Here is a 111,270-nt window from a genome sequence, read left to right on the forward strand (position 1 = left end):
GTGGACAACGCCATCGTGGTGGCCGAGGGGATGCAGATCGCCATGCTGCGTGGTAAAAATTCCCACGATGCGGCGGATGAGGCGGCATCGAAAACGCAAATCCCGCTGTTGGGCGCGACGGTCATTGGCATCATGGCTTTTGCCGGCATCGGTCTCAGCCCGGACGCGACGGGTGAGTTCCTGTTCTCACTGTTTGCGGTGATCGGTATCTCGTTGCTACTCAGCTGGGTTCTGGCGCTGACGGTGACGCCGATGCTGGGGCATTACTTCTTCAAACAGGGTAAAGAAGGCGCAGTGGATGCCTATGGCGGCATCATGTTCCGTGTTTACGGTGCAATCCTGCGCTGGGCTCTTCGCATGCGCTGGCTGGTGATTGCCGCGCTGGTCGGGGTGACGGTGGCGTGTTTCGCGGGCTTCGGGCTGGTGAAGCAGCAGTTCTTCCCCGACTCGAACACACCGCTGTTCTTCGTGCATTACAACCTGCCGCAAGGAGCGCCCATTGCACGCACGGCCGAGGACATGGCGGTCTTCGAAGACTGGTTGGCCGAGCGGGACGATGTTGTGTCTGTCACCACTTTTGTCGGGCAAGGCGCAACACGGTTTTTGTTGACCTATTCGGCTGAAAAACCAAACCCCGGCTACGGGCACATGATAATTCGCACGGAAACGCTGGATGACATTCCGGTGCTGCAGGCGGATCTGGAGGCGTTTGGTCAGGCACAATTCCCCGAGGGTAAGTTCCGCACCAAGCGGCTGATCTTCGGCCCGGGTGGCGGCGATCCGATCCAGGCGCGGTTCTCAGGCAGTGATCCGGCAGTATTGCGCACGCTGGCCGATGAGGCCGTGTTGAAAATGCGCGCGGCGTCCCCCAATGCGCTGAACGTCTATCACGACTGGCGTGAACAGGAACTGGCCGTCCAGCCGATCTATGCGACTGAACGGGCCCAGACCGCAGGTGTGTCTCGCGAAGATATTGCCGCGACTTTGCAGTTTTCGACGGACGGGATCACTGCCGGGGAATTCCGCGAGCGGGACCGTCTGATCCCCATCATTCTGCGCCGTCCGGCCGACGGGGATTATTCGATTGTCGATCAGGTCGTGTTTTCGGAAGAGTCGGAAAAATTCGTTCCGATCGAGCAGATGGTCGATGGGTTCGAATACAAACCGCTCAACACATTGGTGCATCGCCGTGACCGGGTGCTGACGATCACAGTAGGGGCCGATATCCCACCCGATATGACGGCGGCACAGGTCCATTCTGAGGTGCGCGGAGCCATCGAAGACATGGACCTGCCACCGGGCTATCGGATGGAATGGGGCGGTGAGTTCGAAAACGCGGGCGAGGCCAACGAAAGCCTTGGACGTCAGTTGCCCTTGAGCCTGCTGATCATGGTGCTGATCTCGGTACTGATCTTCAATGCGATCCGTCAGCCTATCATCATCTGGTTGCTGGTGCCGATGTCGGTGAACGGCGTCGTGATCGGCCTGCTGGGTACGGGTCTGCCGTTCACCTTCACGGCGCTGCTGGGGCTGCTCAGCCTGTCGGGGATGCTGATCAAGAACGGGATCGTTCTGGTGGAAGAGATCGACCTGGTCCGCGCCACTGGCAAACCACTGCGCGAGTCGATTGTTGAAGCCTCAGTCTCGCGTCTGCGTCCGGTGATGCTGGCCGCGATCACCACCATACTGGGGATGGCACCCTTGCTGACGGATGCGTTCTTCCGCTCGATGGCGGTGACAATCATGGGTGGTCTGGCCTTTGCCACGATCCTGACCATGGTTGCGGCTCCGGTCTTTTACATGGTGTTCTTTGCACGCGATGAAAAACGCGAGACCGTACAAGCCTAATGGCTACCGGGCGGCTGTTTCAGTCGCCCGGGTCCTTTGCCGGGTCGTAGTGATAGTAAAAACAGGACAGCTTGTTGCCGTCCGGGTCGCGCAAATACGCGACATAGAAATCAGGTGCGTAACAGTCCCGCGTACCCGGAGCACCTGCATCCGTGCCACCATGTTCCAAACCTGCCGAGTGAAAATGCCGGACTTGTGCTGCGCTGCCGACCGGAAAGGCAATCATCGTTCCATTGCCCACGCTGGCCGCCCCGCCATCATAAGGTGTACAGACCCAAAACCCGGTACCGGCATCGGGATGGCTTCCCCAGCCCGCGCGATCTTTTGACCAGCCTGGAAGGCGTGGCTGATCCAGTACAGAAAAGATCGCGTCATAGAACTGGATGGCTCGCGACAAGTCATTGGTTCCGTAAGTGGTGTAAAGGCGCATGGTTTCACCGGTTGTTTAGAACAGCATCATGCGGCCCGCGAAAACACAGGGAAAGCGAAAACGGCGCTGTAGTTCGCGTCAGATCAAGGGGATCAGCGGCACGTCGCACGCGGCAAGCGTCATCAAAGCGGCGAGAACCATAAACCTTCGCATTTCTCATTCCTTCTGCTCGTTTGCAGAAAAGATGCGCGCCCGACGACACAGGATCAACGGGCGTGGAAAGTTTGGTCAAAAATGCGCGGGTTTCGCCGCTTGTGGCCGGTTAGCCCTGCAGCGATTTTACCTCAACATCCCCTTCGGCCTGCGCCTTGATGGCCAGTGCTGCGGCGTGGCTTGCAGCAGCGGTGGTGAAGTAGGGGATCTTGTCATACAGCGCGATCGATCGGATGGACTTGCTGTCCTCGACCGCCTGCGCGCCTTCGGTGGTGTTCATCAACAACTGCACCTGACCGTCTTTCAGCATGTCGGCCACATCCGGGCGGCCTTCATAGACCTTGTTGACCACGTCGCAAGCTACGCCCTGTTCGGCCAGCCAGGATTGGGTGCCGCGTGTCGCCACCAGCGTGAAACCCTGTTCGGTCAGCACCTGAGCGGCCTCTAGCATCGCGGGGGTCTTGTCGGCATCCTTGATTGAGATAAACGCGCGACCCGAGGACGGCAGCACCATACCGGCCCCCATCTGTGCCTTGAGGAAGGCGCGGGGGAAGTCGCGGTCCCAGCCCATCACCTCACCGGTGGAACGCATTTCCGGGCCCAGAATGGTGTCAACACCGGGGAAACGGGCAAAGGGCAGAACCGCCTCTTTCACCGAGAACCACGGCATGTCCGGATCGGCCAGCGTCATCTGGTCAGCGATCTTGGTGTCCTGACCGTCTTGATAGGGCGGGCGTTGCGGGAAATTCGCCAGCTTCTCACCGGCCATAACACGCGCGGCAATCGACGCAATGGCACTGTCGGTCGCTTTGGCGACAAACGGTACGGTACGTGAGGCGCGCGGATTGACCTCGATCAGGTAGATCTCGTCATCCTTGATGGCGAACTGCACGTTCATCAGACCGACAACATTCAGCGCCTTGGCCAGTTTGAACGCCTGATCTTTGATCTGAGCCAGGATTTCTTTCGACAGCGAGTAGGGTGGCAGCGAACAAGCCGAGTCGCCCGAGTGCACGCCAGCCTCTTCGATATGCTGCATGATCCCAGCGACATGCACGTCAGTGCCATCGCACAGCGCGTCAACGTCCAGCTCGACCGCACCGGCCAGATAGCTGTCCAGCAGAACAGGGCTGTCGCCCGAGACCACCACGGCCTCGTTGATGTAGCGCTTCAGCTGCTCCATATCGCGCACGATTTCCATCGCGCGGCCACCCAGAACATAAGAGGGGCGGATCACCAACGGGAAGCCGATCTCATCAGCAATCTCTAGCGCCTGCTCATCGGTCGACGCGATGCCGTTTTTGGGCTGTTTCAGGCCCAGATCGTTGACCAACGCTTGGAACCGTTCACGGTCTTCGGCAAGGTCAATCGCGTCTGGCGTGGTGCCGAGGATCGGAATGCCCTCTGCCTCAAGCGCGTTGGCCAGTTTCAGCGGGGTCTGGCCGCCGAACTGAACGATCACACCGTGCAGCGTGCCGTTCTCCTGCTCTTTCGTCAAGATTTCCATGACGTGTTCGAAGGTAAGAGGCTCGAAATACAGACGGTCCGAGGTGTCATAATCGGTCGAGACCGTCTCGGGGTTGCAGTTGACCATGATGGTTTCATAACCCGCTTCGGTGAGCGCGAAACAAGCGTGGCAGCAGCAATAGTCGAATTCGATGCCCTGACCGATCCGGTTCGGGCCACCGCCAAGGATGACAACCTTTTTGCGGTCAGAGGGGCGCGCCTCGCATTCGACCTCACCCATCATGGGCGCTTCGTAGGTTGAATACATATAGGGCGTCTGCGCCTCGAACTCAGCCGCGCAGGTGTCGATGCGTTTGAACACGGCATTGACGCCCAGATTGCGGCGGGCGCGACGGACGTTGTCTTCGTCACGACCAGTCAGATTGCCCAGACGCGCGTCGGTGAAGCCAAGCATTTTCAATTTGCGGATGCCGTCTTCGGTCACTGGCAGACCGTCTTTGCGGACCACACGCTCAGCCTCGATGACTTCGCGGATGCGGGCCAGGAACCATGGGTCGAATTTGGTGACACCAAAGATTTCGTCGTCGGTCAGACCGTGACGCATGGCTTGGGCGATGGTGCGCAGACGGTCAGGGGTCTGCTGGCTGATCGCCTTGATCACGGCGGCTTTGTCGTCTGCTTCTTCCCAGACGCCAACGTTCAGGCCAGGGATTTCGACCTCATCAAATCCGGTAAGGCCCGATTCCATCGAAGCCAGCGCCTTTTGTATCGATTCGTGAATTGTGCGGCCGATGGACATGGCCTCACCCACCGATTTCATGGCGGTGGTCAGGTAAGGCTCGGAACCGGGGAATTTCTCAAATGCGAATTTCGGGATCTTGGTGACGACATAGTCGATGGTCGGCTCGAACGACGCGGGCGTGACCTTGGTTATGTCGTTGTCCAGCTCGTCCAGTGTGTAACCCACTGCCAGCTTCGCAGCGATCTTGGCAATTGGGAAACCGGTAGCCTTGGACGCCAGCGCCGACGAACGGGACACGCGGGGGTTCATCTCGATCACGACCATACGGCCATCAACCGGGTTGATCGCCCATTGAACGTTCGAACCGCCGGTCTCGACCCCGATCTCACGCAACACTGCAATCGAGTGGTTACGCATGATCTGGTATTCTTTGTCGGTCAGGGTCAGGGCAGGGGCAACGGTGATCGAGTCACCGGTATGCACGCCCATTGGATCCACGTTCTCAATCGAACACACGATAATGGCGTTGTCGGCGGTGTCGCGCACCACCTCCATCTCGTATTCTTTCCAGCCCAGCAGGCTTTCGTCGATCAGGATCTGGCCAACGGGCGAGGCGTCCATGCCCGTGCGGCAAATATGAATATAGTCTTCTCGGTTATATGCCACGCCGCCGCCTGTGCCGCCCAGCGTAAAGGCAGGGCGGATGATGGCGGGCAGACCCACTGTCTCAAGAGTTTCGAGGGCCAGTGCCACACCGGCGTTCAGATCCTTCTTGCCGCTCTCGTCCTTTGGGGCCGTTATGATCTCGGCTTTTGGATTTTCGATACCCAGCCGGTCCATCGCCTCGCGGAACAGGGCGCGGTCTTCGGCCATTTCAATGGCGTCGCGCTTAGCGCCGATCATCTCGACGTTGAATTTGTCCAGTACGCCCATCTCTTCCAGCGCCAGCGAGGTGTTCAGGCCGGTCTGGCCGCCCATCGTGGGCAACAAGGCGTCGGGGCGTTCTTTCTCGATGATCTTGGCGACAACTTCGGGGGTGATCGGCTCGATATACGTGGCGTCAGCCAGACCGGGGTCGGTCATGATAGTGGCCGGGTTTGAGTTCACCAGAATGACCCGGTATCCTTCTTCCCGCAGCGCCTTGCAGGCCTGAGCGCCGGAATAGTCAAACTCGCAGGCCTGACCAATGACGATGGGCCCCGCTCCGATGATCATGATCGACTGGATGTCGGTTCTTCTGGGCATGGCCTGGTTCCTTTGGTTATCTGCGAGTCAGGACGCCCCCATGCGCCCAAATTGTCCTGCGTTATAGGGACCGCGCGAAAAGGTTCAAGGGGTATCGGAAACGGTGACGAAATTGCCGCTTTCCCCTCTTTCCCTTACCGCCGTATTCTCTATACCGCGCAGCACGACAAATGAGGATGCAATTGCGTATTCGTTTCGATCAGGGGCCAGCCGGGCCGGGAACCAGTTTCGACCGGCCAGCCCATGTGATCCGTGCAGATAAGCCGGACGACGTGCCCCAGGCCCTGGTGGCGCTGGATGAAGCACGTGCCGATGGAGCTTGGCTTGCCGGCTATGCCAGTTACGAGCTGGGATACGTGCTTGAGTCGCGTCTGGCTGACCGGTTGCCCGCGGATCGCCGCCTGCCTTTGATTTGCTTTGGTGTTTATGACGCCCCGGTGCTACGCGAACTTCCCTCGGCGGCTGGTGGTGTCACCGGGTTTGAACCCCGTTGGGATGAGGCGCGGTATACGCGCGCCTTTCAACAGGTTCATGACGCCATCGGGGCCGGCGATATCTATCAGGCCAACCTGACATTTCCCATCGACCTGACCATTCAGGGCGACAGCGCTTCGCTGTACGCGGCGCTGGCATCCGGGCAACCGGTGGGCCATGGCGCGCTGGTGCAGCAGGACGGTTTGCCCGATCTGCTCAGTCGCTCGCCTGAATTGTTCTTTCATACCGATGCGGACCGGGGGATTGAAACCCGCCCGATGAAAGGCACGCAACCTCGCAGCGATGATATGGCTGAGGATGCACGACGCCGCGCATTCCTGTCGATTGATGAAAAGAACCGGGCAGAGAATCTGATGATCGTCGATCTTCTGCGCAACGATATAAGCCGCGTCGCGCTGCCCGGGTCGGTCAAAGTACCCGAACTGTTCAAGGTCGAAACTTATGCCACTGTGCATCAGATGGTCTCGCTGGTGCAGGCCCAGCTGCATCTAGGGGCCGAGTTGTCCGATATCCTGACAGCGCTGTTCCCCTGCGGCTCGATTACCGGTGCGCCCAAAATCCGGGCGATGGAGATTTTGGCCGATCTGGAGCCCTGGCCCCGCGACATCTATTGTGGCGCCATAGGCTGGGCCGCGCCGGACGGGCGGTCTGAGTTCAATGTGGCAATCCGCACGCTGATGGTCGAGGACGACAAGGCCACGCTGAACGTGGGCGGCGGCGTGGTCTGGGACAGTACTGCCCCATCGGAATACGAGGAAGCGCTATGGAAAGCCCGCTTTGCCCACCAGCTGATCCTGACTTCCGCGTAATCGAAACGCTGGCCTTTCGTCCGGGGCAGGGGTTCGTGCGGGAAGATCGCCATCTGGCTCGTATGGCGCGATCGGCCGAAGCTTTGGGTATTTTATTCGATGCCGTGTTGGCGGTTGAAAAACTAGAGGCGGTGGCCGGTGCGTCGTCGCTGCGCTGCAGGTTGACGCTGGCTGTGGACGGGCAAATGGAGGTGACAACCGGCGCACTAGCCGACAACCCTCCAGTGTGGCGGGTAGCCATTTCCGAGGCGCGCCTGAACGCGTCTAATATCTGGTTGCAGCATAAGACAACTCAGCGCGCGATGTATGACAACGCCCGCACGGCTTTGCCCCAAGGAGTTGACGAGTTCCTGTTCCTGAACGAGCGCGATGAGTTGTGCGAAGGCACCATCTCCAACCTGTTTGTTCACATGCCGGACGGCCGCCGTCTTACACCCACCCTGTCCTGCGGCGTGCTGCCGGGAGTTCTGCGCGAAGAATTGCTGGATAATAAACAGATTACCGAAGCCAACCTGACCTTGACCGACCTGAAAAACGCAACAAAACTCTATATGGGTAATTCGTTACGTGGCCTGATCCGGGCGGAGTTGGCATAAAGTGAGCAAACATACCGATTGGGCCGGCAGCGCGGTACCGCATATGCGATTGCGACTGGAATTTGGATTGTTCTTTGTCGCCGTGCCGGTGTTGATCGCCGTGCTTTTCCCGCCCGACTGGATGTTTCCATCGCTGTTTACCTTCACGGCCATCGGTATCGTGTTGTTGTATTTCACGCCCGGCTTTGTTTGGGATGAGCTACGATACAACTGGCGCAACTGGTCCTGGCGCGAAGTCGCGGTTTTCACGGTCGCCATGACGGTTTTCTGTGCGGTGCTTGTGATGTCTACGCGCCCTGAGGCGGCCTTTTTTCTGCTGCGCAACCGGCCCGAGTTTTTGTTGGTGATCTGGCTGGCCTATCCTCTGTTGTCAGCCTTGCCGCAAGAACTGCTGTTCCGCTCGCTTTTCTTCCGCCGCTATCACGCGATCCTGCCAAACGGGCGGGCGGCTTATCTGCTGAACGCAGCGCTGTTTTCGCTGGCGCATCTTATGTACTGGAGCTGGATCGTGGCCATCATGACCTTTGCCGGAGGGCTGTTGTTTACCTGGGCCTACCGCAAACGCGGATCGTTTTTCTACGCGGTCCTGTTGCACGCGATTGCGGGGAACATCATTTTTGCTGCCGGTCTGGGTATCTATTTTTACTCGGGCAACGTGCAAAGGCCGTTTTGACGGCGCGACCTGCCTTGACTTTCCAATCCTGACAGGGTGTACCGGCGCGACGAATTCTGCGCCCGAAGGGATATTCCATGCACGCCTATCGCAGCCACACCTGCGCCGCTCTGACCGCCGCCAATGTTGGTGAAACCGTCCGCCTGTCCGGTTGGGTGCATCGTGTCCGAGATCACGGCGGCGTGCTGTTCATCGACCTACGCGACCATTTCGGCGTGACGCAAGTTCTGTGCGACGGCGACAGTGCAGCATTCGCGGAGCTGGAAAAAGTCCGGTCCGAATGGTGCATCCGCATTGACGGCAACGTCAAAGCCCGCGACCCCGAACTGGTGAATCCGAAATTGCCCACCGGTGAGATCGAAGTATACGTGCGTGAATTGGAAGTGCTGGGTGCCGCCGACGAGCTGCCGCTGATGGTATTCGGCGATCAGGAATACCCTGAGGAAACCCGCCTGCGCTATCGTTACCTGGACCTGCGCCGCGAGGCGATGCAGAGCAACATGACCCTTCGCTCGGATGTTGTCGCGTCGATGCGTCGACGCATGTGGGATCAGGGTTTTCGGGAATATCAAACGCCGATCATCACCGCATCCTCGCCTGAAGGCGCGCGCGATTTTCTGGTGCCCTCGCGTCTGCATCCGGGTAAGTTCTACGCGCTGCCGCAAGCCCCGCAGCAATTCAAACAGCTGATCATGGTGTCGGGCTTCGACAAGTATTTCCAGATCGCGCCCTGTTTCCGCGACGAAGACCCGCGCGCCGACCGCTCTCCCACCGATTTCTATCAGCTCGACCTGGAGATGTCGTTTGTCGAGCAACAGGACGTGTTCGACACGATCCAACCCGTTCTGACCGGCGTGTTCGAAGAATTCGGCGGTGGCCGCATGGTTGATCAGGAGTGGCCGCAGATTTCCTATAAGGATGCGGCACTGTGGTATGGCTCTGACAAGCCGGACCTGCGCAATCCTATTAAAATGCAAGTGGTCTCCGACCACTTCCGCGGGTCTGGTTTCGCGATTTTCGCGAAGCTGTTGGAGCAGGAAGGCACTGAAATACGCGCCATTCCCGCACCATCAGGTGGCAGCCGTAAGTTCTGTGACCGCATGAACGCCTTTGCCCAGAAAGAGGGTCTGCCCGGTATGGGCTATATCTTCTGGCGCGATCAGGGCGAAGGCATGGAGGCCGCAGGCCCGCTGGCCAAGAACATTGGCCCCGAACGCACCGAGGCGATCCGGCAACAGCTGGGTCTGGGTGTAGGCGATGCGGCGTTCTTCCTGGGTGGCAAACCCAAAGCCTTTGAAAAGGTGGCCGGCAAGGCCCGTGACGTGATTGGTGAAGAATTGAACCTGACCGAGAAGGACCGTTTTGCCTTTGCTTGGATTGTCGATTTCCCGATCTACGAACAGGATGAAGAAACTGGCGCGATCGACTTTGAACACAACCCCTTCTCGATGCCACAGGGCGGAATGGAGGCGCTGCAAGGCAATCCTCTGGACGTGCGCGGTTATCAGTACGATCTGGCCTGTAACGGCTATGAGTTGGTCTCGGGCGCGATCCGGAACCACAAGCCTGAAATCATGCTGAAGGCCTTTGAGCTGGCAGGCTACGGTGAGGACGAGGTCAAAAGCCGCTTTGGAGCGCTGTTCAATGCCTTCCACTACGGCGCCCCGCCGCACGGTGGCTGCGCTGCGGGCATCGACAGGATCGTCATGCTGCTGGCCGATGAGGCCAACATCCGCGAGGTCATGATGTTCCCGATGAACCAGCGCGCAGAAGACCTGATGATGGACGCACCATCCGATCCGACCTCGGATCAGTTGATGGAGCTGGGATTGCGGATCATTCCGCAGGAATGATCAATCGCCCGTCGTAGCCCCTGCGGCGGGTTTTTCATGTGCGGCAGACATTGATACCGAGCGATTAACGTTTTGTGGTAAAATCTGAGCCGCTCCAGCGTTGGTCAACGGGCACGGCCGTGATCCGCGCGCGATCCGGATGTTTCGTGCAGTTGCGCGGGTCTGGAAATAGGCCCAAACGATCAGGATCGTGGACGTCAGGAAATAAGCGGTCGCCATCTCAGATTGCCTCACGCTGTTCCAGGCGCGCCTGAACGATACCGTCGACCTGTGCAGCCAGCGCGGTAACCGGCGCGCCGTCTTTGCGCGATGCGGTAAGTTTCTGCGCGGCGTCCGCCAGAATTTTGTCTTCGGCATCCCGGGCAACTCCAAGCAGGAATTGGGCTGCGTAATCCAGGGTGCGATGATCGTTTGGCCCGGCCAGCACATCCGCGATATGGGCCATGTCATCCTGATAGGCCATGGGATCGGGGTGGATGACCTCATCTCGGATCGCGTGCAGGCTGTTGGGCCGACGGTCTTCAGGCAGGCTTTCCAGAATGAACTGTTGAAAATGAGAAAGTGATTTCAGCGGTTTGGCCAGGAACCCATCGGCACCTGCCCGCAGCGCGGTATCTTGACTGTGTTGATCGCCGGACATACCCAAAATGGCGCCGATACGCGGCGTAGCCTCGGTCAATTCGGCAATCAGGTCGGCACCTGAGCCATCCGGCAGGCCGATATCGACCAAAATGACCGAAGGGCGGTAAATCTGCAGGTGACGTCGGGCCGAGGTCAGGCAATCCGCCCGACGGATGCGCGCACCGCTGTGCAGACACATCAATCGGATTGCATCGCAGGCATAGCGGCTGTCTTCGACAACCAGAATGGTTTGGCCCAGCAGAGGCCGCGTGGCCGTCGGCTGCGCGGGTGAGGCGAAGGGGCTCGAATCGTCCATGGCAGAACTCCTAATCAGCAGATGCCCTACGCTAGGAACTTCTGGCTAACACCGGGTTAACGGCAATTTGGCGCACTTGTTCTTTGACCAAACACCCCCCATAACCACTGCAACGCAGAACACAGGAGAGTTCAATGATTGGTCGCCTGAACCACGTCGCCATTGCCGTACCCGATCTTGAGGCCGCGTCCGCGCAATACCGCAATGCGCTGGGTGCCAAGGTTGGCGCGCCGCAGGACGAGCCCGATCACGGCGTTACCGTTGTGTTCATCGAACTGCCCAATACCAAGATCGAATTGCTGTATCCACTGGGTGAGAACAGCCCGATCAACGGGTTTCTGGACAAGAATCCCTCCGGCGGTATCCATCATGTCTGCTATGAGGTCGAGGACATCATCGCCGCACGCGATCAATTGAAGGAAACCGGCGCGCGTGTTCTAGGTTCGGGTGAGCCGAAGGTCGGTGCCCATGGCAAGCCTGTGCTATTCTTACATCCCAAAGACTTTAACGGCTGTCTGGTCGAACTGGAACAGATCTAACTAAGTGAGGCTGTCATGACGATCACTGCTGCACTGGTCCTGTTCGCCGTCATTTGGTTCATGACGCTGCTGGTTGTGTTGCCCATTCGTATCAAAACGCAGGGCGATATGGGTGATATTGTTCCGGGCACCCATGCGGGCGCGCCGGAAGTGCATCACATGAAGAAAAAGATGTGGATCACCACCGGTGTTTCGGTGGTGCTCTGGGCCATTATCGCCGGGATTATCATTTCGGGTGTGATCTCGGTTCGCGATTTCGACTGGCTGAACCAATTGGAGTCGCGGGGCTGAGCGTCAGGAAGTTGGTCCTGACAGCTTATGGAAAATGTGGGTGAATGTGGCGGCCCCAAGGATTGGGATCACCAGATTCACCAGCGGTACTGAAAGCGGAATAGCCATCAAGGTGCCCGCAAGCCAGATGGTAGCGGAATGCTTGGCGCGCAGCTTGCGAGCGCCTTCGCGCCCAACCCGCCGCATTGCTGCCAGCGTAAAATACTCTCGTCCCAGCAAGAACCCGTTCATGGCCCAGAAGATGAACGGAGCCAGCGGCGTGAAGATCGCATAGAGGATCAACGCCAGTAGGTTTGCCACTATCAGCACGCCCATAAAGCTAATCGCGTCCCTTAGCCCGTCGCTGAACGGGATGCCCGGAACAGCAGGCAGGGTAGGGTAGTGTTTGTTCTCGACTGCTTGCGCGACCTCTTCCAGAAACAAGGACGTAATCGCCGAAGCCACCGGCACCATCAGGAACACTGGCAGAATCAGAACCACGAAGATGCCGGAATAGTTCAGCACATCATTCAGCCAGGGCACAGTCCCAATCCAGGGCAATGAAATCTCATCCCCGGACAACCCGTTGATCAGCCAGATTGCTCCGGCGCACGCCGCGATCAACAATACGATCGTCAGACCTACACCGCGAAGCAGGACCGCGCGGAACTTGGGGTCTCCGATCTGACCGAGCGCCGCGAAAAAGGCGTTGAGGATCATCATTCAACGACCCATTCGGTTAGGGCAGCCACATCCGGGCGGGGGCGTTCTGGCGGGACTGTGCCTTCGGTGGCAATGTGGATCAAGCCTGCGACACGCTCGTTATCCTGCAGGCCAAAGGCCAGGCGACAGAATTCAGGATCATGGGTTTGCCAGCCCGACAGCCAGTTTGCCCCCCAACCCGCCGCCAGCGCCGTATTCAGCAGGGCCAGGCAAACAGCACCAGCTGAATAGGTCTGTTCAATGGCTGGGATTTTCTCTGACGGTTTTTGTGCCTCGACCACCGCAACGGCCAGATGGCCCATGTCAAACTGGCTTTGCGCCTTTGCAATCTCCTCGGGTGTCTTGCCCAAGGCAACTCCCCGGGTCTGCGTCAGCGCCGAAAGGCGTGGCATCGTGCCTTTCTCGAGCACGATAAACCGCCACGGTTCCAGCTTGCCGTGATCGGGGCTGCGGGCGGCGGCGGTCAACAGCGGCAACAGCTCATCCCGTGTGGGCGCCGGAGCAATCAGCGTTTTAGCGGGACGAGACCGGCGCGATTGCAGAAATTCCAGGGCAGCCGGGTTTTTCAAGGACATATGTTAACTTCCTTTACATGAGCATTCCGTATCTGGTTGAGTATCTGGCGCTTTTCAAGCGCAATCCGCTGGACATGCCGGATCAATTTCATTCCCCGGTTTCCCGTGCAAGAGTGTTTGCGGGCAAGAGGTAAAAAGATGGCCCGGCCAAAACTGCGCGACACACCTGATCTAAGCGCTTATGCCTCACCCGAAGTAGCAATTCCGGTCCGGGTCACGCGGAAAGCCGCACAGGACAGCATCGCGGCGAAACAGGGTTCAATCCGCATCACGGTGACTGTGCCGCCCGAAAACGGTAAGGTGAATGAAGCGGTGAGCTGGATACTGGCCACGGCCATGCAAATGGCCCCTCGGCGCTGTTCCTGAAACAGGGCCAGGCGGCGAGGGAAAAGCTATTTGTCTATTCGCCTTGATCGGGTCTTTCGTGGATTTGATACACCCCTTCCGGCAGATCCAGCGCGGCGGCCAGATCGCGGACCTGTTCAGGCGACAGGGTTATTTTCTGTATCTGGTCCGTACGTGGGTCCAGCTGCTCAAGCGTCACACATTCGGCGAAGCTGTTGATGACGACATCCTCTTGCAAAGGCTTGGGGCCTTCATCCACCAGAGTAATGACCGTCGAGTCGAATTCATGCTCAATCGAAAACATGTAACCAGAGTGCAGGCCACAGCGCGGCAATGCAACCCGTTCCCGCGCAATCCGGCGGTGGCAGTCCCGCCAAGGCCGCGCTATGGTTTTCCAAACGGGGTCGCCGTTTCAAAGGAAAATGAATGCGCCGTCTGACCTTTTTGCTGTTTCCTCTGGTACTGACGGCCTGCAGTGCTGGAGTCCTACGTGTGCAACCGGCAGCGGAATGGTCGCTGGATTCGGATGCGTTTCAGGTCGACGCGGCCGCGTTTCGGGACATCAGCCGCCAAGTCGGCGACGAAGCCCGCGCGGAATGTTTGCGCCAGGCCAAAGTCAACAATTGCGATTTCACGATTCTGGTTGACCTGAACCCGCGCGCATCAGCCAATGCATTTCAAACTTTGGATGAAGATGATCAACCGGTGATAATTGTAACGCGCGCGATGATCCAATCAGTGCAGAATCCTGACGAATTAGCCTTTGTCATGGGCCACGAGGCGGCCCATCACGTGCTGGGGCATATCGCTCGGCAATCGGAGAACGCCCAGGAAAGTGCGGTGATCTTCAACGAACTGGGCAAGCTGCATGGCGAGGGCGGAGAAGACCTTGAACGCACACAGAAACTGGGGGCCGAGGTGGGCGTGCAAGTGAACGTGAAAGCGTTCGAGCTTGAGGCCGACCAACTGGGAACAATCATCACCCATAACGCGGGATACAATCCTTTGGTCGGTGCCAAATACTTTGATCGTATACCCGATCCAGGGGATCAGTTTCTGGGTACCCATCCTCCTAATGCCGCGCGGGTTCAGATTGTTCTTGAAACCGCGAAACAGCTGGGTTTGACACAATGACGGCCGTGACCCAACTGGGCGTGATCCTGACGGATCGAGGATCGAAATACGCAGTGTCGGGCGCAGCCGTCAGCACGCGGGCGAATGTTGATGCGGTCTTGCAACAGCTCAAGTCGGACAAGGCTTACGCTAAGGCCACGCACAACACATGGGCGGCCATGTTGCCGACTGGGGCGCTTAAGGCCGATGATGGGGAAAGCGGCGCGGGCATGGTGATCCTGCGGATGTTGGAACGCGCCGGGCTCGACAATCATGTCGTTATTGTCACTCGCTGGTACGGTGGCAAAAAGCTGGGCGGGGATCGCTTTCGACGGGTTCAAGACGCGACCCGTGCCTATCTGGATCATATTGGCGCCGGGCTTTGACCTGAATCAAAGGCTTATATTTCAGGCTGCGATATCCTGTTCTGGACGTGCGACAGGAAAGGACTTTTTATGCCCGACCGCGAAGTGCTGAAACACCACGCCGGTCTTGTGGACCGGATGGCCACCAAACTTGGCGTGGATCTGCAACAATCGGCGATTGATGGCGATGTTTCGATCGACCAGCTGTCCGACGCCGTGCTGAGATGTACCGGCTGCGCAAACCCCAGCCATTGCCAGAACTTTCTAAGACAACCTGCCCAAGCGCGCCAAACGCCTGAGTATTGCCGCAATCGGGACTTGCTCCGAAAGCTGCTGCCATGACGACCAGAGTGAGGATAACCGCTGCGCCGGCACATAGTCGCCTGGCGCAGCATAATTGCTGAAATCTGCAACGCCTTGCCGTGTTGGATACAGAACAAAAACAGGAAAGCTGATGGCACGGAATGTTCTTGGAGATGTCGAAAAACATTTTTGGCTGACACGTTCGGTTGCGCGATGCATGAATATCTCGTTCACCGAAGCAATGGCAAAGGGACACCTGACGCCAGAGCGCTACGCCGAACTAGTGACTCGTTGTCGGGTATCGCAGTGCAGCGACCAATGTGGCAGTTGGTTATCTGAACAACAGTCCGAAGCCCAAAGGGCCCCCGAATTTTGCGCCAACGCCGATCTGTTAAACGCGATGAAAACGTGATTACAACTTGGAATGGGATCCGTCGCACAGCGGCGGTTTCGCGCTGTGCTTACAGCCACAGAAAAAGACTTTCTTAGTGCTGTCCGCAGTATATTTGACCGGTTCGAACCCGGTGCCCTTGTGCGATCCATCGCAAAAAGGCTGCCGTTTGGATTGGCCGCAGGCGCACCAGAAATAATTTTTCCCTTCGGTCACCTCGACCGGAAAGGGGCCTTTTTGCGCGATGGTGGGGCTGTCTGACATTTGGCTACTCCGTCTTTGGCTGGTGTCACCCTACCAGTGTAGGTCGATACGCGAAATACGATAGCATTTGCTCATAATTCCGCTGTTTCTGAGAGGGTTACCGGCGTTGTTCCGCCTTTCCTCACAAATGCGTGATTGATTTCGTTGCAAAAATACCATTCAAGTCGTATTGTGAGACCGGCCCCGGATTCTTGGGCAATATCAGGAAATTAATAGAGGAATGACGGACATGAAACTCAAATTTGCTGCCGTTGGCGCATTTGCCCTTATTTTGGCTGCTTGCTCGCAGCAGGAAGAACCGGCGCCGGTTTATATCACACCCGAATATGATAAATTCGGCACACCTAGCTGCCCGGCAGGCACTGAGCTGGCCACGACAGAAGCAGGCCAGACCGTCTGTAATCCGGTCGCACAATAAGTATTCCGTGGGCGGCTTTATTGCGAAGCCGCCCACACCTATTCACCGCCGCCGCCGCCCTGAGGGCGGTTTTTTCTTGCCTGTCACATCCCGTTTCGGCTTCAGTTCAATTCACCAAAACAAAGAATGCTGATGAGAAACTTCTTTACACACCTCAAGGATCGCACCCGTTGGAGTTGGCAAGGTTTGTTGTCAACTTGGCGCGATGAGTATTCGTTTCGTAGCTGGGTTTGGGCAAATCTTGTTTCGTTCGCGTTAGTCCTGTGGCTACCGATTGGGACCGCCGAACGTGGTCTTATTATTGTACTGGGAATTTTGGTGCTTGTGGCCGAGCTTTTTAACACCGCTTTAGAGCGGGCGGTGGATTTCACGTCAACTGAACAACACCCTCTGGCCGGTCAGGCGAAGGATGCCGCAAGCGCAGCGGTTGCGCTTACGGCGATTGCGGCAGGGGTTGCTTGGATTGTGGCCTTGGTTGCGTTGATCTGAGCCAACGGTTCGGTTCAGTAACGTTTGTAGTGAAAACTTTGTCTTGGATGGAACAAACTGCGTCCATGCTGCCTGTGCGGAGTGTATGAATAGCGCCCGAATTTCAGCCGTTTAATACCGGAACGCTTGACTGTTGTCTTAGGCTTCTCTTGCTTTTGGAAGTGATGCTTGGGCGTCGAGACATAATGTTTTTGTACATTAGGCTTGCTGCGTTTTTCAACGCTTTGTGCGCTACCCAACAAAGCACCAAATCCTGAGGCGCTTCTGGCTTGGTTCTGCGCGCTGGCCGCAGTTCCGAAAAAATGCGCGGCAAGTACAAGAGCCGCACAGAGTGAGTTGAAAGGAAACTTGCTATACATGAAAACCTCCTTTTTTGGCTTCATGTATCAAGTCGTATCCAGCAGCAAATTCTTCCAATAAACTCGGGTAACGCTTTTCCGATCCAGTTTGTTCCTAAAACATCAAGGGCTTAGCAGTAGAGAATCAAGCCAGCTTGCCCCAAAGGTCATATTCGCCAGCCTCATCCACCTCAACCGAGACGATGTCGCCGGGGTTGAGGGCTTCAAACCCTTCGTCGATAAACAGGTTCCCGTCGATCTCGGGTGCGTCGGATTTGGTGCGGCAAGTGGCAGCCTCGTCATCAATCTCGTCCACAATCACGTCGAGGGTTTGACCGACCTTGGCGGCCAGCTTGGCCTCGGAAATCGCCTGCGCCTTTTCCATGAACCGGTCCCAGCGTTCCTGCTTGACCTCAGCCGGAACATGGTCGGGCAGGTCGTTCGAACGTGCGCCATCCACGTTTTCGTACTGAAAACATCCCACACGATCCAACTGCGCCTCATCCAACCAATCCAGCAACGTCTGGAACTCAGCCTCGGTCTCGCCGGGATAGCCGACGATAAAGGTCGAGCGCAGGGTGATATCGGGGCAAGTTGCGCGCCACGCGGCGATCTCGTCCAGCGTTTTGGCCGCTGCGGCCGGGCGGGCCATGCGTTTCAAAACATCCGGATGGGCGTGTTGGAACGGAATATCCAGATACGGCAGGATGTTGCAACCGGCATCGGCCATCAGGGGGATCAGTTCGCGCACGTGCGGGTAAGGGTAGACATAGTGCAACCGGACCCAGGCATCCAACTGCCCCAGTTCGCGGGCCAGATCGGTAATGTGGCTGCGTACCTCGCGGTCTTTCCACGGGTTCACGTCGTATTTCCGGTCCAGCCCATAGGCCGAGGTATCCTGAGAGATCACCAGCAACTCACGCACGCCGTTGTCGACCAACTTTTCGGCTTCACGCAACACAGCATGGGCAGGACGGCTGGCCAGTTTGCCGCGCATGTCGGGGATGATGCAGAATTTGCACTTGTGGTTACAGCCCTCGGAAATCTTGAGATAGCTGTAGTGGCGCGGGGTCAGTTGCACGCTGGCGGCGGGCAGCAGATCAACAAATGGGTCAGGATCGGGGGGAACCGCTGAATGCACCGCATCTAGCACCTGTTCGTATTGGTGGGGCCCGGTCACGGCCATGATGCGCGGGTGGTGTTCGCGGATATAGTCGGGTTCGGCCCCCAGACAGCCGGTCACAATAACTTTGCCGTTTTCAACCAAAGCCTCGCCAATAGCATCCAGAGATTCAGCTTTGGCGCTGTCGAGGAACCCGCAGGTGTTCACAATCACGGCATCGGCCCCGGAATAATCCGGCGAAATACCGTATCCTTCTGCCCGTAGACGGGTCAAAATCCGCTCGCTATCGACCAATGCCTTGGGACAGCCCAGCGACACCATACCAATGGTGGGCTGGTTCGAACGTGGCGTCTCGGGCATCCGGGCGGCAGGCGCCAGGTCGGGGCGGAGGTTTGGCGGGTTCGTGCTCATGGCGCGGCATATAGTGGGGAACGCTTCCCCTTGCAAATGCGCGCTGGGATTTGAATGATCTTTTCAACGCATGCCAAATAAGCGGAGAGCAGAAAAATGAAGTGGCTATTGCGCATACTCTTTCTATTCGTGGCCGCATTCGGGCTGGTCATCGGCGCATTGTTGCTGATGCCGGGGGATAAGCTGGCAGCGATTCTGGCGGAACAGGTCAAAAGCGAAACGGGGCGCGACCTGACCTTGACTGGGGACGTGAACCTGTCGTTCTGGCCGGTTCTGGGGATGGAGACTGGTCCTGTCACATTTGGCAACGCTCCCTGGGCGGGGCGCAAACCGATGCTGAGCGCCGAAAGCCTTGCGGTGGGCGTGGATGCCGCAGCGCTGCTGAGCGGGGATCTACGGATACGGCGGGTTATCGCAGACAACCCGGTTCTGCGGCTTGAGTTGTCGGACGGTCGCGGCAATTGGGAATTAAGCACCCCAGCTGCCCCTCAGGTGACATCCAGCGGCGGTGCCAGTGCGCCATCTTCGACCTCACCGCAAGGCGCGGTGACGCTGGACCGACTGGAATTGACCAATGCGCGGCTGGTCTATGTCGAAAATGGCGCGACGAAGTTTAAATTCTCTGGCGTTGATTTGTCCGCGAGTTGGCCGGGCCCGACCTCACCCATGGTGATGGAGGCGCTGATGGCGGTGCCAGGTGGCCATGTGAAAGTGAACCTCGAAATACCGGACCTGCCAGCCTATGCATCGGGGGCTGTCGCACCGCTGAAACTGGCCCTGACCGCGCCGGGCGGCGAGGTCGGTTTCGATGGCCGCGTTAATCTTGCCGGTGAGATGGACGGCGCGCTCGCGGTCAAAACCACAAATACCGAAAAAATGCTGGCCGCTTTTGGACAAGCTGGTGTCGGGGTGCCGCGGGGGCTGGGGCGCAAGGCCGAGGTGTCTGGGCAGATGACCTATACCAGCGAGGGCCGTATCTCGCTGCGCAACATGGTGGCGCAGTTGGACCACAACCGCTTTACCGGAGAGACAGATATCGAGATTTCGGACCCACCGAAAATCACCGCGCGTCTTAAGAGCGGGGATATCGACCTGTCGCGTTTCAACGACGCCCCCGCAACGGCAGGGGGTGGCTCTGGGACGGCGTCGACGCCGGATAGCGGGTGGTCGACAGACCCGATTGATGCGTCGGCCCTTGCACTGGCCGATGGGGAAATACGCCTGACCGCATCGTCTATCGCTTTGCCCGACATAGAATTGGGGCCCAGCGACCTGACGCTCCGCCTTGATCGGTCCCGCGCTGTGCTGAAAATGAAACCGGCCACTTTGTTTTCAGGCCAGGTGATTGGGCGCGTGGTGGCCAACAATCGGAATGGTCTGTCCATAGGCGGCAAACTAAATGCGCAGGGCATGGATGTTCAACAAGCCTTGTCCACCTTGGCGGGGATCGAACGGTTGTCAGGCACAGGTTCGGGTCAGTTCGAATTTCTGGGCGTTGGGCAGACCGAGGATCAGATCATGCGCTCCCTCAGCGGCACCGGCAAACTGAATGTGGGGCAGGGCGTGATCTCGGGCTTTGATCTGGATCGCCTGATGGGGCGCGGTAAGGGGTCGGGCGGAACAACTGTATTCAACAGCCTGACGGCCAGTTTTGCTATTGATCAAGGGGTATTGACCAATAACGATCTGCTGATGTCGCTGGACAATTTCCGAGCTGACGGTGAGGGGAAAGTCAATATAGGGGCGCGAACGCTTGATTACCTGTTCACTCCCACCGCGCTGCGGGCCAACTCGGGGCAGGGCCTGTCAGTTCCGGTGCGCATTGTTGGACCATGGAGCGATCCTTCGATCAAGCCTGATCTTTCCAAAGTGATCGAGGCCGCCGCCGAAGGTCAACTTAAAGACCTTGAGAAGGATGCCAAACAGAAGGTTCTGGATAAGGTCGGGGATGAGTTGGGAACCGCAGTCACCGACAGCGAAAATGTCGAGGATGCCTTGAAAAACAAGCTGGAAGAAGAGGCAAAGAAAGGCCTGTTCAAGCTGTTGGGTGGAAATTGAAGGACGGGGCGCCCAAGGTGCCCCGATCCCGGTTCAAATGGTCTGGTCGTAATCGCCGACGCCGGGCTCGGTCCGGATTACAGCGTCGATATCGGCGAAAATAGCGCGCATTTCCTCTTCGCTTTCGCTGCTTTCACAAACCACAACCAGGTTCGGCGTGTTCGAAGACGCCCGCACCAGACCCCAGCTGCCATTGTCCAGAATGACCCGAGCGCCATTGACGGTAACGACCTCTTTGATCGCACGACCTGCCAAGCTTTCACCCGCATCGGCCTTGGCAACCAGCTTGTCCACCAGTCGCTTGAGGATGTCATATTTTTCGGTATCGGCGGCATAGGGCGACATAGTCGGGGTCGACCAGGTTTTCGGCAGCGCCTTGCGCAAGTCAGACATGCTTTGGTCCGGGTTGCGATCCATCAATTTACAGATCTCAACCGCGACCCGCATGCCGCAGTCATAGCCGCGCCCGATCGGTTCGGCCAGGAAGTAGTGGCCCGATTTCTCGAACCCGGCCAAGGCGTTGATTTCCTTGACCCGCCGCTTCATGTGGCTGTGCCCGGTTTTCCAATAATCGGCTTTGACGCCATGGGCCTGCAGCTCGGGGTCGCTGGCGAAAAGGCCGGTTGATTTGACGTCCGCCACAAAGGTCGCGTTGGGGTATAGCTTGGCCAGATCGCGGGCCATGATAACGCCGACCTTATCGGCGAATATCTCTTCGCCCTCGTCATCGACAACGCCACAGCGGTCGCCGTCACCATCAAACCCAAGTGCCATATCGGCACCGCTGGATTTCACGGTGTCGGACATGTCATGCAACATCTCCATGGCTTCTGGATTGGGGTTGTAGTTGGGGAAGGTGTAATCCAGCCGGTTGTGGCTGGGCATCACTTCAACGCCCATTCGTTCGAAAATCTCGGGTGCAAAGGCCGAGGCTGTGCCGTTGCCGGTCGCGCATACAACCTTGAGCGGCCGGGAAATTCTGAAGTCCCCGACCAGATCGTCGATATAAGCCTCTTTCACGCCTTCCACGAATTCGTACGAACCCCCTTCGTGGGTGACGCCTTCGCCGTTCAGAACGATGTCGCGCAATTCCGACATTTCATCGGGGCCGTGGGTGAGCGGACGCTCAAAGCCCATCTTCACACCGGTCCATCCGTTCGGGTTGTGGCTGGCAGTGACCATGGCCACAGCGGGAACGTCCAGATGGAACTGGGCGAAATATGCCATGGGGCTAAGTGCCGGGCCGATATCCTTGACCTGAATCCCCGCCTGCATCAGGCCAAGGATCAGCGCATTTTTAATCGCCAGCGAATAGTCGCGATAGTCGTTGCCCACCGCGATCACAGGTGCAATCCCGCGTTTGCGCATTTGTGTGCCCAAACCCAACCCCAGCGCTGTCATGCCCGGCAGGTTGATCTCTTCGGGGTATTTCCAGCGGGCGTCGTATTCGCGAAAACCCGTGGGTTTGATCATGGGGTCGCGCAGAAAACTCCAGGTGTTCGGAGTCACCTCGGGGATGGGTTTGGTCATACTATCGCTCTTGCTTAAATCTGAATCGGGTTGGCTTTGGCCAATGCATCAAAGCGCATCAATGTGTCAATCAATTGAGGCATTTGATTCAGATAGATCATGTTTGGACCGTCAGATGGGGACTTGTCTGGGTCTTCATGTGTTTCAATGAACACTGCACCCACGCCGATTGCCGCAGCTGCGCGCGCCATAAGCGGAGCAAATTCCCGCTGCCCGCCAGTCGATCCGCCAAGCCCTGCGGGTTGTTGAACCGAATGGGTAGCGTCCATCACGACAGGATAGCCGGTTTGGGCCATTTGCGGCAGAGAACGCATGTCGGTCACCAATGTGTTGTATCCAAACGAAGTGCCGCGTTCCGTCAGCAGAATGTTCGAGTTTCCAACGCTCTCAATCTTGGTGACAATGTTCGCCATGTCCCAAGGCGCTAGAAACTGTCCTTTTTTCACGTTGATTGCTGCGCCTGTTTCCGCAGCGGCCAATACCAAATCGGTTTGACGGCATAACAGGGCAGGGATCTGCAAAACATCGCAAACATTGGCCGCGTCAGCGCATTGGTCAGGAGAATGCACGTCAGTCAGAACAGGCACTCCGATTTGCTGCCTAACGCCTTCCAGTATTTCGAGCCCCTTGGAAATTCCGGGACCACGAACACCTGAAATAGAGGTGCGGTTCGCTTTGTCATACGACGCTTTAAAGACGTACTGCGCACCGGCGGCGTCGCAGGCCTCTTTCAATTTGCCGGCGATCATTTGAGCATGATCAGCAGTTTCAAGTTGGCAAGGGCCGGCAATGATCGTCAGAGGTAGATCATTGCCGACCGTGAGATCGGAGATTTTTACATGTTTCATGTGTCTTACGAGGATACCTGTTCACGAAGGACCGACGCGGTAAGCGAGATCATCAGGTAGATACCAGCAAATAACAGGAAAGCCAAAATCGTATTTTCGAACTTGCGCGGATAGCTGGGTTCCTGGCTGGCGACCGGGTTCACCGAAACCGTCAGATAACGCACCTTGCGGTTGGCCTCGGTCCGTGTGGTTTCCATCTGTTCCATTGCGGTTTGCAGCATCATATCGCGTGCGACCAGGTCGGCCTGAGCCATCTGAATGCGTACGCTTAACCGTGCCAGTGAGTTTTCGCCTGCTGACGCGTCCAACATTTCGGCATTCAGTTCTGCCAGGACGACCTCAAGCCGTTGTATGTCCGCACGGACGCCATCCACCTTGGCCTGGTTCGGGCGCAGGTTGTCCAGTAGCGCCGCCAGTTGCAGTTCCTTCTCCTGCAACTCGATTTCGATTGCGTTGATCCGGGCCCGCAGGCCAGCGAGGACGTTCTCGGGGTCGAGAACCGCCCCCTGCAACTGCAGTTCGATCAGTTCTTCCTGCGCCCTTCGGCGTTCGTCCTGCGCCAGTTCAAAACCTGCCCGGGCATCGCGCATTTGGTCTTCGCGCTTTAACTCGGTCAAACCGTTGATGGTTTCCTCGGCATAGGAGAGCAGAAGGGTCGAAAGCTCGACCGAAATCTCGGGGCTCGGTGCCGCAACTTCCATGCGGATGATGCCGTCACTGGGGTCATATCCAATGGTGATCATCCGGCGGAACAACTTATAAGTATCCTCAAGCGTTGCGTCCTGCGGCAGGCGCTGGATCGGATCAATCCACTCCTGCTTGAAAATTTCCGAGAAATTAGTGTCATTCTCAAGTCGAACTAGCGCGTCCTTTGATTCCAGAAACTCCTGCGTGGCAACGGAATCTTGAGCAGTGGCGTATTGAGTGCCGGCCAGAAACCCGCCAAAGGATGCGCCGCCACCGTCCGCCTGCAGGATCGAAAAAGCAGAATCGCTGGCGTACATCGGTGTTGCGTACCGATAGAAATACGTACCCACGATCAGAGTCGGTAGAAGAACAAAGGCCGCCAAACGTGCAAAAAGGGCAAATAGCTTGCGCTTGCGGCGGCGCGCGATGTCCTTCTGAATTTCGCCGATTTCAAGATTTCGCCGCTCTGCCGGGCTCAGCTCGGGGCCGGGGAGGCCTTGGGAGGAGTCGGATATGGTCTGGGGCAGCTGAATCTTGATTTTATCCTTGGCTAGATCCTCAGCGCGAGCCTTTTCGGCCGCCAGATCCAACAGATTGGTGCGCTCGAACGGATCAATGCCCTGTTTTCGCAAAAGCCGAACCGCATCGTAATCCGACGTCGCTGCCAGACCGTTTTTCTGTGCCAGACGCCGCGCCACGCGCAATTGGCGGCCGGTCAACCCTTCGCGCTTGATCGCGTCGATATCGGTTGCCGGGGCTGCGTCATTTGCTGCCTCGGTTGGTTGCGTTGCCTTTCTGATGCGCGATATCGCATCAGCGCGCGCATCTGCAGAATCTGCGCCCTGACGATTGCGGCGCCAGCAGTATTTTTTAGCCTTGGGTTTGGTAGTCATATAGCTGTCTGGCCTCTTCCAAGGTGTCGAACATGTAAAGCTGGCCGTCCAGTAGAACGGCGGCCTGCTGCGCAAATTTCTCAAGAACGTCGGGGCTGTGCGAGACAATCACCAGTGTAGTCGTTCGCAAACGTTCGCGCAGGATGTCTCCTGCTTTTCGGTTGAATTCAACATCCGTGGATGAGGGCATGCCCTCATCAATCAGGTACATGTCAAAATCCAGCGCCAGCATAAGGGCAAATGTAAAACGTGCCCGCATACCAGTGGAGTACGTTCCAATCGGCTGGTCGAAATACTCTCCAAGGTTACACAGCCAGCTACAGTACGCCTCGACATAGTCGGGGTCCATGCCGTAGATTTTAGCGATGTAGCGGGCGTTTTCCAGCGCCGACAGCTTTTTAATAACGCCGCCGGAAAACCCCATCGGGAACGAGATGCGGCAGGATTTGCGGATCACACCCTCATCCGGTTTTTCCAGGCCGGCCATCATGTTGATCAGCGTCGTCTTGCCGGTGCCGTTGGGGGCCAGAATGCCAATCGACCGGCCCAGTTCGATCTGGAACGAGACCCGGTCCAGGATCACCTTGCGTCGGGTCCCGGTCCAAAAGGACTTACTGACATTCTCAAACTCAAGCATTCACGGCCTGCTGCTCTGGCGTTTGTTTGGTTCACCGCTCAGGTTGGTAAACCAGCGATTATTTATGGGTCCATGTTGGCTACATTATGTCGAATTATGAAACAAATGATCAATGCGTACCAATGTGCTCCTGTTAGTATTGTGACTTTTGCACCGGTTGGCCTTGGGCCTTGCGTTGACTATCTTTCCCTTCGACCGTCAACCAGTTTGATGCAGGAAGTCTTGCGATCTGATGAATTCACTACAGAAAGAGATTGAGGCCTGCCGTATTTGCGCAGACCAATTTCAGGCTACGTTTACCGCGCATCAACCGCGCCCGGTGGTCTGGTTCAGGTCAGGCGCGCCGCTGTTGATCGCAGGGCAGGCACCGGGTGCGCGGGTTCATGCCTCGGGCCGTCCGTTCACTGATCCCTCTGGCGATCGATTGCGCGACTGGCTGGGGATAGACGAGACCGTGTTCTATGACCGCAACCGCGTGTCGATTGTTCCGATGGCCTTTTGTTTTCCCGGATATAACGAGCGCAAAGCCGATCTGCCGCCGCCGCCTATCTGCGGAAAGACATGGCATGACAGGGTGATGGAGGAACTGGGCGAGGTGCCGTTGACTGTTCTGGTCGGGGGCCATGCGCATAAATACCACCTTGGGGTGCGCACCGCCGTGACCGACACCGTACGCAACTGGCGAGACCATGCGCCGCGTGTCTTTCCCTTGCCTCACCCGTCCTGGCGCAATACGGCATGGCTGAAGAAAAACCCGTGGTTCGAAGCCGAACTGCTGCCGGTTCTGCGCGCGCGGGTGCAAGAGGTTCTGAATGACTGACACTACAGCCTTGGATGCCGCCCATGCCGCGATGGAGGCCAACCCGCAGGATGACGCTGTACGCCTGCGGTTCTTTGAACGCCTCGCGGATTGTGAGCTGTTTTTGTTGCTGGCTGAAGAGGCGCACGGCGAGAATATCTCGCCTGAATTGTTCGACGTGGCCGATGGCCGATTCGTGCTGGCCTTTGATCGCCACGATCGTTTAGCCCAATTCGCCGACCGGCCTGTGCCTTATGTGGCGCTGTCGGGGCGGGTGCTGTCGTCGATGCTGGCGGGGCAGGGAATCGGTTTAGGCCTGAATCTTGAGGTCGCGCCGTCGTCGATGCTGATCCCGACTGAGGCGTTGGGTTGGCTTGCCACCACCTTGGAGCATACGCCGGAAGAGGTGCAGCAACGCCTGGCCGAGTTTCTGCCTCCAAAAGGCTTGCCGGATGATCTGTTGAAAGCCCTGGATGCGAAACTGGCCACAGCTGTGGGCCTGGCCGAAGCCGCGTTTCTGGTCGGGACCAAGACAGAAGAGGGCGGCATGGGCCACCTTCTGGGTTTTGTCGGCGCGGTCGAGGGGGCTGAACCCGCCTTGGCCAAAGCCGCGTCCGAAGCGTTGACCTTTTCCGGGGTCGAGGCAGGAGCGATGGATGTCGGGTTCTTTGGCCCGCATGACATCGCGTCGGCTGCGTTGGCACGGGTCGGATTGCGTTTCGACCTTCCGCAGCCCGAGGCGCGGATCATCGAACAAGTGACACCGGGTAGCGACCCGGACAGGCCGCCGATCCTGAAATAAAACTCCGGTGCCGCCCCGCGATCCAATGAACCGCGGGGTATTGGAATTATTCTGCTGCCGCTTCCAGCTTGTCCTGTGTTCGCGTCTCAAAGTCGCTGGCGTCGTGGCGTTCATGTAGCTGCGTATGCGGCTCACCGAACGAGCGATTGACCATACGTCCACGCTGAACCGCTGGGCGCGCGTCGATCGTCTTGGCCCACCGCATCACGTTCTTATAGGATTCGGCATCCAGAAACTCGGCTGCGCTATACAGACGGCCCAGAACCAGCTGACCATACCAGGGCCAGATGGCCATGTCGGCGATGCTATAATCTTCGCCTGCAATATAGGTGTTGTCGGCCAATTGCCGATCCAGCACGTCCAGCTGCCGTTTGGCCTCCATCGCAAAACGATTGATCGGGTATTCCCATTTTTCGGGCGCGTAGGCGTAGAAATGGCCAAAGCCGCCGCCTAGATACGGCGCGCTGCCCATCTGCCAGAACACCCAGTTCATGACTTCGGTCCGTTCCTGGCCTGACTTGGGTAGGAAGGCGTCGAACTTCTCGGCTAGGTGAAGCAGGATCGAGGCGCTTTCGAACACGCGCACTGGTTCATCGCCTGAACGGTCCCACAGCGCCGGGATTTTTGAGTTCGGATTGGCATCGACAAAGCCCGAGCTGAACTGGTCGCCCTCACCGATATTAACCAGCCATGCATTATACTCGGCGTCTTCGTGACCCAGCGCCAACAGCTCTTCCAGCATTACCGTGACTTTGACACCGTTCGGGGTTGCCAGCGAATACAGCTGCAGCGGATGCTTTCCGACCGGCAGGTCTTTGTCATGGGTCGCCCCGGCAATGGGTCGATTGATATTGGCAAAAGTGCCGCCGCTTTCGCTGTCCCACGTCCAGACTGCGGGGGGCGTGTATGGGGATTGCTCGCTCATCTGCTATCTTTCTCAGCAAAGTTCGGGTGAATTTGTGTCCGCATCCACAGGTAATGTTGCAAAGCCCTGAGTCCAACCCCGGATGTTACGGCAATTTTGTAACAAACGGGATTGAACCTCTCACGAATCTTCATTCGATGTCACAGCGGCGCGAGCAGGACTGCCCATCGGGGCGAAAATATCTATTCTCTCACCAAGTGCCCAACCCCGAGGACAAAAGGATTGACTACATGAAACGCTTTGCCATGACTTTCGTGACCGCTTTGACACTTGCTATGCCTGCCTTCGCTGGTGATCAGTATGTAGACGGCACCGGATACGCCGTGTCAGGTTATGACGTTGTTGCCTATCGCAGTCTGGATCAGGTGCCGGCTGGTCAGGCCCAGCCCAAAGCCGTACGCGGCCACTCCAACTTCACTGCAGAGTATAACGGGGCCACCTGGGCCTTTTCGACGGAAGAGAATCGCGATAAGTTCTTGAAAAACCCCGCTTATTATGTTCCGGCTTATGACGGACACTGCGCCTATGGCGTTTCGCGCGGTGGTAAGGTTCCGGCGAACCCGAACCTGTGGCGGATTGTCGATGACAAGCTGTACCTGAACATCACAGACGTTGTTGTTGGCTTTTTCGAAGAGGATATCCCCGGCAACATCAATCTGGCCGAAGGCAACTGGCCGGGAATCGAAGGTGATGGCGCATCGAACAGCGTCATTCCGAAATTCACTTCGGAAGGTCCGGTCGCAAACTAAAAAAAACCACTAACCCAAGTCAAACCCGGCCCACACCAGGCCGGGTTTTTTGCGTCAGCTAGCCAACCAAAAATCATCCCGCATTTGCTGATCTGCGTCGAATTTTATTCGAACGCTTTTGGCACCGGGGAATTTGCTCTCTATGATCGTGTTGGGAACCAAAACTTCACCGGAACCCGCATTATTTGATTGGAAGCTCAGCATTTCGGTTTCCGTTCGCCGGGCTGATGACAGAACCGAAGTCGGTAGTGCGATCCGGTTTGACCCCTCACACACTGGTGTCGAAACGAAATAGGTCAGGTGACGACCGTAGAAGCCTACAGCGTCAGGGACATGGTCCGCTTCGATGGCGTTCTTCTCGTTTGGTTTTTCACCATCCGAGCTATGCGTCAGCGCCGTGTTCAGCAAAACACGGCAGGCGTCGATATCTGCACTTTCTAGTTCTATGACGCGCTTGCGCAACTTCGGCCTGCGCGGCCCCGTCGTTGACCGGCCCTTGGTGGTCAGGCCTTCGCGTCGCAGAAAATCGTAAGCCTCTTTCGCGCGGGCAAATTGCGTACAATCACCGTTTCTGTGATCTGGGTGTGCATGAAACGCAATGTGACGCCAAGCGTCGCGGATATCGTCAGATCCGGCGTTTTGATCCAATCCCAACGCCTCAAGTGCGTCCGCACGGGCATTTATCTTTTCAACAGGCTCCATACCAAATTTACTCGTTAAACAAACACTACAGTCTCAGTGTGAGAAGCCTCACGAATTTGTCAAACTTTAGCAAAAATTTATCGCTATCTGAGGGACAGTTGGCAGGGGGATGCCTTATTGTTCACAACTAGGTTGTGCCTTTAACCACGAAAAAAGCCCGGAGCCTTGGCAGGGTCCGGGCTAAGTGACCAATCAGGGATTAACTCACGCGACGTTCTGCAATTCGGCCTTCGGGGTAATACCCAGTGCAAAACATACGTCGCGCGTCAGTTCAGGCCGATTCAGGGTATAGAAATGCAGCTTGTCCACGCCTTCGTCGATCAGGTCCGAACACAGTTCGGTACACAAAGCGGTGGCAAGCAAATCCTCACGATCATCGCGAATCGCCTTTTCAAAGGCGTTTTCGACCCAGTCGGGAATATGTGCGCCGCAGCGGCGCGCAAAGTTACGGGCACCTTTCCAATTCTCGATGGGCAGGATGCCGGGCACGATCGGCTTGTCGATCCCGGCCTTTCCGCAGGCATCGCGGAAACGGAGAAAAGTCTCGGCCTCGAAGAAGAACTGCGTCAGGGCTTCGTCCGCACCCGCATCCAGCTTGGCCTTGAGCCAGTCAATATCGGCCGAAAAGTCCTGCGCCTCGGGGTGTTTGTCGGGATAGGCGCCGACGCGGATGCTGAACATTTCGGTTTCGGCCAGAGCTTCGATCAACTCGACCGAGTTTGCGAACCCTTCGGGATGCGGCGCGAACCGATCCTGTCCTTTGGGCGGGTCACCCCGCAGGGCGACAATGTCCTGAACCCCGGCACGCGAGAATGTATCGGCGATTTCCAACGTCTCTTGGCGCGAGGCATCAACGCAGGTCAAGTGCGCGGCCACTTGCAGGCCGGACGACTTGTGTAGGGTGGATACAGCATCGCGGGTCAATTCGCGAGTGGTGCCGCCCGCCCCATAGGTGACCGAGACAAAGCGCGGTTCAAGCGGGGCTAGGGTTTGAACAGTATCCCACAGGCGGAATGAGGCCTCGAGTGTTTGCGGCGGGAAAAACTCGAATGAAATCTCTGGTGTCGTCATGTCTGCCTCACAATTCCTATTTGTGGTCCTTGTGCCAGTTTGTAGATTGTGAGACAAACTCATATTACTCAAGAACAACATGAGTCACACAACAATGCACATTGAATTCCGGCACCTGCGCACGATCAAGGCCATCCATGAATGCGGCGGTTTGGCCCGTGCGGCGGATCAGTTGAACATCACCCAATCCGCGCTGAGTCATCAGATCAAAGGGCTGGAGGATCAGGCCGGGGTTGAGCTGTTCCTGCGTCGGTCCAAGCCGATGAAACTGTCTGCGGCAGGGTTGCGCCTGTTGCGTTTGGCTGAACAGATTTTGCCGCAAATCGAGGCCACACAACAGGAATTTTCCTCTTTGCGCGATGGGCGCACGGGGCGGATGCACATCGCCATCGAATGCCACGCCTGTTTCGAGTGGCTATTCCCGGTGCTTGAATCCTTCCGCAAATCCTGGGGCGATGTGGATGTCGATATTCGCCCGGGTCTGGCCTTTGACGCCTTGCCTGCCCTGCAGAAGGAAGAGGTCGATCTGGTGGTGTCGTCTGACCCCGAGGACCTGCCGGGTATCGAATTCATCGAACTGTTCGACTATGACGCGGTTTTTGTCGCGTCGTCCGCGCACCCCCTCGCACAGAAAGAGTTCATCGAAGCCGAGGATTTCCGAGGGCAAACCCTGATTACGTATCCGGTTGAACGCACGCGGCTGGATGTGTTTAGCCAGTTGCTGATCCAGGCCCGCGTCGAACCGGCAGCGATCCGACAGGTAGAACTGACGGCGGTGATCCTGTTGCTGGTGGCGTCGAACAGGGGCGTTGCGGCGTTGCCCGACTGGGTCGTGCGTGAGGTGAAGTACAATTCCGACTATGTGACCCGCCCGCTGACCAAAGACGGAATTACCCGTACATTATACGCGGCAGTGCGCACCGAGGATCTTGAAAAACCTTTTGTACAGGAGCTAATCGAACTGGCGGGAACAGAGGCGCGCAAGCTGCAGGAGCAATAGGTCAAAAACGCTGGTCTGCTATGCGCATCATTCCTCTTGGCAAGGGCGCGTTGCACCAGTATACGCGCGGTTTGACCGGACAGGAGCCTTTGGACAATGGTTGGCAGTGCAAACCTCAACATCATGATCAAAGCCGCGCGCAAGGCGGGGCGTTCTTTGGTCAAGGATTTTCGTGAAGTCGAGAACCTTCAGGTGTCGATGAAAGGCGCGGGTGACTTTGTTTCCAAGGCCGATATTGCCGCCGAGGCAATCCTGAAAGAAGAACTGCTGGGCGCGCGCCCGACCTATGGTTGGCTGGCCGAAGAAGGTGGCGCCATAGACGGTGAAGATCCTACCCGCCGTTGGATCGTAGATCCGCTGGACGGCACTACCAACTTCTTGCACGGGTTGCCGCACTGGGCAGTATCAATTGCGCTGGAACACAAGGGCAAGATCGTGGCCGGTGTGATCTATGACGCCGCCAAGGATGAGATGTTCTTTGCAGAAAAAGGCGAGGGCGCATGGATGAACGACACCCGTATCCGCGTCTCGGGCCGTCATCGCATGATCGAGTCGATCTTTTCGACCGGCCTGCCATTCGGGGGACGCTCGGACCTGCCTGCCACGCTGCAGGATCTGGCCCGCTTGATGCCTGCCTGCGCCGGAGTGCGCCGCTGGGGCGCTGCGGCGCTGGACATGGCCTATGTGGCCGCCGGCCGATATGAAGGGTTCTGGGAGCGTCGTCTGAACGCCTGGGACGTGGCCGCAGGGATCATCATCGTGAAAGAGGCAGGTGGCTTTGTGCAGCCGTTGAACCCCGAAGGCAATGTATTGGCAGATGGAGAAGTGATCTGCGCCAATGAGCCGATCTTTGACACATTCGCCAAGGTGATCCGGGCCTGACGTCGCAGTCCCGAGCAGCCTGATACGGCAATGATCGCGCGCCCACTAATCGGGCGCGCGATTTTGTTTCAAAAGTCGACTTCGATGGCGATGCCTTGCTTGACGGCAAGGTCGACAACGGCGCTGGCAACCGCCAGATCCTGAAGCCCGACGCCTGTCCCATCGAACAGCGTCACCTCGTCATCGGAATTGCGGCCCGCATGGGTGCCGTTGATGACTGCGCCAATCTGGTGAATGTCAGCTTCGGCCTTGTCGCCCGCAGCCACGGCATGCTGGCTTTCACCCAATGTGATCGCCTGCGCGACCTCATCGGTAAAGACACTGGCGCGTATGACCAGATCGGCACCTACTTCTTGCTTTCCGACGGTATCGGTTCCCATACAGGCCACGTGTGTCCCGTCAGAAACGTGTTCGGACAGCAATGTCGGCTCAAAGGACGAAGTGATGGTGACGATCACGTCAGCCTCGGTCAGGCCCGGCAGTTCTACCGCTTCAAAGGGCAGTCCGGCCTCGTTTGCAACCTTTTCGATATTGGGCAGCATTTCGGGGTGCAGGTTCCAACCGATGACTTTTTCAAAGTCACGTTGTTCCAGCGCCGCGCGCAGTTGGAATGTGGCCTGATGGCCAGCACCCACCATTCCAATCACTTTGGCGTCCTTACGGGCCAGATGATTGATCGAAACCGAAGACGCCGCAGCGGTGCGCAGCGCGGTCAGCAGATTGCCCCCGACGATGGCCTTCACGCGCCCGGTATCAGGATCGAACAGAAACACGGTTGATTGGTGATTGATCAACCCATGTGTTTCCAGATTGTTCGGCCAGTATCCCCCAGCCTTCAGGCCCAGCGTCATTCCAGCGCGATCAAACCCGCCTTTAAAGCCATACAGGGCATCGGCGTGACCGATGGCTTCGCGCACAACCGGAAAGTTGTATGCATCCCCAGAGGCCATCGCAGCAAATACCTGCTCGACGGCACTGTAACTTTCCTTTCGACCCAGCAGAGCGCCGATTTCCTTTTCGGGAACGATGATCATCGTTTGTGCCTTTCTTTGATATTTTTGGGCCACATGCAAAACGGGGCGGGTCGAAACACCGCCCCGTCAGTCAATTAATGGGTCTGCTAGTAAGCTTTTCCGCGGGCCGAGACCGGCCAGAGGGCTTCAACCTTGCCGTTACGCACCCCAACATACCAGTCATGGACGTTCGCTGTCGGGTCGCAGTGCCCCGGAACCAGGCGCAGTTTGTCGTTCACTTTTAGCGCACCGTTCGGATCGGCGATCACGCCATGTTCGTCCGAACACTTGATGTACTCGACATCGTCGCGCCCATAGATAAAGGGCAGTCCGCTATCGACCGATTGCGCCTTGAGGCCCGCATCGACGATGGCCTTGTCGGCCTTGGCGTGGCTCATCACGCTTGTCAGGATGAAGAATGAGTTTTCCCATTCGCCCTGGTCGATCCGATTGCCTTCTTCGTCTAGGATACGACCGTAATCTGCATCCATGAACGCGTAGGACCCACACTGCAGTTCGTTGTAAACGCCCGAGTTGGATTCGAACTGATACGAACCGGTGCCACCACCCGATACCAGTTCTGGCTCAATCCCGACGGATTTCAGGCCCTTGACCGCGTTGTCGACCATTTCGATGGCAACATCCAGTTTGGCCTTGCGGTCCTCGAATTTATCCATGTGTTGCATGGCGCCCTGATAGGCCTGAATACCCAGGAACTTTAGGTTGTCTGCTGCTTCGACCGCCTGAGCAATCGCGACGACATCCTGCGTGGTCGTCACGCCACAGCGGCCCGCGCCGCAATCGATTTCAATAAAGACGCTGAGTTCCGTGCCATGCTTAACGGCTGCGGCCGAAAGATCAGCAACATTGTCGATATCATCGACGCAGACAATGATGTGCGAGCCTAGCTTGGGCAGGCGGGCTAGACGGTCAATCTTGGCCGGGTCGCGTACCTGGTTCGAGACCAGAACATCCTTGATGCCGCCGCGCACAAAAACCTCGGCCTCGGACACTTTCTGACAGCATACGCCGACGGAACCGCCCAGCTTTTCCTGCAGCTTGGCGACATCGACCGATTTGTGCATCTTGCCGTGGACGCGGTGGCGCATGCCATGATCCTTGGCATAATCACCCATTTTCTTGATGTTCCGCTCCAGCGCGTCCAGATCAAGGATCAGGCAGGGGGTCTGAATCTCAGACTCGTCCATGCCAATGGCGGCAGGGATGTCAAAGCCGACTTCGAAATCGTCCAAATTCACGGGTTTGTTCATTTCTTACTCCTCCTCAGCCCTTGATCCAGGGCAGTTTATCCAAATCCACGTTGCCGCCGGTAATGATCACGCCAACGCGTTTGCCTTTGAACACCTCGGGGTTTTTCAGGATGGTGGCCAACGGCACGGCGCTGCTGGGCTCCATCACGACACGCAGGTATTTCCAGGTCAGTTTCATCGCATCGACAATCTCCTGCTCGGATGCGGTGAAAATGTCGGTGACGTTCTTCGAGACAAAGTGCCAAGTGTTTTCCTTGAGAGGAACCAACAACCCATCGGCAACTGTTTTGGGGGCATCGTCGGCGATGATGTGCCCGGCTTTGAACGACCGATAGGCGTCGTCGGCTTGTTCGGGTTCGGCCGCGTAAATAGCGGTTTGAGGGGCCAGGTTTGACACGGTCAGGCAAGTGCCTGACACCATTCCACCACCCCCGATAGGCGCGATAACCGCATCTACTCCACCCGTCTGTTCCAGCAATTCGGCAGAACAGGTCGCCTGTCCGGCGATGACCCGTGGGTCATTGTACGGATGCACAAACTCACCACCGGTCCGCGCCTGAACTTCGGCAAAAGTGGCCTCGCGGGACGACGTTGACGGCTCGCATTCGGTGATTGTACCGCCAAACCGGCGCACGGCATCTTTTTTGGCCTGCGGAGCGGTGCGGGGCATGACCACGTTGCAGGGAATACCGCGCCGACCAGCAGCATAAGACAGCGACAAGGCATGGTTGCCGCTGGAATGCGTGCACACCCCTTTTTCGGCCATCTCATCGCTTAGCCCAAATACTGCGTTGCAGGCCCCGCGTACTTTGAAGGCCCCGGCCTCCTGGAAGTTTTCGCACTTAAAGAACAACTGTGCACCGGTCAGCTCGTCCAGATAATCAGAACGCATCACCGGGGTGCGGTTGATGTGAGGCCGAATCCGCTCGTGCGCTTCGCGCATATCGTCCAGCGTCAGGCGATCTGCCGTGGTTTGTGCGTCCAACATCAAGCTCCTCCTTAAGCTGCGGATTGCATTGGCGTGGCACTGCTGGTGCGGAAGTATTCCTGCGCTGCCGCAACACCGCTGCCCAGTTTGATCGGATAGTCCAGATCAGCCATCGCCATTTCGATTGTGGCCAGACCGGACAGAACCATTACATCCGTCAGGCTGCCAAGATGGCCGATACGGAAGGCTTTGCCGTTCATTTCACCCAATCCGATACCGAAGCTTACACCATAAGCGTTGAAAGCATGATCGGTCAGCGCATTACTGTCAAAGCCATCAGGTACGTAAATCGCACTGACCGTATCGGAATACAGCTCGGGCGATTGCGCCACCAACTCCAGTCCCCAGGCAGCGGTGGCCTTGCGGACCCCTTCGGCCAGACGGAAATGGCGGGCATATACGTTGTTCAGCCCTTCTTCGAACAGCATCTTCAGGCTTTCGCGCATACCATAGATCAGCTGCAGCGGTGGGGTATAGGGGAACCCGCCCGACGCATTTGCGTTCATCATATCGCGGAAGTCAAAGAAGGTGCGCGGCAATTGGGCCGTTTCCATTGCGGCCAGTGCCTTGGGACTGACGCACAGGATTGCCATGCCAGTTGCCAGCATGAAGCCCTTTTGCGAGCCCGAAACCGCAATGTCGACGCCCCAGCCATCAAACTCGAACGGCATCGAGGCCAGCGAGCTGACGCAATCCACAAACAGCATTGCCGGATGATCGCTGGCATCCATTGCCCCACGAACAGCACCGATATCCGAGCGTACGCCGGTCGCCGTCTCGTTATGTGTAACCAGAACTGCCCTAATCTTATGCTCTTTGTCTGCGGCAAGAGCTTCAGCGAATTTATCTGCGGGCGCACCGCTGCCCCAGGGGCATTCGATGATGCGTACATCCAGACCGTGCCGCTGGCACAGGTCGATCCAGCGATGGCTGAACATGCCATAACGCGCAACCAGTACGCTGTCGCCTGGGCTGAGCGTATTGGTCACCGATGCCTCCCAGCCGCCGGTTCCGCTGGCGGGGAAAGTGATGATTTTTCCTTCTTTGGTTCCAAACACCTTTTTGGTGTCCTCCAGAACCGGAGAGAAGGTTTCGACAAAATCAGGTGCGCGGTGGTCCTGTGTCTGGACCTGCATCGCCAAGCGCAAGCGATCCGGGATATTGGTAGGGCCGGGTATAAATACCGGGTTTTGATTGGACATGACTAAATCCTCCGATTTGCAGTTAAGTGTCGTTGAAAATGCTGTTCCGTGCAATTTTCTTGAAAAATATTTTCATTTTATGAATTAAATAAATAGTCCATTGAAAAAGCGTGATTTTTTGTTTTTCATTTTCGATGCCGAGGAATTAAGATGGAAAAAACTGCGCCAGGTCGAAAAGGAGAAGCCAGGGATGGAAACCCAAAAAAGGCCGCGTGGCAGGCCCAAATCGTTGTTCAAGGAAAGCTCGGCGGGGACCATGCAGTCGCTGGATCGGGCACTGGTCGTTCTGACCGCCGTGGCGCGAATGGAACGAGCTGCGTTAAGTGATCTTGCGCGTGAGGTGGATGTGCCCACGGCCACGACGCACCGCATTCTGGCGACGTTGCAGAAACATGGCTTTGCCGCCTTTGACGACGAGCGGCAGGAATGGATGATCGGGATTGAGGCATACCGAACCGGTGCCTCGTTCCTGCGTCGCAACAGTGTGATTGAGATTGGGCGACCGATCCTGCGACGTCTGATGCAGGACAGCGGCGAGACCGCCAATCTGGCTGTGCCGGACGGGGCCGAGGTGGTCTTTGTCGGGCAGGTTGAAGCACAAAACCCGATACGGGCTTTTTTCCCACCGGGTGCACGGACACCGATGTATGCGTCTGGCACGGGTAAGGCGATTCTAGCTGCGATGAGCGAGTCTGCGGCAAGCAAAGTGTTGGCGGCCGAAGCTGTTCGCTTTACTTCACATACGTTGCTGCCAGGCGAGGGGTTGCGCGAGGATCTGGCAAATACACGTTCTCGTGGCTGGTCGCATGATCACGAAGAACGGTACGAGGGCATGTCCTGCATCGGCGCAGCGATCTACAACGACCGGGGTGAACCCTGCGCCGGGATTTCCGTATCCGGGCCGTCTGTGCGGTTCATTGCCGATCGGGCAATGGAGCTGGGCGCATTGGTTCGGGATGCGGCGGAAGAGATCACGCAACTCAGTGGGGGTCGATTGCCGAAACCGTCCGAGGAATAGCGTCTATTTGCGTGGAACTCGGGGAATACGGGAATGTGACAGTTTGTATTTGTGCTCGGGGTGGGGCGGGTGGCCATGGGTGCGGCCCCAACATGCAGGCCCACCCCGTATCAGCCACAGCGGGATGCACAGGATCAGGCCAACGAAAAAGCCACCAGTATGGGCCCAATAGGCAACTCCGCCTTCATCCGGGGTGCTGGCAAGGCTGCCCATGAACTGAAGGCCCAGCCAAATGCCCAGCATGATAAAAGCAGGTATGGTGAAAATCCGGAAATAGACGATCAGGATCAGCAGAACATCCACGCGCGCCTTGGGGAACAGCAAAAGATAGCCGCCCATCACCCCGGCAATCGCACCCGAGGCTCCGATGGTCGGCACAACCGAGCCCGGCGCGGTGGCAACGTGGATCAGGCCTGCCCCGACACCGGCCAAAATATAGAACAGCAGGAAGGGCAGGTGCCCCATCTCATCTTCAAGGTTATCTCCGAATATCCAGAGAAACAGCATGTTGCCTGCCAGATGCATCCATCCGCCGTGCAGAAACATCGAGGTCACAAGGGTTTCGAACGCAAACCCGTCAGTGATCCGCGCCGGGATGATGGCATAGTCGAAATACAACCTATTGATTAGTGGCGCGTTATCCATGATCCCCACATAGCTGAAGAAAATCATGATATTGGCTGCCATCAGCAGATAAACGACATAGGGCGTGCGCCCCGAAGGGTTGTGGTCACGGATCGGAAACATGGGGGGACGCTGGGCTTTTCCCGGCCCAGCGTCAAGGTACGGTTACGCCGCACCTCCCAACAGGGCGGCGTTGCCACCGGCGGCTGTGGTATCGACGCAGACGTGATGCTCACCCAGAACCCGTGCCCTGTCGGGTCGACCGGGGATCAGCGGCAGGATCGGGCCATCGCGGCGGGCCAGATGGCGTTCGATCTCGCGTGCGGTTTCGTCGTCGCCCCACCACAGAACCCCGGAGAAGCCGGTGATGTTTTCCAGCCTGTGTAGGTCCATCATGCCGGTCGACAGGATTGCAGTGCCACCCAGTGCCACAACTGCTTCGGCCTGCGCTTGCGCGGCTTCGGGCCCTGGTCCCATGCACAACAAGGGCGCGCGGGGGATTTCACTCAGCCGATTGGATTCGCCGGTCGGGCCGGGTAGGGACTGGGTGCGAATGGCAGCAGGTTTGCCTTGCGGCTCGGGAAACTCGCTCATGGTGCTACTCCAACCCGCGGCGCTGTATTGGCGATCCGGCGCACAGAAACGTGTCATATAGTTTGGACCACCTGCCTTGGGCCCCGTGCCCGACAAACCTTCGCCGCCAAAAGGCTGAGAGCCTACGATCGCTCCGATCTGGTTGCGGTTGACATAGATGTTGCCCGCGTGAACAGCCTCGGTGATATGCTGCACCCGGTCGTCGATGCGGGTGTGCAGGCCAAAGGTCAGCCCGTAGCCCGTGGCATTGATATCGGCGATGACCTGATCAATCTCAGCAGCCTTGAACCGCACGACATGCAGGACCGGGCCAAACACTTCACGCTCCAGTGCGCTGATACCGGGGATTTCGATCAGGGTCGGGGCGATGAATGTCCCTTCGGGCGGTGTGCTCAGTTCCTTCAGCACCCGACCTTCCGCGCGTGCTTGTCCAATGTGATCCGCAATGCCCTGCAGCGCGCCGTGATCAATCACCGGTCCGCAGTCGGTCGACAAAAGCCAGGGGTCGCCGATCTGCAAAGCCTTTATCGCGCCGGTCAGCATGGTCAGCAAATCGTCGGCGATATCCTCTTGCACGTAAAGGCACCGCAGGGCCGAGCATCGCTGCCCTGCAGATTGAAAGGCGCTTTCAATGATGGATTGCACGGCCTGTTCGGGCAGGGCGGTGCTGTCAACGATCATGGCATTCAGCCCGCCGGTTTCCGCGATCAAAGGCGTGCCCGGTTTCAGGTTTTCTGCCATGGCCGCGCGGATTTTCTGCGCGGTGGCGGTCGATCCGGTGAAAGCTACCCCCGACACGCGTGGGTCCGAGGTCAGCGCCGCCCCGACAGACGGTCCGCCGGGCAACAGTTGCAGCACATCGCGTGGTACCCCAGCCTCGTGCAGCAATTGCACTGCCCGGTGCGCGACCAATGGCGTTTGCGGCGCGGGTTTCGCCAGAACGGCGTTACCGGTGGCCAGAGCTGCAGAAATCTGTCCGGTGAATATCGCCAGTGGAAAGTTCCACGGGCTAATGCAGGTGAACGTGCCCGCCGGATTAGCGGCCGGAATGTTTGCCGCGTAATAGCGCAGAAAATCGACCGCTTCGCGCAGTTCGGCCACCGCATCGGGGATGGATTTTCCTGCTTCACGGGCCAGCAGGGCGAAAAGCTCGCCATAATGGGCTTCGTACAGATCAGCCGCCGCGTTCAATATCTGCGCGCGTTGCGCAGCCGGAGCATTCCACGAGGATGCCGAGGCCAAAGCAAGTTCGACATCCTGAGCGCTGGCCGGGGCGACTGCGCCCGGATGGTCTTGTGGATGCGCCGGATTGGTGACGGGTTCGTCAGTGTCGGGGTGCGCGTCGTCGGACAACAGCGGCTGCGCGTACCAGTGATGAGCGCGAAACGCATCGCGAGCGGCATCAATCCGGTCAAGCGTCGGCGTATGTTGCAGATCGAACCCTTTAGAATTTGGGCGTTCGGGTTGAAACATTTCGGGCCCGGTTGGCAGCGGCGGCTTGGGCTCTTGAATACTGTCAAATGGGTCCGAGGCGACCTCCTCGGGCGGGACATTTTCATCAACGATCTGGTTCACGAAGGAGGAGTTCGCGCCATTCTCAAGCAGGCGCCGAACCAGATAGGCCAGAAGATCGCGATGCGCCCCGACCGGAGCGTAAATCCGGCAGCGCGTGTTGCTTTGATCCCGAACGATCTGGTGCAGAGTTTCACCCATTCCGTGCAGGCGCTGAAACTCGAAGGGTTGCGTGTCGGCCATATTCAGGATTGCGCTAACCGTATGGGCGTTGTGGGTTGCGAATTGCGGGTAAATCCGGTCGGTCATGTCCAGCAGCTTGCGGGCGTTGGAGATGTACGAGATATCGGTCGCGTCCTTGCGCGTGAATACTGGGAACCCGTCGACACCTTCGACCTGCGCGCGCTTGACCTCGGTATCCCAATAGGCCCCCTTAACCAGTCGGACCATCAGCTTGCGGTCGTGGCGTTCGGCCATTTCATAGAGCGTGTCCAGCACGATCCCGGCGCGTGGGCCATAAGCTTGAACCACGATGCCGAAACCGTCCCAACCGGCCAGCGCGGGTTCGGCCATCACCGCCTCGATCACCTGCAGGGACAGCGAGAGCCGGTCGGCTTCTTCGGCGTCAACGTTCAGGCCCATGCCAGCGGCTTTGGCCAACAGGCACAGGGCGCGCAGGCGGGGAACAAGCTCTTCCATCACGCGGCGTTCCTGCGCCAGTTCATAGCGCGGGTGCAGGGCTGATAGCTTCACCGATATCCCGGGGTTGGCGCGGATATCATCATGAGTGCAGGCATCGGCGATGGCCGCGATGGCACGTGAATAGGACAGGTGATAGCGGGCGGCGTCAGCCTCGGTGCGCGCCGCCTCGCCCAGCATGTCGTAAGAATAGGTGTAGCCTTTTGCCTCCATCCCGGCGGCACGGTCCATGGCGGAATGGATGGTCTCGCCCAGAACAAATTGACGGCCCATTTCTTTCATCGCACGACCCACGGCGGTGCGGATCACCGGCTCTCCCAATCGCTTGATGGCCCCGCGCAGGGCTCCGACGGGTGACGCTTTGCCTTCGTCCAGAACCTTGCCGGTCAGCATCAACGCCCAAGTTGACGCATTCACCAGCGAGGATGAGGACTGCCCCAGATGTTTGCCCCAATCCGACGGCGCGATCTTGTCCTCGATCAGTGCGTCGATGGTATCGGCATCCGGGACACGCAGCAGCGCTTCGGCTAAACACATCAGCGCGATGCCTTCGTCGGTGGACAGGCCGTATTCGGCCAAAAACACCTCCATCATGCCGGGCGAAGTGCTGGACCGGATGTCACGCACCAATTGCGCCGCGGCTGCACAGATCGCTGTGCGGTCGATCTGGGACAGGCCGGCCTGTTCGATCAGGTTATCCAGAATTGCGGATTGATCGGCATAGGTCTGGCCGTCGATAAGGGTGCGCAGGCTGTGTGTCATGTATCCTCCGGGCTTTTGGGCAGTATACAGTCGATTTTTCAGGACAATCGCCTTATTTTCTAAAATCAGAAGGCGAATGATCTGAAATATTGAGGCTTAAAGATGCAAAAAGGAAACCCCGATCTGGATCGGTTCGACCGGTCGATCCTGGCGATTCTGGCCGAAGACGGGCGTATCTCGGTCGCCGACCTTGCGCGGCGTATTGGTTTGTCGAAATCCCCTACACAATCACGTGTGAAAAGACTTGAGGCCGAAGGCATCATCACCGGATACCGCGCCCTGCTGGACCCCATCCGCCTCGGTCTGGATCATGTTGCATTTGTTGAAGTGCGCCTGACAGACACGCGTGAGAAGGCCTTGGCCGAGTTCAATGCAGCGGTGCGCAAAGTGGCTGAGATCGAGCAAGCCCATATGATTGCGTCGAATTTCGACTATTTGCTGAAAATCCGCACCGGCTCGATGTCGGAATACCGCGCGGTGCTGGCCGAGAAAATCTCATCCTTGCCGCATGTGGCCAACACGTCGACTTTCGTCGCGATGGAGGCGGTGAAAGAGACGGGCGTATCCGGTGCGATTGACGGAATGGGTTGACGAAACCCCAGCATGCGTCACCATTGGTGCATGAAACAGATCGCCTTTGCCTCCGTCCTTTTCATTTCCTCCACCGCTGCGAATGCACAGGACTGCCCTGTCGCGCCGGATCACAGCGCAGGTGTCAGCGGCGTCATTGCACAAATCCAGCAGGCCGAAAACGAGCAGGCTGCCCGCGCCCTGTCGAACCAATTGTGGGAGTTCTGGACCGACGCGCCGGATGAAAGTGCGCAAGCGGCGTTAGACCGGGGAATGGCGCGTCTCAGAGCTGCGGACCTGTACGGCGCGATTGAGGATTTCGACAAGCTGGTCGCCTATTGCCCGTCTTATGCCGAGGGGTACAACCAGCGCGCTTTCGCAAACTATTTGCGGCATGATTTTCAGGCCGCGTTGCCCGATCTGGACAAGGCGATCGAACTGTCGCCAAACCACGTGGGCGCCATAAGCGGGCGTGCCCTGACTCTATTGGGCCTGCATAGGATGGATGATGCACGCAAAGCTTTGAATCAGGCGCTCGAACTGAACCCGTGGTTGTCGGAACGCCATCTTCTGGCGCCCGGCGGGCCACTGGCGCCTCCGGGTGAGGATATCTGACAAAGCGCCCCCGACCTTAAAGACAAGGATCGTTTTCTATCGTGCTTAACCGACCAGACCATTATCGGTGCGCTTGATCGCAATGACCGATGATCTTGGCGTACCCCCATCGGGCCAGTTGCTGCCCGGATGCTGGATGCCAACAAACATGGTGCGCAGGTCGGTGGACCAGGCCAGACCGGTGACCTCACAGCCATTAGGACCGGTCATGAACCGCGCGATCTCGCCGGTCACCGAATCCCCAACCAGCATTTGGTTGTTGCCGTTGCCAGCAAAATCACCCTCGTTATTGTCCTTACCGTCTGTCTGAATCCAGATCAGGCCGGTCGAGTCGATGACCATTCCATCGGGTGAATTGAACAGGTTGCCCTCATTTATATTTGGCGAACCCGCGCGGTCATCGGAATGCACTGTCGGATTGCCCGCCATAACGTACAGATCCCAGTCGAACGCCTCGGCGGCATGGTCGTCATTCGCCGGACGCCAGCGCACGATCTGACCGTATTTGTTTGCCTCACGTGGGTTGGCGGCGTTGATCGGAGTGTCATCACCGCCGGCATTCGGCTTGACGCCGCGGTTTTTGTTGTTGGTCAGGCAGCAATAGGCTTCGACCGCAACTGGGCTCGACGCTACCCATTCGGGGCGATCCATGGTGGTGCCGCCAGCAGCAGAAGCCGCCATGCGGGTAAAGATCCGGATTTCAGGATCATCCATACCGGTGGTTTCCGGTGTCAGGGGCAGCCATTCGCCAGTTGCGTCTTCGCCGAACTTGGCAACGTAAAGCGTGCCGTCATTCAATAGGCTCTCGGTCTCAGCCCCCGGTTGGTAGGTGCCGTTCGAAACGAACTTGTACAGATACTCGCCACGCTCATCATCGCCCATATAGACAACCACGCGACCATCTGCGGCCAGCGTCACCTCGGCGTTTTCGTGTTTGAAGCGGCCCAGACCGGTGTGTTTGATCGGTGTGCTGTCCGGCTTGGTCGGGTCGACTTCCACAATCCAACCCGCGCGGTGCGGCTCATTGGGGTTTTTCGAGGTGTCAAAGCGTGGGTCGAACAGCTCATACCCGTTCCAGCTTTCGGCTTTGACGCCATAGCGATTGAAGCCGTCGGCGACCTTCTGGTCGTAGCTGGCGTTTTCGTCAGACGATCCGAAATAGCCGTTAAAGTTTTCTTCGCAGGTCAGGTAGGTACCCCAAGGCGTCTTGCCCGCACCGCAATTGTTCATAGTACCCAGCGAGGTCGTGCCGGTTGGATCAGCTTCGGTCTTCAGCAGGTCATGACCCGCTGCAGGACCGACGAACTTCATGGGCGTGTTATGGTGGACGCGGCGGTTGAAAGGACTGTCTTTGATAACCGACCAGCCGTTGGGGGTTTCGGTGATTTCCATCACGGTCACACCCTGTATGTTCTGCAACTTCAGAACGTCGTCCACGTTGGCGGGCACGCCCTCCTGGGCAGCAGGCAAGTTGATCTTGCGGTTTGGGTATTCGTGGTTGATCGCGATCAGTTCGTGACCCTGAAACGAGAAGGTCTCCATCCCGTCGGTGTTCTCGCCAAAGACACGATCCGATTTCTGAACCGGGCCACCGTCAGTCAGGTCGTACCCATCGGCGTCAGAAAACAGCGGATCGCCCCAGCGCATCAGCGTCTTCCATTCGTACCCTTCCGGCACGTGAACGGTGCCATCGGTCTGGGCGGCAATCGGAGTAAAGGCGAAGCGGGAAGCAGTGACAGCGTGGGCAGCAGTCGACCCCATCAGGCCCGCGCCCATGGCCGCTGCGCCTGAACCAAACGCCAGAACGCCACCCAGGAAACCACGGCGCGAGATGGCGCGTTCAACCACGCGGTCAAAATCATTTTCTTCGGGGCGGGGGAAATGCAGCTCATCCCAGTCATCGGCGGACAGGGTGGTGGGATCAACATCTTTCATGAATGGCTCCTAGCTGTCAGAATATAGCAGATGAAATACATTTAGGAGGTCTTTGTGACAGGTTGATAACAACCCAGTTAAAAGGGTCATCCCATCCTTCAAGGTTATGAGAGAGATGAAAAGGGCGAACGTCTTATTCGCAGGGGATTGCGGGTATCAGCGAGCCCATGCAACCCTACGACATTCAGCGCAAACGTTGACCGTCTGCATCAAACCGATACGCCTTTTCGGCGGCGTAGGTGAACCGCAATTCCTGACCTTCGGAAATGGCGTGCTGGCCGAACAGTCGCGCGGTCACGGATTGGTCGTGTACTTTGGCGATGACGTTTGTATCCCCACCTAATTTCTCCACGTGGCTGACACGCGCAGCCAGCGGGCCATCGTCAGCCAGAAACAGATCCTCGGGGCGGATGCCGATGGTGTTCTGACCGCCATCGCCCAGCAAGCCTTCGGGTAGGAAATTCATGGAAGGAGAGCCCAGAAACCCGGCCACGAACTGGTTTGCAGGGTTGTTATACAATTCCATCGGGCTGCCGATCTGTTCCACCCTCCCGTCGCGCAGCACGACGATCTTGTCGGCCAGCGTCATCGCCTCGGTCTGGTCATGGGTGACATAGATCATCGAGGCATCCAGCGCGCGGTGTAGGTTGGCGATCTCGATCCGCGTATTCATCCGCAGGGCGGCGTCCAGATTGGACAGCGGTTCGTCAAACAAGAATAACTTGGGTTTACGAACAATAGCCCGCCCAATCGCTACGCGCTGCCGCTGACCGCCCGACAGTTCAGACGGATAGCGATCCAGATAGGGTTCGAGGTTCAGCATCCGGCTGGCAATGGAGACACGTTCTTCGATCATCGCTTTCGACTGTTTCTCTTGCTTCAGCGCAAGGGTCATGTTTCCGCGCACGCTGAGATGCGGATAAAGCGCATAACTCTGGAACACCATCGCAATGCCTCGTTTGGAAGGGGGTACCAAATTGACCTGTTGGCCGCCGATGTTGATCTCGCCCGAGGACGCATCCTCAAGCCCTGCAATCACACGCAACAAGGTGGACTTGCCGCAGCCCGAAGGGCCGACGAAGACGACAAACTCGCCTTCTTCTACCTCAAGCGTGATGTCTTTGAGGACATGCACATTGCCGAAGGACTTGTTCACATTGCTCAGCATTAGGGCGGTCATTTTGCGGGCTCCTCAAGGGAAACGGGCTGGCCAGTGCGGATGCTTTCATCCGCGGCCAGACAAATGGCGAGGGATTGAACGGCGTCGTTCATGTGGCGCGTCATATCGATGTCTTCAGCGATAGCGCGCAGCATATAGGCTTGCTCAGCGTCACATAGTTCCTGGTGGCCGGGCTCGTCGGGCATCTCGACAGTGCGGTCGCCGCCTGGCGTATGGATCAGCAACCCGCCGACCTTGGTGTGCCCGTCGATATCGGACGAAGCCCCCTTGTTGCCGTCGGTGATCGAAACCGATCCGTTGGGCGACACGATATCTTTCACGAAAAAGGCCGTTTCAGACATCATCGGGCCCCAGCCGGCTTCGTACCAGCCGACCGAGCCATCAGCGAACATCACCTGAAACTGGCCATAATTATACATGCCTTCGGCGATCTCATCGGAAAGGCGCAAGCCCATTCCGTGGACACGAATGGGGCGTGCGTCAGTGATCTGGCACATCACGTCGACATAGTGCACACCGCAATCGACGATAGGCGAGGTTGTCTGCATCAGGGCCTTATGCGTCTCCCATTCCGCGCCCGAGGATTGCTGGTTCAGATTCAGGCGGAACACATAGGGTCCCCCCAGATTGCGGGATTCAGAGATCAGTTGCACCCATGACGGGTGATGGCGCAGGATGTACCCGACCACCAACTTGCGGTTCAGCCGCGTTGCTGTCTCGACCACGCGCCGAGCGTCGGCGACGTTGGTGGCCAGTGGCTTTTCAACGAACACATGCGCCCCCGCCTCCATCGCGGCACAGGCATAGTCTGCGTGGCTGTCGGAATAGGTGGCGACTACGACGAGATCGGGTTTGGTCTCTGCCAGCGCAGTTTCGAAATCCGAATAAGCCGGGTAGTCTGAAAGCTCTGGGTGCTCCACTCGACCGGATCGGTTCACCAGCCCAACAATCTGCGCGTCCGGATGGTAGTGATGGGCCAACGCATGGCTCAGCCCCATATTGCCCAGGCCTGCGATCAGAACACGGGTCATTTGACAGCTCCGGATGTAATGCCGCGGATCAGCTGGCGTGAGAAGATAACGTAGAGCACCAGCACCGGCAGGATTGCCATCGACAGCGCCGACAAGACCGCGTTCCAATCAGTGACGAACTGGCCGATAAAGACTTGGCTACCCAGCGTCAGCGTTTTGGTTTCTTCAGCCGGAGCAAGGATCAGCGGGAACCACAAGTCGTTCCAGATTGGGATCATGTTGAACACGGCCACGGTCGCCATGGCTGGGCGGACCAGCGGAAGCACCAGCCGGAAAAAGATTGTGTATTCCGACAGCCCGTCGATGCGCCCCGCGTTCTTAAGATCATCACTGACTTGCCGCATGAATTCGGACAGGATGAACACCGCCAAAGGTAACCCCTGCGCTGTATAAACAAGGATCAGCGCCCAGAGCGTATTCACCAGCCCCGTCGCCACCATCATCTCAAGGATCGCCACAGTGCCGATGCGGATCGGGATCATGATTCCCAACGCCAGATACAGCCCCATAAGCAGGTTGCCCCTGAACTGGTATTCAGACAGCGCATAGGCAGCCATGGCGCCAAATAACAGGACAAAGAACAGTGACGCGACCGTGACGATCATCGAGTTCTGGAAATAGAGGAAGAAATCCCCCTGCTTCATGACCGTCTCGTATCCGATCAGCGAGAAACTGTCGGCGCTGGGCAGGGCCAGGGGTTCGCGAAAGATAGCTCGACGGGTTTTGAAGCTGTTGATCAGAATGACAAAGACCGGGAACAGGGCGATCAGCGTATACAGGATCAACGCTCCGTGCATTGCAGCGGTGTTGAAGGGATTTTGGCGCGCTTTGTTCATCGCTGGGCCCTCACAGTTGATACCGGCGCATCCGGGTCTGGATGCCGAACAGATAGATGCAGACACCGACCAGGATGATGGCAAACATGGCCCCGGCAATGGCCGATCCCATATGCGGGTCGCCCAGTTGCAGCTGAAAACCAAAGAAGGTGCGGTACATGAACGTGCCCAGAATGTCGGTTGAGAAATCCGGCCCGGCTAACGCGCCCTGTGCAGCATAGATCAGGTCGAACGCGTTGAAGTTTCCGACAAAAGTCAGGATCGAGATGATCCCGATTGATGGCAGGATCAGCGGCAACTTGATCTTCCAGAAGGCCGAGGCCCCGGTGATACCGTCGATCTCGCCCGCCTCAAGGATTTCTTCCGGAATGGTCAGCAAGGCGGCATAGATGAGCATCATCGGGATGCCCACGAATTGCCAGACCGAGATCAGCGCCAGCGTGGTCAGTGCGTATTCCTCTTTTCCCAGCCATGGAGCGAACAGGGATTTCAGCCCAATTGCGTCCAGCATGGAAGGCGCGATGCCCCAGATCGGTGACAGGATCAGTTTCCAGGCAAAGCCGACGATCACAAAGCTCAGGATCGTAGGGATGAAGATCGCCGACCTATACAGCGCCGCAAATCGCAGGCGTGGGTGGCTGAGCAGCGCGGCCAGAGCGATGCCAATGGGGTTCTGAACCAGCATGTGGATCAGGAAAAACCAGAAATTATTCCCCAACGCATTCCAGAACTGTTCAGACCAGATCGGGTCAAAGAACAGTGTTTGAAAATTCTGCAATCCGACAAATACGCGGGTCTGGTCGATCTCGGTGTACAGCGCCAGACGTAGCGTGTTGAACAGCGGAAAGATCATAACTGCGGTATAGACAAGCACGGCGGGTGCCAGAAACACGACGATATGCCAGCGTAAGCGGGGGCGGTTCATTGGGCAGCTTTCAATGGGGTGTCGGGTTTACCCGGGCGATCATTGTCGCCCGGGTATGCCATGGTTTACTGATGCGGCGCGTACCAGGAGGCGAGGCCTTCCTGCAGTTCTGCACCCAGTTCCTCGGGGGATTTGGCACCTTTGATTGCGGCAACCGATGCGCCCCAGGTTTCATTCTCAAGGTTTGGCGTGCCGCGCGACAGGATTTGATAGGTCGAGCGAATGGTTGATTCACACTCGTTGCGCCAGCCTACGATTTCCTTGGCCAATGGGTCCTGCAATTCGACCGGGGTATCAGACAGTGGGAAGAAACCGGGCAGGGCATTGCCAAAGATTTCGGCAAATTCGGGGCTTGCGACCCAGGCCAAGAAAGTCTCAGCGGCCTCGGGGTGTTCAGTCGCGGCGTTCATGCCAATGCCGATATCGGTGTGGTCCGAAATATAACAGGTGTCGCCCGCGTTGCGGACTGGCGGTTTGAATGCCCCCATCTCGAAGTCGGCCTGTGTATTAAAGCCCGAGATTTCCCATGACCCTGCGGGATAGATCGCCGCCCGACCCAGTGTGAAGATGTTCTGACTGTCGGGATAGGTCTGTGCCTCATACCCGTCGCCCAGATACTCGCCCCAACGGGCCAATGTGGCATAGGGGGCGGTCCAGGCCTCATCGGTTAGCTTTTGCTCACCCGCGATCAGGGCCTGACGGCCTTCCTCACCCTTCCAGTAGTTCGGCCCGATGTTGTTGTAACCCATGGTGGCCGCTTCCCACTGGTCGTTGGTGCCCATCGCCATAGGGATATACGTACCGTCTTCCCGGATTTTGTCGAGCGCGGCAAAGAATTCATCCTCGGTCGTTGGGACCTCAAGGCCAAGTTCAGCAAAAGCGTCCTTGTTGTAAATGAAGCCATGAATTACAGAAGCCATCGGAACGCAGAATGTGACCGCGCCATCATCCGTCTGCCAGGCCGATTTCGCCACGTCCGAGAAGTTGCTCATTGCATCGACCCCGGACAAATCGCTCAGGTGTCCAGCGTCATACAGCGCCAAAGAGGCATCAAAGGGGCGGCAGGTAATCAGGTCACCGGCTGACCCGGCATCCAGCTTCGAGTTCAGAACGGCGTTGTACTCTGCTGGTGCAGACGGGGTGAAGTCAATCTTAATGCCCGGATGCTGCGCTTCGAACGCGGGAATGATCTGGTCCTGCCACAAGGTTAAGTCGTCATTACGCCAGCTCTCGATGGTCAGGGTTACGTCTTCGGCATATGCGGTTGTGGCCATCAGAGTCGTGCCCAGTAAAGCCAGTTTCAGTCTTGTGTGTTTCATTTCTCTCTCCCGTTATGTGGTTGTTAATCTTTGGCCAATGCTGCGGTCAGAACTCCGTTCGTGGCCTGCAGACGCGCGTCAGCTTGCGCCAGAGACAGGTCTTGTGCAGCAATCAGGATGGCGGGCTTTACATCGCCATGTGCGATGTCCAGCGCGTGTTGCGCAGTCTTTGTATCGACGTCAGCAATGCGGGCGACGATCCCTGCGGCGCGACCCCGCAGCTTGTCATTGTCAGCGCGCAGATTGACCATCATTCCGCCGTGCACATGGCCAAGCTCGACCGCCATAAGCGATGACAGCATGTTCAGCGCAATCTTCTGCGCTGTTCCCGCGCCCATGCGGGTAGAGCCCGAGATCAGCTCGGGCGGTGTGGTCAGAAGGATGGGAATGTCGGCACCCGTCAGCAGAGGGCTGCCCGCGTTATTGGCGATGCTGATCACGGTTGCGCCCTTGGCCAGGGCAATGTCCATTGCGGACACTGTGTAGGGCGTAGATCCGCTGGCTGAAACCGCAATCACTGTGTCTTTGGTCTGGAGGCCGCCCAACGCGAGCTCTAACCCTTCGGTTGCATCTTCGGCCCCGCCGGGCATTTCGACCCCGGTGGGCAGGCCGCCTGCCATGTGAATGCGCAGTTGGGCAGGTGAGATCGAGAATGTGCCGCCCAACTCTTGTGCGTCGGCGGCGGCCATCAGACCAGACGACCCGGCGGCCACAAAATGCAACACGCCCTCTGCCCGAATGGTCTTTGCCATCGCCCCGGCCCCCCGGACGATGTTGTCCTCAGCGTTACGGACGGCTGTGGCTGCGGCAATCTGACCTTCGATCAGCGCACGAGCTGAAGCAGCCAGGTCGCCTTGGGTCAGGCGTGCAGCATCAGGATGCAACTTTTCGGTCGACGGCAGCGTCAAGAGAATCCTCCCATGTGTTCTCTATACAATACCTATCTAATACCACTTGTCTAGAATTTTATTTCTGAATGAGATTTTCCAGCCAGTTTCACTGACTTAGGAGGAAATTGGCCAATTTTCTCCGAATAGGGTCTTCCTTAAAACTAAAAGGTATTATAATGGTATTGCTATGATTGAGTCTCATAATAATGCTGTGCTGGCCGTAGATGGGGGCGGAACACGGTGTCGTGTCGCCTGTGAATTAAGGGGCGTGGTCCGTTGTGTCGAAACCGGTGCCGCCAATGTTTCGACCGATTTCGACAGTGCGTTGACGCAGATTCGGGCGGGGTTAGATCACTTGTCGGGTCAGGTCGGTCTGACGACTGATAACCTGCGCGAACTGCCGGCATTCATCGGTTTGGCAGGCGTCACTGATGCCGGGATTGCCGCACGTTTACGGGATGCGCTGAGCCTGACTTGCGCGCGGGTCGAGGATGACCGACCCGCTGCCGTTCGGGGGGCGTTGGGTGCACAGGACGGTTTGATCGCTCATTGCGGCACCGGGTCGTTCCTTGCTGTGCAGGTGGATGGTGTGATGCGGTTTGCCGGAGGATGGGGGGCGATTCTGGGGGACGAAGCCTCGGCCCAATGGGTTGGACGCAGAGCTTTGGCCGAAACGCTGTGCGCTTTTGATGACACGCAGATTAAGACGGGTCTGACGCAAAAACTTTTGGCTGACCTTCAAGGTCCCGCTGGCATTGTGCGGTTTGCTGGCACGGCGACGCCCGCCCAGTTCGGGGCGCTGGCGCCTGTCGTGACGTCTGCCGCGAAGACGGGTGATGAAGTAGCCACCTATATCATGCGGGCCGGTGCAAGTTACATTACAGAAACCGCTAAAAGATTGGGTTGGCACGCTGGCCGAGCGATCTGTCTTACAGGTGGGATTGCCGGGCAGTATGCGGGCTATCTGCCTGATGACATGCAAGCGGCCATTCGCCCGCCACAGGCTGAACCGCTGACCGGGGCATTGGCCCTGGCGAAGGAGATCCGACATGAGCATCTCTGACTTTCTGCGCGCCGATCTGTGGCTGAGCCCGGACAAAGGCCCGCGCTATGTTCAGCTCAGGCACAGGCTGCAAGAGGGGATCGACACCGGCGTTCTGCCTCCGAATTCTTCACTGCCGTCGGAACGCGAACTGGTTGAAATCACTGACTTGTCGCGTGTCACAGTCCGCAAGGCAATTCAGGAACTGGTGCAGGAAGGCGTGATCGAGCAACGTCAGGGATCCGGCTCCTTCATTCGCGAACGCGTTGCGCGGGTCGAACAATCACTGACCCATTTGACTTCATTCACCGAAGACATGTCGAGCCGTGGTATGCAAACCACCTCGAAATGGCTTGAGCGCGGTGTCTTTGCGCCGACGCCCGAGGAAATCGAAGCGTTAAGCCTGAAAGAGGGCGAACAGATTTCGCGCATCTACCGTTTGCGCGAGGCCGATGGTCGCCCGCTGGCGCTGGAACGCGCCGCGCTGCCGTTGGACATCCTGCCGAACCCGATCGAGGTGACTACTTCGCTCTATGAGGTGCTGGATGGGCTGGGGCGGCGGCCTGTGCGTGCGGTTCAGAAGATATCGGCCCTCAACCTTGCGGCGCGCGAGGCCGAGTTGCTGGAGGTGCCCGAAGGGGCCGCCGGGCTGAATATCGAACGCGTTTCATTCCTTAAAAACGGGCGGGTCGCCGAACTGACCCGGTCCCTCTATCGGGGCGACACCTATGACTTTGTCGCCGAGTTGCGGTTATAGCCGGAAAGGCAAGTAAGCATGTCAGAACACAGTTCGAAAATGCGTCAGGAGGTTTTGGAAATCCCCGACGCCGTTGACCGATTGCTGAGCCAGGGTGCGGCCAATATTCAGGAGGCGGCTGCACGCGTGAAAGAGGCTGGCCCCGGGTTCCTGATCACAGTGGCGCGGGGGTCGTCCGATCACGCCTGCACCTATCTGAAATACGCCGCTGAATTGATGTTGAACCTCCCCGTCGCTTCGGTCGGGCCGTCGGTTCGTTCGATCTATGGGGCCGATCTTCGTGCGACCGGGGCGCTGTGTCTGTCCGTGTCGCAGTCGGGCCAAAGTCCGGACATTGTGGGGATGAGCCGTTCGCTGAAATCCTCGGGCGGGGTAACAGTGGCGATCACCAACAACACCGCCTCGCGCCTTGCGGATGTGACGGATGCGGTATTGCCGCTGCATGCGGGGCCGGAACTGAGCGTGGCTGCAACCAAGACATTCGTAACGTCGCTGGTGGCAGGGTTGTGGCTGTTGGCTGAGATTAAAGGGGATGAAGCTCTGACCACCGCGATCCGAGCCTTGCCGGGTCATCTGGCGCAGGCCGCGCAATGCGATTGGTCGGCGGCGGCTGATGCCATTACTGGTCGATCACTGTTCACGCTGGGCCGGGGTCCGTCTTTTGCGATGTCGAATGAGGCTGCGCTGAAGATCAAGGAAACATGTCAGATTCACGCCGAAAGCTATTCGGCGGCTGAAGTTTTGCATGGTCCGGTCTCAATCGTTGAACAGGGGTTTCCCGCTATCGTGTTTGCAGCCGCAGACGCCGCCGAACAGACAACGGCCGAGGCTGCCGATGCGCTGGCGGGCAAGGGTGCGGCTGTTTTCGCGGCGACCGATAAGGTCACTAAGGCACATAGCTTGCCGGTAACTCGCACCGATCACTGGCTGACCGACCCCATTGCCGCTATCACTTCGTTTTACAGCATGGTCGAGGCCGTCGCGCAGGCACGCGGGATTGATCCTGACACGCCGCGCCATCTGAGAAAGGTGACAGAGACGGTATGATCTCGGAATCCAAGACATATCTCAACGGTGCCATGTTTGATGGCACGCGCCTGCTTTGCAATTATGCCATGACCTTTCGTCAGGGCGCTCTGGCCGCGCTTGAACCTGAAGGGGCTGCAAGATCCGAAGGGCAGGTCGTCGACCTGAACGGAGATATTCTGTGCCCTGGTTACGTCGACCTGCAGGTGAATGGCGGCGGTGGCGTGATGTTTAACGATGATCCAACCGTCGACACGATTCATAAGATCACTGAGGCGCATCACCGTCTTGGCGTAGTATCCTTGTTGCCGACGTTGATTACTGACACGCCCGAGAAAACCAAGGCAGCCATCGCCGCCGCGATTCAGGCCGTTCGTGCAGGGGTTCCGGGTGTGGCAGGGTTGCACCTTGAGGGACCGCACCTGTCGGTGGCACGCAAGGGGGCGCATGACGGGGCATTGATCCGCCCGATGAAGGACGCGGATCTCGCCGCGTTGATTGCGGCTGCAAGCGAGTTGCCTTGCCTGAAGGTGACCCTTGCGCCCGAATCCGTGTCTGAGCAACAGGTGCAGGCCTTGTCTGACGCAGGGGTTTTGGTGTCGCTGGGTCATAGTGGTGCAAACTTTGAGACGTGTCAGCGTTATGCTGCGGCGGGCGCACGTTGTGTTACACACCTGTTCAACGCCATGAGCCAGCTGGGCAGCCGCGAACCCGGTCTGGTCGGGGCGGCGTTGGCAACTGGCCAGCTGTCGGCGGGATTGATCGCCGACGGCATCCATGTTCATCCCGAAACGATCCGCGCGGCCTGGGCCGCCAAAACCGCGCCTGGCCAGATCTTTCTGGTCAGCGATGCGATGGCGGTCGCAGGCACCGATCAGTCCGCATTTAAACTGGAGGGCCGCAGGATTACGCGGACGGACGGCCGTCTGACGCTTGAGGATGGAACGCTGGCCGGGGCTGATCTGGATCTGACAACTGCGATAGGAACTTTGGTCAATCGGGCTGGCGTGCCGCTTCAGGATGCGTTGGCGGCTGCTACAACCTATCCGGCGATTCTGATTGGTCAACCGGTCGCGCAACCGCTGCGCGCCGAGTCGATGATCCGCATTTCAGCGGACCTCGATTCCTGTTCGTGGCTTTGCGAATAGGATTGAAGAAAAGCTGCCTGTCACCTTCGCCAAAACCGAGTGACAGAAATTGATTTCCACCGTCGAACGGCGCTTGACGGCACCAGACGCATCCCTTAAACCGACCAGCGCTGAGCGGGCGTCGTATACTGGCTATTACCTCAGCCTTCCAAGCTGATGAAGCGGGTTCGATTCCCGCCGCCCGCTCCAAATCAGCCCCATAATTCTGCGTCAAATAGCCCTGACCGGTGGCCTATTCGTGATGCCCTGCTTGACCCCACCGTCCGCTGCCGCCAAGAAGCGATCACGAGAATGAGAACATGAATTAAGGGCCACGCATGGCAAAAACCGCCCCAGCCAGTCCAGCACAGCAACCTGCACCCGGTGCCAGTGAAGAGCGCGCCCGGTCCAAGAAAATTGGCGTCCTGGCGTCACTGTGGCCTTTCATGCGCCCCTATCGGACGTTGATGGCCGGGGCGATTCTGGCGCTGGTTCTGACGGCCAGCATGACCCTTGCGCTGCCACTGGCCGTGCGCCGTGTGGTCGACAATTTCCGCATCGAAGACGGTGAGCTGTTAGAGTGGTACTTTCTGGCCGCACTGGGCATCGCCGGGGTTCTGGCCGTGGGCACTGGCCTACGCTATGCGCTTGTCACCCGGCTGGGCGAACGCGTCGTGGCCGATATTCGCGAGGCCGTGTTCGACCGCGTCATCGGTATGAGCCCCGAATTCTACGAACGGATCATGACCGGCGAGGTCCTGAGCCGGATTACCACTGACACGACGCTTATTCAGTCAGTGCTGGGCTCGTCCGTTTCCATAGCGTTGCGCAACATGTTGTTGTTCTTCGGTGGGTTGGTGTTGATGCTGCTAACATCGGCTAAGCTGACGGGGCTAGTTTTGCTGTTGATCCCGGTCGTGGTAGTGCCGATTCTGGTATTGGGGCGTCGTCTGCGGGTGATCAGCCGCGAAAACCAGGATTGGATCGCAGCCTCGTCCGGTAACGCGGGTGAAGCGCTGAGCGCGGTGCAAACGGTGCAAGCCTTTACCCATGAACAGGCCAGCCGCAAACAGTTCGCGGATATGACTGAAACCTCCTATGCCGTCTCGCTGCGCCGTATTCAGACCCGTGCGGTTCTGACGGTGATTGTTATCTTTCTGGTGTTTTCGGGCATTGTCGGCGTTCTTTGGATGGGCGCAAATGACGTTCGAAACGGCGTGATGACCGAAGGCGTTCTGATCCAATTCGTGATCTATTCGATCATCATGGCCGGGTCCGTGGCCGCTCTGTCTGAAATCTGGAGCGAACTGCAACGCGCCGCAGGAGCAACCGAGCGGCTGGTGGAACTGTTGAATGTACAGGACACCGTTACCGATCCGACGAATCCCAAGGCGCTGCCCATGCCGGTTCGGGGAGAGATTCGTTTCGACGACGTGACCTTCCGCTATCCATCACGCCCCGATGTTGTGACACTGGAACATCTGTCATTGCAGGTAAAACCCGGCGAGACGGTGGCTTTTGTCGGCCCCTCGGGGGCAGGCAAAACGACCGTCATCCAGTTGATCCTGCGATTTTACGATCCGGTTTCGGGTCGGGTCAGCATAGATGGCGTCGACCTGCGTGATATCGACCGAGCTGATTTCCGTCGGTATATGGCTCTGGTTCCGCAGGACCCGACCATCTTTGCCGCCTCGGCCCGTGAAAACATCCGCTTTGGCCGTCTGGATGCCACTGATGCCGAGGTTGAGGCCGCCGCCCGTGCCGCCGCCGCGCATGAATTCATCTCGGCCCTGCCTGAAGGCTATGACAGTTTCGTTGGTGAACGCGGCGTTATGCTGTCGGGTGGGCAAAAACAACGTATCGCTATTGCCCGTGCGATCCTGCGGGACGCGCCGGTACTGCTGCTGGACGAGGCGACCTCGGCACTGGATGCCGAAAGCGAGCGCGCCGTGCAGGGGGCCGTCGATCAAATGCGGGCCGGGCGCACCACGCTGATCGTGGCGCACCGGCTGGCGACTGTCAAAAAGGCTGACCGGATTGTGGTGATGGAGGCTGGCCGGATCGTGGCGCAGGGCACCCATGACGATCTGGTGGCACAAGACGGTCTGTATGCCAGATTGGCGCGTCTGCAGTTTACTGACGGCATGGCGGCTGAATAACGTGACGCTGGGGCAGGGCAATTCGCTCCGCAGCGTAATTCTACCTCTTTCCGGGCTTCGCAGCTAAGCCCTTCCTTGATCATGCACGGTTTTGCTTCCATCTTGGCGGTGGATACATAACCCGTGCCGGACACGGGAGAGATAAGGGAGGAGCCACATGGCCTTTGTGGGTTTGGAAGACAAGGCAAGGATGGAGCAGGAAATGCCGTGGGAGGACCGCGATGTTCCGGTCACCTTCCATCAGTTGCTGTCGCGCACGGCAAGCAAGTTTCCCAACAGCAATGCGATCAGCTTTCAGCTGTTGTCCGGGCCGACCGACAGGGCCGAAACGCTGACGTGGTCGGAACTGCTGGGTAAAGTCAATCAGGCCGCAAACCTGTTCCGCTCGCTGGGGATCGGGGAAAAGGACGTCGTGGCCTACGTGCTGCCCAACAGTAACGAGACGTTGGTCACCATGATGGGGGGGGCGGTTGCAGGCATCGTGAACCCGATCAACCCGTTGCTTGAGCCCGAGCAAATCGCTGCGATCCTGCGCGAAACCGGTGCCAAGGTCGTGGTCACGCTGAAATCTTTCCCCAAGGCCGATGTGGCGCAAAAGGTCGAAGAGGCCGTGCGTCATGCGCCTAACGTCAAAACTATTCTTGAGATCGACCTCAACCGCTATTTGACGCCGCCAAAATCCTGGCTGGTCCCGTTCTTGCGCCCCAAAATGGGCGACAAGGAACATCTTGCCCACGCGGACTATAAGAACTTCAATCAAGAGCTGGCCAAACAGCCTACGACCCTGACGTTCGAGGACAGCACCGAAGATCGAGTTGCCTGCTATTTTCACACTGGCGGCACGACCGGAATGCCCAAGGTAGCGCAGCATAAATATTCGGGCCTGATCTATAATGGCTGGCTTGGGAACACACTGCTGTTCTCGGATGAAGACGTGATCATGTGCCCGTTGCCGATGTTCCATGTCTTTGCTGTGCATGTGATTGTTATGGCTGCGGTGTCCTCGGGCGCGCATGTAGTCTTCCCAACCCCTGCCGGGTATCGGGGCGATGGCGTGTTCGACAATTTCTGGAAGCTGATCGAACGCTGGAAGGTCAGTTTTATCATCACCGTCCCCACCGCGATTGCCGCCAAGATGCAACGCCCGGTGGATGCCGATATCTCAAGCGTGAAAACGGCGTTTTCGGGTTCGGCCCCGCTGCCCGTTGAACTGTTCCGCCGGTTCGAAGAGGCAACCGGTGTTACCATTGTCGAAGGCTATGGCCTGACCGAGGCGACCTGTCTGGTGTCGTGCAACCCGGTGGATGGGGAAAAGAAGATCGGGTCGATCGGGATTCCATTCCCGTATACGGATGTGAAGATCCTACAAGATGGCCCCGATGGGCCCAAGGAATGCGGCGCGGATGCGATTGGCGAGATCTGCATTTCAAACCCGGGTGTCTATGCAGGAAACACCTACACCGAGGCCGACAAAAACGTGAACCTGTACCATTTCGAAAAGTACCTGCGCACCGGTGATCTGGGCCGGTTCGACGAGGATGGGTATCTGTGGATCACGGGCCGCGCCAAGGACCTGATCATTCGCGGTGGCCACAACATCGACCCTGCAGAAATCGAAGAGGCCTTGCTGGGCCACGCCGCGGTTGCCTTTGCGGGCGCCATTGGTCAGCCCGACGCGCACTCGGGCGAGGTGCCCTGCGCCTTTGTCGAACTGGTCGACGGGGCCAGTGTGACCGAGAAGGAGCTGATGGAGTACTGCGGCGTGCATGTCCACGAACGTGCGGCAAGGCCCAAGCACATGACCATTCTGGACGAGTTGCCGAAGACCGCCGTGGGCAAGGTCTTCAAACCCGAATTGCGCAAACAGGCGATCACCCGCATTTATAACGGCGCGCTGGAAGAGGCCGGCCTAGACGCGCGTGTCGTGTCTGTGCTGGACGACAAAAAGCGCGGGCTTGTCGCGCAGCTTGACGCGAACGGCTGCTCGGACGACGATGTTGGTAAGGTGCTGGGATCGTTTACCCGGCCGTGGGAATGGGCTGCCTGATCGGGAGGGAAAATGGATTATGAACGTCTGATCGATGAAGAAACCTGGGCGTTCATAAAACGAACGGCTGAAAGCTATCCTGATGACGCGGTTGATCTGTCGATCGAAGATCAGCGTTGCGTTTATAACAGAATGTGTCAGGACTTTCGCCAACCCCGACCCGTTGGTCTGGATGTGCAGGACAGGTCTGCCGGAGGTGTGCCTGTCCGGGTTTACACCGCCGGAGAACCAACGCGAACCGTCGTCTATTTTCATGGCGGCGGTTTCGTCGTTGGTGGGTTGGACAGCCATGACGATGTCTGCGCCGAACTGTGTGTGCAGACCGGATATCGGGTTGTTGCTGTGGATTATCGCCTGTGCCCTGAACATGTGCACCCGGCGCAGTTTCAGGACAGCTGGACCGCGACGAATTGGGTAGTGCAGGAATTTGGCGACCCGTTGATTCTGGCAGGGGACAGCGCAGGGGGAAATCTGGCTGCCGCCGTGGCGCAGCATGCGCGGGGACGGCTTGAGGGGGTGCTGGGGCAGGTCCTCATCTATCCCGGTCTGGGCGGAGACACATCCGCAGGGTCATACGTCGAACATGCTCAGGCACCGCTTTTGACGCTGGAAGAAATCCGGTTCTATGAGAAAGTGCGCTGTGGCGGGCCTGCGCCGCAGAACGACCCGACATTCGCGCCGCTGCAGGATATTGATTTCTCGGGCCTGCCGCCGACCGTAGTGGTTACCGCCGATTGCGATCCGTTGCGCGACGATGGCCCGGCCTATTGCAGAAAGATCACCGAAACGGGTGGGCGAGCGCATTGGGTGAATGAGCCCGGCCTTGTGCATGGGTATCTGCGGGCGCGTACCTCGGTCAAACGCGCCGCAGACAGTTTCGAACGGATTTCTGTCGCCATCGAAGCATTGGGCCAGCAGATCTGGCCCTACGACTAATCCGTCACTTCAGGAAAGGCTTGGCTTTCATCGTCTCGGCGATTGGTGCGCCCATGCGGTTCAGAATCGTGGGCGCCAGTTGCAGCTGGTCGATCACCGTATCAGCCTCGGGGCCTTTGGCATCGCCGAAATAATACAATGCAGTTTCCTGTTGCAGCGATCCCCGTCCGCCGTGATGGCCACGTTCGTCCTGACCATGGTCCGCGGTCACGATGACCTCATACCCCAATTGCCGCCAACGTGGGATGAAAGGGGCCAGCATTTCGTCCATGACGAAGCAGGCATGGTCCATTTCCTCGCAATCGTGATGGAATCGGTGGCCCATGCTGTCCAGCGTGCAGGTGTGCAGAATGCCGTAATCCAACCCAAAGCGCAGGCACAGATTGGTCAGTGTGCCAAACAGATCCATGTCCGAGGGCGTCATCTGGTTCACCTGTCCATAGCCGGTCATCGAGTGGAACCGGCCATGGTTGATCGTCTTGCTCTCAGGCTCGTCGTATTCGATGTCGCGGACATAGTCGAACGGGTGACGGTTGAAGAATTGCGACCAATAGCTGTGGGTCACGGCGCCGGTCACGCCACCCGCCTCGCGGACCTGGCTGAAGACATCCTTGTGGCTTAGACGGAAGACGTTGCTGTTGCCTGTGCAGCCATGTTCCTGCGGTGTGACGCCGGTGTGGATCGAGGCATAGCAACTGGCCGAGGTCGATGGCAGCACCGCGCGATGCTTCCAGACCTGTGCCTCGCCACTGTCGACCCAGCCTTCAAGGTTGCCGAACAGGCGGCGAAAATTGCGCCATGGAACACCGTCCAGAATGATGAGGAGGAGTTTACGGTCCATTCCCTGACCCTTTCTTAGAATCCTTCAGGCGACCCTAGGGGATTCGTTGCCTCGGGGCTGCCTGTTCCCGCCCCAAATAGCAAAATCCCGACACCTGCCATCAGACAAAGCGCCGGGATTTTCAGTTTTCTTCAACCTGTCGCGAACCGGGTCAGTTCCCCGCACTCTCCATCTTGCGGTGGGCGACAACTTCTTCCAGCCAACCCAGATGCATTTCGGGCACCGAGCTGAGCAGCAGATCGGTATAGTCGTCAAACGGCGGGCTGAGCACCTGCGATTTCGGGCCATAACGAACCACGCGGCCCTGATACATCACCGCGATACTATCGCTGATTGCACGCACCGTTGCCAGATCGTGGGTGATGAACAGGTATGCCACATCCTCGATCTTTTGCAGGTCGAGCAACAGCTTGAGGATGCCATCCGCCACCAGCGGATCAAGCGCCGAGGTGACCTCATCACAGATGATCATCTTGGGCTTGGCCGCCAGCGACCGCGCGATACAGACACGCTGTTTCTGACCACCGGACAGTTCCGCCGGATAGCGATCCATGAACTTTTCGCCCAGTTCGATCTCATCCAACAGTTCGATGATCCGCTTGCGCTTTTCCGCGCCGCGCATGTTGAAGTAGAACTCCAGCGGGCGACCGATGATCGTGCCGACGGTCTGGCGCGGGTTCATCGCCACGTCGGCCATCTGATAGATCATCTGCAACTCGCGCAGGTCCTCGCGGGTGCGGCCCTTCAGATCGCCACTGAGCTTGCGGCCTGAAAAGGTGATCTCACCATCGCGCGGTGGCAGAAGGCCGGTGATCACCCGCGCCAAGGTAGATTTGCCCGAGCCGGATTCGCCCACCACAGCCAGCGTCTGTCCTGGATGAAGCTCGACATTGACATTGTGCAGCACGTCGAAATTCAGCCCCTTGTAGCGCGCGGTGATGCCGTCAACGCTCAGCACCGGGTCGGGTGTAGGTTTCTTTTCTTCGTGCTCGATGGAACGGACCGAGACCAGAGCCTGAGTATATTCCTCTTGCGGGTTGTTGATGATCTGGTCGGTATTGCCATACTCGACCGTATTGCCCATCCGCAGCACCATGATGTCGTCGCTTACTTGCGCCACAACCGCCAGGTCGTGGGTGATGTAAAGCGCGGCAACACCAGTGTCTGCGATGGCCTCTTTGATCGCCATCAGAACGTCGATCTGAGTCGTAACGTCCAGCGCTGTGGTAGGTTCGTCGAACACCACAAGATCAGGCTCGGGGCAGAGCGCCAGCGCTGTCATGCAACGTTGCAACTGACCACCCGAAACCTGGTGTGGATAGCGCTCGCCGATATTGTCCGGATCGGGCAGACCCAGCTTGGCGAACAACTCGCGCGCACGGCCTTCGGCCTCTTTGCGGCTGAACTTTTTCTGTTCCACCGCAGCTTCGACCACCTGATCCATGATCTTTTTCGCTGGGTTAAAAGATGCTGCGGCGGATTGGGACACATATGTAACCTCACCCCCACGCAGCTTGCGGATATCGCCATGCGACGTCTTGAGGATATCGCGGCCATTGACCCAAACCTCACCGCCGGTGATTTCCACACCGCCCCGGCCATAGGCCATCGAGGCTAGACCGATGGTCGATTTACCGGCACCGGATTCGCCGATCAGCCCCAGGACCTTGCCGGGCGCGAGGTCAAAGCTGACCCCGTGCACGATTTCGATGTCATGGGGTTTTTCACCCGGTGGATAGACGGTCGCGCCGATTTTGAGGTCGCGGACCTTGAGAAGGGCTTCTGTCATCCCCGGCCTCCTTTCAGCGATGTGGTACGGTTCAGGACCCAGTCAGCCACAAGGTTGACCGAGATCGCCAGCGTTGCGATGGCGACAGCAGGGTAGAGCGCCGCGCCGATGCCATAGACGATGCCGTCCTTGTTTTCCTTCACGATGCCGCCCCAGTCCGCCAGCGGCGGCTGAACGCCCAGACCCAGGAATGACAGGGTCGAGACAAACAGAACCATGAAGATGAACCGCAGACCCAGTTCCGCCACCAGCGGCGACAGGGCGTTGGGCAGGATTTCACGGAAGATGACCCAGACCTGGCCCTCACCACGCAGACGCGCGGCCTCGACATAGTCCATGACCGCGATATCCACGGCGACGGCGCGGGCCAAGCGATAGACACGAGTGGCGTCCAGCAGCCCCATGACGAGGATCAGAACGGGAATGGTCACCGGCACCATGGCCAGAACCACCAGCGCAAAGATCAGTGTCGGGATCGACATGATCAGATCCACCATGCGCGACATGACCTGATCAGCCCAGCCACCCAGCACCGCGGCCAGAAAACCAAGGATCGAGCCGGTCACGAAGCTAAGGATCGTGGCCACCGTGGCGATAAAGATCGTCGTGCGCCCGCCATAGATCATGCGGCTAAGAAGGTCGCGGCCAATGTTGTCAGTACCCAGCCAGAATTGTGAGCTGGACGGCTCCCACACGTCGCCCACGACCTCGGCCATACCGTAAGGGGCCAGCAGAGGGGCAAGGAGGGCGATGATGAAGTACAGGGCTGTGAAGGCCAGCCCGATCATTGCAGAAATAGGGATGTTCTTCATTTCGGATGCCTCAGCCTTGGGTTGGCCAGAATGGCAACAATGTCTGCAATCATGTTCAGCCCGATATAGATCGCGGCAAAGATGACGCCGCAGGCCAGAACCACCGGAACGTCACGCTTGGTCACGTGGTCCACAAGGTACTGCCCCATGCCGGGATAGACGAACACCACCTCAACCACGACGACGCCGACGACCAGATAGGCCAGGTTCAGCATCACCACGTTAACGATGGGCGCGACGGCGTTCGGAAACGCGTGGCGGTAGATAACTTGAAAATTGCTCAGACCCTTCAGTTCTGCTGTTTCAACGTAGGCAGACTGCATCACGTTCAGAATCGCGGCGCGGGTCATGCGCATCATATGCGCCAGAACAACCAGCGTCAGAACGATAACAGGCAGAGCAATTGAATTCAGCTTTTGCCAAAAGGACATGCTGTCGTTGATCATTGCCAGGGGCGAGAACAACCCTAGCTTAACGGCCACGAAATAGACCAGCACATAACCGATCAGAAACTCGGGGATCGAGATGGTTGTAAGGGTAACCGCCGAAATCAGCTTGTCCGGCCAACGGTTACGATAACGCACGGCCAACAGGCCCAAAAAGATAGCCAGCGGTACGGAAACAACAGCGGCCCAGAAGGCCAGAAACAGCGTGTTGCCCAGACGACTGCCGATCGACTCGGCGATATCCAGTTTATTGGTCAGGGATTGTCCAAGATCACCTTGAACAATGCCGCCCAGCCATTCGAAATAACGGGTCAGGGCGGGGCGGTTGAGGCCCATTTCCTCGCGCAGGTTTGCCAGCGCCTCGGGGGTTGCAGCTTGGCCTAGGACCGCTTGCGCAGCGTCCCCAGGAAGGGCTTCGGTGAGGCCGAATATCAGAGCCGATGCACCGAAGAGAAGCAGGAATCCCAGCGCAAGGCGCTGGGAAACCAGTTTAATGATAGGATGCATTATCCGTGGGCCCTATCAGGAGAACCACATCTTGCGGGACATGTTGCCATTCATCATCTCTTGGGTCGGATCGTTTTCCCAACCTTCCAGCTGATTAGTGACGCCTTCGACAAAGTCATTGAACATTGGGCAGATCAGGCCGCCTTGGTCACGGACCATCATGCCCATCTTGCTGTATATGTCCTTGCGCTTGTCGTTGTCCAACTCGGCGCGGGCTGCAAACAACATCTCGTCGAATTCTGGAACCTTGAAACGGGTATCGTTCCAATCGGCACTAGACAGATAAGCGGTTGAGTACATCTGATCCTGCACCGGACGGCCACCCCAATACGAGGCGCAGAAGGGCTGCACGTTCCAGACTTCGGACCAATAGCCATCGTTGGGTTCGCGCTTGATTTCCAGCGGGATACCTGCCTGTGCAGCTGTTTGCTGGAACAGCGCCGCAGCATCCACGGCACCTGGGAAGGCGCCATCTGCAACGCGCAAGATGATCGGCGAACCGTCATGGCCCGACTTCTTGTAATGCTCAGCCGCTTTCTCAAGGCTGAACTCGCGCTGAGGAATTGATCCATCAAACAGCGGGTATGCTGCGTTCACAGGCATATCGTTGCCAACTGTGCCATACCCGCGCAGAACCTTGTCGACCAAGTCCTGACGGTCAATGGCGTGTTTAAGTGCCAGACGCAGTTCGTTGTTGTCGAACGGCGCGGTGTCGCAATGCATGATGAACACATAGTGCCCACGTCCCGCCGTCGAATGTACGGTCAGATTCGGTGCGCGACCCAGCAAGTCAGCAACCTTCGGCTCAACGCGGTTGATCGCGTGAACCTGCCCACCCTGCAGAGCAGCCGTTCTGGCGGTCGCATCGTTGATGACAATTACTTCAACGCTGTCGAAATTTCCGAAGTCAGGGTTCCAGTGGTTTTCAAACTTCGTGTACAGGTGACGTACACCGGGCTCATCCACTTCTACCTTGTATGGTCCAGTGCCGATACCTGCACCTGGATTTTCCATGCCGCCGTCTGGCTGAATGATCAGGTGGTAGTCTGCCATCAAGTAAGGCAAGTCGGCGTTAGGCTCGGTCAGTGTGACCTGGAAGTTGTCGCCATCGGCCTTCATCGACTCGATGCCTTTCATGATGCCCAGAGCACCAGACTTCGAATCTTCGTTTGAGTGGCGCTCCATAGTCTTCAGCACGTCTTCACTGGTCATGGTCTTGCCGTTGTGGAATTCGACGCCCTGACGCAGTTTGAAGGTCCAGACTTTGGCATCCGCGCTGCCTTCTACGCTTTCTGCCAGACGAGGTTCGATCGAGCCGTCGGGTGCAACCTCTACCAGCTGGTCACCAAATTGCTTGCCGTTCTGGAATGGCACCGAGCTTGCATAGGTTGCTGGGTCAAGCGAGTTGGTGGATTCACCGCCCTGAAGACCGAACTTCAGATCACCGCCTTTTATCGGGCCTGCCGCACGCGCGGCGTCTGCAAACATGGTGCTTGCCATCGCTGCGGTGACACCCAAAGCCGCTGCCTTCCCCATGAATTCGCGGCGGGTCAGCTTGCCCGCTGTGACCTGCTTGGTCATGTGAGTGAGTTGTTCGTTCATTCAAAGATCTCCCAGTTGGTAGGTTTGTCGGCCCTTTACGGGCTTTTTATTGACGCATGAGTCAAAGTAGGCGCATTTCGGTTGGGCGGGCAAGGGTAAATGTCCAGCCCATTCCGGCGAATGTTTTATATTTGATCGCGTGAAACGGTATCCTCCACCTGCTTTGTTGATACCAAGCTTTCGCCGTCAAAGGCATTCATTTCTGCCCTGAGGTAAAATGTCGTTCGATCCGACCACATTTCGCAAGACGTTTCTGTTCTCAGATTGATACCGTTCCGGTTGATTTCCTGCGTCCAGCGACAATAGCCACGGGCCGAAAGGGGATCGTTCGGATGGATCGACCAACGCTCATAGGCTGTGCTGCCATGTGTCAAACCATGGTCGTTGTTTGTGACCAACCCAAAGTCGTCGTCGATGATCAGATGCGTTTCGCCGGTGTTCATGTCCATCTCGACCCGCCGGGAATTGTTCGGTTCGCGCAGGGTTGTCTGATCCAGCGGCGGAGCCGATTCCGGAGGTGGGAACGCGTATGAATCAGGTGTGGCCGAGCGGTGGGGCAGGTATAGCGTGCCCTCGGTCAGATGCAGTCCAGCTCTGTCGGGGGATGGCCAGATCAACGGCCAATAAGCGCTTGAAATTGCGACCCGCAGGCGGTGCCCCTTGGGGACGCGATAGGTGATATGGTCAAGATCCAGTGCAACCTCGTAACTGGTGCCAGGTACTAGAGGTGTCGGTTCGGCGTGGCTGTCCCTATGCGACAGGTTCAGAACGCCATAGGTGATGCGGGTCGACGCGCCATCCGGGTGAAGATGGTTCAGCCGCACGGCAATCTGCGCTTGAGGCTTATCGACGCTAAGTCGCAGGCGGATGCGCGGCGCACCGACAATGTCCAGATCCTCAGCCAAAGCTGCGCCATCGAAACAGGCTGACAGCGCATCGTCGGTGCGCTGATCCCCCGGCATGTCTGGACCCAGCCAGATGGCGCAGTATTCACCCCCCTCCATGCCGCAGGTCTGCGGTGACCGAACGCGTTGATCCAGCGGTCCGTCCTGACCCAACCCGGCATTCGACAACCCCAGCGTCATGCGGGGCAGATGAGAGGTGGCCCCATCGCTTTCGGTGATCCAGCGCCCAGGTCGTTCGCTGTACCAGCGTTGCGGGCGCACGCCGTCCATCAGATAGGCGCGATAATCGGGATCAGAATCGACGCCGGTATCCAACCCTTTTAGCCAGTGGTCCCACCAGCGCAGCGCTTCCTGCAGGAAACCGATCCGGGGTTCAGGCACTGCGAAATGAGGGTATTTGTGCACCCACGGCCCCACAATGCCTTTGACCGGGGCCTCCAGTTGCTCAACCAGCAATGGCACAGTGTTTTTATACGCATCGCCCCAGCCGCTAACGGCCAGAGTCGCCGCCCGGATGGCACTGAAATCCTCGCAAACTGAGCCGTGCCGCCAATATTCATCCCGCCGCTGATGGCGCAGCCAGACAAGTGGTAGAAACGACTCGTTCTCCAGCCTCTCTAACCACAGCTCACGCCAGTTCGGGCGTAGGTCCGGATCCGGCGGGCGCGAGGAATAGGACCACATGGTCGCGCCCCAGCCCAGATTCTCGTTCAGCAAACAGCCACCCTTATAGTGGATATCATCCGCGTAACGGTCAGCCGTCGAACATAAGGTGATGATCGCTTTCAGCGGCTCAGGTTGCAGCGCCGCGACTTGAAGCGCGTTGAAGCCGCCCCAACTGATCCCCATCATTCCAACCTTGCCCGTGCACCACGGTTGTTCGGCCAGCCATTGGATGGTGGCCACGGCATCGTCCAACTCTTGCTGGGTATATTCATCCTCCATCACCCCTTCGCTGTCGCCATTGCCACGCATGTCGACGCGAATGCAGGCATAGCCGCGTTCGGCGAACCACGGGTGGGTCAGTTCATCCCGCACCGAGGTGCCGTCGCGTTTGCGATAGGGTAGAAACTCCAGAATGGCGGGAACGGGGTTTTCCACGGCATCCGTGGGGCGCCAAACACGCGCGGATAGGCGACAGCCATCCGGCAATTCGATGCCAATATCAGGAAGATCTTCGATGGTGCGTAGCGCGTTGGTGGGCGGCGTCATTAAAGTATTGTCCGGATGTTTTACATTCCGGGCAGTCCAAAAACCGTCAAATCATGTGCGGATCGCGACAAGCAAATCCATCACGTTTGTTCCCGTCGGTCCCGTCACCAGCAAAGCCCCTGCGTGGTCCAGATAGCTGCCGCTGTCGGCCTGTTGTAATGCCTGCTCAGCACCGTCGCCCCATGTGGTGCCGTCGACAACCGCCCCGGCGGCTTGCGTGGGTCCGTCCGTGCCGTCGGTGCCGCCGACAACCACCGTGATACCCTCGCAACCAGCAATCTCGCGTGCCAGGGCCAAAGCCAGCGCCTGATTGCGCCCACCGCGCCCTGGGTTAGTTGGCAATACAACAGTTGGTTCGCCACCGAAAATCATGACGCCCTTTGGCATCGCGCGGATGCGTTCGCCCAGTGCTTCGGCGATATTCAAGAAATCATCGTGCAGGCATTCTTCATTGGCATGAACCGTCAGACCGTCAACTTGTGCCAAGTCCGCTGCGGCCGCGCGGGCATGAGCGTTTGACGCCACGATCTGAGTGGTAGCCGCAAAATCAACCGACCCCGGCAGAGCCCCAATGCCCGAGCCGACAACATTCAAGTCATCTCCGGGTACATCCGAAATGGCCAGAACAGTCACCCTGTCGCCATGAAAGTGGGAAAGCAATCCTCCCCTCTTGATCCGTGACAGCTTGCGCCGTTCCGCGTTCATCGCGGTGATGTCCAGCCCCTCGGACAGCAGCTTTATGTTCAGCTGTTCCAGATCACCCAGCGTTTTGCCCGGCACCAGATCTTCGGCCAGAGAGGATGCGCCGCCCGAAACCAGCAACAACAGATGTGAACCGGGCTTCATTGCCTCAACCGCCTCGCGCAATGCCTGACCACCTTGAAGGCTGCGCGCGTCTGGAACGGGGTGCGAGGCCTCGATCACCGTCACATAATCGGGCAGATCACGCCCGTGGCCATCCTTGGTGACAACCAGTGTCGGGCGCGGTCCGAAATGTTCCAGCGCCGCGCGGGCCATGGCCGCGGCGGGTTTGCCGACCGCCAATATTTGATCGGGCTGGGGGATGCCCTGCAAAGCCTTGCTGGTTGCGGCGTGACCACCTACGGCGTCGACCCCGGTCTGCCAGATGCGAATTGCCTGTTCTTTCCTGTCCATCAGCTTTCCATCCAAATCGTGACGGGCCCGTCATTGACCAGCTCAACCGCCATATCGGCACCGAATTGCCCGGTCTCTACCGGCACACCATGTGCCTGCAACCGCTGGGCAAAGACCTCATACAGATGTTTGCCGACATCCGGTGTGGCGGCCTCGGAAAATCCGGGCCTATTGCCGCGTGAGGTATCGGCGGCCAACGTAAACTGGCTGATCACCAGCGTGGACCCTTCGATATCTTTCACTGACCGGTTCATTTTACCAGCGTCATCCTTGAAGATGCGCAGCTTGGAGATTTTGGCGGCAAGCTGATCTGCCTTGGCTTCATCATCGCCCTGCATAGCGCAGACCAAGATCATCAGCCCCGGTCCGGTCTGGCCGATCATCTGACCGTCAACCGATACACTGGCCTTCGAAACTCGTTGTAGAACAGCGCGCAAAATCGTTCTCCGTCCGGTGTGGTTGTTATCCGACCCAGTTCACGATCTCACTCAGATCGGCGCGGTCGGTGCGAAAGCCGTTGGCTGGGTGATCTGTATCCGCATAACCGAAAGAAATCGCGCATAAAATCAACCGATCTTCGGGGATATCGAAATACCTGCGCAAGAACGGGCTATAGGTGGCCAGTGCAGCCTGCGGGATCGTGGCGATGCCAAGTGCCTGCGCAGCCAGTGAAAAGGCGGTGATAAACCCGCCGCAATCCAGCGCGCCATAAGCGCCAAGTTCGGTGGGGCTTGAGACAATGGCGCAATGGGGTGCCCCGAACAAAGAGAAATTCTGTATCATCTGCTGGGTCGAGGCGCTGCGGTCACCGCGTTTAACGCCGACTGCTTGATACAGAGCCCACCCGCAGGCCCGGCGGCGGTCCTGATAAACGCCGGAATAGGAAGTTGGAAATGGAATGTCCGGGCAGGGCGTGCCCGCAGCAGCCTCGGCCTGCATTGCCGCGCGAAACCGCTCGGTTTCTGCGCCGCTGGTGACCGAGACGTGCCAGGGTTGAGCGTTGCACCAGCTGGGCACGCGGGCGGCGCTGGTCAGGATTTGTTCGATCTGATCCTTGGGCACCGGGTTGGGGCGAAAGGCCCGGCAGGAATACCGCGAGGCCAGCAACCGATTTAGATCGGATAGTGTCACTATGGCCTCTCCCCTTAGGCGTTGACGCGGCGGAGAATGGCGTCAGAGTGACGGAAGTTCAAGCGCTAACATTCACTGATTTCATGGCTGGCGCTCAGCGTTGTCACTGTTGGCCGGTGGCCATCAGATACCCGACGCCGGCCGCCACAAGCAGGCCCAGAACAACGGCAACAGTGATCTTGATGGCGGACCAGGGGCGTTCTCCCTGTACGCGGCCGGTGCGCCCGTTAACGACGAAGCGATAGGTCTGGCCACGGTACTTATAGGCCGCCATCCAGACCGGTAGCAGGATATGTTTGAAGGTAACGTCTCGCACATCCGTATCGATCCCGTGTATCCGCTGACGATCGCCGCCAATATCAAAGCGCACTTCACGTTCGATCACTCGCGCTATGTACCCACGGGCCTCGGAGTAGCCTTCCTGCAATTCAACGGTATAGGCCTCGGCCCTGAATCCGGCCAGATATTCCGGCTGATAAGGTTCCAGCGATGGTAAGTCCCAAGGCTCCAGCGCGTCAGTATAGCTTTTGGGCAAAGACTGTGATGCCAACACCAGCACGTCGTCGAAGAACCGCGCGACCTGTCCGGATTTTGGCGACCACCGCACCTTTGGCACCTGCTGCTGTACGCGCTTGCCGTCGCGCATGACGGTCCGGGTCTCGTAATAGACAACGCCCCGCTCACCGCGATAACTGGACTTAGTGTCCGCATCAAAGGTCCAGTAGGGCACATAAATGCCCTGCATCTTGCGGCCTTTGCGGGCGTATTCCTTTAACCCGTTGGGCGCGAACCAGAGACGACCCAGCCAGTCTCCCATTGCCTTGTGCGCCGTGCGTTCGTCCAAAGCAAAGGGCAGCACACCGCGCGGTTTGATATGCCGACTAACGCCGGTATCCGTTACCACGGGCGTCGCGCAGAACGGGCATTCTGCGGCGTGGGTCGCAGGATCGAACTCGACCTGAGCTGCGCAATTGGGGCAGGACAGAACACGCGTTTCCTCGATCTCGCTCTCCGGAAGTTGTTCCGCGATTGCAGCGTCGAAATCCAGCTCTTTCAGGCTGGCCCCGCCCCATGGACCAGCACCAATCGTCACGGAATGCCCGCAATGGTCGCAGGTCAGACTGCCATCACCGGGGTTGAACCGGTAATCCGCGCCACATTGCTCGCAGGGAAATCTGTGTTCTTCACTCATCGTGCAGCCCTATGCGCCAGCGACTAAAACGTTACGCACCCGGCGGCGGTGGCGGCAGAATGGTGAACAGCTGCGCCAATTCCTGCACGTCTCCAGCCTTTTTCCAACCATCCTGACCCGCAGTCCAAACGTGGGTGTCGCGGGTGATTTCTCCGTCGGTGGCCATGCGACCCATTTTGGCCTTCGAGAACGGCCCGCTGGTTTGCCCGTCCACCGCGATATGCCACACATGCTCGACCGGAGGCGGAGGGGGCGGTGCGGCATGCGCTGCCGGTTGCGGTGCGGCGGGGGCGGAACCGCCCCACGGGCCACTGGGTTGACCCGCTGCCATGTTCGACATCTGCTGTGCCATCGCCATGCCCATTCCCATGCCAAGCCCCGCGCCCATGCCGCCGCCCTGACCGGGATTGTTGGCCGCGGCGGTCATCGCCTCGGCCGCGGAATACTGGGTGAACTTACCCAGATCACCCGCCAACCCCATCGAGGTCCGCTTGTCCAACGCTGCTTCAACTGCGGGCGGTAGAGAGATGTTTTCAATGTAGAATTCTGGCATCTCAAGTCCGTAACCGTCCAGCACCGGAGAAACTTCAGCCGCGATCAGCTTGCCCAAATCGGCTGTGTTGGCGGCCATGTCCAGAACTGGAATGCCTGATCCGGCGATCACCCGGCTAAATTCCTGCACGATGATGTTGCGGATCTGAAAGCTGATCTCATCCATTGTGAATTCACCATCGGTGCCCACGATCTCGATCAGGAACTTCGCAGCGTCCTTCACGCGCACCGTATAGGTGCCGAAGGCCCGAATGCGGGTTGGTCCGAATTCCGGATCACGTAGCATGATCGGGTTTTTGGTGCCCCACTTCAGGTCATTGAACCGGGTCGTGTTAACGAAATAGATCTCGGACTTGAACGGAGACTGAAAGCCGTGATCCCAATGCTGCAGAGTCGTCATGATCGGCATGTTGTTGGTCTCAAGCATATAGAGACCTGGCGTGAACACATCCGCCAGCTGACCTTCGTGCACAAATACCGCCGCCTGACCCTCGCGCACGGTCAGCTTGGCGCCGTATTTGATCTCGTGCCCCTCACGCTCGAACCGCCAGACCATTGTGTCGCGGGTGTCGTCGACCCAGTGAATGACGTCGATAAATTCTCCGGTCAGAAAATCGAAAATACCCATTGGGGTCTCCTTTCCTTGGGCTCAGAGCTGCTGGCCCATCAATTCGCGTGCAATGATCCGCACCACAGGGCGGGCGTCTTCAGCTGTTACCCCGGGCTCAAGGCGTGGATCGTAGAGCATTGTCAAAAGTTTTTCGTCATGGCTGGTCAGCAGCGCAAACTCATCATTGTCGTTGAAAATCGAAGGCCGTGCGTTGGGGCTGTCGTTGGATAGACCCAGCCCCTGTGCGATTTCCTCGTGAATGCAGCTGCGGCGCGTCAGGTCCGGCAATTCAGCCCGGATGAGCGTCACGGCCCGCACAAATTTATACGGCGAGCTTTTGGTAGGGGACGCAAAGACAAGGCAGTCAATATTGGCACGCGGATTTGCAACTAATTCCAGTGATGGCGTGCTGATGCCGGGGATCAGTTGTTTCAAGCGTTTCACTACATAAGCGCTGTCATCCTTGCCTGCGAAGAAGACATGGAAATTGGCTTTGCGATTGACGACCGAGATCGGATGATCCGTCAATTTGCCAAGTCGCTTTGCAAATGCCTCAACCTCGGCCGTGTCTTTTTCGCGCGCTTCGGGTGCGACGGACGGGGCGAATTCCGTTTGAATTCGTACAGGCCCGGCCCATCGGCTAAGTTGTCCGTCCGTTCGCTGAATACGCGTTGTTACAGCGTGATCAGGGTATTCGCTGTAAAAGGCTATGGCCTCGAAATTGCGGGCCAGATCGTCGGCGTCATAGGGTGTATCCGGGCCGCCCCCATCAATGCGCAACATGTCGCGGGTCAGCAGGTCGCGTTCGACCCGCTGATAGAACCTGGCCAAGTCCTGACTGGCTGCGGATGGGGGCACATAGGCATTGGGTGCAGGGGCGGGCGCCACCGGGCGCGGTTGCGGAACAACCGAAGACGTCAATGCTTCATCGCAATTGGCCAAAACCAAAAGTGCCATCAAGCCCAATAATGGCTTCAGATATCCCGCTACCCGCACGTCTGGCCCGCCGTCAGCCCGGTACCGCCGTTCCGGCATTGTCGCCGATCCCGTCCTTGCGGGCCTTGGCCGCGGCCAAGGTGTCGCGCAGTTCGGTCTCCATCTTCTGCAGTTCCTGCTCGGCAGCGGCGCGTTTGGCCTTACCTTCGTCAGCAATCGCCAGACTTTCGTTGATTGTACCGATCAGATCGGCATTGGCTTGTTTGACCGCCTCGATATCGAACACGCCGCGTTCCATTTCCTCGCGGATCATCTTGTTCGACTCACGCAGGTTAGCCGCGTTCGAGGTCAGCAATTCATTGGTCAGATCGTTGGCATCGCGTACGGCCGAGGCCGCTTCGGCGCTGCGTTGAATGGTGACCGCCTGCGCCAGCTGGGTTTCCCACAGCGGCACGGTATTGACCAGGGTCGAGTTGATCTTGGTGACCAGCGACTTGTCATTCTCCTGCACCAAGCGGATCGAGGGCAGCGACTGCATCGTCACCTGCCGCGTCAGCTTCAGGTCATGCACACGGCGTTCCAAATCATCCCGTGCGGCACGCATATCGCGCAGTTCCTGTGCTTTCATCACCTGTTCATCTTCGGGCGCGGCCTGAACTTCGGCCTCTTTTTGGGGGATGTCCTGACTGTCCAGTTCGGTCAGCTTTTCTTCACCTGCCGCGATATACAGCGCCAGCTCGTCGTAGAACCCAAGAGTCTTTTCATACAGCAGATCCAGCGACTTGATGTCTTTCAGCAGCGTGTGTTCATGACCCAGAAGATCGTCCGTGATCTTGTCGATCTGGCCCTGAACCTCTTCGTATTGCGCTGTGAACTTGGCGAAAGGCGCGGCCTTGCCCAGCAGTTTTTCCCACCAGCTGCGTTCGCGGCGCACATCTAATTCGCTGACCGAAAAGCCCCGGATCGAGGTGACGATATCGCGCAGGCTGTCCCCCGCGGGACCCACATCCTTGTTGCGTACATCCGCCAGCATGGCCTGGCTGATTTCCTGCAATTCCGCCTGGGCGGACGAGCCGAAGGACACGATCGAATTGGTGTTGCCCATATCCAGCTCATCCATGCGGTTGCGGATTTCAGCGCTGACCGGATCGTCGGCCTCTTCAAGCGAGATGACCTGATTTGTGGGTTCAGGCAACGCAACGGCTGTTACTTCCTGTACCAGCGTTTCTGCTTCGACCGCTTTGTTCTTGATCTCATCGGACATGGGGTAATCCTCTCTCAAAAAATGGGCCGGTTAGTCCAACCGGACGCCTTCGCGCTGCAGCCGTTCGCGCAACACGTCAATTTCAACCGTCAGATCGCTGCGGTCATCCAATAGCATCTTGCGGGTGCGAGCCGCGAAATTCTGTTCCAGATCGTCCAGCAGAGCCGAATAGTCGGTCAGGGCCTGCGCATCGCGGGTTCGGGCGTAGACATCGGCAAACTTCACCGTCGCGTCACGGGCACCCTGCAGATAGACGGTCAGGTATTTGCGGGCGCCGGCCAGATCACGCGGGTCTTCCTCGACCGTGCGAAACAGATCGCGGGCGGTTTCCTGAAACCGTTCGACGCGCGCCTCGATCCGGCGGTCGCCTGCACGTTTTATAGCATCGGTCATCTCTGTCAGATGGGTTTCGGCATCTTCAACCACACGGGCCACGCGGTCTTGCTGAAAGGTGTCGACCCCCTCCATGCCCTTGTCTTTCATCGGGTCCAGACCGAAGGACACGGAATGCAGGACCGTTGCCACCACCCCGAACAGGATCGGGGCCAGCAGGCCGGCCTGAGCAGCAGTTTCGGCATCCAGGTATTCCGTCCGGTACGCGGCCACAGCGACACCAATACCGGTCAACACGCTTGCGAAAATCTTGCGTGGAAAGGCCGGGCGTCGCGCGGTGCGACGTGCGTTAAATTCGGCCTCGGCGCGCAAACCTTCGCGCAACAGAAAGGCAGCGGCGGTCAGCAGGCCAGCGGCGATCAGCCCGATCGTCATGCCGACTGCACCGTCGTTTAGCGACAGAAACACCAGGGGAATGGCAGGCAGAAAAAGGATATTGGCCCGTGCGCCCGCCGGTTCGACGCGTGCGCCATGAAATTGTCCGCGCTGCGGTTGGTCGTCGTCAGAGCCGCCGCCTTCGGGGCTGAATTTTCCGCCATACCGCTTAGCCATGCGCTATAGTCCCCCCAGCACACCGGTACAGACACCGAGCATCAGCACAAGAAGGGCCGCATAGGCCAGTTTTTGCACTCCGGTCCCTGACATGGCGTTCCCCCGTGGAATAACTTACGGAAAATTTAGGCGATGCGCGGGCTTGGCGCTAGGGGGAAGGTTGCTAAACCCGCGTCACTTGCGAGGTTTCTTGCCGATCGGTGGCCGTTTTCTTTGCGGACGGGCAGGGCGTTTGGGTTTGGCGTCAGGTTCGCCGTCCAACCCCAACTGGTCCCGCATCACGCGGCGGCGGATCTCTTCAACCTCGCCGGGCTTCAGATTGCCCAGCTGGAAAGGGCCGTAAGACACCCGCAGCAGGCGGTTCACGGCATAGCCGATATCCTCTATCGCGCGGCGAATCTCGCGGTTTTTACCTTCGCGCAGGCCAATGGTCAGCCACGCATTTGCGCCTTGCTGACGGTCCAGCGACACGTCCATCGGCAGGAAACGCTCTCCGTCGATCACAAGCCCTTTGCGCAGCGGCGCAAAATCTTCGTCCTTCGGCCGCCCATTCACCCGAACGCGGTATTTGCGCAGCCAACCAGTCGAAGGCAGTTCCAGCTTGCGTTTGATGCCGCCATCATTGGTCAGCAACAGTAACCCTTCCGAGTTCAGGTCCAGCCGTCCAACGCTCATGACGCGGGGCATGTCTTCGGGCAGGTTGTCGAAAATGGTGGCGCGGCCTTTTTCGTCGCGCGTTGTCGTCACCAGGCCGGACGGCTTGTGATACAGCCACAGGCGCGAGGGTTCAGGTTCCGACACCGGTTTGCCGTCGACGACGATCTTGTCTTTGGCGGTCACGTTCAGGGCCGGGCTGTCGATGACCTTGCCATTCACGGCCACTCGGCCTGCTTCGATCATACGTTCAGCTTCACGGCGCGAGGCAACGCCTGCGCGGGCAAGAACTTTGGCGATCCGGTCGCCGGGAGGAGGGGTTTTGGTCATCCGCAGCCCATAGCGCATCCCGCCCGCTTGCGAAAGACAGGTTTCTGATGCAGTCAGAGGCATGACGTTCAAATCACATATGGACAAGGCGCTGGTCGAGGCGCGCGCTGCCGCAGATCGCGGAGAGGTTCCGGTGGGCGCCGTGATCGTCGCACCCGACGGCCGGATCGTGGCCTCAGCAGGCAACCGGACGCGCGAGTTGAACGACCCCACCGCCCATGCCGAGATCTTGGCCCTGCGCGTGGCCTGCGCCGGGGTTCGGTCAGAACGGCTGCCGGACCATGACCTTTACGTCACGCTGGAACCCTGCGCGATGTGCGCGGCGGCTTTGGCCGCGGCGCGCATCCGGCGTATATACTATGGGGCCGCCGATCCGAAATCGGGCGGCGTGGCCCATGGTGCGCGGGTTTTCACCCATAAACAGGCGCACCATGTCCCCGAAATTTACGACGGCATCGCTGCACAAGAGGCCGCCGATCTTCTGAAAGCCTTCTTCGCTGCACGCCGTGATTTTAAAGAGTGATAGGTTTCATCAACTCAGGTTCGATCACGTCCACCCCCGGCAACCCATCAATCAGCGCCTGAGCAGACTGTTCCAGAATTGGGAAGGTTTTGTAATGGCAGGGAATCACTGTCTTGAAATTGAAATACCGCTTGGCCGCATAGGCCGTGCCCTTCATGTCCATGGTGAAATGCCCGCCCGCCGACAGGATGCCGATATCGGGTTTGTAGTAATCGCCCATCCATTCCATATCGGCCATGATGTCGGTGTCCCCTGACACGTAAAGCATGTGCCCGTCCGAGGCGATCATGAAGCCGACCTCGCTGCCACCGGTCCGCAGGCCGTCCGGCGTTGAAAAGGTCGAGCTATGTGAGGCTGGAACCATGGATACCTTGACCCCGTTCAAATCCACTGTGCCGCCTTTGTTGAAACCGATGGTTTCCAGCCCTTCGGTCTCGCTCCAATACCCCATCAGGTCATATTGGCCGACCACGGGTACTTTCAGGTGCTTGGCCAGCGACACCACGTCCGCAACGTGATCGAAATGTGTGTGCGTCAGCAGAATGTGTGTCGCACCATCCAGCGCGTTGTCATGGTGGTCCTCGGACAGCACCGGATTCCCGGTCAGCCAGGGGTCGATCAGCAGCACCTGCCCGCCGGTTTCAATGCGGAAACTGCCGTGGCCCAGCCAGATGATATTCATTGAAAAAAATCCTCCTGATCATACTGTTGGCATCAACCTAGCATCGGCTATGTAAAAGTGCATGGACTGGTTTCAGGAAATTGATGGCTATTGCGAGCGCCTGTCGCCCGCCTATTGGGCCGAGCCGATCAACGCCTTGACAAACGCGGCGTTTCTGATTGCGGCATTTGTGATGTGGCGGCGCGTGCGGGGGCAAGGAATGCCGCTGGCGATGGCGCTGTTGGTCATTCTGGCCACCATCGGCGTCGGCAGCTACCTGTTCCATACTCACGCTCAGGCCTGGGCGGCCATGGCGGATGTTGTGCCGATCCTGCTGTATATTCTGGTCTATATCTTCGCCATCAACCGGGACGTCTGGCGGTTTAGACCGATGATCGCGGCAATCGTGACGGCCCTGTTCATACCTTACGCAGCGCTGACCGTTCCCGTGTTTCAGCTTGTTCCGGGGCTGGGAGGATCAGCGGCTTACGCTCCGGTTCCGCTGCTGATCCTGATTTACGCGGTCTTGCTGCGCCACCGGGTGCCGGATACCGCGCGGGGTTTGGCCATCGGGGCGGCCATCCTGATAGCCTCGATTACCTTTCGTGCGCTCGATGCCCCCATTTGCGGGCATATGCCACTGGGCACACATTTCATGTGGCACATCCTGAACGCCGTCATGTTGGGTTGGATGATAGAGGTCTATCGCAGGCACCTGACCCGCGCGTCTCAGACCTGAAACGCGGTGGCCAGATGTTCCGGTAGGTCAAACTCGGAAAGAACCCGCGCCCGTCCGTCGCCGGACATCTTGCGCGCGGTTTTTTCGACAATGCGCTGAATTTTCTCGGCTGAGTGCTTTTCCGCGAAAGGCGCGAAATACCACTTGAGGAAAACGAAACAGATAACGTCTTCCAGCGCCTGAACCTCATCATCGCGCTTGATGCCTTGTTTGCGCAGCATGCGGCCGGCAGATTCGGTCTCATCCGCGCTGTATCCGGCCCTTTTCATCAATCCCATGACAATTTCGGCGTGATGTTCAGCCTGCGCTTTGCGCCATGTCAGATATCCGGTGCGACCTTCGGGGTATTCGCTGCGGGCCAGCTTCCAGCGTTCCACATGCTGACCGCGCGCCGCGATCTGCAACGGGTCCGAGGCATCGGGAAACAGCCTGTCTAACTCGGCGCTCATCCTTTGGCCGTATAGCAGGGCGGCGGGCTGGCCGTCTTCGATCGTGGGGTCCTGCTGGTTGGCTGCATCTATAGCATCCAGAACCGTTTGCTTGCGTGCGCTCATCTCTCGCTCCGTTAGCTTGCCGGAATTGCACTGCAACCCGGCGGATTAGTTCGCATCATCGTAGCGGTTGGTTTCAATGGATGCAGCAGGCAATTGCATCCTGACCGGGCCAGCAGGGGGATTCTGGCCCGGCCGCGCACGTCATCTTATTTGCCCAGATTGGCACTGTCCTGCGTCACCGTCTCGGATGCGGGGGCCGGAAATGAAAGGTCGGGGATCAGGGTTTGCGTGCTGGGGCCAAAGGCCATGGCGGGGGTGCTCAGAACAGTTGCGGTCAAAAGGGCTGCGGTAATGAAGGTTTTCATTTTCTTTCTCCGGTTTTCGGCTGTGCCGTGCTCTATGAGGTGAACAGTTCAGTTCACTTTTTCAAGGCAAAAACTGAACTAACTAGTTTACTTTTGCGCATACTGGTTATTCAGATTTGAATGGCTGCTTGCACTCATGTGGGAAACAGGACCACATCCGCACTTCGGTGGACTTGCGACCCGGGCACCAGACAGGTAAATGCCCCCTAACGCATATGAGGTTTTCCGATGTCGATTGACCAAAGCACCGCCGCCAAGGTGGCCAAACTGGCCCGGATCAAGGTCGAGGATGACGCGCTGCCCGCGCTGGCGTCCGAGTTCAACACCATTCTTGGGTTCATCGAGCAACTGAACGAGGTCGATGTCGAAGGCGTCGAGCCGATGGTCTCGGTCGAGCCGATGCGCCTAAAGCGTCGTGAGGATGTGGTTACTGACGGCAACCAGCAGGCTAAGGTTCTGGCCAACGCCCCCGACGCGCGCGAAGGCTTTTTCGCAGTCCCCAAAGTGGTGGAGTAAGACATGAGCGATCTGAACAAACTGGGCCTGGCCGAGGCCCGCGACGCGCTGCGCAAGGGTGATGTGACCTCGGTTGAACTGACCGAATCCTGCCTCAAGGCCATCGACGATGCCGACGCACTGAACGCTTTTGTCCACAAAACGCCCGAGATTGCTTTGGAGCGTGCCAAGGCGGCGGATGAGCGGATCAAGGGCGGCGACGCGCCGTCGATGTGCGGTCTGCCAATCGGCATCAAAGACCTGTTCTGCACCAAGGGCGTGCCGTCACAGGCGGCGTCAAAGATTCTGGAAGGCTTCAAGCCCGAATACGAATCCACCGTGTCCCAGCAACTGGCTGATGCGGGCGCGGTGATGCTGGGCAAGCTGAACATGGACGAATTCGCCATGGGCTCGTCCAACGAAACCTCTGTCTATGGCAACGCGGTCAGCCCGTGGCGACGCGGCAATGACGATGCGCAGTTGACGCCGGGTGGTTCGTCCGGCGGGTCGGCGTCGGCTGTTGCCGCCGACCTGTGCCTGGCTGCAACGGGCACCGATACCGGCGGCTCGATTCGTCAGCCTGCCGCCTTTGTTGGCATCACCGGTATCAAGCCGACCTATGGCCGCTGCTCGCGTTGGGGTATCGTGGCCTTTGCGTCCTCGCTGGATCAGGCCGGGCCAATGACCAAGAACGTACGTGATGCGGCGATCATGCTGGAAACCATGTGCGGTCACGACGCTAAGGATTCGACCAGCGCCGAACTGGCCGTGCCGAATTTCGAGGCGATGCTGACGGGTGACATCAAGGGCAAGAAAATCGGTATTCCAAAAGAATACCGCATGGATGGCATGCCGGCCGAGATCGAAAAGCTCTGGTCCGAAGGGGCTGAGATGCTGAAAGCAGCAGGGGCTGAGATCGTCGATATCTCGCTGCCGCACACCAAATACGCGCTGCCGGCGTATTACGTGATCGCACCGGCCGAGGCATCCTCGAACCTCGCGCGCTATGACGGTGTCCGCTATGGCCGCCGCGCGCAGCTGGCGCAGGGCGACGGCATCACCGAGATGTACGAAAAGACCCGCGCCGAAGGCTTTGGCCACGAAGTGCAGCGCCGCGTCATGGTCGGTACCTACGTGTTGTCGGCAGGCTTCTACGACGCCTACTACAACCGCGCACGCCGCGTCCGAACTCTGATCAAGAAAGACTTCGAAGATGTCTTCGCCGCAGGTGTCGACGCAATCCTGACCCCGGCAACGCCGTCGGCCGCTTTCGGCCTGGGTGAAATGACCGAGGCGGACCCGGTTCAGATGTACCTGAACGACGTCTTCACTGTGACGGTGAACTTGGCCGGTCTGCCGGGTGTCGCGGTACCTGCTGGTCTGGACAAACAGGGCCTGCCGCTTGGCCTGCAGCTGATCGGTCGGCCGTGGGACGAGGGCGATCTGCTCAACACCGCTTATGCGCTGGAAAACGCCGCCGGGTTTGTGGCCAAGCCGGGCAAATGGTGGTAATCCTCGGGTCAGGCAAGACAACGAAAGACGGAGCAGCTGGATGCGCTTTACGCTTCTGATCCCCGCAATTGGGTTCGCGGCCGCCTGTAATACGGTGGCCCCGATAGGTGGCACGGATTTCAACACGCCCTCCTATCAGGCGCAGCGAGAGGCGCAATTGGCGGGGCAGGGCTATACAGGTAACCCCTTGCTAGGCCCGGCCGAAGTGTCTGAGCAGCAGTTGGGTGCACCCAGCACAGTTACCCCGTTGCCAACCGGCGAAAATGCCGACCTCGCTTCGGCAACCGCAGCTGCGCTGGCGGGCACGTCAGCGCAAGGCACGGTCACACCCGCGCCGTCACCTGTTGAAGATCCCATCAATACTGCGATTTCGGACGAACAGGATTTCGGAGCGGTCTCTGATCGCCGCACCATCGAATCCGACGCTGCATTGATCGAACAGAACCGTCAGACTTATGAGGTGGTCGCGCCTACGGCTGTTCCTCAACGTGGAACGGACGGCCAGCCCAATATTGTGCAATACGCACTGAACACGTCGAATCCGGTCGGAACCCAACTGTACAGCCGTGCCGGTTTCAATCTTCAGGCCAAGGCGCAACGCAATTGCGCACGCTATCCATCTCCGGATCAGGCGCAGATTGAGTTCCTGTCCAACGGCGGCCCGCAGCGTGACCGCAAGGGTCTTGACCCGGATGGCGACGGCTACGCTTGTGGCTGGGACCCCAGCCCGTTCCGCAGTGCCGTCAACAACTGAACCGCTGACGCCCGTCTGGCACCCGTCCCCTAATTTTGGCGAACGCAGGGATGGGCTGACGCCATCGCTGATTGTCCTGCACTACACAGCAATGAAGGATGCTCAGGCGGCGCTGGATCGCTTGTGTGATCCGGCTCATGAAGTGTCCGCGCATTTCCTTATCGGTATGGATGGCACACTCTGGCAGATGGTGCGGGAAGAGGATCGGGCATGGCACGCCGGGGCAGGCGAGTGGCATGGTCAGAGCGATATCAATTCCCGCTCGATCGGAATTGAACTGGACAATTCTGGTGCGCACCCTTTTCCCGAGCCACAACTCGAAGTGTTGGAATCCCTTCTGCACCAGATCATGAATCGCTGGTCGATCCCCCCGGAACATGTGATCGGCCATTCCGACATGGCACCGGGCCGAAAATCCGATCCCGGTCTGCGCTTCCCTTGGCAACGGCTGGAACACATGAATCTTGCCGGGAAACGCTCGCAAAGCGGACCCGGTAATGCCCCGGCAGACAATTTCAGCGCCTTGGCACATGCAGCAGGTTACACAGCCGAGGTCGACGACGACACGCTTCTTGCCGCCGTGCGCCTCAGATATCGCCCATGGGGCAAAGGTCCGCTGGGGCCGGACGATCTTGCGCCATTGGCTAGGAAAACCTGATCCGCTCTTCATCTGGCCAAAAATATCTTGAGGTCGAATTGGCCGCAGGCCAAGAAACGGATGGCGCCTTCACGCTCCATCTGCCCTTGACGCCGCCGGACCCAAAGCATACCCACGACCCCGCGCGGAGGGCCGGATGGCCGCTGGGGCGTATGCCCGAGAGGAAAGTCCGGACTCCACAAGACAACGGTGCCGGGTAACGCCCGGGCGGGGCAACCCGACGGAAAGCGCCACAGAAATCAGACCGCCGCACCATTGCAGAGGTTCGCCTCCGGCAAAACGCGGTAAGGGTGAAACGGTGGGGTAAGAGCCCACCGCGCCGCTGGCAACAGTGGCGGCACGGCAAGCCCCACCGGGAGCAATGCCAAATAGGGTCCCCGCGCGGGCCGGTCGGCGTCAGCCGATACCGCCGCTAAGCTCGTCTTGGCCGAGAGGGACCGGGTTGGCAGCTTGAGCCGCGCAGCAATGCGCGGCCTAGAGGAATGGTCATCGAAGGGGGCTACCCCGGAACAAGATCCGGCTTACAGGCCCTCCGCGCATATTCCCCGATTACCGGCCCGGCGCTTTGTAAGCTCCGGTCAGTTTGGCGGCTTTTTTGGTGACGGCGACAAAGTCCTTCGCCTTCCAGGCACGCACGGTTTCAACCTTGGACACCGCGCCCGAGGCTGCAACGGCCATACCGATAGCAACTGCATCCGTGCCTTCCGGCAACTCGCTGACGACCACCACGTCATTGTCACCCGAGGTCATGTAAAACGCCACCAGTTTGCCGCCGGCTTTCTTCAGCAATGCCCTGACTGCGCCCGAGCGGTCCACGGGCTTTTTCAGCATTCCTTTGACGCCATCTTGTGAATAGGACGCGTAAGTAATGAAAATTGGCATGTCTACCTCCTGTTAAAAGTTTATGCAGGACCCGAAAATTGGCCGGTCCTTTGGCCTTCATGCGCCTGTCAGGCAGTCGCAAAAAGCGGGTTGGCAACCAGCCAAATGCCCGCGACGATCAGTGCCAGACCGGTAAGCGGAACTAACCACCGCGCCCGTGGCATCAGCTTTTCCAGCGCGACATAAAGGGCGATGCCGACGATCCAATACAGGTTCATCACACCGCCGACGAACAGCAACAGCATCAAAGCCCAGCAGCAGCCCAGGCAAAACGCGCCATGCAGTGCGCCTGTACGAAACGCGCCATAGTTACCGGGCCGATTGTGATCGGCCAGGAACTGGGCAGGGCTACGGCAATGGCGAAGGCAGGCGGTCTTAAGGCTGGACATCTGATACAGCCCTGCAGCGATCAGCACACAACCAGCGAAAAATTTCGAATGGATCGTCATCATCGGACCATCTGATAGACCGATGCTTTCCATCCACCACTGCGCGCCCGTCGCAATGATGCTGAACAATGCCCATGCGGCCAAATAGCCTGACAGGAAAAGCAGGCTGAGACGCGACGCCTGCGACCTGTCCGGCCCCATCCGCTTGATGGCCGTATACAACAGCACGGTGGGGGCGGCGCTGGGGGTCATCATGGCAATCATCATGACCCACCACATCAGGAAAATCAGTATGGCATAGGCCGGAGTCCAGCGAACTTCGGTTGCCATGCGCATCGGTTCGCCAATTGGCCCCGCCATCCGGGTCATGTCGATGGCGGACATGTTCATGCCGATGCCTGCAATCGTGTACCAGAACGCGCCCAGAATGATCAGCAGAACGCAGAACAGAACGATGCTGCTGTCGCGTCGCAGCATCCGGTCTACTACGCCGGGTCGGGGAGGGGATGTGCTCATGTCAGCCCCCGCTATGCGCCGAGGACCCCATGCCCTGAGATGTTGAGATGTGCCAGATGCGCGTGCGTCGCGTCAAAGGTCAGACTGATTGCGCCGCCTGTTGTCTTGGCCGTCCCCGACGCCGCCTCGGCATGGCGATATTCGAATCCGTTAGGCAGTTGTATCGAAGCCCGGTGCGGCATGCCCGAAACGATATGCGGAATCGGATTGACCTCTACGTCAAACACACCTGAAACCTTGGCATATCCGGTACGCTCGTCCCGGTCCCATTTCAACTCGATCGGGGCATACAGTGTGTCATGCTTTGTCGGGGCCATAGCGCTGTAGACGTACCACATGGTGGCCATTTCGTCGGTATCCTCACCTTTCATGATGGCCTCTATGGCGGAGCGCTGATCGGCACTAGTGCTCTCGTTAACGATCAATTGCATCTGTCCGTTGCCCTCGTGAATGGGGCCGGGCCAGTGGTACACACCTGCCGCGCGCACTCCGGAAAGATCTGTATCGCCATAGCGCCCGGATGCGATGTCAAATACGACAACGGCCTCGCAGTTACCGTGGCTTGGAAGAACACTGAACTGGCATGGACAACCAAAATTGCAGTTACAATTGGCCAATTCTTCGCCCTGAATTTCCCATTCCGTCATGATAGCCCCCAAAAACATGCTTAAAACCTCTGCTGACAGAGGGTTTCGCCTGTTGCTGCCGTTTTGAAATACGAGCCTGTCGTCGGCTTCTTTGCGGGATAGAATGGCGGGACCATATCACAGAACTGTGAGCGCGCCAAACCGAGGCAGGACGCGACGGCAGGATTTGTGCGCTTTCCAGACGGAATCCGGTTGACTCGGCTGCGCGACCGGGTAAAAGCGCACGCTCATAGGAATTCAACCGAAAGGCCCCTGCCTTTCCGGACGCAGGAGATAACCATGGCGAAGCCGACGACAATCAAGATCCGTCTGAACTCGACCGCGGGTACGGGCCACTTCTACGTGACCAAGAAAAACGCTCGCACCATGACCGAGAAAATGACCATTCGTAAATACGATCCGGTCGTTCGGAAACATGTCGAGTACAAGGAAGGCAAGATTAAGTAATCTGCCGTCCAGCTTGGACAGTTTCAAAGGGTTCTGCCACGGCAGGACCCTTTTTCTTTGCGTATGCCCCGGGAGATGATGCGCAAGTGAACCCTTGTGCCGTTGCAACGAAGCATCAGCGGTTGAGGCAATCGTCCCGTCGACGGGTTGCTTTTTCAAATGGCTTGCCTCTACGCTTCAACAACTCGTTCCAAAATGTTGGCCGTCATGAAAAAAATCTTGTTTTCCTCTATGATCGTTCTGGCCCTAGCGGCCTGCGAAGATCCGTATAACCGCGAGGGTGTTGGATTCACGGGTATCGATGGTGAACCCCGCACGCTTTCCGACGTACCGGGTGCGGTGGGTTTCCTGCCACCCGCGACGAATGTACCTGCTGAGCTGGCTGTTCTGCCAGAAGTGGCTGTTACGACGGATGCGACCGAGCTTGAGAAAGTCGCCAGGGTCGCCATCGAAAATGGTGGACGCAGCGATACGAGCGCGGTGGTTCTGACCGGGCAAGATACAAACCTGTTCCTCAGCACGGTCAATGTGAACGGCACCCTGTATGGTGTTCTGCGCACCGCGAATAACACTACGCGTATCGACAATCAGATCGGTGCCAACTTTGGTCGCAATGCAGAACAGTTCACTGGCTGTTTGCCCGCTGGAGACGTTTATCGCAAAGGCTCTTCCGGCAGCAGCTCTGGGTTTGCGGTGCCGCTGAACTGCAGTTAAGGCCCCGTTCATTCTATCTTCCAAGGCCTCGTCATCTGGACGGGGCCTTTCTACTTTGTGGCACCTGATGAGGGCTTAGCCGAACGGCGGTGACGGATGCGATAAAAAGAAAAGGGCGGGTCGATTGACCCGCCCTGTTTGATTGGTGCAGCGATGAGGCGCGTTATTCTTGCTGCCCCATGAACATCAGTAGGAACTGGAACATGTTCAGGAACGAGATGTACAGGCTCAGCGCGCCGTCAATCGCGGCTTTGTTCAGCCATTCCTGATCACCATGGGTCGCGTGTGCAATGTAGGTGTTCTTGATGTCTTGCGTGTAGAACGCGGTCAGACCAGCAAAGATCAGCAGACCGATGGCCGAGATTGCCAGCATCATTGGGCCCGACTGCAGGAACAGGTTGATGACCATTGCAACCAGCAGGCCGATCACACCCATCATCAGGAAAGTGCCCATGCCGCTCAGGTTGCGCTTGGTGGTGTAACCAAACAGGCTCAGACCCGCGAAGGCAACGGCCGTGACCAGGAAGGTCTGCGTGATCGAATACGGTGTGAAGATCATGAAGATCGAGCTCATCGAAATGCCCATAACGGCGGCGAAGACGAAGAAGCCCAGTTGGACTGCCGCGGCAGAGCCACGACGCATCAGAGCACCCCAGCCAAACAGCAGGAAGCCCAGCGGTGCAAACATCACAACCCATTTCAGCGGCGACAGGAACAATGTTCCACCCAAGCTGGTCAAGTAACGGTCAGCGCCGATCTGGGCCACCGCGTTGGTCGGATCAGAGGTCACAGCAAGCCCGGCAATCGCCCACGCGGCGAGCGCCGTAATCAGCATACCCACGGACATCGTGCCGTAGACTTTGTTCATATGGGCGCGCAGGCCCTCGTCAATCTGGGCAGCGCGCGTACCGGCGGCCGTCCGGATCGTGTCAAATTGTGCCATTAAAAGGTCTCCCTTCACATAATTCTTTTCGCGGTCCGAAACCCGGACCCCGTTCCCAGCAAATATCGGCAACTGCGGGCCGTGTTTCAAGAGTTTAGAGCGGGAAACCGGGTAAAACATGCAACAAAATGGCGACCTGCGTCTGCGGGCCGCCATTCAGTAGGAAAACATGAGTATCAGAATCATTTTTGCCAGAATTCCGGGGCATCCCAGATGGGGCGGGCAGCTTCGGCATCGGCCTGTTCGCGGGTGATTCCGATATCTTCCAACGCTCGTGCATCCAATCTAGCAAGAGTGCAACGCTGGCGACGCAGTGAAAACGCATCCAACAACATGGTCAGGCCAAAACGGCGACGAGGCGGGCAAGGATTGTGTACTGCAATTTGGGTCATAATATATGTCCTTTCATTGATCCTCGATGAGTATTCGGTCTCTCATCAAGTTCCTTGATTTATATGGCGCAATATGACACATTTTAAAAATGAATGTTTTTGAAGTGATGCATAAGGATTCGTGAACATGCGGAATTTGGACATTACGACATTGCGGTCGTTTGTGGCGGTGGCGGATCAGGGCGGAGTGACACGCGCCGCCGGCTTCCTGCACCTGACACAATCCGCCGTTTCGATGCAGCTGAAGCGCTTGGAAGAGCTTCTGGGGCTGGAATTACTGGATCGCAGTGGCCGAACCATCGCTCTGACCGCGTCTGGCGAGCAACTGCTGGCCTATGCCCGCCGGATGATCGCGCTGAACGATGAGGTGATCTCGAAACTCACCGATCAGGCATTTGAGGGCGAAGTCGTTCTGGGCGTGCCGCACGACATCGTTTACCCGGCGATTCCGCGGGTTCTGCAGCGGTTCAACGTAGATTTCCCGCGGGTTCGGGTGCAGTTGATCTCCTCATACACGATGCAGTTGAAGGAAATGTTCAAGCGCGGCGAATGCGATCTGATCCTAACGACCGAAGCAAATGCGGGCGATGGGGGCGAAACCGTCGCCGAATTGCCCTTGCGTTGGATCGGTGCACCGGGCGGGTCGGCGTGGCGCAAACGTCCGATCCCCATTGCGCTTGGCCGTCGCTGCATGTTCCGGCCGCAGGTCATCGCGGCATTGGACGAGGCTGGCATCCCGTGGGAGCTGTCGGTTGAAACTGAAAACGACCGTACCATCGAGGCGACCGTCGCCGCCGACCTTGCCGTCCACGCCATGCTTGACGGAACCGAGGCCGCGCATCTGGTTCAGATCGACGATGGCGGCGTTCTGCCCGACCTGCCCGCGCACATGATCAACCTCTACGGTGGCGAAACCGGGCGTGGCCCGCTGGTCGAGGCACTGGCGGCGCTGGTCCGGCAGAATTTCCGCATGCTAGGCAGTGCGCCCCTGAAGGCCGTGGTCGGTTAAGGGGTAATAACGACCTTGCCGGTTGCCGAGCGGTCTCGCAGCAATTGCAGACCTTTCTCGGCATCGGTCAGGGGCAGTACATGGCTGATATGCGGCTTGATCCGCCCCTCGGCACACCAGCGAAACAGCGTGTCAAAGCTGTCCCGCACGATTTGCGGTCGAAAAGTCAGGTATCCACCGATGTAAAAGCCGATCACCGTCAGATTCTTGACCAGCAGGTGATTGGCGGGAATTTGCGGTACGTCCCCGCCTGCAAAGCCGATGGGCAGCAGGCGGCCTTCGGGATTGGTGGCGCGGAAGGCCGCTTTGAACACGTCGCCGCCGATGGCGTCATACACAACGTCCGCTCCGCCCAGTTCCTTGACGCGTGTGCGCAAATCCTCGGACGCATCGATTAGGTGATCCGCCCCTGCTGCCTGAGCGACGGTCAGTTTGTCCGCTCCGCGCGCATGGGCAATCACGGTTGCGCCCATCAGTTTGCCGATCTCGACCGCTGTCAGGCCGACACCACCAGCCGCACCAGTGACCAGCAGGGCTTCCCCGGGTTGCAAGCGGGCGCGGTGATCCAGCGCGAGGTGGCTGGTGCCATAAGCGATTTGAATCGCGGCGGCATCTTCGAAGCTGACAGAATCAGGCAGGGGAATTGCTCGGTCTGCGTCAAACACCCCGAATTCCGCCAACCCACCCTGACCTGAATAGACCGCAATCCGGTCGCCTGGGTTCAGGTGTGAAACTCCGGGACCGATGGCATCGACCACACCGGCAATCTCCATTCCTTGTGTGAACGGCGCGGACGGCGTGTCCTGATACGTTCCTTTCTGCATCAACAGATCGGCAAAGTTCAAACCACAGGCTTTGATTGCGACACGGATCTGACCTTCTTGCGGATCAGGCTTATCAATATCACAAATCTGGGCGGCCTCGCCCTGGGATAAAATTCGATAGGCCAGCATAGTCGCCCTCCTGTAGTTTGGCGCATAGGTCCGTGCGGGGCGGAGATTGTCAATCTCTTACAAAAACGCCCAAAACTGGGCTAAAAGCTTACGTAACGGCAGGTACAACCATAGTCCTTTACCCCGCGAAACGGATTCAACCTTCTTGAAAAAAAGACCAAAAAGCGCAATATTGTCCCAGTTGCTGATTTGGGGGCATGTTCCTGATTAGGGAGTGATTAAGGGCGGCTCACTAGTGTTGCGGTAGTACATATATGTCGCACACCCCAATCGGTTGTGTGTGTGTAGTTTAGAGGAGTATACCAATGACCCATCACGTCGATGTCCATGTGGGCAAACGCGTCAGGCATCGCCGCTGGCTGATTGGCATGACCCAACAGCAGTTGGCGCAGCAAGTTGGTATTAAGTTTCAACAGATTCAGAAGTATGAAACAGGTGCCAACCGGATCAGCGCGTCGCGTCTGTGGGACATTGCCGAGGCATTGGACGTTCCTGTCAGTTTTTTCTTCGAAGGCCTGGAAGAGGCTGAAAAGGAAGCAACCGGCAAGAAATCGGTTCCGGCCGATCTGATGGGGGACAAGGAAGCTCTGGATCTGGTGCGCTCGTACTATGCGATTCCGGAAAACCAACGCCGCCGTCTGTTCGAACTAGCCCGCGTGCTGAGCGACGTCGCCTGAGAGAACCAGGGTTGACTCTGTTGCGTTCGAACCGCACGGGTAACGCATGCAAGAGACACCTATAAGTGATCTGGAAGTAGCTGAAGAAATGGCCGACGCGGCGCGTGCGGCCATTCTTCCGTTTTTCAGACAATCAAACCTTGAGACATCGAACAAGCTGGCAGACGGCTTCGATCCGGTTACGGTGGCAGACCGGAACGCGGAAAAAGCCATGCGCGCAGTTTTGGCCAGACACCGCCCCGATGACGGTATTTTCGGTGAGGAGTTCGGTCAGGTGCAGGGCAGTTCCGGCCGGACCTGGGTTCTGGATCCGATTGATGGCACTCGTGGTTTCATCAGCGGCACGCCGACATGGGGCGTTCTGATTGCCCTTAGCAATCAAGGCGGCCCGTTCTTGGGGGTCATCGACCAACCTTATATTGGTGAGCGTTTCGTTGGATCGGCAGACGTTGCTCTAGCGACCGGCCCGACCGGGACTATGCAGCTGAAAACCCGCACGACCTCCAGTCTGGGTAAGGCGGTTCTGTTTACAACCTTCCCAGAGGTCGGGACTCCCGAAGAACGCGCTGGGTTCGAAGGCGTGGCACAACACGTGCAACTGACACGCTATGGTATGGATTGCTATGCCTATGCTCTGCTGGCGGCGGGGCAGGTCGATCTGGTGATCGAGGCGGGCCTGAACGCCTATGATGTCCAGGCACCTATTGCTGTGATCGAGGCCGCAGGCGGAATCGTGACAGATTGGCAGGGTGGTCCCGCGCATGAGGGTGGCCGGGTGCTGGCTGCAGCAAACGCGGACTTGCATGCCGCGGCACTGGCGCTTCTGCGCAACTATTGAAAAATGTTGCGGGGTTAAAGCTGGTCGGGTAATCTCTGCCCGGCTGGTTCTTGTGCCCGTTTTCCGCCAGCCCTTGCCTTCTTGCACGAAACGGGCGGATGCAAGGGGGCGACATGACCGAAATCCTAATCAAAAACGCAGACTCCATCCTGACGATGGATGATACACGCAGCGAGCTTTCTGGCGCGGATATCCTGATCCGTGGTGGACAGATCGACCAGATCGGTCATGGGCTGCAAACAACTGGAGAGATGCATGACGCGGCAGGATGCGTCGTCACGCCAGGTCTGGTCAATACTCATCACCATCTCTATCAAAGCCTGACCCGCGCAGTGCCTGGCGGACAGGATGCGCTGTTGTTTGGTTGGCTCAAGACGCTTTATCCTATCTGGTCCCGCTTTGGGCCCGAAGAAATGTTCATCTCGGCCCAGATCGGGCTGGCCGAGCTGGCACTATCCGGTTGTACGCTCAGTTCCGACCACCTTTACCTGTTTCCCAACGGCGCACGGTTGGACGACACCATTGCCGCCGCCGCCGAGATCGGCCTGCGATTCCATCCGACGCGCGGTGCGATGAGTATCGGAGAAAGCGACGGAGGACTTCCGCCCGATGCCCTGGTCGAAAAAGAGCAGGCGATTCTGGACGATATGATCCGTGTAGTCGATGCGTTTCATGACCCGTCCGAGGGCGCAATGTGCCGGGTCGGACTTGCGCCGTGTTCGCCATTTTCCGTCAGCCGCGATCTGATGCGCAATGCGGCGATTCTGGCGCGGGATAAGGGTGTTATGTTGCACACTCACCTGGCGGAAAACGATGAGGATATCGCCTATTCGCAGGCCCAGTTCGGCTGCCGTCCGGGCCAATATGCTGAGGATTTGGGCTGGACCGGCCCGGATGTCTGGCACGCCCATTGCGTTAAGCTGGACGGCGCCGAGATCGACCTTTTCGCCAGAACCAAAACCGGCGTCGCGCATTGCCCCTGTTCCAATTGCCGGTTGGGATCTGGCATCGCGCCGGTACGCGCGATGCGAGATCACGGCGTGCCGGTCGGGCTGGGCGCGGATGGCTCGGCCAGCAACGACAATGGCAGCCTGGTGCTTGAGGCGCGTCAGGCCATGTTGCTGCAACGGGTGGCCAATGGTGCCGATGCCATGTCGTCACGCGAAGCGTTGGAAATTGCGACCCGTGGCGGGGCGGATGTGCTGAACCGACCCGATTGCGGACGTCTGGAACCCGGAAAACGTGCGGATATTGCTATTTGGGACACTGGCTGTATCGAAAGCGCGGGCAGTTGGGATACGGCGGCGTTGCTGCTGGCTGGTCCTCTGAAGGTCAAACACCTGTTCGTCGAGGGCCGTCAGATCGTGCGCGACGGGCATGTCGCTACTTTGGACATGCCCCGTGTGATCGAACGGCAGAACCAGCTGGCCCGTGCGCTACAGGACTAGTTGGAAACGCGCCGACCGGCGATCCAGACCTCTGTGATCGCCCGGTCATCGCCCATCATGATGGTCGGGAAGATGGCCTCCCACAGGTCCTCGGCGCAGGCCTCGCGCTGGGTGATGGCGGGGGTCGAGGCTAGGTCGAGCACGATCAGATCGGCCTCCATCCCCGGTGCAACGTTGCCGATGCAATCGTCCAGCCGCAGCGTGCGCGCCGATCCGACCGTGCTTAGCCACAAAAGTTGAGCCGCGTGCAGAGGCGTCCCGCGCAGCTGTCCGATTTCATACGCCGCGGCCATCGTACGCAGCATTGAAAAGCTGGACCCGCCACCGGTATCCGTTGCCAGCCCGACGCGATGACCATCACGCATCAGCCCGTTCATGTCGAACAGGCCAGAGCCAATGAAAGTATTCGAGGTTGGGCAATGGATTAGCGCCGCATCGACCTCGCGAAGACGGTCGCGTTCGCGCGCTTCAAGATGGATGACATGGCCGTACAGGCCGTGAGACCCCAGCAACCCAAATTTTTCATAGGTATCCAGATAGTCGCGCGCCTCAGGGAATAGCTCGCGAACCCAGGCGATCTCATCGGTTTGCTCGCTCAGATGCGTTTGCATCAGGCAGTGCGGATGCTCGGCCCAGAGTGCGCCCATCGCATCAAGCTGTTCGGGCGTGGATGTGGGTGAAAAGCGCGGAGTTATGGCATAGGACAGGCGGTCGACGCCGTGCCATTTCTCTAGCAACGCTTGGGACTGATCATATGCTGTTTGCGCCGTATCCCGTAGCCCCTCTGGCGCATTGCGGTCCATGCAGGTTTTGCCCGCCACGACTCGTTGGTTGCGCTGCTGTGCAGCGTTAAAGATTGCTTCAACACTTTCGGGGTGGACGGTGCAGAAACTGCACATGGTCGTGGTTCCGTGCTCGCTTGTCAGGTCAAGGTACCGGTTGGCAATTTCAGAGGCATAAGTCGGATCACCGAACTTCATTTCTTCGGGGAAGGTGTAGGTGTTCAGCCAGTCGATCAGGCGTTTGCCCCAGCTGGCGATCATCGCGGTTTGGGGGTAGTGCACATGCGCGTCCACGAATCCCGCCATGATCACGTTCTGGCCGTGATCCACCACCTTGGCATCTGGGTGGGTGTTGCGCAGGCCGTCGGCGTCTGCAACTGCAGAAATGCGACCGTCTTCGATCAGAACTGCCTCGCTGATTTTGACGGCTTCGGTCGGTTCGCCTTCAAAGGGGGAACTCGTGAAGCTCAGGACACGCCCTTTCAGTAGCGTTTTTTGCGCCATTTTCATCCATCTCCGCCTATGTCGGACTGTGAAACAGCATAGGCGGGCGAAACTTGTCGGTAAATCGGCGCATTGTCATTGTTTTCCGGTAGCTGCTTCTTCTAATTAGGGGCAATGCGCGAAAAAAACGGGGGCAGACATGACCACAGGCTTTGATGAACCCGTAACTGAGTCCACTAGTGACGAAGATGTCTATGCGCTGGACCGCAAGACTGTGGCTGACATCTTGTATGCGGTCGAAGTAGAGGATCGCGACAAGCTGATCGAGCTGATGGATCCGCTGCACGCCGCCGACATCGCCGACCTTCTGGAACAGATCAGCCCGAATGAGCGTATCCATCTGATCCGCCTATACGACAAGGAATTCGACGGCGACATCCTGTCGGAGCTGGACGAAGCCGTCCGCGAAGAGATCATCGATGTGCTGCGCCCAGACGTTCTGGCCGAAGCTGTGCGTGACATGGAAAGCGACGATGTCGTCGACCTGCTGGAAGACCTCGAAGAGCCGCAGCAAGAGGCCATCCTTGACGCGCTGGAAGATTCCGAGCGGATCGCGGCCGAACAGGCGCTGTCCTACCCCGAAAGCTCGGCCGGCCGCCTTATGCAGCGCGAGGTTGTCATGGCGCCCGAGCATTGGACCGTAGGACAGGCCATTGATTTTATGCGGGCTAACGACGATCTGCCCGAACAGTTCTATCACGTCGTTTTGGTCGATCCCCGGCTGAAACCAGTGGCTCAGGTCATGCTGGGCAAGCTGATGGCCGCCCGGCGCGAAGTACCGTTACATGACATCGCCGAAGAAGAGTTCCACACCATCCCCGTAGATCAGGACGAAGAGGACGTGGCCTATGCGTTCAACCAGTACCACCTGATTTCTTCGCCCGTGGTCGACGGCGACGGGCGGCTGGTCGGTGTGATCACTATCGACGATGCGATGGTTGTTTTGGATGAGGAATACGAAGAGGACATGCTGCACCTTGCCGGGGTCAGCAACGAAAGTTCGCTGTCCGACAGCGTTGCTGCGACCAGCAAGCGGCGCCTGCCTTGGCTGGCGGTGAACCTGTGCACGGCGATTTGCGCCTCGCTGGTAATCTCGCAATTCGAGGCGGCGATTGATCAGCTGGTGGCGCTGGCGATTCTGATGCCGATCGTGGCGTCGATGGGCGGGAATGCGGGAACTCAGTCGCTGACCGTTGCGGTGCGGGCCTTGGCGACGCGCGACCTTACGGGTTCAAACGTTTTGCGCGTGATCCGACGGGAATTGATGGTGGGGATGCTGAACGGCCTGTGTTTCGCCATTGTTTTGGGAACGGTGGGGATGATGTGGTTCGATTCCGCGATGCTGGGTGTCGTGATCGGTGCCGCCTTGGTCGTGAACATGATCATCGCCGGTTTCATTGGTACGGTAGTACCTGTGGTGCTGGACCGTCTGGGCGCTGACCCGGCGCTTGCCTCCGGCACCTTCGTGACGACTACAACGGACGTCATGGGGTTCTTTCTGTTCCTTGGACTTGCCAGCGTGGTGCTATTGTGACCGATCTGACCGAAATCAAAGCTGCCGCACGCAAGGCGGCTTTTGCACGCCGCAAGGCTGCGTTTGACACCCGTCTGCCTGGGACGGCAGGACGCTTATCCGAAGTGCTGGCCGGACACCGCGGTGTGCCGCTTTCCGGTTACATGCCGATCCGAACCGAGATTGATCCGGTGGCGGCGATGGCCGAAGCCTCGGCTTATGGTCCGGTTGGTGTTCCCGTCATTCAGGCCGCAGGTCAGCCGCTGAAGTTTTCGCGCTGGACGCCCGAAGGTACGCTGAAGGACGGCCCGTTCGGGGCCAAGGTGCCCGAGGTCGACGATTACTTCGACCCCGAGATTCTGATCGTGCCACTGGTTGCTTTCGATGCGCAGGGCGGGCGGCTGGGCTATGGCGGCGGCTTTTACGACCGCACGTTGCAGGGCCTGCGCGTCAAGCGCCCGACACTGGCCATTGGCTTTGCCTTTGACGCACAAGAGGCCAAAGGGTTGCCGTTGGAACCCACAGATCAGCCGCTGGATATGGTGATTACCGAAAGCCGGGTTCTGACGTTCTCAGCCTGATCGCCTTAGCCCGGGTGGTTCTCACGGAAGAAATCCCACGCGTCGACTTCACGCCCATCCGGCAGAATGCAAACGCCCGACTGACCATTATCGCCGTCGCGAATTTCATACTGAGCGCCGCTGTCGATGCAATAGGTCGCCGCCGGGTTCGCCAGTTGCGCGGTGGAATCGGTCGCTGGGGTTTCATCGCAGGCAGCAAGTGCGAACAGGCCAACAGCGGCCAAAAGGTTGCGAGTCATCAAGATTCTCCTGTTTAAAAGGCTTTGGCAGATTATGCAGGCAGCTTAACCACTTGTGCTGGACCATTACCACACTTAGGACAAGTTGGATGAGGATACTATTTCTGGGTGACGTCATGGGCCGCGCGGGACGCACGGCCATTCAGCAACATCTGCCACGTCTGCGCGACGAATGGCGGCTGGATTTCGTTGTGATCAATGGCGAGAACGCCTCGAACGGGATGGGACTGACTGGCGATCACGCCAAGTTGCTGCTGGACGCGGGTGCGGATTGTCTGACGCTGGGCGATCACGCGTTTGACCAGAAAGACATGCTGCAGTTCATCGAGAAAGAGCCGCGCATCGTGCGCCCGGTGAATTTCGCCAAGGGAGCACCGGGGCGGGGGCATCGGCTGTATACCGCGCCGGGCGGGCGCAAGGTTCTGGTGGTGCAGGTGCTGGGGCAGGTCTTTATGAAACGGCCTTTTGATGACCCGTTTTCAGCCGTTGAACCCATCCTGAAATCCCATCCGCGCGGCGGGCAGGCCCAGGCGATCATCGTCGATATGCATTGCGAGGCAACGTCCGAGAAGATGGCAATGGGCCATTATTGTGACAAACGTGCCAGCCTTGTAGTCGGCACGCATACGCATGTCCCGACTGCGGATGCCCAGATCCTGCCAGGCGGCACGGCTTACCTGACCGATGCGGGAATGTGTGGCGACTATGACTCGGTGATCGGGATGGACAAGGTCGAGCCGATGCGCCGCTTTATCACTGGTATGCCCAAGGCACGGTTCACCCCGGCCAATGGCGACGCAACGCTGAGCGGTGTTTTCGTCGAAACCGATGACCGCGATGGGCGATCAAAATCCGTGCAAATGGTACGCGTTGGCGGGCGATTGCAGCAGGCCGGGCCGCAGTAAGGCTTGCTCTGGCGTCCCCAATGCGGGAAACTGCCCGACGGGCGCGTAAGCTAGGCCAGGGTTCGGACACAAAACCAAGAATGCAATTCCTTCAACTGACAGAAACAGGCAGCGCGATACTGGCGCTTTTGGTCGTCGCGGGCATGTTTATCATGTTCCTGCGCGAAGTTTATCCAACCGAAGTCGTCGCCATCGGCGGTGTCGCCGTAATGCTGGTGACCGGCATCTTGCCCTATCAAAGCGCGCTGGCTGTACTCTCTAACCCAGCACCGTGGACGATTGCGGCGATGTTCATCATCATGGGGGCGCTGGTGCGCACCGGGGCGCTGGATGCATTTACCTCGACCGCGCAGAAGCAGGCACAGGTGAACCCACGCTTTGCCATCGGGATGCTGATGGCGTTCGTTGTGCTGGCCTCGGCCGTGGTGTCGAATACGCCGGTGGTGGTCGTGATGATCCCGGTCTTTGTACAGATCGCGCGCACGCTGAATGTTCCGGCTTCGAAACTGTTGATCCCGCTCAGCTATGCGGCAATTCTAGGCGGCACGCTGACGCTGATCGGGACTTCGACCAACCTGCTGGTGGATGGTGTGGCCCGCGCGCAGGGGATGACCGCTTTCACCATTTTCGAAGTGACCCCGCTGGGCATCGCGCTGGTGATCTACGGCATGGTCTACCTGCGTTTTATAGCACCGCGTCTGCTACCGGATCGGGACAGCATGGCTACGCTGCTGTCCGACCGGTCCAGGATGAAGTTTTTCACCGAGGCCGTGATTCCCCCCGAAAGCAACCTGATCGGGCGAGAGGTAACAGGGGTGCAGCTGTTCAAGCGCCCCGGTGTGCGGCTGATCGACGTAATCCGCGGGGATGAGTCGCTGCGGCGTAACCTGAAAGGCGTTGAGCTGAAACTTGGCGACCGTGTCGTTCTGCGAACTGAAATGACCGAGTTGCTGAGCTTGCAAAGCAACAAGGAACTAAAGCGCGTTGACCAGGTCTCGGCGGTTGAGACCAAAACGGTTGAGGTTCTGATCACCCCAGGTTGCCGCATGGTGGGTCGAACGCTGGGCACGCTGCGTTTGCGGCGTCGGTATGGTGTCTATGTGCTGGCTGTACACCGCCGGAACCAGAATATCGGGCGTCAACTGGATGATCTGGTGGTGCGGGTCGGGGATACGCTGCTGCTGGAGGGGTCGCCTGCCGATATTCAGAAACTGGCCGCCGACATGGACATGGTCGACGTTTCGCAACCGTCTGCACGCGCGTTCCGGCGCAGCCATGCCCCCATCGCGATTGGCGCGCTTGTCGGTATCGTCGCCTTGGCCGCGCTGGGTGTCGCGCCGATCCTGCTGCTGTCGGTTCTGGCAGTTGCAGTGGTTCTAATCACGCGCTGCATCGACGCGGATGAGGCGTTTTCTTTTGTCGAAGGTCGCCTGCTGGCGCTGATTTTCTCAATGCTGGCCATAGGTGCGGCGTTGGACAAATCCGGCGCTGTTTCGCTGATTGTCGAGGCGATTGCACCCGGCCTCAGCGCGTTGCCGCCTTTCCTGATTATCTGGGCCGTTTACCTGCTGACCTCGGTCCTGACCGAGCTGGTGTCAAACAACGCGGTGGCCGTGGTGGTGACACCGATTGCCATCGGGTTGGCGCAGGCGGTCGGGATTGATCCGCGCCCACTAGTGGTAGCTGTGATGGTGGCAGCCTCGGCCTCATTCGCGACGCCGATTGGGTATCAGACCAACATGATGGTCTATGGTCCGGGCGGATACAGGTTTGTCGATTTCATGAAGGTCGGCATTCCGCTGAACTTGACCGTCGGATTACTTGCGTCGCTGCTGATTCCGCTGATTTGGCCTCTGTAGGGCAGGCGTGGAATCGCCGATCTGGATCGACTGACCTTGTAAATACTGATCCGACCACGATCTTTTCTACCAATGCGGAAGTGAAAGGATTGTGTCATGCCATTTCCAAAGCTCGGTCAGGCCATTGTAGCCTGTGCTCTTGTACTGACTATTCTGGGCACCCAAAGTCATGCCGGAACCGTAACAGGAACCGCCGCTTATCGTGAACGTATTGCCGTGCCACCTGATGCAACGCTTTATGTTGAACTGCAGGGTGTTTCACTGGCAGATGCGCCGGCGGTGTCCCTTGCCGCAAAACGCTATGCAATGGATAGCGTGCCTGCGCAGTTCGAGCTGACCTTTGATGACGAGTTGATCAAGGACGGGCACCGCTATGTGGTGCGGGCCTCGATCAGTCAGGGGCAAGACCTGCTGTTCACCACAGATACGGCCTATCCGGTTCTGACCGATGGAGCCGGGAATTCTGCAGACCTTATGCTGGTGCAAGTGCAGGGGGGAAGCATCCTGGACGACACACAGTGGACAGCCGCCGCGCTTAACGGCACGCCGATTGAGGCCGAGCGTCGCCCCGAGATCAACTTTGCCCAAGACGGTGCCTTTTCAGGCAGCGGTGGCTGCAACCGGTTCAACGGGCAGGCTGACATTTCTGGTGCGACTATCGCATTTCCCGACAATATGGCTGCCACGCTGATGGCGTGCCCTCCGGCCTTGGAAGAAGTCGAGCGGCAGTTCTTCCAAGCCCTGCAAAGCGCCACCACCTATGCAGTCGAAGGCGATGCGCTGGCCTTTCTGGACGCTGCGGGGGAACCGGTAGTCAAATTTGTGCGCACCCGGTAAAGCAGGGCCGTCAGGCGACGGCCCTTGATCGCCCGGCATTGCGGCCCGAGAATATGCAACCGCCCAGAAACGAGCCTTCCAGCGCGTTGTAGCCGTGATAGCCACCGCCACCAAAACCGGCGACTTCACCCGCTGCAAACAGGCCGGGCACAACTTGTCCGTCCGCGCCGATCATCTGGCTGTCGAGATTGGTCTGCAACCCACCCAACGTCTTACGTGTCAGCACGTGCAGCTTCACGGCGATCAACGGACCGTTTGCGGGATCCAGGAATTTATGCGGCTTGGCGGTGCGGATCAACTTGTCGCCCCGGTAATTGCGGGCAGCCAGAATGGCGGCCATCTGCGCGTCTTTGGTAAATGGGTTGTCGACCTGGCTATCCCGCGCTTCGATCTGGGCGCGCAGATGGGTCTCGTCAATCAGACCTCCGCCCAACTGGTTCATGCCGCTGACCAGTTCGGTCAGGGTGTTGGCGACAATGAAGTCCTCACCATGTTCCTTGAATGCCTCGACGGGCGCAGTGGCTTTTGAGCCGGTCAGGACGCGCTGAAACAACACTTCGCGCCAGCCGCCATCGGTCATGTCTGGGTTCTGCTCGGACCCGGAGAGGGCGAATTCCTTTTTGATCACCTTTTGGGTCAGCACGAACCAGCTGTATTCATATCCGGTTTTCAGGATTTCCTGCAGCGTGCCCAGTGTGTCGAACCCCGGCATGAAGGGCGGCTTCAACCGGTTTCCACGCGCGTCAAACCACATTGAGCTGGGGCCGGGCAGGATACGAATGCCATGCGAAGGCCAGATCGGTTTCCAGTTCCGCACGCCCTCGGTATAGTGCCACATCCGGTCGCCGTTGATCACGTGACCGCCAGCCTTTTCGCTGATCGGGATCATGCGGCCATCGACATGAAACGGCACGCCCGCCACCATATCTTTTGGCGGCTCGCCCAGTCGGTCGCGGGGCCAGCTTTTGCGCACCATCTCGAAATTGCCGCCGATCCCGCCCGAGGTGACGACAACCGAGGGCGCATAGACCTCGAACTCACCCACTTCATCGCGGTTGGTCTTGGCTCCGTGGGGTGCCGTGTCATCGGCCAGAACTTCGCCCGAGACCCCCTTGGCGCACCCGTTTTGCATGATGATGTGGCTGACCTGATGGCGGAATTTCAACTCGATCAGCCCAGCACTGACATGTTCGCGCACGCGGCGGACAAAGTTCTTCAGAACGCCCGGTCCAGTGCCCCAAGTGATGTGAAACCGCGGCACCGAGTTGCCGTGACCATCCGCATAGGACCCGCCACGTTCAGCCCAACCCACGATGGGGAACCAGCGCAGGCCCATCTCATGCAACCACGGGCGCATCTCTCCGGCGGCAAATTCCACATAGGCCTCGGCCCATTTGCGGGGCCATGCGTCTTCGTCGCGGTCGAACTGGGCGCTGCCCATCCAGTCGCGCAGCGCAAGATCGTGACTATCCTTGATGCCCATCCGGCGTTGTTCCGGTGTGTCGACCATGAACAGGCCGCCCAGGCTCCAATGCGCTTGACCGCCCAGAAAATGCGCGGGCTCCTGGTCCAGCACGATCACCTTTTTGCCGCGATCCCCCAGTTCGGCCGCAGCGGCCAGACCGGCCAACCCGGCGCCCACGACAATGGCGTCAGCTGTGTTGTTGGTCATGTCTTGTCCTTTCAGCGGCCGCGGAGCCAGGCGATATAGGGCAGGGCTACGACATACATCATGATCCCGTAGACGGCCGCAGGCAGGGCCAATGGGCTGAATCCGCTGTCCGTTCCGGTGATCAACGCCGCCAAAGTGATCCCCAATGTCGAGTTCTGGATACCGGTTTCGATTGAGATCGTCTTGCTTTCAGTCCACGACAGCCTTGCAGCACGGGCGATCCCCAGCCCAATTGCCAACAGCGCGACGTTCAGGGTGACCAGCCCCGCGCCCATGATCCCAAGGTTGTCGATCAGCAATTGCCAGTTCCCCGCTACGGCGGCCATCACGATCAGAACAAAAAGGACGGTGGCCGCTTTCGACAGCGGCGCGTCGATCCGTTCGGCGAACCCGGCTGCGAAATGGCGCAGGGTGACGCCGATTGCCACGGGCAAGGTGGTAATCAGGAACATCGCAATTGCCAGCCCGGTGATCGAGACGTCAGGTGCGTCCTCGCCCATGAAATGAGTGATGGTCCAGGCCGCGAGAACGGGAACAGTAATCATCGACAGCAGGCTGATCACGGCAGTCAGGCTGACCGACAGCGCGACATCGGCCCTTGCCAGCTTGGACAGGATGTTGCTGGTCACACCGCCGGGGCAAAAACTGAGCAGCATGAAGCCCACCGCGATTTCAGGCGGCAAGGCGAACAGTTTGACGATGATAAAGGCCACGATGGGCAGCAGTACAACCTGGCTCAGCGCGCCGATGGCAAACGGGTAGCCCCGGCTGAATACACGTTTGAAATCAGAAACGTGCAGTCCAACGCCCAGAGACAACATGATAATAGCCAGCGAAACCGGCAGGCCGACATTTATTAGCAGATCCAAGAACAACTCCTCCCAAAGCCATTCCGATTAGCCTATGCGAGGGGGGAAGCTACAGGCAACCAGTCCGTTGGGTCACATGTAGCGCTGGGCGAAGCGGCGCAGGATTTCGCCGGGCTTGGTGACGTCGGCGGCGTGGCAGATATCGATCAGGCGCTGGGCATCTTCGGGCGGGAAATAACCGAAATCCTTGTAGATGTTGATGCGCTGTTCAAAGTCCTGCGCGTTGGCCTCGGGGTGGAACTGAGTGGCATAAACATTTTGCCCCCAGCGGATCATCTGAAACGGGCAGGGGTCCGAGGCCAGCAGATGCACGCAACCGTCGGGCAGGGACTGCACGGCCTCTTTGTGGCCAACGAAAGCTTCGAAACTGTCGCCCAGCCCGGCGGTCAAAGGGTCATGCGCGCCTTCTTCGGTCAGGTGACAGATCGAGGGGCCGACGGGCTCTCCGAACTGATTTTTGCTGACATCACCGTCCAGATGTGCGGTCAGAATGCCCAGCCCATAGCAGCAGCCCATGAAAGGATGATCGTTTGCGGTGATCTGCGGCATAAGTCCCATGATGGACGCTTCAACGCGCGCATCCACCGGCGACTTCGTTGCCGGATCGTCACTGACACAGCCGGGACCTCCGCCAACGATTACGCCAGCATAGTCTGTCACATCCAGACCCTCAGGCAGGTCTTCGCAGTCCAGTCGGATACGATGGCTCTGATCCGGCGACAAGCCGGTCTTGTCCAGAATCGAGGCGTATTCGGCGTCTGAAGCTTCGGTCTCGGGGCGCAATTGCAGGATCAGAAATCGTTTCATGCAGTGCCCTTACCCGTCAAAGCGGCCAGAAGACAAGGATGGCGGGAATGGAAACCGCAACGATGAGGATTTCCAGCGGCAGCCCCATACGCCAGTAATCCCCGAACCGATAGCCTCCGGGGCCCAGTACCAGCGTGTTGTTCTTATGCCCGATCGGGGTCAGGAACGCGGCAGAGGCCGCCACGGCGACCGTCATCAGGAACGGGTCGGGCGAGACTTCAAGTGTACGTGCCATCTGAATGCCCACGGGGGCCGCCACGATCGCCGTGGCGGTGTTGTTCAGTACATCCGACAAGGTCATCGTGACCACCATCAACACCGTCAGAATGGCCCAAGCAGGCAGCCCGTCGGTAAGTTGCACCAGCGCGTTGGCGATCAATTCGGTGCCACCCGATGTCTCTAACGCACTGCCCAGCGGGATCATCGAACCCAGCAACACAACGACCGGCCATTCGATATGGTTATAGAGATCGGCAATCGGCATGATCTTGGTCAGCACATAGGCGACGACGACAAACCCCAGCGCAATCGGCAGGTAAATCAGCCCGACACTTGCGGCCAGTACCGCAGCGACAAACAGCCCGATGGCCAGCCAGGCCTTATCATTGGCAGTGACGTTCAGGCCGCGCGCGGCCAGCGGCAGGCAGCCCAGCCATTCGGTCACGTCAGCACTGCGGTCGCGAGGGCAGAGCAAAAGCAGGATATCTCCCGCCTCCACTTCGGTCTTGCGGACCTGTTCGGTGATGCGGCGACCCTGGCGCGAGATGCCCATCAGCACAGTGCTTTGGCGCCAGGCCAGTCCCAGCCCCTGCGCAGTGCGCCCGGCGATGCGGGCGCTTTCGGTGGCAACGACCTCGATTACTTCCAGACCGTCGCCCTCGGCGGTCAGCAATTCCTGCCGCCGCGTGTCCGAAAAATCGAGGTTCAGCGCCGCGCGGAATTCATCCAGCGCCTCGGGGCGGGCCTCAAGCACCAGCGCGTCGCCCGGTTTCAGGGTGGCATGAGCCGACCGTCCATAGCGTCTCTTGCCGTCACGGATCAGTCCAAGGATGGCGACGTCGGATTTCTCGGCGGCCTCGTATAATTCGCTGACCCTTTTGCCGATATGGGCCGATTCCGGTGGGATGGTCAGTTCAGCGATATATTCGGCCAGCGCCTCGGACGTTTCCTCTTGCGGGCCACGGTTCGGTATCAGCCGCCAGCCTATCAGCGATACGAATGCCAGCCCGGCAATCGCCGCCAGCCCACCGACAGGGGCGAAATCGAACATCCGGAACGGCTCGCCCAGTGTTTCGGCGCGGATCGAGGCGATGATGATATTTGGCGGCGTCCCAATCAGGGTCGCCATGCCGCCCAGAATGGTGGCAAAGCTCAGCGGCATCAGGGTCAGACCCACCGACCGCCCCGCCTTGCGCGCAGTCTGGATATCGACCGGCATCAGCAGTGCCAGCGCGGCCACGTTGTTCATGAAAGCCGACAAGACCGCGCCGATCCCACCCATAAGTGCGATATGCGCACCAAGCCCGCGCGAGGCATCTACCAAGGTGCGTGTGATCAGAAACACCGCCCCGGACCGAACCAAACCGGCTGAGACGACCAGAACCAACGCTACAATAATAGTCGCCGGATGCCCGAACCCCGCAAAGGCGTTGTCTACCGGTACGACACCCAGCATGACCCCGATCATCAACGCGGAAAATGCTACAAGATCATAGCGAAAGCGCCCCCAAAGCAGCATTCCGAACACAGTGGCGAAAAGGGCAAAAAGAATAATCTGGTCTGTCGTCATGCTGTCACCATACCCGCAAGGGGGCGTCTCGCAAGCCGCTCTCTTGATCCCATGCCCTGCAAACGTCTATATGAGCGCCGAACACGCAATTTCTATCACGAGGACGCACCATGGCAGGCCACTCCAAATGGGCTAACATCCAGCACCGCAAGGGACGTCAGGACGCCGCGCGGTCCAAGCTGTTTTCCAAACTGTCGAAAGAAATCACCGTCGCCGCCAAGATGGGCGACCCCGATCCCGATAAGAACCCCCGCCTGCGTCTGGCGGTGAAAGAGGCAAAGTCGAACTCGGTTCCAAAGGACGTGATCGACCGGGCGATCAAGAAATCGCAGGCGGGCGACGGCGACGATTACGAAGAAATCCGGTACGAGGGCTATGGCCCCAACGGTGTGGCCGTGATCGTTGAGGCGATGACCGACAACCGCAACCGGACGGCGTCGACTGTACGTTCAACCTTTTCCAAAAACGGCGGCAATCTGGGTGAGACCGGCTCAGTCGGGTTCATGTTCGAACGCAAGGGCGAGGTCGTCTATCCGGCAACCGTAGGCGATGCCGACGCGCTGTTTGAAGCGGCGATCGAAGCGGGTGCGGAAGACGTCGAAAGCTCGGAAGACGGTCACATCATCTGGTGCGCCGATACCGACCTGAACGAGGTGTCGGGTGCGCTTGAAGCTGCGCTGGGCGAATCCGACACAACCAAGTTGGTCTGGAAACCCACCACCACGACCGAGCTGGGGCTGGAAGACATGCAAAAGCTGATGAAGCTGGTCGATGCGCTGGAGGATGACGACGACGTCCAGCGCGTTACCACCAACTTCGAAGCGACGGACGAGGTCATGGCGCAGCTCTGATCTGATCGAAAACTGTTAGATATTAAACCCGGTCTCTGACCGGGTTTTTTGCTTTACAGGAACTGGGTTCTTGGCCGGTTGGCCTGAACCCGTTAGGCTTGATCCGAACATGTGTGCCCGCCCAGCATATAATCTGACTGAGAGAATGACGGACAATTCACCCGGTACGCCGAAACGGAACATCCCGGTTCTGACTGGGCAAAGCATCCTGTCTCAGGTCGCTTGGACCCTTGGCAGCCCTTCCATCGTCCTGCCGTTTCTGGCGGTGTCGCTGGAATTGCCCATGTTCATCGCAGGCGCGCTGGTCTCTATCCGCATGTTAGGCAGCATGATTTCCGATATCTTCCTGGCGCAGCCGATCTCGGCGCGACAGCAGAAGAAACGCGGAATAGCCCTGACCGAGGTCGGGGTCGGAGCATGCCTTGTCATGGCGGTTTTGGTGGCCGCGACCGGATATGTCCCCGCAATTGCTCTGGCCTTTGTTGCGGCGTTCTTCGTGATCGGCTTGATCGAAGAGATTCAGTCGCTGATGTTTACTGATTTGATCGGCGATCAGGTGCAATCCAAATCGCGGATGATCATGCACTATCTTCAACTTGGTATTGGAGGGTTGGGGGCCATCGGATTGGTAGTTTTGGTGCATGAGATCACAAAGGAAAACCCGCCTTTTTCCCGACATTCCGCTGTGATCGCGGTATCGGTAGCTTTCTTTGTTCTGTCTGGACTTACCATTTTGGCAATCTCGGAAATCGGGCGCGAGGCCGACGTTAGGGATGCGCCGCAACAGAAAGCCAAGCGGAAGTTTTCGGATAACTTCACTGATATTGTCGCCATGTTTGAACAGGCCTGGTTCCGCCGGTATCTGGTGATGCGGTTGCCCTTGGTTGTGGTGTCCCTGTCCGTGCCGTTCTTTGCCCTGATCGCAGCCGAGGCGCATCATGCTTCGGCCAAGGGGCTGACGGCCATGATCATCTCGTCAGCGTCGGGATATCTGGTCTCGGCCCCGTTGTGGCAGCTGGTGAACATGAAATCTCATCGTGCCGTTATGGTGACCGGAAACCTGATGGTGTCCGTGACTGGTGCCACGCTTGTGACGGTGCATTTCCTGGGCGTCGATCACGCTGTGCACCTGCACGCTATCGCGCTGTTCATCGTGACTGTGGCAGTAACGGGCATAAGCGGTGCGCGGAAATTGTACTATCTTGATGTGGCCCCCAAGGATCAGCGCGTAAAAGGGGCGGCGGCGATCAAAAGCATTTGCCGGATTACGGCGGTGATCCTGTCGGCGGCCCTGGCCGGTGTCGCGCATATGCATGAGGTCGCATGGGCGATTGTGTTCATCGCTCTGGTCAGCCTGTTCGCTGCCGTCACCTGTTACCGCGTGGTTCTGCCCAACGCTGAAAAGGCCGCGGCGGCGTGACGTGGCTCATTATTACTGCGGCGGAAGAAGCATTTCTGCTGCAGTTCGCCGGATTGCGTGGGTCAACGGGGCAAGTGCGGGCGAAAGAACGCGGCCCACCTGCCAGGTCAGAGACACGTCGAGGGGAGCGTCGGGCAACAGCGGAGATAGTCGCCCATCCTTTAACGCTTGCTGCGCCAGTGCGATCGGGTTCATACCCCAACCCATTCCCGCAATGGCCGCATCCACAAATCCTTGTGGGGACGGCAGATAATGAGAGGGCGGAGAAATTCGGCGCCCCATTTGTTCGATGATCCATGTGCGCTGCAGGCCGTCCTTGCGATTGAAAGTCAGGCAAGGGGCAAGGGCCAGCGAGCGTTCGTTCACACCCTCCGCGAACCACCGCTGCATGAAGGCGGGGCTGGCCGTCGCGATGTAACGCAGTACACCCAGAGCATAAGTATCGCAGCCCGAAACCAACTGACCGCCAACAGTGATGGCGGCGCTGACCTCGCCGCGACGCAGCCACTCTGCCGAGTGATCCTGATCATCCACTACCAGATCAAACAGCAGCCCATCCACCTGTGCCATGGCGTCGATGAACCAAGCGGCCAAAACGTCGGCTGGCACGGCGACACGGACGCGGGCCGGGCCTGTGCCTTGATCCAGGGTCAGTTCGCGGGTCAGCTTTGCCTCAAGCAGCCCGATATCCTCGGCATGTTGGGCGATGCGCAGTCCCGCCGGCGTTCCGGTGCAAGGCGGTCCGCGATTAATCAACGCCGCGCCCACACGATCCTCCAGCGCCTTGATCCGCTGAGAAATGGCCGAGGGCGTCACCGAAAGTTCAGCTGCAGCTGCATCAAAGCTGCCATGCCGCAGGATCGACGATAAAGCCGACAGGTGATTGGGATCCAGTAGCATTAGCCATACTTAACTGAGGTCAACATCTTTAATTTGATAGGTCGTGCAAATACTCGTAGTCAATGCCTCAGACTACAGGAGGTTTCATGTCTACATCCCTGATCGCCGGTTTTGCCCTGGGCTTTAGCCTGATCCTGGCCATTGGTGCGCAGAACGCATTTGTTCTGCGTCAGGGTCTGCGGCGCGAGCATGTGTTCCCTTTGGTCCTGACCTGCGCGGTGTCGGACGCCATCCTGATCGCTGCGGGTGTCGCAGGATTCGGTGCGCTGGCTGCGGCGGCGCCATGGTTTGAAACCGTCATGCGGTACGGAGGAGCGATCTTTCTGACCTGGTACGGGCTACGCAGTCTGCAGTCCGCGTGGCAGGGCGGGGCAGCGATGGACGTGTCCAAAGGTCAGCGCGCCAGCCTGCGGTCGGTGTTGCTGACCGTGCTGGCCTTTACCTGGCTAAATCCGCATGTCTATCTGGATACGGTTGTTTTGATCGGGTCGATCTCGGCCCAGTATGATGACCGTTTGGCCTTTGCCAGTGGCGCGATGCTGTCCAGCTTCGTATTCTTTTTTTCGCTCGGCTATGGATCTCGGGTGCTGTCCCCGATCTTCGCCCGGCCGCGCGCTTGGCAGATTCTGGATGTGGTTATCGGCATCGTCATGCTGGGTATCGCACTAAAACTTGTTGTCATGTGAAGGGTTGTGCCTGCGCTGATTTCAGTGTTCAGGTTTCGACATGACAACCTCTGCCGTCTCATACCGACCCCTTGCGGGCATGTTCTGGATGTTCGCTGCCGGGCTATCGTTTGTGGTGATGACGGCCCTGGTCAAATCGCTGGGCACAACCATGAGCCCGATCCAGGCAGCCTTCATACGTTATGCTTTGGGGCTGGTGTTTCTGTTGCCAGCGTTGCGGTCGATCCTGTCGACCCATCTGACGAGCCGGCATCTGACGCTGTTCGGGCTGCGTGGAATCATACACGCCTTCGCGGTAATGCTGTGGTTTTACGCGATGACCCAGATCCCTTTGGCGGAGGTCACGGCGATGAACTACATGACTCCGGTCTATGTCACATTGGGAGCTGCGCTGTTTTTGGGTGAGCCGCTGGCCTTTCGCCGGATCGCAGCAATTCTGGTAGCGCTGGTCGGCGTGGCGATTATCCTGCGCCCCGGAATCCGAGAGGTGTCGACCGGCCACTTGGCCATGCTGGGTACGGCGCTGATGCTGAGCGGATCTTACCTGCTGGCCAAATTGTTGGTGCGCGATATACCGCCCTCTGTCGTGGTGGCGCATCTGTCGATCTGGGTAACGCTAGCGTTGATCCCCTTTGCCATTGCCGTTTGGCAAACTCCCACCCTGCGTGACATATGGGTGTTGTTTCTGGTCGCCTGCTTTGCCACCGCAGGGCACTATTTTATGACGTTGGCGTTGCAGGCAGCCCCGGTGGCGGTCACGCAGCCAGTGACCTTCTTGCAATTGATCTGGGCCACGCTGCTAGGCGCGCTGGTTTTTCACGAAAGTGTTGACATCTGGGTTGTAGCCGGGGGTACGCTGATCCTGTCCGCCGTCAGCTTTATCGCCTGGCGCGAAGCGGTTCTGAACCGCAGCAGCTTGACCACACCGAGCATAGCCCCAAAACTCTAGCGGGTTTTAGCGTGCGAAAATGGTTATTGATTGACGAGTCAATAAAAACACCGTAGCGTTTTCCCTACCAATCGTAGGGAGGGGATAGCTATGCCGAAACTCGGAATGGAGCCGATCCGCCGAGACGCGATCGTCAGGGCGACGATTGCCGAGCTTGGGTCGAAGAAATCCCTTGATGTGACCGTCAGCCAGATTGCCAAACGGGCCGGAATGTCCAGCGCCCTGGCGCATCACTATTTTGGTGGTAAGGATCAGATCTTTCTGGCCGCGATGCGGCGCATCCTGTCCGATTTCGGTGCCGAAGCACGCAGTGAACTAAAGGCCGCAGCGCCGCAGGAGCGGGCGCAGGCGATCATTCGGGCCAGTTTTGCGCCCTCGTGTTTTACGCCTGACGTTATCGCGGCGTGGATGACATTTTATGTTCTGGCCCAGACGAACGATGACGCGCTGCGCTTGTGGCAGATCTATCAGGCTCGCGTCCGATCCAATCTGATTTATGCCCTTCGCCCGCTGGTAAGTGATCCGGTCGAGACGGCCGAGAACATGATCGCTCTGATCGATGGGTTGTATATCCGCGCCGCACTGAGCGCGC

The 111,270-nt window shown here is 58.4% G+C and carries 113 protein-coding genes, 1 tRNA gene and 1 other RNA gene (2 of these 115 cut by a window edge); 54 read left to right on the top strand and 61 right to left on the bottom strand.

Annotated features, from left to right (window positions below):
- A protein-coding gene (locus RUE5091_RS01295; RefSeq protein ID WP_058280069.1) for an efflux RND transporter permease subunit crosses the window boundary here: on the top strand, positions 1-1,848 show its 3' portion. It extends 1,194 nt beyond the left edge of the window; the window shows 1,848 of its 3,042 coding nt (coding positions 1,195-3,042); the start codon falls outside the window, past its left edge; it ends in the stop codon at positions 1,846-1,848.
- 19 nt (positions 1,849-1,867) lie between these two features.
- On the opposite strand, the gene RUE5091_RS01300 is transcribed toward RUE5091_RS01295, so the two are convergent.
- Together RUE5091_RS01300 and carB are read right to left on the bottom strand one after the other, a co-directional pair.
- Positions 1,868-2,278 (bottom strand): VOC family protein, encoded by a 411-nt coding sequence (locus tag RUE5091_RS01300; RefSeq protein ID WP_058280070.1) that lies wholly within the window; start codon positions 2,276-2,278, stop codon positions 1,868-1,870.
- 262 nt (positions 2,279-2,540) lie between these two features.
- Positions 2,541-5,885, bottom strand: coding sequence for a carbamoyl-phosphate synthase large subunit (carB, locus tag RUE5091_RS01305; protein WP_058280071.1), 3,345 nt, complete (start codon positions 5,883-5,885; stop codon positions 2,541-2,543).
- 176 nt (positions 5,886-6,061) lie between these two features.
- Here carB and RUE5091_RS01310 point away from each other — a divergent pair, with 176 nt between their 5' ends.
- The 4 genes from RUE5091_RS01310 to aspS all read left to right on the top strand — a co-directional run bounded on the left by RUE5091_RS01310 (position 6,062) and on the right by aspS (position 10,311).
- Positions 6,062-7,189 carry an aminodeoxychorismate synthase component I gene (locus tag RUE5091_RS01310; RefSeq protein WP_058280072.1) on the top strand — a complete coding sequence of 376 codons (1,128 nt, stop codon included), beginning with the start codon at positions 6,062-6,064 and terminating at the stop codon, positions 7,187-7,189.
- Entirely contained in the window at positions 7,144-7,785 is a 642-nt protein-coding gene (locus RUE5091_RS01315; RefSeq protein WP_058280073.1) for an aminotransferase class IV family protein, read from the top strand. The genes RUE5091_RS01310 and RUE5091_RS01315 overlap by 46 nt, the downstream gene beginning before the upstream one ends.
- A gap of 1 nt (position 7,786) precedes the next feature.
- Positions 7,787-8,458, top strand: a complete 672-nt coding sequence (locus RUE5091_RS01320) for a CPBP family intramembrane glutamic endopeptidase (RefSeq protein WP_058280074.1) — start codon at positions 7,787-7,789, stop codon at positions 8,456-8,458.
- Positions 8,459-8,535: 77 nt separating this feature from the next.
- Entirely contained in the window at positions 8,536-10,311 is a 1,776-nt protein-coding gene (gene aspS, locus RUE5091_RS01325) for an aspartate--tRNA ligase (RefSeq protein WP_058280075.1), read from the top strand.
- On the opposite strand, the gene RUE5091_RS01330 is transcribed toward aspS, so the two are convergent.
- Together RUE5091_RS01330 and RUE5091_RS01335 are read right to left on the bottom strand one after the other, a co-directional pair.
- On the bottom strand, positions 10,312-10,530 hold the full coding sequence (locus RUE5091_RS01330; protein WP_058280076.1) for a hypothetical protein: 219 nt from the start codon (positions 10,528-10,530) through the stop codon (positions 10,312-10,314).
- Position 10,531: 1 nt separating this feature from the next.
- Positions 10,532-11,248: a response regulator gene (locus RUE5091_RS01335; RefSeq protein ID WP_058280077.1), complete on the bottom strand. Its 717-nt coding sequence runs from the start codon at positions 11,246-11,248 to the stop codon at positions 10,532-10,534.
- A 134-nt stretch (positions 11,249-11,382) separates the two neighbouring features.
- On the opposite strand from RUE5091_RS01335, the gene mce reads away from it, so the two are divergent.
- Together mce and RUE5091_RS01345 are read left to right on the top strand one after the other, a co-directional pair.
- Positions 11,383-11,787 (top strand): methylmalonyl-CoA epimerase, encoded by a 405-nt coding sequence (gene mce, locus RUE5091_RS01340; protein WP_058280078.1) that lies wholly within the window; start codon positions 11,383-11,385, stop codon positions 11,785-11,787.
- Positions 11,788-11,802: 15 nt separating this feature from the next.
- Complete coding sequence (locus tag RUE5091_RS01345) at positions 11,803-12,078, top strand: DUF1467 family protein (protein WP_058280079.1); 276 nt, start codon at positions 11,803-11,805, stop codon at positions 12,076-12,078.
- Between the two features lie 3 nt (positions 12,079-12,081).
- Here the strand turns inward: RUE5091_RS01345 and RUE5091_RS01350 are convergent, their stop codons facing one another.
- Both RUE5091_RS01350 and RUE5091_RS01355 read right to left on the bottom strand, forming a co-directional pair.
- A complete protein-coding gene (locus RUE5091_RS01350; protein WP_058280353.1) occupies positions 12,082-12,777 on the bottom strand; it encodes an EI24 domain-containing protein in 696 nt (231 codons plus the stop codon).
- Entirely contained in the window at positions 12,777-13,355 is a 579-nt protein-coding gene (locus tag RUE5091_RS01355; protein WP_058280080.1) for a nitroreductase family protein, read from the bottom strand. Before RUE5091_RS01355 ends, RUE5091_RS01350 begins: the two co-directional genes overlap by 1 nt.
- A 138-nt stretch (positions 13,356-13,493) precedes the next feature.
- On the opposite strand from RUE5091_RS01355, the gene RUE5091_RS01360 reads away from it, so the two are divergent.
- Positions 13,494-13,721, top strand: coding sequence for a DUF167 domain-containing protein (locus tag RUE5091_RS01360; RefSeq protein ID WP_243470693.1), 228 nt, complete (start codon positions 13,494-13,496; stop codon positions 13,719-13,721).
- Between the two features lie 34 nt (positions 13,722-13,755).
- On the opposite strand, the gene RUE5091_RS01365 is transcribed toward RUE5091_RS01360, so the two are convergent.
- Positions 13,756-14,004: a DUF8831 family protein gene (locus tag RUE5091_RS01365; RefSeq protein WP_058280081.1), complete on the bottom strand. Its 249-nt coding sequence runs from the start codon at positions 14,002-14,004 to the stop codon at positions 13,756-13,758.
- A gap of 122 nt (positions 14,005-14,126) precedes the next feature.
- Between RUE5091_RS01365 and RUE5091_RS01370 the strand changes: the two genes are divergently transcribed.
- The 4 genes from RUE5091_RS01370 to RUE5091_RS23490 all read left to right on the top strand — a co-directional run bounded on the left by RUE5091_RS01370 (position 14,127) and on the right by RUE5091_RS23490 (position 15,893).
- Positions 14,127-14,834, top strand: coding sequence for a M48 family metallopeptidase (locus tag RUE5091_RS01370; protein ID WP_058280082.1), 708 nt, complete (start codon positions 14,127-14,129; stop codon positions 14,832-14,834).
- Positions 14,831-15,199, top strand: a complete 369-nt coding sequence (locus RUE5091_RS01375; RefSeq protein ID WP_058280083.1) for a YigZ family protein — start codon at positions 14,831-14,833, stop codon at positions 15,197-15,199. Before RUE5091_RS01370 ends, RUE5091_RS01375 begins: the two co-directional genes overlap by 4 nt.
- Positions 15,200-15,268: 69 nt before the next feature.
- Entirely contained in the window at positions 15,269-15,520 is a 252-nt protein-coding gene (locus RUE5091_RS01380) for a DUF6455 family protein (protein WP_058280084.1), read from the top strand.
- A gap of 112 nt (positions 15,521-15,632) precedes the next feature.
- Complete coding sequence (locus RUE5091_RS23490; protein WP_058280085.1) at positions 15,633-15,893, top strand: DUF6455 family protein; 261 nt, start codon at positions 15,633-15,635, stop codon at positions 15,891-15,893.
- On the opposite strand, the gene RUE5091_RS01390 is transcribed toward RUE5091_RS23490, so the two are convergent.
- On the bottom strand, positions 15,894-16,136 hold the full coding sequence (locus RUE5091_RS01390) for a CDGSH iron-sulfur domain-containing protein (RefSeq protein WP_058280086.1): 243 nt from the start codon (positions 16,134-16,136) through the stop codon (positions 15,894-15,896).
- A gap of 229 nt (positions 16,137-16,365) precedes the next feature.
- Between RUE5091_RS01390 and RUE5091_RS01395 the strand changes: the two genes are divergently transcribed.
- On the top strand, positions 16,366-16,554 hold the full coding sequence (locus tag RUE5091_RS01395) for a hypothetical protein (RefSeq protein WP_058280354.1): 189 nt from the start codon (positions 16,366-16,368) through the stop codon (positions 16,552-16,554).
- A gap of 132 nt (positions 16,555-16,686) precedes the next feature.
- Positions 16,687-17,043 (top strand): diacylglycerol kinase, encoded by a 357-nt coding sequence (locus RUE5091_RS01400; protein ID WP_058280355.1) that lies wholly within the window; start codon positions 16,687-16,689, stop codon positions 17,041-17,043.
- A 14-nt stretch (positions 17,044-17,057) separates the two neighbouring features.
- On the opposite strand, the gene RUE5091_RS01405 is transcribed toward RUE5091_RS01400, so the two are convergent.
- Positions 17,058-17,402 (bottom strand): hypothetical protein, encoded by a 345-nt coding sequence (locus RUE5091_RS01405; protein ID WP_131726261.1) that lies wholly within the window; start codon positions 17,400-17,402, stop codon positions 17,058-17,060.
- Between the two features lie 124 nt (positions 17,403-17,526).
- Positions 17,527-18,915, bottom strand: coding sequence for a 30S ribosomal protein S12 methylthiotransferase RimO (gene rimO, locus RUE5091_RS01410; RefSeq protein WP_058280088.1), 1,389 nt, complete (start codon positions 18,913-18,915; stop codon positions 17,527-17,529).
- 96 nt (positions 18,916-19,011) lie between these two features.
- On the opposite strand from rimO, the gene RUE5091_RS01415 reads away from it, so the two are divergent.
- Complete coding sequence (locus RUE5091_RS01415) at positions 19,012-20,973, top strand: AsmA family protein (protein ID WP_058280089.1); 1,962 nt, start codon at positions 19,012-19,014, stop codon at positions 20,971-20,973.
- A 33-nt stretch (positions 20,974-21,006) separates the two neighbouring features.
- Here RUE5091_RS01415 and RUE5091_RS01420 read toward each other — a convergent pair whose 3' ends face one another.
- From RUE5091_RS01420 to RUE5091_RS01435, 4 genes are read right to left on the bottom strand one after another with little or no spacing between them, the layout of a single operon-like run.
- Complete coding sequence (locus RUE5091_RS01420; protein ID WP_058280090.1) at positions 21,007-22,503, bottom strand: phosphomannomutase/phosphoglucomutase; 1,497 nt, start codon at positions 22,501-22,503, stop codon at positions 21,007-21,009.
- Positions 22,504-22,517: 14 nt separating this feature from the next.
- Positions 22,518-23,351, bottom strand: a complete 834-nt coding sequence (gene kdsA / locus RUE5091_RS01425; protein ID WP_058280091.1) for a 3-deoxy-8-phosphooctulonate synthase — start codon at positions 23,349-23,351, stop codon at positions 22,518-22,520.
- 5 nt (positions 23,352-23,356) lie between these two features.
- Positions 23,357-24,931, bottom strand: coding sequence for a KpsE/RkpR family capsule polysaccharide export protein (locus RUE5091_RS01430; protein WP_058280092.1), 1,575 nt, complete (start codon positions 24,929-24,931; stop codon positions 23,357-23,359).
- Positions 24,909-25,568, bottom strand: coding sequence for an ABC transporter ATP-binding protein (locus RUE5091_RS01435; RefSeq protein ID WP_058280093.1), 660 nt, complete (start codon positions 25,566-25,568; stop codon positions 24,909-24,911). Before RUE5091_RS01435 ends, RUE5091_RS01430 begins: the two co-directional genes overlap by 23 nt.
- Positions 25,569-25,800: 232 nt before the next feature.
- On the opposite strand from RUE5091_RS01435, the gene RUE5091_RS01440 reads away from it, so the two are divergent.
- Complete coding sequence (locus RUE5091_RS01440) at positions 25,801-26,388, top strand: uracil-DNA glycosylase family protein (RefSeq protein WP_058280094.1); 588 nt, start codon at positions 25,801-25,803, stop codon at positions 26,386-26,388.
- A complete protein-coding gene (locus RUE5091_RS01445; RefSeq protein ID WP_058280095.1) occupies positions 26,381-27,169 on the top strand; it encodes an SseB family protein in 789 nt (262 codons plus the stop codon). The genes RUE5091_RS01440 and RUE5091_RS01445 overlap by 8 nt, the downstream gene beginning before the upstream one ends.
- 46 nt (positions 27,170-27,215) lie before the next feature.
- Here RUE5091_RS01445 and yghU read toward each other — a convergent pair whose 3' ends face one another.
- On the bottom strand, positions 27,216-28,094 hold the full coding sequence (yghU, locus tag RUE5091_RS01450) for a glutathione-dependent disulfide-bond oxidoreductase (protein WP_058280096.1): 879 nt from the start codon (positions 28,092-28,094) through the stop codon (positions 27,216-27,218).
- A 230-nt stretch (positions 28,095-28,324) separates the two neighbouring features.
- Here yghU and RUE5091_RS01455 point away from each other — a divergent pair, with 230 nt between their 5' ends.
- Positions 28,325-28,843: a YHS domain-containing (seleno)protein gene (locus RUE5091_RS01455; protein ID WP_058280356.1), complete on the top strand. Its 519-nt coding sequence runs from the start codon at positions 28,325-28,327 to the stop codon at positions 28,841-28,843.
- 54 nt (positions 28,844-28,897) lie between these two features.
- Here the strand turns inward: RUE5091_RS01455 and RUE5091_RS01460 are convergent, their stop codons facing one another.
- The gene (locus RUE5091_RS01460; protein WP_058280097.1) at positions 28,898-29,545 is read right to left on the bottom strand and encodes a DnaJ domain-containing protein; all 648 of its coding nucleotides are present in this window, start codon (positions 29,543-29,545) and stop codon (positions 28,898-28,900) included.
- 204 nt (positions 29,546-29,749) lie between these two features.
- Positions 29,750-30,616 (bottom strand): methylenetetrahydrofolate reductase [NAD(P)H], encoded by an 867-nt coding sequence (gene metF, locus RUE5091_RS01465; protein ID WP_058280098.1) that lies wholly within the window; start codon positions 30,614-30,616, stop codon positions 29,750-29,752.
- Between the two features lie 94 nt (positions 30,617-30,710).
- On the opposite strand from metF, the gene RUE5091_RS01470 reads away from it, so the two are divergent.
- Positions 30,711-31,616, top strand: coding sequence for a LysR family transcriptional regulator (locus tag RUE5091_RS01470; RefSeq protein WP_058280099.1), 906 nt, complete (start codon positions 30,711-30,713; stop codon positions 31,614-31,616).
- Positions 31,617-31,712: 96 nt separating this feature from the next.
- The gene (locus tag RUE5091_RS01475) at positions 31,713-32,498 is read left to right on the top strand and encodes an inositol monophosphatase family protein (RefSeq protein WP_058280100.1); all 786 of its coding nucleotides are present in this window, start codon (positions 31,713-31,715) and stop codon (positions 32,496-32,498) included.
- Between the two features lie 68 nt (positions 32,499-32,566).
- Here the strand turns inward: RUE5091_RS01475 and bhcD are convergent, their stop codons facing one another.
- The 4 genes from bhcD to bhcA all read right to left on the bottom strand — a co-directional run bounded on the left by bhcD (position 32,567) and on the right by bhcA (position 36,972).
- Entirely contained in the window at positions 32,567-33,532 is a 966-nt protein-coding gene (gene bhcD, locus RUE5091_RS01480) for an iminosuccinate reductase BhcD (protein WP_058280357.1), read from the bottom strand.
- An 86-nt stretch (positions 33,533-33,618) separates the two neighbouring features.
- Positions 33,619-34,782: a 3-hydroxy-D-aspartate aldolase BhcC gene (gene bhcC / locus RUE5091_RS01485; RefSeq protein ID WP_058280101.1), complete on the bottom strand. Its 1,164-nt coding sequence runs from the start codon at positions 34,780-34,782 to the stop codon at positions 33,619-33,621.
- Positions 34,783-34,795: 13 nt separating this feature from the next.
- Positions 34,796-35,770 carry a beta-hydroxyaspartate dehydratase BhcB gene (gene bhcB, locus RUE5091_RS01490; protein ID WP_058280102.1) on the bottom strand — a complete coding sequence of 325 codons (975 nt, stop codon included), beginning with the start codon at positions 35,768-35,770 and terminating at the stop codon, positions 34,796-34,798.
- A gap of 11 nt (positions 35,771-35,781) precedes the next feature.
- The gene (gene bhcA / locus RUE5091_RS01495) at positions 35,782-36,972 is read right to left on the bottom strand and encodes an L-aspartate--glyoxylate aminotransferase BhcA (RefSeq protein ID WP_058280103.1); all 1,191 of its coding nucleotides are present in this window, start codon (positions 36,970-36,972) and stop codon (positions 35,782-35,784) included.
- Positions 36,973-37,162: 190 nt separating this feature from the next.
- On the opposite strand from bhcA, the gene RUE5091_RS01500 reads away from it, so the two are divergent.
- Positions 37,163-37,990, top strand: coding sequence for an IclR family transcriptional regulator (locus RUE5091_RS01500; protein WP_058280358.1), 828 nt, complete (start codon positions 37,163-37,165; stop codon positions 37,988-37,990).
- Positions 37,991-37,993: 3 nt separating this feature from the next.
- Here RUE5091_RS01500 and RUE5091_RS01505 read toward each other — a convergent pair whose 3' ends face one another.
- Together RUE5091_RS01505 and putA are read right to left on the bottom strand one after the other, a co-directional pair.
- Positions 37,994-38,737, bottom strand: a complete 744-nt coding sequence (locus tag RUE5091_RS01505) for a rhomboid family intramembrane serine protease (RefSeq protein WP_058280104.1) — start codon at positions 38,735-38,737, stop codon at positions 37,994-37,996.
- A gap of 42 nt (positions 38,738-38,779) precedes the next feature.
- Positions 38,780-42,181 carry a bifunctional proline dehydrogenase/L-glutamate gamma-semialdehyde dehydrogenase PutA gene (putA, locus tag RUE5091_RS01510; RefSeq protein ID WP_058280105.1) on the bottom strand — a complete coding sequence of 1,134 codons (3,402 nt, stop codon included), beginning with the start codon at positions 42,179-42,181 and terminating at the stop codon, positions 38,780-38,782.
- 102 nt (positions 42,182-42,283) lie between these two features.
- On the opposite strand from putA, the gene RUE5091_RS01515 reads away from it, so the two are divergent.
- Positions 42,284-42,772, top strand: a complete 489-nt coding sequence (locus RUE5091_RS01515) for an Lrp/AsnC family transcriptional regulator (protein WP_058280106.1) — start codon at positions 42,284-42,286, stop codon at positions 42,770-42,772.
- Positions 42,773-42,784: 12 nt separating this feature from the next.
- Positions 42,785-43,366: a tetratricopeptide repeat protein gene (locus RUE5091_RS01520; RefSeq protein ID WP_082643517.1), complete on the top strand. Its 582-nt coding sequence runs from the start codon at positions 42,785-42,787 to the stop codon at positions 43,364-43,366.
- Positions 43,367-43,411: 45 nt separating this feature from the next.
- Here RUE5091_RS01520 and RUE5091_RS01525 read toward each other — a convergent pair whose 3' ends face one another.
- The 7 genes from RUE5091_RS01525 to RUE5091_RS01555 form a co-directional block, all read right to left on the bottom strand.
- Positions 43,412-45,301, bottom strand: a complete 1,890-nt coding sequence (locus RUE5091_RS01525) for a PhoX family protein (protein ID WP_058280108.1) — start codon at positions 45,299-45,301, stop codon at positions 43,412-43,414.
- Positions 45,302-45,485: 184 nt separating this feature from the next.
- Positions 45,486-46,481 (bottom strand): ABC transporter ATP-binding protein, encoded by a 996-nt coding sequence (locus tag RUE5091_RS01530; RefSeq protein WP_058280109.1) that lies wholly within the window; start codon positions 46,479-46,481, stop codon positions 45,486-45,488.
- Entirely contained in the window at positions 46,478-47,512 is a 1,035-nt protein-coding gene (locus RUE5091_RS01535) for a Gfo/Idh/MocA family protein (protein ID WP_058280110.1), read from the bottom strand. Before RUE5091_RS01535 ends, RUE5091_RS01530 begins: the two co-directional genes overlap by 4 nt.
- Positions 47,509-48,348: a carbohydrate ABC transporter permease gene (locus RUE5091_RS01540; protein WP_058280111.1), complete on the bottom strand. Its 840-nt coding sequence runs from the start codon at positions 48,346-48,348 to the stop codon at positions 47,509-47,511. Before RUE5091_RS01540 ends, RUE5091_RS01535 begins: the two co-directional genes overlap by 4 nt.
- 10 nt (positions 48,349-48,358) lie before the next feature.
- Entirely contained in the window at positions 48,359-49,273 is a 915-nt protein-coding gene (locus RUE5091_RS01545) for a carbohydrate ABC transporter permease (protein WP_058280112.1), read from the bottom strand.
- Between the two features lie 65 nt (positions 49,274-49,338).
- A complete protein-coding gene (locus RUE5091_RS01550) occupies positions 49,339-50,592 on the bottom strand; it encodes an ABC transporter substrate-binding protein (protein WP_058280113.1) in 1,254 nt (417 codons plus the stop codon).
- Between the two features lie 23 nt (positions 50,593-50,615).
- On the bottom strand, positions 50,616-51,500 hold the full coding sequence (locus tag RUE5091_RS01555) for an N-acetylmuramic acid 6-phosphate etherase (RefSeq protein ID WP_058280114.1): 885 nt from the start codon (positions 51,498-51,500) through the stop codon (positions 50,616-50,618).
- A 169-nt stretch (positions 51,501-51,669) separates the two neighbouring features.
- Between RUE5091_RS01555 and RUE5091_RS01560 the strand changes: the two genes are divergently transcribed.
- The 8 genes from RUE5091_RS01560 (at position 51,670) to RUE5091_RS01595 (ending at position 60,576) form a co-directional block, all read left to right on the top strand.
- Positions 51,670-52,545, top strand: a complete 876-nt coding sequence (locus RUE5091_RS01560; protein ID WP_058280115.1) for a glucosamine kinase nucleotide-binding domain-containing protein — start codon at positions 51,670-51,672, stop codon at positions 52,543-52,545.
- Positions 52,532-53,281 carry a GntR family transcriptional regulator gene (locus RUE5091_RS01565; RefSeq protein WP_058280116.1) on the top strand — a complete coding sequence of 250 codons (750 nt, stop codon included), beginning with the start codon at positions 52,532-52,534 and terminating at the stop codon, positions 53,279-53,281. Before RUE5091_RS01560 ends, RUE5091_RS01565 begins: the two co-directional genes overlap by 14 nt.
- Before the next feature lie 18 nt (positions 53,282-53,299).
- The gene (locus tag RUE5091_RS01570; protein ID WP_058280117.1) at positions 53,300-54,328 is read left to right on the top strand and encodes an SIS domain-containing protein; all 1,029 of its coding nucleotides are present in this window, start codon (positions 53,300-53,302) and stop codon (positions 54,326-54,328) included.
- Positions 54,325-55,455, top strand: coding sequence for an N-acetylglucosamine-6-phosphate deacetylase (gene nagA, locus RUE5091_RS01575; RefSeq protein WP_058280118.1), 1,131 nt, complete (start codon positions 54,325-54,327; stop codon positions 55,453-55,455). The genes RUE5091_RS01570 and nagA overlap by 4 nt, the downstream gene beginning before the upstream one ends.
- Positions 55,456-55,569: 114 nt before the next feature.
- Positions 55,570-55,644 (top strand) — tRNA-Gly (locus tag RUE5091_RS01580).
- Positions 55,645-55,772: 128 nt separating this feature from the next.
- Positions 55,773-57,593 carry an ABC transporter transmembrane domain-containing protein gene (locus RUE5091_RS01585; protein ID WP_058280119.1) on the top strand — a complete coding sequence of 607 codons (1,821 nt, stop codon included), beginning with the start codon at positions 55,773-55,775 and terminating at the stop codon, positions 57,591-57,593.
- 157 nt (positions 57,594-57,750) lie between these two features.
- The gene (locus RUE5091_RS01590) at positions 57,751-59,640 is read left to right on the top strand and encodes an acyl-CoA synthetase (RefSeq protein WP_058280120.1); all 1,890 of its coding nucleotides are present in this window, start codon (positions 57,751-57,753) and stop codon (positions 59,638-59,640) included.
- Between the two features lie 12 nt (positions 59,641-59,652).
- Positions 59,653-60,576, top strand: coding sequence for an alpha/beta hydrolase (locus tag RUE5091_RS01595; protein WP_058280121.1), 924 nt, complete (start codon positions 59,653-59,655; stop codon positions 60,574-60,576).
- A 4-nt stretch (positions 60,577-60,580) separates the two neighbouring features.
- On the opposite strand, the gene RUE5091_RS01600 is transcribed toward RUE5091_RS01595, so the two are convergent.
- From RUE5091_RS01600 to RUE5091_RS01670, 15 genes are all read right to left on the bottom strand, one after another.
- Positions 60,581-61,417: an alkaline phosphatase family protein gene (locus RUE5091_RS01600; protein ID WP_058280122.1), complete on the bottom strand. Its 837-nt coding sequence runs from the start codon at positions 61,415-61,417 to the stop codon at positions 60,581-60,583.
- 151 nt (positions 61,418-61,568) lie between these two features.
- The gene (locus RUE5091_RS01605) at positions 61,569-63,206 is read right to left on the bottom strand and encodes an ABC transporter ATP-binding protein (RefSeq protein WP_058280123.1); all 1,638 of its coding nucleotides are present in this window, start codon (positions 63,204-63,206) and stop codon (positions 61,569-61,571) included.
- Entirely contained in the window at positions 63,203-64,018 is an 816-nt protein-coding gene (locus tag RUE5091_RS01610; RefSeq protein ID WP_058280124.1) for an ABC transporter permease, read from the bottom strand. The genes RUE5091_RS01605 and RUE5091_RS01610 overlap by 4 nt, the downstream gene beginning before the upstream one ends.
- On the bottom strand, positions 64,015-64,971 hold the full coding sequence (locus RUE5091_RS01615; protein ID WP_058280125.1) for an ABC transporter permease: 957 nt from the start codon (positions 64,969-64,971) through the stop codon (positions 64,015-64,017). The genes RUE5091_RS01610 and RUE5091_RS01615 overlap by 4 nt, the downstream gene beginning before the upstream one ends.
- 15 nt (positions 64,972-64,986) lie before the next feature.
- Positions 64,987-66,573, bottom strand: coding sequence for an ABC transporter substrate-binding protein (locus RUE5091_RS01620; RefSeq protein ID WP_058280126.1), 1,587 nt, complete (start codon positions 66,571-66,573; stop codon positions 64,987-64,989).
- A gap of 125 nt (positions 66,574-66,698) precedes the next feature.
- A complete protein-coding gene (locus tag RUE5091_RS01625; RefSeq protein ID WP_058280127.1) occupies positions 66,699-68,690 on the bottom strand; it encodes a CocE/NonD family hydrolase in 1,992 nt (663 codons plus the stop codon).
- A gap of 51 nt (positions 68,691-68,741) precedes the next feature.
- Positions 68,742-69,845 (bottom strand): DUF4147 domain-containing protein, encoded by a 1,104-nt coding sequence (locus RUE5091_RS01630; RefSeq protein ID WP_058280128.1) that lies wholly within the window; start codon positions 69,843-69,845, stop codon positions 68,742-68,744.
- A complete protein-coding gene (gene dtd, locus RUE5091_RS01635) occupies positions 69,845-70,282 on the bottom strand; it encodes a D-aminoacyl-tRNA deacylase (protein ID WP_058280129.1) in 438 nt (145 codons plus the stop codon). The genes RUE5091_RS01630 and dtd overlap by 1 nt, the downstream gene beginning before the upstream one ends.
- Positions 70,283-70,307: 25 nt before the next feature.
- On the bottom strand, positions 70,308-70,976 hold the full coding sequence (locus RUE5091_RS01640; RefSeq protein ID WP_082643518.1) for a nitroreductase: 669 nt from the start codon (positions 70,974-70,976) through the stop codon (positions 70,308-70,310).
- 103 nt (positions 70,977-71,079) lie between these two features.
- Positions 71,080-72,168, bottom strand: a complete 1,089-nt coding sequence (locus RUE5091_RS01645) for a TFIIB-type zinc finger domain-containing protein (protein ID WP_058280131.1) — start codon at positions 72,166-72,168, stop codon at positions 71,080-71,082.
- Positions 72,169-72,199: 31 nt separating this feature from the next.
- Positions 72,200-73,348 carry an SPFH domain-containing protein gene (locus RUE5091_RS01650; RefSeq protein ID WP_058280132.1) on the bottom strand — a complete coding sequence of 383 codons (1,149 nt, stop codon included), beginning with the start codon at positions 73,346-73,348 and terminating at the stop codon, positions 72,200-72,202.
- 21 nt (positions 73,349-73,369) lie between these two features.
- Complete coding sequence (locus RUE5091_RS01655) at positions 73,370-74,287, bottom strand: DUF2927 domain-containing protein (RefSeq protein WP_058280133.1); 918 nt, start codon at positions 74,285-74,287, stop codon at positions 73,370-73,372.
- A gap of 52 nt (positions 74,288-74,339) precedes the next feature.
- A complete protein-coding gene (locus tag RUE5091_RS01660; protein ID WP_058280134.1) occupies positions 74,340-75,530 on the bottom strand; it encodes a toxic anion resistance protein in 1,191 nt (396 codons plus the stop codon).
- A 30-nt stretch (positions 75,531-75,560) separates the two neighbouring features.
- Complete coding sequence (locus RUE5091_RS01665) at positions 75,561-76,475, bottom strand: 5-bromo-4-chloroindolyl phosphate hydrolysis family protein (protein WP_058280135.1); 915 nt, start codon at positions 76,473-76,475, stop codon at positions 75,561-75,563.
- 174 nt (positions 76,476-76,649) lie between these two features.
- Positions 76,650-77,459 (bottom strand): pseudouridine synthase, encoded by an 810-nt coding sequence (locus RUE5091_RS01670; protein WP_370731818.1) that lies wholly within the window; start codon positions 77,457-77,459, stop codon positions 76,650-76,652.
- Between the two features lie 61 nt (positions 77,460-77,520).
- On the opposite strand from RUE5091_RS01670, the gene RUE5091_RS01675 reads away from it, so the two are divergent.
- Positions 77,521-77,982 (top strand): nucleoside deaminase, encoded by a 462-nt coding sequence (locus tag RUE5091_RS01675; RefSeq protein WP_058280137.1) that lies wholly within the window; start codon positions 77,521-77,523, stop codon positions 77,980-77,982.
- Here RUE5091_RS01675 and RUE5091_RS01680 read toward each other — a convergent pair.
- Positions 77,972-78,664: a metal-dependent hydrolase gene (locus RUE5091_RS01680; RefSeq protein ID WP_058280138.1), complete on the bottom strand. Its 693-nt coding sequence runs from the start codon at positions 78,662-78,664 to the stop codon at positions 77,972-77,974. The genes RUE5091_RS01675 and RUE5091_RS01680 overlap by 11 nt on opposite strands.
- A 61-nt stretch (positions 78,665-78,725) precedes the next feature.
- Between RUE5091_RS01680 and RUE5091_RS01685 the strand changes: the two genes are divergently transcribed.
- Positions 78,726-79,382 carry a ceramidase domain-containing protein gene (locus RUE5091_RS01685; RefSeq protein ID WP_058280139.1) on the top strand — a complete coding sequence of 219 codons (657 nt, stop codon included), beginning with the start codon at positions 78,726-78,728 and terminating at the stop codon, positions 79,380-79,382.
- Here RUE5091_RS01685 and RUE5091_RS01690 read toward each other — a convergent pair.
- Together RUE5091_RS01690 and RUE5091_RS23190 are read right to left on the bottom strand one after the other, a co-directional pair.
- Positions 79,373-79,936 (bottom strand): DUF4202 domain-containing protein, encoded by a 564-nt coding sequence (locus tag RUE5091_RS01690; RefSeq protein ID WP_058280140.1) that lies wholly within the window; start codon positions 79,934-79,936, stop codon positions 79,373-79,375. The two genes, RUE5091_RS01685 and RUE5091_RS01690, sit on opposite strands and share 10 nt — an antisense overlap.
- Positions 79,937-80,082: 146 nt before the next feature.
- On the bottom strand, positions 80,083-80,241 hold the full coding sequence (locus RUE5091_RS23190) for a hypothetical protein (RefSeq protein WP_165590739.1): 159 nt from the start codon (positions 80,239-80,241) through the stop codon (positions 80,083-80,085).
- Between the two features lie 228 nt (positions 80,242-80,469).
- On the opposite strand from RUE5091_RS23190, the gene gatC reads away from it, so the two are divergent.
- From gatC to rnpB, 5 genes are all read left to right on the top strand, one after another.
- Positions 80,470-80,757 carry an Asp-tRNA(Asn)/Glu-tRNA(Gln) amidotransferase subunit GatC gene (gatC, locus tag RUE5091_RS01695; protein WP_058280141.1) on the top strand — a complete coding sequence of 96 codons (288 nt, stop codon included), beginning with the start codon at positions 80,470-80,472 and terminating at the stop codon, positions 80,755-80,757.
- A gap of 3 nt (positions 80,758-80,760) precedes the next feature.
- Positions 80,761-82,248, top strand: a complete 1,488-nt coding sequence (gatA, locus tag RUE5091_RS01700) for an Asp-tRNA(Asn)/Glu-tRNA(Gln) amidotransferase subunit GatA (protein ID WP_058280142.1) — start codon at positions 80,761-80,763, stop codon at positions 82,246-82,248.
- Positions 82,249-82,288: 40 nt separating this feature from the next.
- A complete protein-coding gene (locus RUE5091_RS01705) occupies positions 82,289-83,002 on the top strand; it encodes a hypothetical protein (RefSeq protein ID WP_058280143.1) in 714 nt (237 codons plus the stop codon).
- Positions 82,941-83,660 carry an N-acetylmuramoyl-L-alanine amidase gene (locus tag RUE5091_RS01710; RefSeq protein WP_058280144.1) on the top strand — a complete coding sequence of 240 codons (720 nt, stop codon included), beginning with the start codon at positions 82,941-82,943 and terminating at the stop codon, positions 83,658-83,660. Before RUE5091_RS01705 ends, RUE5091_RS01710 begins: the two co-directional genes overlap by 62 nt.
- A gap of 124 nt (positions 83,661-83,784) precedes the next feature.
- Positions 83,785-84,200: RNase P RNA component class A (gene rnpB, locus RUE5091_RS02790), an RNA gene on the top strand.
- 9 nt (positions 84,201-84,209) lie between these two features.
- Here rnpB and RUE5091_RS01715 read toward each other — a convergent pair.
- From RUE5091_RS01715 to RUE5091_RS01725, 3 genes are all read right to left on the bottom strand, one after another.
- Complete coding sequence (locus tag RUE5091_RS01715; protein WP_058280145.1) at positions 84,210-84,542, bottom strand: GYD domain-containing protein; 333 nt, start codon at positions 84,540-84,542, stop codon at positions 84,210-84,212.
- Positions 84,543-84,610: 68 nt separating this feature from the next.
- Entirely contained in the window at positions 84,611-85,447 is an 837-nt protein-coding gene (locus tag RUE5091_RS01720) for a DUF2182 domain-containing protein (protein WP_058280146.1), read from the bottom strand.
- 11 nt (positions 85,448-85,458) lie between these two features.
- Positions 85,459-86,094, bottom strand: coding sequence for a DUF1326 domain-containing protein (locus RUE5091_RS01725; protein WP_058280359.1), 636 nt, complete (start codon positions 86,092-86,094; stop codon positions 85,459-85,461).
- Positions 86,095-86,373: 279 nt separating this feature from the next.
- Here RUE5091_RS01725 and rpmG point away from each other — a divergent pair, with 279 nt between their 5' ends.
- Together rpmG and RUE5091_RS01735 are read left to right on the top strand one after the other, a co-directional pair.
- The gene (gene rpmG / locus RUE5091_RS01730; protein WP_037309480.1) at positions 86,374-86,541 is read left to right on the top strand and encodes a 50S ribosomal protein L33; all 168 of its coding nucleotides are present in this window, start codon (positions 86,374-86,376) and stop codon (positions 86,539-86,541) included.
- Between the two features lie 207 nt (positions 86,542-86,748).
- Complete coding sequence (locus tag RUE5091_RS01735) at positions 86,749-87,255, top strand: hypothetical protein (protein ID WP_165590740.1); 507 nt, start codon at positions 86,749-86,751, stop codon at positions 87,253-87,255.
- 163 nt (positions 87,256-87,418) lie between these two features.
- Here RUE5091_RS01735 and RUE5091_RS01740 read toward each other — a convergent pair whose 3' ends face one another.
- Both RUE5091_RS01740 and RUE5091_RS01745 read right to left on the bottom strand, forming a co-directional pair.
- Positions 87,419-88,198 (bottom strand): Bax inhibitor-1/YccA family protein, encoded by a 780-nt coding sequence (locus tag RUE5091_RS01740; RefSeq protein WP_058280360.1) that lies wholly within the window; start codon positions 88,196-88,198, stop codon positions 87,419-87,421.
- A gap of 182 nt (positions 88,199-88,380) precedes the next feature.
- On the bottom strand, positions 88,381-88,590 hold the full coding sequence (locus RUE5091_RS01745; RefSeq protein ID WP_058280148.1) for a DUF1127 domain-containing protein: 210 nt from the start codon (positions 88,588-88,590) through the stop codon (positions 88,381-88,383).
- 127 nt (positions 88,591-88,717) lie between these two features.
- Here RUE5091_RS01745 and RUE5091_RS01750 point away from each other — a divergent pair, with 127 nt between their 5' ends.
- The gene (locus RUE5091_RS01750) at positions 88,718-89,599 is read left to right on the top strand and encodes a LysR family transcriptional regulator (protein WP_058280149.1); all 882 of its coding nucleotides are present in this window, start codon (positions 88,718-88,720) and stop codon (positions 89,597-89,599) included.
- Here RUE5091_RS01750 and RUE5091_RS01755 read toward each other — a convergent pair.
- The gene (locus RUE5091_RS01755) at positions 89,596-90,552 is read right to left on the bottom strand and encodes an NADPH:quinone oxidoreductase family protein (protein ID WP_058280150.1); all 957 of its coding nucleotides are present in this window, start codon (positions 90,550-90,552) and stop codon (positions 89,596-89,598) included. The genes RUE5091_RS01750 and RUE5091_RS01755 overlap by 4 nt on opposite strands.
- A 305-nt stretch (positions 90,553-90,857) precedes the next feature.
- Here RUE5091_RS01755 and RUE5091_RS01760 point away from each other — a divergent pair, with 305 nt between their 5' ends.
- From RUE5091_RS01760 to RUE5091_RS01770, 3 genes are all read left to right on the top strand, one after another.
- A complete protein-coding gene (locus RUE5091_RS01760; protein WP_058280151.1) occupies positions 90,858-91,229 on the top strand; it encodes a helix-turn-helix domain-containing protein in 372 nt (123 codons plus the stop codon).
- Between the two features lie 46 nt (positions 91,230-91,275).
- Positions 91,276-92,067: a histidinol-phosphatase gene (hisN, locus tag RUE5091_RS01765; protein ID WP_082643519.1), complete on the top strand. Its 792-nt coding sequence runs from the start codon at positions 91,276-91,278 to the stop codon at positions 92,065-92,067.
- A gap of 113 nt (positions 92,068-92,180) precedes the next feature.
- The gene (locus RUE5091_RS01770; RefSeq protein WP_058280362.1) at positions 92,181-93,515 is read left to right on the top strand and encodes an 8-oxoguanine deaminase; all 1,335 of its coding nucleotides are present in this window, start codon (positions 92,181-92,183) and stop codon (positions 93,513-93,515) included.
- On the opposite strand, the gene guaD is transcribed toward RUE5091_RS01770, so the two are convergent.
- Positions 93,512-94,801, bottom strand: coding sequence for a guanine deaminase (gene guaD / locus RUE5091_RS01775; RefSeq protein ID WP_058280363.1), 1,290 nt, complete (start codon positions 94,799-94,801; stop codon positions 93,512-93,514). The genes RUE5091_RS01770 and guaD overlap by 4 nt on opposite strands.
- 139 nt (positions 94,802-94,940) lie before the next feature.
- Here guaD and mgtE point away from each other — a divergent pair, with 139 nt between their 5' ends.
- Both mgtE and RUE5091_RS01785 read left to right on the top strand, forming a co-directional pair.
- Entirely contained in the window at positions 94,941-96,335 is a 1,395-nt protein-coding gene (mgtE, locus tag RUE5091_RS01780; protein WP_058280152.1) for a magnesium transporter, read from the top strand.
- On the top strand, positions 96,332-96,895 hold the full coding sequence (locus tag RUE5091_RS01785) for a 5-formyltetrahydrofolate cyclo-ligase (protein WP_058280153.1): 564 nt from the start codon (positions 96,332-96,334) through the stop codon (positions 96,893-96,895). The genes mgtE and RUE5091_RS01785 overlap by 4 nt, the downstream gene beginning before the upstream one ends.
- Before the next feature lie 5 nt (positions 96,896-96,900).
- Here RUE5091_RS01785 and RUE5091_RS01790 read toward each other — a convergent pair whose 3' ends face one another.
- A complete protein-coding gene (locus RUE5091_RS01790; protein ID WP_058280154.1) occupies positions 96,901-97,134 on the bottom strand; it encodes a putative hemolysin in 234 nt (77 codons plus the stop codon).
- A gap of 89 nt (positions 97,135-97,223) precedes the next feature.
- Here RUE5091_RS01790 and RUE5091_RS01795 point away from each other — a divergent pair, with 89 nt between their 5' ends.
- The 3 genes from RUE5091_RS01795 to RUE5091_RS01805 all read left to right on the top strand — a co-directional run bounded on the left by RUE5091_RS01795 (position 97,224) and on the right by RUE5091_RS01805 (position 100,735).
- Positions 97,224-98,039: a TIGR00282 family metallophosphoesterase gene (locus RUE5091_RS01795; protein ID WP_058280155.1), complete on the top strand. Its 816-nt coding sequence runs from the start codon at positions 97,224-97,226 to the stop codon at positions 98,037-98,039.
- 80 nt (positions 98,040-98,119) lie between these two features.
- Positions 98,120-99,898: an SLC13 family permease gene (locus RUE5091_RS01800; RefSeq protein WP_058280156.1), complete on the top strand. Its 1,779-nt coding sequence runs from the start codon at positions 98,120-98,122 to the stop codon at positions 99,896-99,898.
- 96 nt (positions 99,899-99,994) lie between these two features.
- Complete coding sequence (locus RUE5091_RS01805) at positions 99,995-100,735, top strand: YbaY family lipoprotein (protein ID WP_058280157.1); 741 nt, start codon at positions 99,995-99,997, stop codon at positions 100,733-100,735.
- A gap of 10 nt (positions 100,736-100,745) precedes the next feature.
- Here the strand turns inward: RUE5091_RS01805 and RUE5091_RS01810 are convergent, their stop codons facing one another.
- From RUE5091_RS01810 to RUE5091_RS01825, 4 genes are all read right to left on the bottom strand, one after another.
- A complete protein-coding gene (locus RUE5091_RS01810; RefSeq protein ID WP_058280158.1) occupies positions 100,746-102,407 on the bottom strand; it encodes an FAD-binding dehydrogenase in 1,662 nt (553 codons plus the stop codon).
- Positions 102,408-102,418: 11 nt separating this feature from the next.
- Positions 102,419-103,276 carry a bile acid:sodium symporter family protein gene (locus RUE5091_RS01815; protein ID WP_058280159.1) on the bottom strand — a complete coding sequence of 286 codons (858 nt, stop codon included), beginning with the start codon at positions 103,274-103,276 and terminating at the stop codon, positions 102,419-102,421.
- A 72-nt stretch (positions 103,277-103,348) separates the two neighbouring features.
- Positions 103,349-104,083: a glutamine amidotransferase gene (locus RUE5091_RS01820; RefSeq protein WP_058280160.1), complete on the bottom strand. Its 735-nt coding sequence runs from the start codon at positions 104,081-104,083 to the stop codon at positions 103,349-103,351.
- A gap of 16 nt (positions 104,084-104,099) precedes the next feature.
- Positions 104,100-105,872, bottom strand: coding sequence for an SLC13 family permease (locus tag RUE5091_RS01825; protein ID WP_058280161.1), 1,773 nt, complete (start codon positions 105,870-105,872; stop codon positions 104,100-104,102).
- Positions 105,873-105,982: 110 nt separating this feature from the next.
- Between RUE5091_RS01825 and RUE5091_RS01830 the strand changes: the two genes are divergently transcribed.
- Both RUE5091_RS01830 and RUE5091_RS01835 read left to right on the top strand, forming a co-directional pair.
- A complete protein-coding gene (locus tag RUE5091_RS01830; RefSeq protein ID WP_058280162.1) occupies positions 105,983-106,723 on the top strand; it encodes a YebC/PmpR family DNA-binding transcriptional regulator in 741 nt (246 codons plus the stop codon).
- A gap of 145 nt (positions 106,724-106,868) precedes the next feature.
- Entirely contained in the window at positions 106,869-108,143 is a 1,275-nt protein-coding gene (locus RUE5091_RS01835) for a hypothetical protein (protein WP_058280163.1), read from the top strand.
- A gap of 12 nt (positions 108,144-108,155) precedes the next feature.
- On the opposite strand, the gene RUE5091_RS01840 is transcribed toward RUE5091_RS01835, so the two are convergent.
- Positions 108,156-109,043, bottom strand: coding sequence for a LysR family transcriptional regulator ArgP (locus RUE5091_RS01840; RefSeq protein WP_058280164.1), 888 nt, complete (start codon positions 109,041-109,043; stop codon positions 108,156-108,158).
- Positions 109,044-109,129: 86 nt separating this feature from the next.
- Here RUE5091_RS01840 and RUE5091_RS01845 point away from each other — a divergent pair, with 86 nt between their 5' ends.
- The 3 genes from RUE5091_RS01845 to betI form a co-directional block, all read left to right on the top strand.
- On the top strand, positions 109,130-109,729 hold the full coding sequence (locus tag RUE5091_RS01845; RefSeq protein WP_058280165.1) for a LysE/ArgO family amino acid transporter: 600 nt from the start codon (positions 109,130-109,132) through the stop codon (positions 109,727-109,729).
- A 40-nt stretch (positions 109,730-109,769) separates the two neighbouring features.
- Positions 109,770-110,678 (top strand): DMT family transporter, encoded by a 909-nt coding sequence (locus RUE5091_RS01850; RefSeq protein ID WP_058280166.1) that lies wholly within the window; start codon positions 109,770-109,772, stop codon positions 110,676-110,678.
- A gap of 90 nt (positions 110,679-110,768) precedes the next feature.
- A protein-coding gene (gene betI, locus RUE5091_RS01855; protein ID WP_058280167.1) for a choline-binding transcriptional repressor BetI crosses the window boundary here: on the top strand, positions 110,769-111,270 show its 5' portion. 71 nt of this gene lie beyond the right edge of the window; the window shows 502 of its 573 coding nt (coding positions 1-502); its start codon is at positions 110,769-110,771; its stop codon lies beyond the right edge, outside the window.

The sequence above is a fragment of the Ruegeria denitrificans genome, assembly GCF_001458295.1.
Classification (GTDB): Bacteria; Pseudomonadota; Alphaproteobacteria; order Rhodobacterales; family Rhodobacteraceae; genus Ruegeria; species Ruegeria denitrificans.

Bases quoted from the DNA above. Each gene is read 5' to 3' on its own strand.
- RUE5091_RS01300 (WP_058280070.1), bottom strand. From the start codon at position 2,278: ATGCGCCTTTACACCACTTACGGAACCAATGACTTGTCGCGAGCCATC.
- carB (WP_058280071.1), bottom strand. From the start codon at position 5,885: ATGCCCAGAAGAACCGACATCCAGTCGATCATGATCATCGGAGCGGGG.
- RUE5091_RS01310 (WP_058280072.1), top strand. From the start codon at position 6,062: ATGCAATTGCGTATTCGTTTCGATCAGGGGCCAGCCGGGCCGGGAACC.
- RUE5091_RS01315 (WP_058280073.1), top strand. From the start codon at position 7,144: ATGGAAAGCCCGCTTTGCCCACCAGCTGATCCTGACTTCCGCGTAATC.
- aspS (WP_058280075.1), top strand. From the start codon at position 8,536: ATGCACGCCTATCGCAGCCACACCTGCGCCGCTCTGACCGCCGCCAAT.
- RUE5091_RS01330 (WP_058280076.1), bottom strand. From the start codon at position 10,530: ATGGCGACCGCTTATTTCCTGACGTCCACGATCCTGATCGTTTGGGCC.
- RUE5091_RS01335 (WP_058280077.1), bottom strand. From the start codon at position 11,248: ATGGACGATTCGAGCCCCTTCGCCTCACCCGCGCAGCCGACGGCCACG.
- mce (WP_058280078.1), top strand. From the start codon at position 11,383: ATGATTGGTCGCCTGAACCACGTCGCCATTGCCGTACCCGATCTTGAG.
- RUE5091_RS01345 (WP_058280079.1), top strand. From the start codon at position 11,803: ATGACGATCACTGCTGCACTGGTCCTGTTCGCCGTCATTTGGTTCATG.
- RUE5091_RS01350 (WP_058280353.1), bottom strand. From the start codon at position 12,777: ATGATCCTCAACGCCTTTTTCGCGGCGCTCGGTCAGATCGGAGACCCC.
- RUE5091_RS01355 (WP_058280080.1), bottom strand. From the start codon at position 13,355: ATGTCCTTGAAAAACCCGGCTGCCCTGGAATTTCTGCAATCGCGCCGG.
- RUE5091_RS01360 (WP_243470693.1), top strand. From the start codon at position 13,494: ATGGCCCGGCCAAAACTGCGCGACACACCTGATCTAAGCGCTTATGCC.
- RUE5091_RS01365 (WP_058280081.1), bottom strand. From the start codon at position 14,004: ATGTTTTCGATTGAGCATGAATTCGACTCGACGGTCATTACTCTGGTG.
- RUE5091_RS01370 (WP_058280082.1), top strand. From the start codon at position 14,127: ATGCGCCGTCTGACCTTTTTGCTGTTTCCTCTGGTACTGACGGCCTGC.
- RUE5091_RS01375 (WP_058280083.1), top strand. From the start codon at position 14,831: ATGACGGCCGTGACCCAACTGGGCGTGATCCTGACGGATCGAGGATCG.
- RUE5091_RS01380 (WP_058280084.1), top strand. From the start codon at position 15,269: ATGCCCGACCGCGAAGTGCTGAAACACCACGCCGGTCTTGTGGACCGG.
- RUE5091_RS23490 (WP_058280085.1), top strand. From the start codon at position 15,633: ATGGCACGGAATGTTCTTGGAGATGTCGAAAAACATTTTTGGCTGACA.
- RUE5091_RS01390 (WP_058280086.1), bottom strand. From the start codon at position 16,136: ATGTCAGACAGCCCCACCATCGCGCAAAAAGGCCCCTTTCCGGTCGAG.
- RUE5091_RS01395 (WP_058280354.1), top strand. From the start codon at position 16,366: ATGAAACTCAAATTTGCTGCCGTTGGCGCATTTGCCCTTATTTTGGCT.
- RUE5091_RS01400 (WP_058280355.1), top strand. From the start codon at position 16,687: ATGAGAAACTTCTTTACACACCTCAAGGATCGCACCCGTTGGAGTTGG.
- RUE5091_RS01405 (WP_131726261.1), bottom strand. From the start codon at position 17,402: ATGTATAGCAAGTTTCCTTTCAACTCACTCTGTGCGGCTCTTGTACTT.
- rimO (WP_058280088.1), bottom strand. From the start codon at position 18,915: ATGAGCACGAACCCGCCAAACCTCCGCCCCGACCTGGCGCCTGCCGCC.
- RUE5091_RS01415 (WP_058280089.1), top strand. From the start codon at position 19,012: ATGAAGTGGCTATTGCGCATACTCTTTCTATTCGTGGCCGCATTCGGG.
- RUE5091_RS01420 (WP_058280090.1), bottom strand. From the start codon at position 22,503: ATGACCAAACCCATCCCCGAGGTGACTCCGAACACCTGGAGTTTTCTG.
- kdsA (WP_058280091.1), bottom strand. From the start codon at position 23,351: ATGAAACATGTAAAAATCTCCGATCTCACGGTCGGCAATGATCTACCT.
- RUE5091_RS01430 (WP_058280092.1), bottom strand. From the start codon at position 24,931: ATGACTACCAAACCCAAGGCTAAAAAATACTGCTGGCGCCGCAATCGT.
- RUE5091_RS01435 (WP_058280093.1), bottom strand. From the start codon at position 25,568: ATGCTTGAGTTTGAGAATGTCAGTAAGTCCTTTTGGACCGGGACCCGA.
- RUE5091_RS01440 (WP_058280094.1), top strand. From the start codon at position 25,801: ATGAATTCACTACAGAAAGAGATTGAGGCCTGCCGTATTTGCGCAGAC.
- RUE5091_RS01445 (WP_058280095.1), top strand. From the start codon at position 26,381: ATGACTGACACTACAGCCTTGGATGCCGCCCATGCCGCGATGGAGGCC.
- yghU (WP_058280096.1), bottom strand. From the start codon at position 28,094: ATGAGCGAGCAATCCCCATACACGCCCCCCGCAGTCTGGACGTGGGAC.
- RUE5091_RS01455 (WP_058280356.1), top strand. From the start codon at position 28,325: ATGAAACGCTTTGCCATGACTTTCGTGACCGCTTTGACACTTGCTATG.
- RUE5091_RS01460 (WP_058280097.1), bottom strand. From the start codon at position 29,545: ATGGAGCCTGTTGAAAAGATAAATGCCCGTGCGGACGCACTTGAGGCG.
- metF (WP_058280098.1), bottom strand. From the start codon at position 30,616: ATGACGACACCAGAGATTTCATTCGAGTTTTTCCCGCCGCAAACACTC.
- RUE5091_RS01470 (WP_058280099.1), top strand. From the start codon at position 30,711: ATGCACATTGAATTCCGGCACCTGCGCACGATCAAGGCCATCCATGAA.
- RUE5091_RS01475 (WP_058280100.1), top strand. From the start codon at position 31,713: ATGGTTGGCAGTGCAAACCTCAACATCATGATCAAAGCCGCGCGCAAG.
- bhcD (WP_058280357.1), bottom strand. From the start codon at position 33,532: ATGATCATCGTTCCCGAAAAGGAAATCGGCGCTCTGCTGGGTCGAAAG.
- bhcC (WP_058280101.1), bottom strand. From the start codon at position 34,782: ATGAACAAACCCGTGAATTTGGACGATTTCGAAGTCGGCTTTGACATC.
- bhcB (WP_058280102.1), bottom strand. From the start codon at position 35,770: ATGTTGGACGCACAAACCACGGCAGATCGCCTGACGCTGGACGATATG.
- bhcA (WP_058280103.1), bottom strand. From the start codon at position 36,972: ATGTCCAATCAAAACCCGGTATTTATACCCGGCCCTACCAATATCCCG.
- RUE5091_RS01500 (WP_058280358.1), top strand. From the start codon at position 37,163: ATGGAAACCCAAAAAAGGCCGCGTGGCAGGCCCAAATCGTTGTTCAAG.
- RUE5091_RS01505 (WP_058280104.1), bottom strand. From the start codon at position 38,737: ATGTTTCCGATCCGTGACCACAACCCTTCGGGGCGCACGCCCTATGTC.
- putA (WP_058280105.1), bottom strand. From the start codon at position 42,181: ATGACACACAGCCTGCGCACCCTTATCGACGGCCAGACCTATGCCGAT.
- RUE5091_RS01515 (WP_058280106.1), top strand. From the start codon at position 42,284: ATGCAAAAAGGAAACCCCGATCTGGATCGGTTCGACCGGTCGATCCTG.
- RUE5091_RS01520 (WP_082643517.1), top strand. From the start codon at position 42,785: ATGCGTCACCATTGGTGCATGAAACAGATCGCCTTTGCCTCCGTCCTT.
- RUE5091_RS01525 (WP_058280108.1), bottom strand. From the start codon at position 45,301: ATGAAAGATGTTGATCCCACCACCCTGTCCGCCGATGACTGGGATGAG.
- RUE5091_RS01530 (WP_058280109.1), bottom strand. From the start codon at position 46,481: ATGACCGCCCTAATGCTGAGCAATGTGAACAAGTCCTTCGGCAATGTG.
- RUE5091_RS01535 (WP_058280110.1), bottom strand. From the start codon at position 47,512: ATGACCCGTGTTCTGATCGCAGGCCTGGGCAATATGGGGCTGAGCCAT.
- RUE5091_RS01540 (WP_058280111.1), bottom strand. From the start codon at position 48,348: ATGAACAAAGCGCGCCAAAATCCCTTCAACACCGCTGCAATGCACGGA.
- RUE5091_RS01545 (WP_058280112.1), bottom strand. From the start codon at position 49,273: ATGAACCGCCCCCGCTTACGCTGGCATATCGTCGTGTTTCTGGCACCC.
- RUE5091_RS01550 (WP_058280113.1), bottom strand. From the start codon at position 50,592: ATGAAACACACAAGACTGAAACTGGCTTTACTGGGCACGACTCTGATG.
- RUE5091_RS01560 (WP_058280115.1), top strand. From the start codon at position 51,670: ATGATTGAGTCTCATAATAATGCTGTGCTGGCCGTAGATGGGGGCGGA.
- RUE5091_RS01565 (WP_058280116.1), top strand. From the start codon at position 52,532: ATGAGCATCTCTGACTTTCTGCGCGCCGATCTGTGGCTGAGCCCGGAC.
- RUE5091_RS01570 (WP_058280117.1), top strand. From the start codon at position 53,300: ATGTCAGAACACAGTTCGAAAATGCGTCAGGAGGTTTTGGAAATCCCC.
- nagA (WP_058280118.1), top strand. From the start codon at position 54,325: ATGATCTCGGAATCCAAGACATATCTCAACGGTGCCATGTTTGATGGC.
- RUE5091_RS01585 (WP_058280119.1), top strand. From the start codon at position 55,773: ATGGCAAAAACCGCCCCAGCCAGTCCAGCACAGCAACCTGCACCCGGT.
- RUE5091_RS01590 (WP_058280120.1), top strand. From the start codon at position 57,751: ATGGCCTTTGTGGGTTTGGAAGACAAGGCAAGGATGGAGCAGGAAATG.
- RUE5091_RS01595 (WP_058280121.1), top strand. From the start codon at position 59,653: ATGGATTATGAACGTCTGATCGATGAAGAAACCTGGGCGTTCATAAAA.
- RUE5091_RS01600 (WP_058280122.1), bottom strand. From the start codon at position 61,417: ATGGACCGTAAACTCCTCCTCATCATTCTGGACGGTGTTCCATGGCGC.
- RUE5091_RS01605 (WP_058280123.1), bottom strand. From the start codon at position 63,206: ATGACAGAAGCCCTTCTCAAGGTCCGCGACCTCAAAATCGGCGCGACC.
- RUE5091_RS01610 (WP_058280124.1), bottom strand. From the start codon at position 64,018: ATGAAGAACATCCCTATTTCTGCAATGATCGGGCTGGCCTTCACAGCC.
- RUE5091_RS01615 (WP_058280125.1), bottom strand. From the start codon at position 64,971: ATGCATCCTATCATTAAACTGGTTTCCCAGCGCCTTGCGCTGGGATTC.
- RUE5091_RS01620 (WP_058280126.1), bottom strand. From the start codon at position 66,573: ATGAACGAACAACTCACTCACATGACCAAGCAGGTCACAGCGGGCAAG.
- RUE5091_RS01625 (WP_058280127.1), bottom strand. From the start codon at position 68,690: ATGACGCCGCCCACCAACGCGCTACGCACCATCGAAGATCTTCCTGAT.
- RUE5091_RS01630 (WP_058280128.1), bottom strand. From the start codon at position 69,845: ATGGACAGGAAAGAACAGGCAATTCGCATCTGGCAGACCGGGGTCGAC.
- RUE5091_RS01645 (WP_058280131.1), bottom strand. From the start codon at position 72,168: ATGAGTGAAGAACACAGATTTCCCTGCGAGCAATGTGGCGCGGATTAC.
- RUE5091_RS01650 (WP_058280132.1), bottom strand. From the start codon at position 73,348: ATGGGTATTTTCGATTTTCTGACCGGAGAATTTATCGACGTCATTCAC.
- RUE5091_RS01655 (WP_058280133.1), bottom strand. From the start codon at position 74,287: ATGGCACTTTTGGTTTTGGCCAATTGCGATGAAGCATTGACGTCTTCG.
- RUE5091_RS01660 (WP_058280134.1), bottom strand. From the start codon at position 75,530: ATGTCCGATGAGATCAAGAACAAAGCGGTCGAAGCAGAAACGCTGGTA.
- RUE5091_RS01665 (WP_058280135.1), bottom strand. From the start codon at position 76,475: ATGGCTAAGCGGTATGGCGGAAAATTCAGCCCCGAAGGCGGCGGCTCT.
- RUE5091_RS01670 (WP_370731818.1), bottom strand. From the start codon at position 77,459: ATGACCAAAACCCCTCCTCCCGGCGACCGGATCGCCAAAGTTCTTGCC.
- RUE5091_RS01675 (WP_058280137.1), top strand. From the start codon at position 77,521: ATGACGTTCAAATCACATATGGACAAGGCGCTGGTCGAGGCGCGCGCT.
- RUE5091_RS01680 (WP_058280138.1), bottom strand. From the start codon at position 78,664: ATGAATATCATCTGGCTGGGCCACGGCAGTTTCCGCATTGAAACCGGC.
- RUE5091_RS01685 (WP_058280139.1), top strand. From the start codon at position 78,726: ATGGACTGGTTTCAGGAAATTGATGGCTATTGCGAGCGCCTGTCGCCC.
- RUE5091_RS01690 (WP_058280140.1), bottom strand. From the start codon at position 79,936: ATGAGCGCACGCAAGCAAACGGTTCTGGATGCTATAGATGCAGCCAAC.
- RUE5091_RS23190 (WP_165590739.1), bottom strand. From the start codon at position 80,241: ATGAAAACCTTCATTACCGCAGCCCTTTTGACCGCAACTGTTCTGAGC.
- gatC (WP_058280141.1), top strand. From the start codon at position 80,470: ATGTCGATTGACCAAAGCACCGCCGCCAAGGTGGCCAAACTGGCCCGG.
- gatA (WP_058280142.1), top strand. From the start codon at position 80,761: ATGAGCGATCTGAACAAACTGGGCCTGGCCGAGGCCCGCGACGCGCTG.
- RUE5091_RS01705 (WP_058280143.1), top strand. From the start codon at position 82,289: ATGCGCTTTACGCTTCTGATCCCCGCAATTGGGTTCGCGGCCGCCTGT.
- RUE5091_RS01710 (WP_058280144.1), top strand. From the start codon at position 82,941: ATGGCGACGGCTACGCTTGTGGCTGGGACCCCAGCCCGTTCCGCAGTG.
- RUE5091_RS01715 (WP_058280145.1), bottom strand. From the start codon at position 84,542: ATGCCAATTTTCATTACTTACGCGTCCTATTCACAAGATGGCGTCAAA.
- RUE5091_RS01720 (WP_058280146.1), bottom strand. From the start codon at position 85,447: ATGAGCACATCCCCTCCCCGACCCGGCGTAGTAGACCGGATGCTGCGA.
- RUE5091_RS01725 (WP_058280359.1), bottom strand. From the start codon at position 86,094: ATGACGGAATGGGAAATTCAGGGCGAAGAATTGGCCAATTGTAACTGC.
- rpmG (WP_037309480.1), top strand. From the start codon at position 86,374: ATGGCGAAGCCGACGACAATCAAGATCCGTCTGAACTCGACCGCGGGT.
- RUE5091_RS01735 (WP_165590740.1), top strand. From the start codon at position 86,749: ATGAAAAAAATCTTGTTTTCCTCTATGATCGTTCTGGCCCTAGCGGCC.
- RUE5091_RS01740 (WP_058280360.1), bottom strand. From the start codon at position 88,198: ATGGCACAATTTGACACGATCCGGACGGCCGCCGGTACGCGCGCTGCC.
- RUE5091_RS01745 (WP_058280148.1), bottom strand. From the start codon at position 88,590: ATGACCCAAATTGCAGTACACAATCCTTGCCCGCCTCGTCGCCGTTTT.
- RUE5091_RS01750 (WP_058280149.1), top strand. From the start codon at position 88,718: ATGCGGAATTTGGACATTACGACATTGCGGTCGTTTGTGGCGGTGGCG.
- RUE5091_RS01755 (WP_058280150.1), bottom strand. From the start codon at position 90,552: ATGCTGGCCTATCGAATTTTATCCCAGGGCGAGGCCGCCCAGATTTGT.
- RUE5091_RS01760 (WP_058280151.1), top strand. From the start codon at position 90,858: ATGACCCATCACGTCGATGTCCATGTGGGCAAACGCGTCAGGCATCGC.
- hisN (WP_082643519.1), top strand. From the start codon at position 91,276: ATGCAAGAGACACCTATAAGTGATCTGGAAGTAGCTGAAGAAATGGCC.
- RUE5091_RS01770 (WP_058280362.1), top strand. From the start codon at position 92,181: ATGACCGAAATCCTAATCAAAAACGCAGACTCCATCCTGACGATGGAT.
- guaD (WP_058280363.1), bottom strand. From the start codon at position 94,801: ATGGCGCAAAAAACGCTACTGAAAGGGCGTGTCCTGAGCTTCACGAGT.
- mgtE (WP_058280152.1), top strand. From the start codon at position 94,941: ATGACCACAGGCTTTGATGAACCCGTAACTGAGTCCACTAGTGACGAA.
- RUE5091_RS01790 (WP_058280154.1), bottom strand. From the start codon at position 97,134: ATGACTCGCAACCTTTTGGCCGCTGTTGGCCTGTTCGCACTTGCTGCC.
- RUE5091_RS01795 (WP_058280155.1), top strand. From the start codon at position 97,224: ATGAGGATACTATTTCTGGGTGACGTCATGGGCCGCGCGGGACGCACG.
- RUE5091_RS01800 (WP_058280156.1), top strand. From the start codon at position 98,120: ATGCAATTCCTTCAACTGACAGAAACAGGCAGCGCGATACTGGCGCTT.
- RUE5091_RS01805 (WP_058280157.1), top strand. From the start codon at position 99,995: ATGCCATTTCCAAAGCTCGGTCAGGCCATTGTAGCCTGTGCTCTTGTA.
- RUE5091_RS01810 (WP_058280158.1), bottom strand. From the start codon at position 102,407: ATGACCAACAACACAGCTGACGCCATTGTCGTGGGCGCCGGGTTGGCC.
- RUE5091_RS01820 (WP_058280160.1), bottom strand. From the start codon at position 104,083: ATGAAACGATTTCTGATCCTGCAATTGCGCCCCGAGACCGAAGCTTCA.
- RUE5091_RS01825 (WP_058280161.1), bottom strand. From the start codon at position 105,872: ATGACGACAGACCAGATTATTCTTTTTGCCCTTTTCGCCACTGTGTTC.
- RUE5091_RS01830 (WP_058280162.1), top strand. From the start codon at position 105,983: ATGGCAGGCCACTCCAAATGGGCTAACATCCAGCACCGCAAGGGACGT.
- RUE5091_RS01835 (WP_058280163.1), top strand. From the start codon at position 106,869: ATGACGGACAATTCACCCGGTACGCCGAAACGGAACATCCCGGTTCTG.
- RUE5091_RS01840 (WP_058280164.1), bottom strand. From the start codon at position 109,043: ATGCTACTGGATCCCAATCACCTGTCGGCTTTATCGTCGATCCTGCGG.
- RUE5091_RS01845 (WP_058280165.1), top strand. From the start codon at position 109,130: ATGTCTACATCCCTGATCGCCGGTTTTGCCCTGGGCTTTAGCCTGATC.
- RUE5091_RS01850 (WP_058280166.1), top strand. From the start codon at position 109,770: ATGACAACCTCTGCCGTCTCATACCGACCCCTTGCGGGCATGTTCTGG.